A 115,343-nucleotide genomic window follows, 5' to 3' on the forward strand; every position below is an offset into this window, starting at 1 on the left:
GCGCGCTAGGCTCTGATGCTTTCTTCCCAATGGGCGATACAGTGGAAGCTGCTGCAAAGGCAGGCGTGACAGCGATCATTCAACCGGGCGGATCGATTCGTGATGAAGAATCGATTCAAAAGGCAGATGAATACGGCATCGCCATGGTCTTCACTGGCGTTAGACATTTCAAACATTAAGGGGATGACAGTGTGAACGTATTAATTATCGGCAGAGGCGGAAGAGAGCATACCATCGCATGGAAAGTAAATCAAAGTGAACTTGTCAGCCAAGTATTTGTCGCACCCGGCAATGATGGAATGACAGGCGTCGCAAGTCTGGTATCTATCGACGAAGGCGATCATGAGGCGTTAATTCGTTTTGCAAAGGAAAATGATATCGGCTTAACGATTGTCGGTCCAGAGGTTCCTTTAATTGCAGGTGTGGTGGATGCATTTGAAAAGGCAGGTCTAAAGGTATTTGGACCAAATGCAAAAGCTGCGGTCATTGAAGGCTCAAAGGAATTCGCAAAGGACTTAATGAAAAATTACGATATCCCGACAGCCGCTTATGCTACCTTCACATCGTTTGAAGAAGCGAAGGCATATGTGGAAGAAAAGGGCGCGCCGATTGTCATTAAAGCAGACGGTCTCGCAGCAGGAAAAGGCGTGACAGTCGCCATGACACTTGAAGAGGCGATCGATTGCCTGCATGACTTTTTAGAGGATGAAAAGTTTGGTGATGCGAGTGCATCTGTTGTGATTGAAGAATTTTTAACAGGGGAAGAATTTTCTCTGATGGCCTTTGTCAATGGAGAAAAGGTGTACCCAATGGTGATCGCGCAGGATCATAAACGAGCATTTGAAGATGACAAAGGACCGAACACTGGCGGTATGGGTGCTTATTCACCGGTTCCACAAATTTCGGATGAAGTGGTGCAAAAAGCGGTGGAAGAAGTGATGAAGCCTGCGGCTCGTGCAATGGTGCAGGAAGAGCGTCCGTTTACAGGCATTTTATATGCAGGCTTAATGCTGACACCAGAAGGCTCAAAGGTCATTGAGTTCAATGCACGCTTTGGCGATCCTGAAACGCAGGTCGTGCTCCCTCGTCTTGAATCAGATCTAGTTCAAGTCTTTCTCGACATTCTAGACGGAAAAGATGTGGACTTACAGTGGAAAGACACTGCCGCTGTCAGTGTAGTTCTTGCTTCAGAAGGATACCCAGAGGACTATGCAAAAGGCACGCCAATTGGTGCCTTGCAAACGACTGTGTCTGATGTCGTGACCTTCCATGCAGGAACAAAAAAAGAAAACGAGCAATTCGTCACAAATGGCGGCCGTGTAGCGAATGTCACTGCATTTGATGACACGTTTGAAGCGGCAAGATCAAGAGTGTATGAAGCCGTTGAAGAAATCATTCAACCAGGGCTATTTTATCGCCGTGACATTGGCGCCCGTGCGCTGAAGGCTGCGGGAAAAACGGTTTAATCCAAACACCTTTCTATCTGATGGGATAGAAAGGTGTTTTCTTCTTTTGATGATTAGAAGGGATAAAGCCCGAATATGGAGAAGTGTTATTGGATAACCCATTTACGAGGAGGCAACATGGAAATCAAAGCATTTATCATCTTTGCAAACGTCATGCTTATTTTATATCTCATAACTATAAATAACATCATGTTGACTGCCATTAAGCAGAATAAATTGAAAAAAAGCTTTGCCATTAGTTATATGATCCTATCAATTTTTTCTGGCATTGCTATTTCTTCATTTTTAATTTGGAAGTTTTTCATTAGTTAAGAGAGGAATGAGTGTATGGTGCAATTGAAGAAACTTGCAAACGAGCGTTTTTCTGCCTTGATCTGTATGGATTCATTTAATGAGCGAATTCGTTTGGACGACTATAGCGGCAGGGTTCAGGATGTGATTCAGTCCGTTCTTCAGGAAGCGGCGGACTGCAAGGCGTCTAAGGTCATTGTAAAAGTAAGGCGTGAGCATATGCCGCTTTTTTTAGAGAAGGGCTTTCGGCTTGAAGGGGTGTTTTCTCATTATTTTCTTGGAAGTGATGCATACGGCATGTCGCTCTTTCTGACCGAAGATCGAATGAACAGCCCGTTTTGGCTGAAGGAAGATGAAATCGTTGCGTCTATTCAAGAAAAGCCGATTAAAAAAGACCAAGGCACATGGCAGGATGAGTATGTGATGAGGAAAGCCGGTCCAGAGGATGTGCACAAGCTGGCAAAGCTCTATGATACCGTCTTTGAAACGTATCCCACGCCAATGAACGAGCCAGATTACATCCAAAAGGTGATGGAGGAAGGGACAGTCTTTTATGCCGTCGAACATGACGGTCATATTGTGAGTGCGGCATCCGCCGAAATCAATGCACCGTATGGACATGCGGAATTAACAGATTGTGCAACCCTTCCAACATACAGAAAACTAGGATTCATGCATCATTTGATTCTAGCACTCGAAAAAGAGCTTCAATCGATGCATATCTATGTCTTTTATTCTCTTGCACGTGCACTGTCCTATGGGATGAATCAAGTGTTTTATCAGCTTGGGTATACGTATACCGGGCGTTTCCAAAACAACTGCTATATTTTTGACAAAATTGAAGATATGAATCTATGGGTGAAAACGCCGAATGAATCATGAAATGGTTCTCATCTGATCAAGCAGACCAGATAGGCGGTAAGCCATGATGCTTAGCTGCAGCTTCATCCGATCATCAGTGGATTTGAGGCGGCAGCCTGTTCTCGTTTCAATTTGTTTCAGCCGGTAGCTTAATGTATGCCGATGAATAAACAATTCCCCCGCAGATTTTTGAATATTTTCATTGTGTGCCAAATACACTTCGAGTGTATGGATCAGATCAGCCCCTTGTTTTTTCGTATAAAGCAAAGGGCTTAACAGCTCCACGTAAAAGTCATGCAAATTCATTCCGGCTTCGTTCATTTCAAGGAGCATACCATATAAGCCGAGCTTCTGATAATGAATGATGCTCTCGTCTGTTTTTAAAAGAGGAAGAAGTTTTGCTGCATACTGGGCTTCCTTTGCACTTTTTGCAAAGAGAATGATCTGATCATAGGCTCTGCCAATGCCAATCACAATCGGATGAAGCGGGAAAAAATAAGACCAAGTGCTCCGGCACTCCTCTGATGCGCTATACCACTCCGTTTCTTGAAACGCTTTCTTTCCCGCTGGTGTCAGCACAAAAACGGAATCAAGCCTTGCCTTTAGTAAGAAAGGAATATGTCTGCGTTCAAATATCGATGTGAGTAATTGAGATAGGCGCTGCACCATCTGGTGATCGAGCTGTGTGTGCTGATGCTGAAATTGAAAGTAGATGACCACTTGTTCATCGCTCATATCATATTGAAGCTTTCTTGCTTGTTCGACCACATAGCTTTCTTCTGTGTATTGCTGCTGCAACATATCATCTAACAAATGTCCCTGCATTTGGTTTTCTGTATCTTGAATGGCCTTTTGTTTCAGCCATTCAATGGCATACACCGCCCCGGCATGCTCGATCGCGATCGCATCGAGATGATGCCACGCCTCCTTTTTCTTTAAAGACACAATAAACCCGAAAATATCGCCCATCGCAATCACCGGGCATGCAGCGAGGACAAACGCACCACACGTGTCATAGACGAGCCGCCCTTTCTCCTCTGCCTGCTTGAGAAGAGGAGTGGTCTCAATTGGTTCACGATCTGTCAAAAAGCCAAAAGCAGGAGAATACGTCACTTCATCCTTTACAAGATGAGCAGCCTTTTGATGCAAAAAGACATCGAGCACGACGATGTTCGCCGTAGTGAGATGTGCCAGCTCATCCGTAATTTGCGTCACATTCTTATTGCTCACATTTAAATGGGTCAGTCTTTGATGAATCGCTGAAGAATATTTGAGTTGATGGAGCTGACTGCTGACGATTTGCTCTAGGACGGCTTTTGTAATGTCTGAGAAATTGACATGTGAAGGAATCTCAATGAGCGGAATGCCGCTGCTTTTGGCCGCTTGAATCAGTGATGCTGGGATCTCCGTTAAGTACACGCCTTTATAAATCGCAATGGCTGATAGACGCTGAGATTGAATCAATTTTTCAAGCCGTATGCGTCTTTCCTTATTTTCTGCAAGCCCAAATCCGGTTGTGACGAGTAGTTCCCCTTCTGAAACCCTAGAAGTGTCCTCGATAATTTCCACAATGGTCACCCACTGAATGAGGCGGTCCAGTCCATTTTCTCCAGCAAGCAGTTTTGTTTCCTTCATAATATCGAGCGAGAGTGCGTCTTTGACGAGAATCGCCATAGACTCATGACCTCCTTTTGAACACTTTTATACACGATGTATAAAAAATGTGTGTGAAATTCGGGCATGTGGCGAATGGAGGATGACTGCCCTCTTGATTAAGCTAATCTTATAACAAGTATACAAAATTTTCTTGCGATTCATGTGAAAAGAAAGATGCAGCTGCTGACGAGAGAGGGAGGAATGGCAAAGTGGAGACCCGGAATTACTTAATCAAACCGATGTTAAATCAGGATTATCCTGTGGCTGTGAAAGGAGAGGGGATTTATTTATATGATCGAGAAGGAAATAAATATGTAGATGGATCATCGGGTGCGGTTACGGCGAGTATTGGACATGGCATACAAGACATCATTGATGCCATGACAGAACAAGCGAAAAAAGTGAGCTTTACGTACAGGTCACAATTCACAAATGAACCAGCGGAAGAACTTGCCTATGAATTGAGTACCCTTTGCCCAGGCAATCTGAACTGGTCTTTTTTTGTCGGAAGCGGATCAGAGGCAACAGAGACAGCGATGAAAATCGCGATACAGCATTGGCAGGAGCAGGGGAAGACTGAAAAGAATCACATCATATCAAGATGGATGAGTTATCACGGCATCACGCTTGGTGCGCTGTCAATGTCAGGTCATATTGCAAGAAGAGAGCGCTTTGAACCACTGCTTGAAAAACACCCGGTGCTGTCTCCGCCGTATAGCTACCGGTCATGGCTGCCAAAAGAAGAAAGCAAACAGGTCGAGTGGTATGTACAGGAATTTAACACCGTCATCCAGCGTATAGGAAAAGAGAGGATTGCAGCCTTTATTGCTGAGCCAATTGTTGGAGCAGCGGGAGCGGCACTTGTTCCGCCCGACGGATATTTTGAGGCGATGAAGCGGGTCTGTGAGGAAAATGACATTTTAATGATTGCAGATGAAGTCATGACAGGCTTTGGACGAACTGGGAAAATGTTTGCCATGGAGCACTGGGGTGTCGTACCAGATATCATGGTTCTTGGGAAAGGAATGAGTGCCGGCTATTCACCAATTGCGGCAACCGTATCAGCGGATCATGTGATCGCTCCAATTCTCAGTGGCTCAGGCTCTGTAATGGCCGGTCATACGTTTAGTGCCAATCCGCTTTCAGCAGCCGTCTCACTGGCCGTCATTCGATATATGAAAAAACATCAGCTTCATGAACGAGCTGACCTGTCCGGTCGATATTTAATGAATGCCTTAAAAGACTTGCAAACAAACCATTGCATCATCGGGGATGTAAGAGGAAAGGGACTGCTTATTGGTATAGAGTTTGTCGCAGATCGATTATCCAAAACGCCATTTCCTGCACATGCTCAGATGACCAATCTAGTCGTTGAGACGGCAAAGCAAAATGGATTGCTTGTGTATCCAGCAAGCGCTGGAGAGGACGGAGTGGGAGGCGCAGCTGTCATGATTGCACCGCCGCTTTCCATTACGCAGCAGGAGATGGATGAACTCATTCATCTATTCGGGCAGACCATCACGCAGGTCGAACAAGAAGTCATCAATCGAGGGTTTTTCCCATCTGCGATGTAGGGAGGAAAAAATATGAACAAAACAGCGGGCTTTGATGAAGTGATCGCGCGTTTTAAAGACGGCATGACCATCATGTTTGGCGGGTTTGGGGGCGTGGGTTCACCGCCATCATTGATAGATGTCATTTTAGAAGCCAACATCAAAGATCTGACATTGATTGGAAATGATGCAGGCTTCCCGCAAATTGGTGTTGGCCGGCTCATCACAGAAGGGAGAGTCAAGAAAATCATTGCTTCTCATATTGGCTCCAATCCCATTGCCGGGCAGAAAATGCAGGCAGGTACATTAGACGTTCTCTTTTACCCGCAGGGCATCCTAGCAGAAAAGATCAGAGCAGGCGGGATGGGGCTAGCGGGCATTGTCACAGATGTCGGCATGGATAGCCTGAATCTTGGTGAGAAACAATTGGTTCCGCTCAATGGAAAGAACTATATCCTTGAGCCTGCGCTGACAGCGGATATTGCTATTGTGAATGCCCTCAAAGCAGACGAAGCAGGCAATCTGATATTTGATAAAAGTGCACGGAATACAAACCCGATTGTAGCGATGGCAGGAGACTGGACCATTGCGGAAGTAGAAGAGATTGTGCCTGTGGGCAGTCTTCATCCAGAGGAAATCGTGACACCAGGCGTATTTGTAAACCAGATCGTGCAATCAAAAGGAGTGAACTGGACATGGGCATGGGAGACATCGATTTAAGACACCGCATAGCCAAACGTGCGGCGCAGGAAATTGAAGATGGCATGATCGTCAATCTAGGGATCGGTATCCCGACACTTGCAGCTGAATACATCCCAGCACATTACCGGGTGTGGCTGCATGCAGAAAACGGCATTATGGGGGCAGGCGCCTCACCTGTACAAGGTGAAGAAGATCCAAATTTGTGCAATGCTGGTGGTTTTCCAATTACGTTAACAAAAGGCGGCTCATACATGGACAGCACGACTGCTTTTGGCATCATTCGAAAAGGTATGCTGGATATGACCATTTTAGGTGCACTTGAAGTAAGCAGTCAGGGTGATCTTGCGAATTGGATTGTGCCAGGCAAACGAGTACCCGGGATGGGTGGAGCGATTGAGCTTGCGCAAAAGGCGAAAAAGGTTGTGGTGGTGATGAGCCACCTTGATAAATACGGACAATCAAAGGTGAAATCCGCCTGTTCACTGCCCTTAACCGCTAAGTCATGTGTGGATCTGATTATTACGGATATGGCGGTCATTGAGGTCAAGTCGCAGCTGCTCATTTTGCGTGAAGTCATGCCGCCGTTTCAGCCGGAAGATGTCATAAGGGCGACAGAGGCCCCATTAATTTTAGCGCCTGATGTCAAATCTGTTGTGTAGAAAGGATGACCGACTTGCAGCCAATTACACGTATCAGAAGCTGGATGAGAGAGCACCAGGATGAAGCCATTACGCTTCTAAAGCAAATGGTGCAATGTGACAGCACCCAAGGAAATGAACAAGAAGTACAGCAAATCGTGGCAAATAAACTGTCAGCCATAGGCTTTGATGTAGATGTATGGGAAATCGGCGGCGCTGACTTGCTGGAACATCCTTATTTTTATTCTCCGCGGCGTTCTTTTAAAGGTAGTCCCAATGTCGCTGGACGATTGAAAGGGAAAGGGGACGGCAAATCCATTTTATTAAATGGTCACGTGGATGTTGTCCCAGAAGGAGATACGAATCAATGGACATATCCGCCCTACAGCGGGCATATCATAAACGGGAGACTTTATGGACGCGGGGCAACAGATATGAAAGGCGGGAATGTTTCTTTACTCTTCGCACTTGAGGCGCTGCATGCACTTCAGATTCCGCTGAAAGGAGATGTGGTGTTCCATAGTGTGGTCGAAGAAGAAAGCGGCGGGGCAGGCACACTTGCAGCGATACTGAGAGGGTATACAGCAGATGCTGCCATCATACCGGAACCAAGTCATATGAAAATCTTTCCGATTCAGCAGGGGTCTAAGTGGTTCAGACTGCATATTAAAGGAAGGGCAGCTCATGGCGGAACAAGATATCACGGCGTCTCCTCTATTGAAAAAAGCACCATTGTCCTTTCACATATAGCGGCACTAGAAGAAGAAAGAAATCGGCGAATCACCGAGCCGCTGTTTCAGCATATCCCCATTCCGGTCCCGATCAACATTGGGAAAATTCAAGGCGGTGATTGGCCGTCCTCTGTAGCAGACCTTGTCATAATGGAAGGCAGACTTGGCGTGATGCCTGGTGAGACAGTTGAGCAGGCAGAGGAGGAATTAGAAAATTGGATGGCGGGACTCGGGGAAAAGGATGAATGGTTCCAAGATCATCCTGTAGAGGTCGAATGGTTTGGAGCAAGGTGGCTTCCAGGGTCAATCGATGCGGATCATCCGCTTCTAGGTCTATTGAAGGAACAATATGAAGAGGTATTAAAGCAGCCGCCAAAGGTTGAAGCCGCCCCATGGGGAACAGATGGCGGATTACTGTCACAGGCGGCGGGTATTCCGATCATTGTGTTCGGACCTGGAACAACGGAGCTTGCCCATTACCCGAATGAATCCATCGACATTGAGCATGTGATCGAAGCAGCTGAAATTATCGCGGGTACGATGGTGAAATGGTGCGAAGTAGCAGAATGATGCGAAAAATTGATCACAAAAAAGAAGGCTGTCTCACTCAGCCTTCTCTTTATGTGTGTCCTGCTGCTCACACATATATGTCACTGGACAAAAACGAAGAATGCCAGATGCCAGTTTCATACCGCCAAACATGATGCTGAAAAGAAGCATTTTACTCCATGGTTTTCTAGCATACAAGGACCCAGCCACAGTACATATTGTCATTCCGCAGGCAATTCTAATGAGCGCTTCCATTAAGCCAAGATTAGGTTTCATTGAAGGTGAATCTCCTTTTTTTAAATTATTTTAAATGTGATTTCAAGAAATTGTAACGTTTCATTAATGCGTAACGTGGTTCGTTATGTTACGATAGGGCTAATACAAATGAAGGAGAGTATGTGAATGTCCGAACGTACTTTTAATTGGAGAAACAATGACATCCGCACACAAATCGATGTAGTCGACTCAAAAATAGTTCCAACACTCCTTTTAACGAATGGACTCGTGCTAAACCCGTTTTTGAAGCAATGGGTGAAGGCAAATATTTGGATACATGATGATCGAATTGTTTATGTCGGAGCAGAGCTTCCTCAAAATAAATCAGCCAAACGTGTGATTGATTGTGAAGGGAAATACATTGTGCCAGGGTATATTGAGCCTCATGCGCATCCGTTCCATATTTATAATCCCCAATCACTTGCAGAATATGTGTCTCAATTTGGCACAACAACAATGGTCAGCGATAACTTATTTCTTCTTTTGCAGAGCAATGAAAAGAAAGCGCTTTCCACTCTATGTGAATTAAAAAAGCAGCCATTTCAGTATTTTTGGTGGTCCAGATACGATCTTCAGACTGAAGTAAGATATGAAGATGAAATGCTTCCAATCAACTATCGCAAGGAATGGATTGATCATCCTGACGTCCTTCAAGGCGGCGAATTAACAAGCTGGCCAAGATTGATGGACGGTGATGATCTCATTTTATATTGCATGCAAGAAACGAAGAAGCAGAGAAAACGAATTGAAGGGCATTTTCCCGGCGCTTCTGAGAAAACGCTAACAAAAATGAAGCTGTTTGGAGCGGACAGTGATCATGAAGCAATGAATGCAGATGATGTGCTAAAGCGCTTGTCTCTTGGCTACTATGTCTCACTGCGGCATTCTTCCATCCGCCCAGATTTAGTGAACATTTTAAGAGAACTACATGAACGCGATTTTAGGCACTATGACCACTTTTTCTATACAACAGATGGAGCTGCCCCTCACTTTTATGAGGAAGGCATGATTAATCGTTTAATTTCAATTGCCCTTGAAGAAGGCGTGCCCACGATTGATGCGTACAATATGGCGACATTTAACATTGCAAAATACTATCATATGGATGACTTATTAGGCGTTGTCGGTCCAGGTCGATTGGCTTCTTTGAATATTTTAGATGATCCGATGAACCCAAATCCTGAAACGGTTATTTCTAAAGGGGTTATTCTCAAATTAGATGGTGAGAACCAGCATCAATTTCAAGAAACAAAATGGGAAAATGGCGGGCTTGTTCCACTAGACTTAGGCTATGACCTGACGATGAGCGATTTGCAATTCTCCATGCCTCTTGGTGTCAAAATGAGAAATGCCGTTATCATGGAGCCGTATACAGTGGAGATTGATAACTCCGTGAACCAGCTGTCCTGTGACCATGATCAAAGCTTCTTTAGCCTGATTGACCGAAAAGGCGAGTGGCGTGTGAATACGATGCTAAAAGGTTTTGCAAATAAAGTGCAGGGCTTTGTCAGCTCATTTTCGCTCACGGGTGACATTTTAGTGATTGGGAAAAATAAAGAGGACATGATGCTGGCACATAAGAGAATGAAAGAAATCGGCGGGGGGATCGTCCTCACAGAGAACGGGAAAATTTTGCACGAAATCCCGCTGCAATTATCAGGCTGTGCATCGGCCGAACCGTTTGAGACTGTTCTTCAGCAGATACAAACATTACGCGAGCTGCTCATTGAGCGAGGCTATCCATTTGACTGTCCAATTGATACACTTGTCTTTTTCCAAAGTACACATTTGCCGTATATTCGAGTGACACCAAGAGGAATATTTGATGTCATGAAAAAAACTGTACTCTTTCCGTCTATAATGCGTTAAAATATAACAGAGTGGAGCTGTATCACCTTTGCCACATTTCTGACAGCTGTTATAGGGCAGAAGTGAGCAATGGGTCTCTTCGCTGCCATGTAAGTGAAAATGATCTTATGTGCGATGTTGACAAAGCAGAGGGCTTTGACATGACGAGTGAAGTGCCCTAATTGTAAAATGAATCTGTCGGTTACGCTGGCCGACCAACATATTTTGAATGATTGAGCAAGGCGGGACGCTTGTTTGTTGTCTCGCCGTGCTTTCCACACTGTATTTAGGGCAGACCTAATGGAGCAGAAGTGATCTACATATCGGAAGCAAACAAGTTTGTCAGATTGTCGTACAAGGAAAATGACAAAACTTGTCGAATTTGTTTACGATAAAGAAGCTTCGGCTTACGAAAGAACCTGACGGCGGCATTTTCAGAGTAGAACCAAACCTGTCATGATTCGTTCAAAGCTCATTGCTGAGGTTGAAAAAAATGAGTCAGGAAAGATACCGCTTTCTCGGAAAAATGTCGTGCGAAGCGGTGTGCCAATAGTAAAGGAGAAGATGTATAAAGATGCAAATTGATAAATTAAGGGGCAAAAGCTTAGATCAATTATTCAACTCCATCTTATCCCTTAAAGACCTGGAAGAATGCTATCGATTTTTTGATGATTTGTGTACCATCAATGAAATCCAATCTTTATCACAGCGTCTTGAAGTAGCGCGTATGCTTCGCGAGGGAAACACGTATCATAAAATTGAGACGGAAACAGGTGCGAGCACCGCAACCATTTCACGTGTCAAACGCTGTTTGAACTACGGAAACGATGCCTATACGATGGCACTTGACCGCGTAGCAGAACAACAAGCAAAAGACGAAACAAAATAAAGCAGTCTTCACTGTAAACAATCCTTTTTCCGAAATGGATTTGTTTGCAGTTTTTTTATCGAAAGCGCTGTGAAACGACGAACAGGGACTGATGAAGTGGTCTCTGTTCTTTTACTTTAGCTCGCCCATAAACCACCTTTTTCTCACGCATACTCTTTCTCCCCTTTTCCATTCACTTCTCTAAGTTCTTTATACGTGATTGATCAGGAATATCAATGAAAAAAGGTGCGTCTCCGCACCTTTTAAAGCTAGACAGACTGCTGTGTGTCTGAGAACATAGGCACTTCGCTTGTTTGGCCATTCTCTTGTCTAAAGATAATATGTTTTTCATGAAAATGAATGGGCGATTCAATACCAGCAGCTGCGGATAAGTTAAATAAACCTTCTCTAAGAGACAGGATATAATTGCATACTCGGTATTTCTTTTCTTCAATCGATAACCCCTTTTGCAGCTTTGGATCAGTCGTGGCAACTCCTACTGGGCATTTATTCGTGTGACATACTTGCGCGCGAATGCAGCCGACTGAAAACATGAGTCCTCTTGCGATATTTACAAAGTCAGCACCCATTGAAAGGGCAATCGCAATTTTATCAGGTGAGAGAAGTTTGCCAGAAGCAAACAGCTTGAGCTGATCTCTGACACCATATTCCTTCAATATTTGATGAACCATTGGGAGTGCGGTGAAAATCGGCAGGCCTGCGGAATCGGCCAATTCATGAAAGGAAGCTCCTGTGCCGCCTTCTCCGCCATCCACTGTAATGAAATCAGGGTGCTTTCCGCTTTTTTTCATATAGCTGGCAAGCTCTTCAATGTCTTCTTTATGTCCGACAACAAGCTTGATTCCAACGGGCTTTCCGCCTATACTTCGCAGTTGTTCAATAAAATCAAACATGTCCGGAATGGAATTGAACATCTCAAATCGGTTCGGGCTGTCAATCGATTGGTGAGGCGGTAATTTACGGATATGCGCAATTTCTTCTGTGACTTTTTCTCCGTCAATGTGACCGCCGCGTGTTTTCGCTCCTTGTGCCAGCTTGAGTTCAAAGGCTTTGACTTCTTCATGTTCACTTTTTTTCTTAAATTCTTCGAAGGAAAATGCGCCATCCTCTGTTCTGACACCAAAAAGACCTGGACCAATCTGGCAAATGATATCGGCGCCGCCTTTGAGGTGATAAGGGGAAAGTCCGCCTTCACCAGTGTTCATCCACGTGCCGCCGGCCATTTTCAATCCGGAGGATAGCGCCGTAATCGCCCGGTCGCCTAAGGAGCCATAGCTCATGGCGGATTGACCAATCAGTCCCTTTACATGGAAAGGTTTCCGACACGTCTTTTCTCCAATGATTTGTACATCCTCTTCATGAAGATAATAAGGTTTTGCTTCAACTTCTTTGATATGTTCGCTTCTTCGCAGTAAATTATCTTGATCAATCTGATACACTTTTGTTTGAATTTTTTCAGATTGATCAATTCGTAATTCATTTCGCTGTTTTGGAAACAGAACGTTTCGAATGTAATAACCAGGCTTGTCAAAATCACGTTTTGATCCAAACCCCATCGTCCGGCTGTTGTACTTTCCAGACATGACGGCTTGCTCGTATTCTCTTCTCGAAAAAGGAAGCTCCTCTCGATCATTGAGAAAGAGATATTGGCGAAGCTCAGGTCCTATTTTTTCGAAAATGAACCGTAGTTTTCCAATGACCGGATAATTTCGCAGGACAGAATGTTCTTCTTGCTTTTCATCCCTCATCCAAATCCATATCAATAAAATGATGGGTACGATCAAACAAATCACTAGCAGTGCGGCTATGACAATTAAAGTAGTTGTCATGTCATCCCTCTTTTCTCTTTCATTACTGTTGTTATTCCACTTTTCCTTCAAAGAGAAACCACATGAACATATTGTGACGTTTAGAAATGAAGAGGCGGGGTAACTTAAAAATAAGCTGACAAGGGGAGGGAACATATATGAATAAGCGTCCAAATACGTATGTACTTGCAGGATTAGGGGTTGGAGGTGCTGTGTTATTAGCGGTTAAAAATAAACAGCATCTGAAAAAATGGGCAAGCATGTTCGGATCAAATGAAAAGGTTCCTGAAAAAGCCGGCCATCCTGATCCGTTAGATATCCAAGACAACAAGATGGTCGATGAAGGGGCTATGACATCTGTCCATTATTTTAATGAAGTGAAACAATAGTTTGAAAAAACCGTTTTGACCATTCAAAACGGTTTTTTCTTGTCTTTCTTTTGACGTTATATCGAAGAGGATCGACAATGGTAAAACCAATCAGTCCATTGTGATCAGGCGTCGAGAATTGAAATTCAATGCCTGATAAATGATAGGTTGAGAGAACTTCCTGATCCGTAAAACGTAATGAAAGCTCGTCCTCATAAACGGGTGTGTGCTTCAAAACCTCGGCTTCTTCTGCAAATAACTCCAGCCCAGCCACTCGGCCCTCTTTGTCGATGTCTGCGTTCACACATTCATTCACGTCTAATTCAATGGTTTCTTTGATTGTCCCGATTCCAGGCGGGATGAGATAGATGTATCCGATGTCGATCGTTTGATCATATGTGATGGTTCTTTTCAAATCATTCACCTGCTTGGTAGATAGTAAAATGTTCCTTTATTGTATAATATCATGTGATGAGACGAAGTAGCTCGCATTTCAGTTCAGCATCAATATATTTATCTCCCTCAGCTCCTCTTGAAGTGGATCTTTCCATATAGTCTCCATTAGCCTTACCTAGAGTTGAAATCGTCTATTTTCAAAAGAATGAAACTTTTAGCTGAAGGAGGTTACCCGTTTTTTGCGGTCACTGATTTTGTTATAATATTTAAATGGAATGAAACGAATGGAGGAACGTTTTTCATGTATGATGTTACCGAGTGGAAGCATGTCTTTAAACTCGATCCAAATAAAGAGATTTCCGATGAACAGCTAGAAACGATTTGCGAATCTGGTACGGATGCCATATTGATTGGCGGCAGTGACAATGTGACAGAGGACAACGTGCTCCAATTGATGTCAAAGGTCCGCCGGTTTCTTGTGCCATGTGTGCTTGAAATATCAACACATGAGATGATTGTGCCGGGCTTCGATCTGTATTTCATCCCGGCCGTATTAAACAGCTCTCATCCTGATTGGATTGTTGGGCTTCATAAGGATGCGATGAAGGAATACGGTGATTTGATGTCAATGGAAGAGATTGTGCCAGAAGGATATGTGATCTTGAACAAAGATTGTAAAGCGGCCAAGCTTACAGAGGCAAATACAGCGCTGGATATAGATGATGTAAGGGCATATGCAAGAGTGGCAGAGCATTTGATGAAACTGCCCATTTTTTATCTAGAATACAGCGGGACGCTTGGAGACATAGAGCTTGTCAAAGAAACAAAAGCAGTGCTTCACGAAACGGTTCTTTTTTATGGCGGCGGCATTGAGAACGCAGAGCAGGCAAAAGGCTTTGCACAGCATGCAGACGTGGTCGTTGTAGGGAACGTCATTTATGACAATTTCAAAGAAGCGTTAAAGACAGTCGACGCAGTCAAAAAGTCATCATAGTCAAACGAGACGAAACGGGTTAAAATAGAACATAAGTTCGAATTGGCGGTGAATGGAATGAATGAAATATCGAATCATCTATTAGAAGGGCTGAATGACGCGCAGAAAGAAGCAGTCAAAGCAACAGACGGTCCGCTATTACTGATGGCAGGAGCAGGAAGTGGTAAAACACGGGTGCTCACACATCGAATTGCATACTTAATGGCAGAAAAGCATGTCGCTCCGTGGAACATTTTAGCGATTACGTTTACGAATAAAGCAGCACGTGAAATGCGTGAACGTGTCCAAGCCATTTTAGGGCCTGGCGCAGATGACATTTGGATTTCTACGTTTCACAGCATGTGTGTCCGAATTTTAAGACGCGATATTGACCGCGTTGGTGTGAATCGCAACTTCTCCATATTAGACACATCTGATCAGCTTTCCGTGATTAAAAACATTTTAAAAGAACGAAATATTGATCCTAAAAAGTTCGACCCACGCAGTATTTTAGGATCAATCAGCAGTGCAAAAAACGAACTCATTGATGCAGAGGAATACGCAAAAACAGCCGGTGATTTCTATGATCAAGTAGTCAGCGACGTCTATACAGATTATCAAAAACGATTACTCAAAAACCAGTCACTCGATTTTGATGATTTGATTATGATGACGATCCGTCTGTTTGAACGCATCCCTGAAGTATTAGAGCATTACCAGAGGAAGTTCCAATACATTCATGTCGATGAGTATCAGGATACAAACAGAGCGCAGTACATGCTTGTGAAGCTGCTCGCTCAGCGTTTTCAAAATATTTGTGTCGTCGGTGACTCAGACCAGTCCATCTATCGCTGGCGCGGAGCGGATATCACAAACATTCTTTCCTTTGAAAAAGACTATCCGTCCAGTGAAGTGATTCTGCTTGAGCAAAATTACAGATCGACGAAACGCATTTTGCATGCCGCAAATACGGTCATACAAAACAATGCGAATCGTAAACCAAAAAACCTTTGGACAGAAAATGATGAAGGAGCAAAGATTGCCTATTACCGTGCAGATAATGAATTCGGCGAGGGACAATTTGTCGCTGGAAAGATTCATCAGCTTCATCAAAGCGGAAAGCGTAAATTATCCGATTTTGCGATCCTCTATCGAACCAATGCTCAGTCCCGTGTCATAGAGGAAACATTATTGAAGTCAAACATTCAATACAACATTGTCGGCGGTACGAAGTTCTATGACAGAAAAGAGATCAAGGACATTTTGGCGTACTTACGACTTGTGGCAAATCCAGATGACGATATTAGTTTTGCGCGAATTGTCAACGTACCAAAGCGCGGAATCGGAGCCACATCTGTTGATAAAATTGCGGCATATGCAGAGATGAATGACCTGTCTATGTTTGAAGCGCTTGGTCAGGTAGATTTCATTGGACTGAGTGCGAGGGCAGCCAATGCTCTTGATGAGTTCAAACAGCTCATTGATCAAATGACGAACATGCAGGAGTATTTATCTGTCACAGAATTAACAGAAGAGATCCTCGAGAAAACAGGCTATCGTGAAGCGCTTAAGGTCGAAAAAACGATTGAAGCACAAAGCCGCTTAGAAAATATTGATGAGTTTCTATCCGTCACAAAGAATTTTGAAGAACAAAATGAAGACAAATCACTTGTGACCTTCCTGACGGATCTCGCCCTCGTCGCAGACATTGATAAGCTGGATGAAAATGAGGAAGAAGATCAGGATGCCGTCATCTTAATGACCCTTCACGCCGCAAAAGGTCTAGAATTCCCTGTTGTTTTCTTAATGGGGATGGAGGAAGGTGTCTTCCCGCACAGCCGTTCATTGATGGAAGATGCCGAGATGGAAGAAGAACGCCGCCTTGCATACGTAGGCATCACACGGGCTGAAGAAGAGCTTTATTTATCAAGTGCTAAAATGAGAACATTATTCGGCCGGACGAACATGAACCTTGAATCAAGATTCATTAGAGAAATACCAGCCGATTTATTGGACAACCTAAATGAGAAAAAAGAAAAGAAAACACCGTTTGGCCAAACAAGAGAAAGACCGCAAAGACGGGGCCCTGTCTCTCGTCCGCAAACTCAAACCATTCAAAACACAGGTGCCGGCAGTATTGGCTGGGCTGTGGGCGATAAAGCAGCCCATAAAAAATGGGGCGTTGGAACGGTCGTGAGTGTGAAAGGCAGCGGAGACAGCACAGAGCTTGATATTGCGTTCCCAAGCCCTACAGGCATTAAGCGGCTCCTCGCAGCATTTGCGCCAATCGAGAAGCAATAAACCGATAGGACTTATAAAACGGATGACTTGAAAGGAAGAAGCAGATGGATAAAGAAGCAGCGAAACGCCGGATCGAGGAACTGCACCAGATTTTGAATCAATACAACTACGAATATCATACACTTGATCGTCCAAGTGTTCCTGACGCTGAATATGATGCGCGGATGCGTGAACTGATCTCTCTAGAGGAAGAACACCCTGATTTAAAAGCAGCCGATTCCCCCTCACAGAGAGTAGGGGGTGCTGTGTTAGATGCCTTCCAAAAAGTGCGTCACGGCACACCAATGCTCAGCCTCGGGAATGCGTTTAATGAACAGGACCTTCTTGATTTTGACCGCCGGGTTCGTCAAGCAGTCGGTGACGATATCGCATACAATGTCGAGCTGAAAATTGACGGACTCGCTGTTTCTCTCCATTATGAAAATGGAGTGTTTGTCCGAGGTGCCACGCGTGGAGATGGGACAACGGGTGAGGATATTACAGAAAACCTAAAAACCATTCGCTCCATCCCGCTCAAAATCAATCGTCCTCTGTCGATTGAAGTGAGAGGGGAGGCATTTATGCCAAAACCTTCTTTTGAAGCATTAAATGAAAAAAGATTACAAAACGAAGAAGAGCCGTTTGCGAACCCGCGTAATGCGGCTGCGGGCTCACTTCGTCAGCTTGATACGAAAATTGCAGCGAAACGAAACCTTGATATCTTCGTCTACAGTATAGCGGAGCTTGATGAAATCGGTGTTGAAACGCAAAGCGCGGGACTCGACCTTCTCGACGAACTTGGCTTTAAAACCAACAAAGAAAGACGGATGTGCCAAACGATTGAAGAAGTGATTGATCTCATCGAAACACTGAAAACAAAGCGTGCCGATTTTTCTTATGAAATCGACGGAATTGTCATCAAGGTCGATTCCTTGGCTCAGCAGGAAGAGCTTGGCTTTACAGCAAAAAGTCCGCGCTGGGCTGTTGCGTACAAGTTCCCTGCAGAAGAAGTCGTGACGAAGCTGCTTGACATTGAACTGAGCGTGGGGCGTACAGGTGTTATCACACCAACAGCGATTCTTGAGCCTGTAAAAGTAGCAGGGACGACCGTGCAGCGTGCTTCTCTTCACAATGAAGATTTGATCAAAGAAAAGGATATTCGCCTATTTGATCAAGTGATTGTGAAAAAAGCGGGCGATATTATTCCGGAAGTCGCAGGCGTCCTGATCGATCAGCGTACAGGAGAAGAAAAGCCGTTTCACATGCCGACTGAATGCCCAGAGTGTCATAGTGAGCTGGTGAGAATCGAAGGAGAAGTCGCCCTGCGATGCATCAATCCTGAATGTCCCGCACAAATACGTGAAGGACTCATACACTTTGTTTCTCGTAATGCGATGAACATCGATGGTCTTGGCGAGCGTGTTATTACACAGCTTTTCAAAGAACAGCTTGTGTCTCGTGTGTCAGACCTTTACCGATTAACGAAAGAAGAGCTCATTCAGCTCGAACGAATGGGCGAGAAATCTGTCGATAATTTACTGCGTTCGATTGAGCAATCGAAAGAAAACTCTCTTGAGCGTTTACTGTTTGGTCTCGGCATTCGATTTATTGGTTCTAAAGCGGCGAAAACCTTAGCGATGCATTTCGAGGACATCGATCAATTAAAGCAAGCGACAAAAGACCAATTACTCGAGGTTGACGAAATTGGTGAAAAAATGGCCGATGCAGTCGTCACTTACTTTGAGAAAGAAGAAATATTGGATCTGCTAAATGAACTTAAAGAACTTGGGGTCAATATGAACTACACAGGGCCTAAGCCGGTGAAAGCAGAAGAAAGTGATTCCTACTTTGCAGGAAAAACAATCGTGCTTACAGGGAAATTAGAAGAAATGTCTCGAAACGATGCAAAGACAGCGATCGAAGCATTGGGCGGCAAATTAGCAGGTAGTGTGAGTAAAAAAACAGACTTAGTCATTGCCGGAGAAGCAGCTGGTAGTAAGCTGACAAAAGCAGAAGAACTCAATATTGAAATTTGGGACGAAGCTAAAATGCTTGAGGAGCTAAAGAAATAAGAGGAGTGTTTTCTATTGAAAAAGTTGTTATTGCTGCTGACAATGCTCACACTGGTACTGTCAGCGTGTGCACCTTTTGGGGGAAAGGACGAGGAAGAGGTCACACAAAAAACGGATGAAACGAAGGAAACAGCGATCATCCCCATGTACAATATCTCTGACTCCTATTACAAAATGGTGCTGCCGTTTAAACAAGGGGCTGCAAGAGGATTAACAGCAGAGCGTCTCAATACACGCTTGGATATTGATGAATTTGAAATAGGACTCATGCGCCTGGCAACAGAGTCATTTAATACAAACGACTATCTTTTCCAAGAAGGACAGCATTTAGATGAGGATACCGTTCTCAGCTGGCTCGCGCGCAAAAAAACAGGCAGTGATCTGAAAAAAGCTGAAAAAGCAGATAAAGACTTTAAGAACCTAGGCTTAAATCCTGCTCTTCCAAACTCAGGTTCAACAAAGTCAAAAAACGAAAATAGTCCAATATACTTATCTTCGATGCTAGAGCATAATTACTTAATTCGAAAAGACAAAAATAGCTTACAGCTTGGTGGAGTCGTCATTGGTCTTGCACTGAACTCTGTCTATTATTATCGTGAAAATATCGGTGATCCCCAGCAAGAGGTGACCATCGATTCATCGAAAAATTCAAAGAAACTCTTGGCAGAGGGCGAAAAAATCGCTGAGCAAGTGATCAAACGAATTCGTCAAATGGATGGTTTGCAAAAAGTGCCTGTCATGATTGCCCTTTATAAACAAGCGCCAAAATCGTCGATTGTACCAGGAAACTTTATCGCCAAAACCGATGTGAAAGCAGGCTCAGCTGATATCGGCAATTGGGATACGATCAAAGAAGAGAATGTATTCTTCCCTTCAGATAATGCGAAAAGTAACTACAAAGATGATTCAGAGCGATTTGACCGCTTCAAGACAAAGGTTGAAGACTACTTCCCGAATTACACTGGAGTGGTAGGAAAAGGTTTCTATAAAAACGGAAACCTGCAAAAAATTAAAGTAGAAATTCCAATGCAGTTCTACGGAAAAACGGAAGTCGTGGCTTTCACGCAATATTTAACAGGTGAAGTGATGGACTACTATAAGAGCACAAATATAGAAATTAACATCACATCTTCTGATCAACAAGAAGCCCTGATCACGAAAAATGCTGAAGACAAAGAACCTATCGTCCATATATATGACTAATAAAAAACCGCCTTTTGGCGGTTTTTTAAATTAGGTAAAATGTATCAAATCATGAAAAAATTGTTATAAAAAGTAGAAGTGTAGAAAATAATGTATTATTATGATTGGTAATGAAGAGAAAATGGAGATAAATATGAAAAACAAATCATTTTACTTTTTATTAGGGGGTCAAACCCTAGCTAATTTTGGGGATTCACTATATGTCCTCGTTCTTACCATCCTGACGTATCAATTAACAAATTCTACGCTGATTGCTTCAATGGTAGCCGTCTCGCAGTTTGTTGGACAAGCACTTGGAGCGATACTCATCCCTTTCTTTATGTATCAGCTTAAGCTAAAAAGGCTCATTATCTATTTGCAAATTTGTCAAATTACTTTCTTCGGCTGCTTAATTTTCATTTATATTCTACAACTATCAACATTTTCTATTCCTCTTTTTTTTATCATTGTATTTCTACTTTCTTTGATAGATGGAGGAACCATTCCTGTTCGAAATTCAATGATTCCACGTTTAGTAGAAAAGCACTTTTTACTAAAAGCCAATAGCTATATCTTAACTTCTGATCAAATTGTCCTTTTACTAGGCTGGCTTTTAGGAGGACTATTTATTGGCATTCTAGGACCACAATTTTTACTTTTGACGACACTTGTTTTATACAGTTTGTCGCTCATATCCATGCTCTTTATCATCGATACTGGAGCTGCGGCTAAACAAGAGAAACAGTCTGAATCATTTGGTGCAAGGGTCTTTTCAGGCTGGAAGCTCATGTATGAGAAGCCGACAATTCGAACATTAACGATTTTAGAAATGCTTTCCATGTGCGGCAGAAGTATTTGGACTGGTGCCATTATCCTTGTCTATGTCACAGAAGTCTTACACCAGCCTGCCACATGGTGGGGCTTTATTAACGCAAGCTATTTTGGCGGAACCATTCTAGGCGGCCTGCTCGTGCTGCGGTTCGCAAAGCATGTGGAACAGCGTTTGTTTGATCACATTTTTTACAGCTCGGTGATCGTTGCCGTGTTGACCCTATGCTTAGGGCTGAATCATTCAGCTTGGCTGAGTTTGTTATTTGTCTTTTTGTTAGGCCCAGCCTTTCAGCTTCGCAGCATTTCCATTCGCACATATGTACAAGATACACTGAGTCAAATTGAATTGCCTAAAATACTATCAGCTCAACATACACTATCAACTTTTATATACGGAATGTCTATCCTCATTATGAGCACCATGACCGATCTCTTTGGGGCAAGAGTCGTCTTTTTTATAAACGTTGTCCTGTTTACTGTGTCGGCTTTCCTAGCGTCTAGATTAAAAAATGAACAAATTTAGACATTTTATCTCAATTATTTACAAAAATACTATTGTATGATTTAATATGTTCGTAGAAATGTTAACTATATGAAAAGTAGAGGTGGCGTAATTGACTAGTAGTTTAGTATATTGGCCATTAACACATCCGCAGCGGCGCGTGATGAACATGGAAACATTTTATCCAAAAACACCGATCAATCATATTGGCGGTATCATTTTTGTCAATGGGCCGTTGCAGCTCGACAAACTGAAGCAGGCCATTGCATCTTGTATCAAGACGACAGAATCACTTCGTCTCAAGCTAGTAGAGAAAGACGGAGAGATTCTTCAATACGTTGCTTCAAACACAGACAACCATATTCCTGCCTATGAGTTTTCCACACATGAACACATGTTAGAATGGGCCGGAAAAGCCTTCAAAACACCATTTCAGTTACTAGAAACCTCTCTCGCCGAATTTGCCGTATTGAAAGTCGGCGAACAGCATTCCGGTTATTTCATCAAATGCCATCATACTGTAGCAGATGGATGGTCGATGAAAGTCATCATCGATAAAATTAGTCAACTTTACACTGCTCTTACACACAGCTCCTCTATCGAACAAGAAGCAGACAATCATTCTGTTTTTATTGATAAAGAATCGAAATATATGAACTCCCCAAGATTTAAAAAAGATCAGCAATTTTGGAAAGAAACATTATCTGATGTGTCTGAAAGTGATTTGGTACAGGGAACTGACCAAATCAAAGGCCATCGACAAAGCCATTATCTTGATCGACAACTCTCAGAAAGAATCTATGAATTTATAGACACCCATCATTGTTCAATCAACTCTTTATTTACTTTAGGCCTCTTCGTTTACTTGCATAAAAAATACCAGCAAAAAGATTTTATTATTGGGACGCCAGTTCTCAATCGTTCCGGGCAAAAGGAGAAAGCCACGTCCGGTATGACCGTCAGCACAATGCCTTATCGAATGAAGATCGATCCTCATCTATCTTTGTTAGAAAGTCTGACAGACGTTCAAAAAAACTATAAGGCTTACTTCCTGCATCAGCGCTATCCATATGACGCACTCGTCAAAGATTTAGAGCTTGCAAAGGCAGGATATGATCAGCTTTTTCAAATCTTTATCAACTCCTACAGCACAAATATGGTGCAGGAGATGGAAGGGTACGCAGTTGAATACATAGAGCTTTACAATGGCTTCCAGCCATACGGTTTACAAGTTGCTGTGAAAGAATGGGATGAAAAAGGGCAAATCGAGCTGCAATATGATTACAAAATCTCAGATTACGGCAAGGAAGACATCAATTTTCTTCATGAGAGGATGCTCCTATTTGTCGAGAACATACTCACCCAGCCTAAGCAGCACATAAAAGACGTACTTCTTATGACAGAAGAGGAGAAACATCGAGAGCTTTATCAATGGAATGACACAGCCGTCCGATTTCCACAGAAACAAAAAATCCATGAATTGATCACAGATATGTCTAAGACTTCCCCTGATCGAATCGCACTTCAGGATGGATCTCATGTAATGACATACGGTGAACTTGAGAGAAAAACCAATCAAATGGCACATTTCCTCCAAACAAAAGGCTTACAGAGGCATGACTTTGTTGCAGTATGCATGAACCATTCACCAGAACTTATTGTGCTGCTGCTTGGAATTTTAAAGGCGGGCGGTGCATACGTACCGATTGATCCTGAGTATCCGCAGGAGCGCATTCAGTTTATTTTGGATGATAGTCAGGCGAAGCTGTTTTTCACAGAACAAGTGTCGTCATACCATTTTGAAGGCGATACGTACAATGTGTATAGCGTGTGGGATGACTTAGATCAGTATGATTCAGCACATTCATTCATTGGAGATGCTGGAGATGTCGCATATATGATCTATACGTCCGGCTCTACAGGACAGCCAAAGGGCGTCATGATTGAGCACCGAAGCTTAGTGAACTATATCTTGTCTGCCAAAACACACTATACAGATTCAGCAGATGATCATTTTGCCTTGTATTCATCCATTGCATTTGATTTAACTGTGACATCCATTTATACGCCATTGGTGACTGGAAGTACAGTGGTGATCTATCGTCAAGAGGATCAGTCAGGTTTTTTACTAGAACATATCTTGTTTGATCAAAAAGCAAAAGTCATCAAACTGACACCAGCTCATATGGCGCTGCTAACAGATGCTGCACTGTCTCAATCAGTAGTGAAACGGATGATTGTTGGCGGGGAGCAATTACCGGCAGCTTTGGCCAAAAGAATCACAGAGGCAAGTGATGGACGAATTTCGATCTTTAATGAATATGGACCAACTGAAGCAACCGTTGGCTGCATGATTCATCAATTTCAACAAGACGATGGCGGGACGTCAGTGTCTATTGGTGTGCCGATGCCAAATACGGAGATTTACCTTTTAGATGAAAATCAGCAAGTGGTGTTACCAGGGACAGTAGGAGAAATGTATATTTCAGGCGAGGGTGTTGGCAGAGGATATTGGCAAAGACCTGATTTGCAGGAATCGCGCTTTCTGCCGAATCCATTTGTAAGCCATCGCCGCATGTACCGAACAGGTGACATTGCCAAACGAGCAAATGATGGAAAGATTGAATATATTGGCCGGCTTGATCATCAAATCAAGCTGAGAGGCTACCGGATTGAGCTGGGGGAAATTGAACTTGCGCTTATGGCACTCGATGAAGTTGATAAAGCCGCTGTCATTGATCTAACCGATCAGGCTGGAGAAAAACAGCTGGCTGCTTATATTGAATTAAAAGAAAAAGAGATGACGCCCTTTTTACTAAGAAAAAAATTATCAGAGCAGCTGCCAGCTTATATGGTCCCAGCGTATATTGTCATACTAGATGAGCTCCCGCTAACTCAAAACGGAAAAATCAATCGAGCAGCACTGCCTGATCCATTGCTGTCTCAAGTGGAAACAGAGGTTGAATGGTCTAAGGAAAAAGCGGTCATCGAAGAGATCATAATAGATACAGCAAAAGATATCTTAGGGCATGAAAAGATCGACCCAGCTGATCATTTTTATCAGCTTGGCGGTGACTCCATTAAGGCGATTCAATTTATTGCGAAGTTAAAAGACAAGGGACTCTATTTAAAAACAAAAGATATATTTACTTATCCAATTTTTAGAGAAATGGCACAAGTCGTCCAGCAAGAACCGGCATTACATATCTCACAAGAGCAGGCTGCGGGCGATGTGAAATCGATACCAATTGTCGAATGGTTCTGGTCCCAGCGGTTAAAAGACGAACATTTCTGGCATCAATCCATCACTGTTCATTCAAAGAAGAAGATGGATGAAAGGATCTTGAACGATGCTTTAAAAGAGCTGGTCATTCATCATGATGGATTAAGGTTAAAAGTACAAGAAACGACAAACACACTCTATTATGATGAAAGCATGCAGCATATTCCGCTGATGATACACGATTTCACGGAGCTGTCAGAAGAGAATGTGCAAGAAGCGTTAAAAGAAGTGGGTTTTCAGTTGAAGCAGAGGACCCATCTTTATCAAGGACCATTAATTCAGGCAGCACTTTGTCAAACCACAGCTCAATCACATCTCATTTTTGCCGCACATCATCTTTTAGCTGACGGCATGTCATGGCAAATTCTTGTGGAGGACTTGATGAAATTATTGCATGCAGAAAAGGTCACAGCAGAGATGCTTCCGCTCAAAACACATTCATATCAGACGTTTGCGGAGCGGATGAACCAGTATGCAGCATCAGGTGATGTAAAAAAGGAATTCAGCTATTGGCAAAAAGAGGTGCAGGATATTCAGCCTTTGTATCAAGTGGCTGCAAATGAGGGATATGTCAAAGATGAAATCAAATTGACCAAGGCATTATCAGTTGAGCTGACGGATCAATTGATCAATCAAGCGAACAAGGCGTATCAAACGCAGCCTTATGAATTGTTAATCACAGCGTTAACGCAAGCCTGTTCTCAGCAAACGAATCAAAAGCAGATTTCTTTAGAATTAGAAGGCCATGGCAGGGATGCTGTGCAGGAAGATATCGATGTGTCTAGAACGTTCGGATGGTTTACAACCATGTATCCAGTGAATGTGAATGTTTCTGAGTCTGTTGCAGATCATATTCGGGCTGTCAAAGAAACGATACGTGAAGTACCAAATAAAGGTGCAGGCTATGGTCTGTTGTCACTCATCAATAGACAGCTTCCGGACCATTCAGCGCCACAACTACGGTTTAACTATTTAGGTGAGATCGATCAGGTACTTAAACAATCACCTGATTATGAGATGTCCTATTTTTCTTCAGGTGCTGATTCGTCATTAGATAATCAATTAACAACCGTCATCGATATGGTCGCAACAATCAAGGGTGGTCAGCTGATTTTCCATCTATCTTTTAGTGAAAAACAGCTGAGTGAAACAGAGATGACGCAGCTTTTGCATGAGGTAGAGCGGCAAATTGAACGTTTGGTTCAGCATTGTCTAGAGAAGGAAGAGATCGAATTTACACCGTCTGACTTTGAGACAGTGGACATGTCTCTTGAAGAAATGGATTCGTTATTTACATGAGGAAGAGTCAGCACATTGTCTACATTTCATTTGTCCTGGCAGTGTTATGGATCAGTAGTGTTGCCGGCCAAACAAATGCACAAGCAGCGATTTCATCTAAGGCCATTGATCAAGTGATTGAAGAACAGATGGAGCATGGGCGCATTCCAGGCATGTCCGTTGTGGTTGTGAAAAAGGACCAAGTGGTGTACCAAAAAGGCTTTGGTTATGCGGAGCGAAAGAAGAAGGAGCCTGTGACAGACAGCACTTTTTTTGAAATTGGCTCTACATCAAAGGCGTTTACCGCCCTTGCTATTGTTGACCTAGAGAAACAAGGGAAAATAGATCTGAAAGAACCGGTAAGCAGCTATATTCCAGGTTTTTTTCCAACGTACCATGGCAAGCCTCAGCGGATCACAGTGGATCAATTGATGCATCACACAAGCGGCATTCCCTTTCAAACCATTGCGCTTATCCAGCCAGATGATGCAAAGGATGCGTTGAAAAAAACAGTCCATCAGCTGAAATCAATCGAACTTAACCGCAAGCCGGGAAGCTCCTTTGAATATGCCACCATCAACTATGATGTCCTTGGTCTCATCATTGAAAATGTAACAAGGCAGCCATATGAGGCATATATGAAAGGGCTGTTTAAAAGACATCATCTTGACCAAACGGAGGCTGGGCCCGAACGAATGAAGCACGGTGTTGTTTCGGAAGGGTTTAAACTGCAATTCCTTGCTCCGCATGTTTATCACGCACCGGAATATCGAGGCAATACCCCTGCTGGCTATATTGTGATGAATAGCCAGGAGGTTGGTACTTGGCTGCAATATCAATTGACCGATTCAACGTGGTCTCGTTTTGTGAAAAATCCTGATCACTTGACTGTGAATGTCCCAGACGAAGGGAAGCATGTCTATTACAATGCCGGCTGGTATATAGAAAAAAAACATGAGCATGTGAAATCGTTATTCCATGCAGGCTCTAACCCAAATTATTCATCATTTTTTCTGATCCAGCCAAAAGAAGGCGTTGCGATCGGAGTGTTAGCAAATATGAATAGCAGCTACACCGAACAAACGGCTCGTCTTGTTGCCAAAGCGATTGTGGGAACAAATGATCAAGAAGAATCATCAATGGATCCATTTCAGCTCATTGATCAATTGAGTCTTGCCGCTACATGTCTTTTTATTTTACTGCAAACGGTGTCTATTCTTCGATTTATCAAGTGGAGGAAGCGTGTAAAAAGTGGTGCTGTGGTTCAGCGGAAAATGACACTTGGCGTTTGGCTGAAAGGTCTCTGCTGGGTATTGCTCTTGATCGGAATATTGATCCTGCCAATGATTCTATCGCAGGCTGCCTTTAATGGGCTGCCTTGGAAAATGATTTTTGTATGGGGACCTTCCTCTCTCATTGAACTAGCGATCTCTTATTATTTGTTTTTTGTTTGGTTTTGTACGATTGGTTTCATCAAAGGATTCATGGTGACATCTACTGCTGGAAAGAGAGGACAAAAAGATGACCATCAAACAGATTTCGGGCATTCATCCTTATAATGATTTGTTTTATCGCAGCTGCTTCTTCAATTGCTTTTTCCCGATTGTCAAGCTGCATGATCAAGAAGTCGCTCCATACTTATTAAATGATCAATTCGCATATGGCCTTACAGAAGAAGGTTTTTTGCAGATTGACTGGATGTCGACACACGATCCAGAAAAGATTATGAATTTACAAGGCATTCAAGTCGAAAAAATCACGCGTTGTGCCAATCTCATTGAGAAAGTCAAACAAGATGTGACGCTGAATCGCCCGGTTATTGTGTGGGTAGATCCTTACGTTCAGCGAGGTAGAAAAGAGTATTTGACGACACATAGCCGGCATTCGATTTTAATCACGGGTTTTCATGAAAATCAGCAAATTTTCCATGTATTAGAGAATCGGCATTTAGATAATTTGTCGTATGAGCATCAAGTGTTGCCATATACAGACGTGCAGAAAGGATATGACACCTTTCATGATTATTTTCAGCCGAATGATCAATTTCATTCCTATGCGGCTTTCCACTTTGATTCGAAAAAGGTCTCGACTGAATTATTTGCTCAAAAAACAGCTTATTTCCTGAGAAATATGCATGGTCAGCTTGACGCAATAGAAAAAGGAATCACAGCACTCGAAACATTTTATGAGCAGTTTTCGCAATTGAATGACATCGAGAAGCTCGTGGCATCTTTCAATCAGGTCATCAATACGAAGAAAGTGGAGCTCTATCGGCTGAGTCTGATCAAAGAAGATCTGCCTGAGTTGATGCGGTGGATGGAACGTATTTTAGCAGAATGGGAGAAAGCGAGGCATCAGGCAGCGAAACTCCTTTTTTCAGGTGACATGTCCAGCAGGTACCAAGCCAGCATCAAAGCTTCCTTAGAACAAATTATCCATGATGAAAAAAACTGGCTTGAAGCGTTGGCAATCAAATGCAAAAGGGAGTGTGGCGTGTCGTGAAGTTATTTTGCTTACCGTACGCAGGTGGAGCAAGCACCGTATTCAGTACGTGGAAATCTTATATAGACCGGTCGATAGAAATTCATGCACTTGAACTCCCTGGACACGGGACAAGAATGACAGAGCCTGTGCTGACCGATTTACAGCAGGTCGCAGATGATCTTTATTTACAGGCGTCCTCTTTCTTAAAAGATGGAGAGCCCTACGCCATTTTCGGTCATAGTATGGGAGCTGTCCTTGCATACGAATTACAAAAAAGAATGAAAACAAGATTCAACAAAGAGCCTGTCCATGTCTTTTATTCTGGACGCTTTCCACCACACATTCCAGAAAAAAAAGTCTATCATCAGCTGTCAGATACCAAATTAAAAGAGGCGATTATTGCAATGGGCGGCGTTCCTGAGGAGCTTGCCGATAACCATGCAGTACTTGATTTCTTTCTGCCGATTTTAAGAGCAGACTTTCAGCTTCTAGAGACCTATCAGTGTGATGAAGTCGTTCCAGCTGCTTGTCCAATATCTATTTTTTATGGTACACGAGATTTGCCTTCTGTGCTGTTCGATTTAGACGATTGGGACCAATATACAAGCGAAGATTGTGCGTTTTTTGAATTCGATGGAGATCACTTTTTTATTCATTCATTAACAAATGAAGTGGTAGAGAAAATCAATGTCATTTTAAAGCGAATTGGAGTGTTGGAGAAATGAACACGAGGCACATAGGCGTGATTGGAGCAGGTGTGATGGGGGCTGATATGGCTTTAGACCTTTCAGCAAATGGCTATCAAGTCACACTAGTTGATATCACAGAAGAAAAACTAAACGAAGCGCTAGAAAAAATCAAGAAGACATACCAATTGGTTCAATTTGTGAGAAAGAAGAAAATTTCGTTGTCTTTAGAAAACGTATTGTCTCAAATCCAGCTAACGACTTCATTTGAAGGCTTACATGATGCGCATATCGTCATTGAAAATGTGACAGAAGATTGGGAGATGAAAAAACCAATTTATGAAAAGCTGCGAGATATATGTGCGAAAGAAACCATTTATTTTGTCAACACAAGCTGTATTTCCATCACAAAGGTAGGGGCCCTTATGCATTACCCTGAGAAGGTCATTGGGGCGCATTTTATGAACCCTGTTCCTCTTAAAGCGTTAGTTGAAGTGATTAGAGGAAAAGCAACGTCTGATGACACAGTTGAAACGGCAAAAGGTTTCTTGAAATCCTTTGATAAAACACCTGTAGTGGTACATGATCTCCCAGGATTTGTTTCCAACCGAGTGCTTATGCTGACAATCAACGAAGCCATTTGGACGGTGCAAGATCAAGTTGCCACACCAGCGGATGTCGATAAAATTTTCCGCGGAGGTTTCGGTCATAAAATGGGTCCACTTGCGACAGGTGACTTGATCGGGCTCGATACGATTTTGAATTCTTTGCTTGTTTTATACGAGAGTTACAAAGATCCGAAGTTCCGTCCGTGTCCTCTACTTGTCAAAATGGTCGACGCAGGCGAGTACGGAAAAAAATCAGGTAAGGGCTTTTTCCAATATGACATGTGAGAGGAGAAAACAAAATGGCTAAGCAAATCAAGTGTGTTGTCTGGGATTTAGATCATACATTATGGGATGGGATTTTACTTGAATCAGATGAGGTGACGTTAAAGCCATCGATCAAGGAAGTGTTAACGGAGCTAGATGAGCGCGGTATCCTTCTTTCTATCGCAAGCCGAAATGATGAAACAGCCGTGAAGGAAAAGCTCTCCGCCTTCGGAATCGATCATTTCTTCCTCTATCCAGAGATTCATTGGAATGCCAAATCTAGTTCATTAAAGAGAATCAGCGAGCGCTTGAATATTCATAAAGATACCATTCTCTTTATTGATGATCAGCCATTTGAACGAGAAGAAGTGAAGGCTGTTCATCCGGAGATTACGTGCTGGGATGCGGTGGATTATATGACGTTGCTCACAGATGATCGGCTGCGTCCAGTCTTTATCACAGAGGATGCAAGACGACGCAGAAAAATGTACTTAGAAGCGGATAAAAGGCAGCAGGAAGAAGAGAAATATGAAGGGCCGCCTGAGAAATTTTTGGCGTCTTTACATATGAAATTCGTTATATCGGAAGCAGGAGAACAGGACCTCCAGCGAGCCGAAGAACTAACTGTCCGTACCAATCAATTAAATGCAAGCGGAAAAACCTACGATTATGCAGAGCTTGATTACTTCCGTCAATCAGATGCTCACTTGCTGCTTGTCTGTGAACTTGAAGACAAATTCGGGTCCTATGGGAAAATTGGACTCTCATTAATAGAAGAAATAGGTGACACCTGGCATGTCAAACTGCTGCTCATGTCTTGCCGCGTCATGTCTCGAGGTGTCGGGACCATTTTACTCACAACGATTTTGCAAGAAGCGAAAAAGCGAGGAAAGCGGCTTGTGGCCGACTTTAAACAAACAGACCGAAACCGCATGATGTATATCACATACAAGTTTGCGAATTTCAAAGAAATCGAGAATGGGGAGGATGGCTATATTTTGTTTGAAAACGATTTAAGCTTGATTCAGCCTTTCCCAGAATACGTAGATGTCAAAGTTGAGATTGACCAAAAAGCCCCAGCCAAACAATAAAAAAGCGAAAAGCGAGGAGATTGAATCATGAACCTACACGAACAAGTAAGAGCATATATTGAGCAAAACCTAGTGGTATTTGATGAAGAAATTGAGTTAGGAAATGATGATCACATTTTTGAACAAGGTTTTGTCAATTCTCTTTTTGCGATGAAACTAGTGAACTACATTGAACATGACTTTCACTTCCAGTTAGACAACGAAGACCTCGACATTGCCAATTTTAGTACGGTCAATCGCATTGTCTCCTTAATTGAGAAAAAACAACAGGGGGCGGCCCTTCATGAAAACAGCTGAACAAACAATTGATGCCATTGAGGAAATACGACAGTATTGCGATGAACATATCCGTCCGTTTGCCAATGAATTCGATGAAACAGAACATTTGCCGGAGTCGCTGATTCGCGATATGGCGAAAAGAGGCTACTTGGCAGCAGGTATCCCATCATCCTATCAAGGACTGGGGCTTGATCCGATTGCGTATGGACAGTTCACTGAACAAGTAGGGAAAGCTTGCTGTAATGTACGGACATTATTGACAGTGAACTCTCTCGTAGGAGAAGCCATTCTTCGTTATGGAACAGAAGACCAAAAACAAGGCTGGCTCGTTGCATTAGCCAAAGGGGAAAAAATCGGTGCCTTTGCTTTGTCAGAGCCGAATATTGGATCAGATGCCAATCATGTTGAAACAAGCTATCAAAAGGATGGACAGTCTTATGTCTTGAATGGGAAGAAAAAGTGGATTTCCTTTGGAGCGATTGCGGATTTCTTTATTGTGATTGCTAGAGATGGCGAACAAGTCACCGCATTCCTTGTCGAGCGAGATCAGCCAGGTGTAGAGATTGAGAGGATTACAGGAATGATGGCCAACCGAGCGTCTTATTTAGCAGAAATCACCCTCGATCATGTACAGGTGCATGAAGACTGTGTCTTAGGACCAGTTGGGGGCGGATTTAACCATGTGGTGTCACTTGCTTTAGATCATGGAAGATACAGTGTTGCTTGGGCAGGGCTTGCCATTGCACAGGAAGCCGTTGATTCTCTCGTCACGTATTCACGTAAAAGAACACAATTTAATGAAAAACTTTACAAGCATCAAATGATCAAAGGCATGATCGGAGATGCGGTCACCCAGCTCCATGCAGCGAGAGCCTTATGCCTAAAGGCCGGAGAAATGAGACAAGCGCAGCATCCTGATGCCATCACAGAGACATCAATCGCAAAATATTTCACATCTAAAATCGCCGTTGATATTACAAATACAAATGTCCAAATCCATGGTGGAAGCGGATTTAGCCGGGAAAATTCAGCTTCAAGACTGTATCGTGAAGCGAAGGTGCTTGAAATTATTGAAGGGACTTCACAAATTCAGCAGCAGGTCATTGCTAACTATGGTTTACGCCATTATTTCGTGAAGCATTCTTAGAGAGAAAGGAGATGATCCCATGGCTTTAAAGCCGCAGAAGCTGGATAAACAGAACATTGAAAATATGTTAGGTATCACTACGATCCAAGAAGGACTGCTGTTTCATCATTTAATGGAACCAAACGGAACGGCTTATTTTGAACAACTGCTGATCCAGATAGATGGTCCGCTTGATCGAGAAATCTTTGAACAATCTTGGACGAATGTCACCAAACAGCATGAAATGCTTAGAACATTGTTTAGATGGCAGGAGCTCGCAAGGCCTGTACAAATTGTTCTGAAACAGCATCAGCCTGACATTCGATATCGTGATTTGACTCAAACTGTGCAGCCTCTTCATCTGCTGAAAGAGGAAGTGGCGACACAGGAACGAGAAGAACGTTTTGATCTACAGCAAGTCCCATTTCGTCTGACGTTATGTGAGGTAAATGAAGAAGTCAGCTGGGTTCTCATTAGCTTCCACCACATTTTATTGGATGGATGGAGCCTTGGGATTGTATTAAGTGATTGGATGAGTGCATATGAGCGTTTATCAAATGGGGACAAACCGCTTCTTGAACAAAGGCCGTCCTACCAATCATTTGTCAAATGGCAGCAGAACATCCTTCAGCAGACAGAAGCACAGGCCTCCTATTGGAAAAATGTTTTCAACGGCTGGAGTTATGCAGAACTGCTTCCGAAGTCAGGCAGCATACATGAAGCTTCAGCAGCCTTTCACAAATATGAACATCAAGTGGATGCTTCTATTGCTGAGAGCCTGAGCGAATTCACGAACAAACATGACGTGACATTGGCATCTGTGATGTATACGCTGTGGGGCGTTTTGCTATCTAAGTATGCCAACCAAGATGATATTGTGTTTGGAACAACAGTATCAGGAAGAAATGCGAATGTCCCTCATATCGAGAAGATGACTGGCCTGTTCATTAACACATTACCGCTGCGGGTCTCATTCGAACAGGATAGGTCTATTCTTGAACTTATGCAGCAAGTCAATCGTGAGGTAGCTGTGAGAAATGAATATGAACATACGCCGCTATCTGATTTAAAGAAGTATGCAGGGATGACAGCAGAGCAATCGTTATTTGATTCAATCGTCGTCATTGAAAACTATCCACTTGATCGAATGCTAACGAAAAGCGATCATCCTGTTCGTATTCGTGGATTTGAGATGACAGAGCAGACGGAATTCGATCTTACGCTTAGTGTGCAGGCGTTTGATGATCAGCTGCATTTCTCATTGGTGTATAACCCCGTCAGTTTTTCAGCTGAACAAATCGAAAAGTGGTGTCAGCATTTTCTCCATCTCCTGTCTGATGCCTGTGCTCATCCGCACAAATCTGCGTCTCAATTACAGCTGCTATCAGAAGAAGAGAAACAAAAGCAGCTAGCGGTCTTTCGTCAATATGGCGGGGCAACTTCTTGCAATGAACCGACGGTGATTGACCTATTTGAAGAGCAAGTGGAACGAACGCCAGCGGCAGCGGCAGTTGAGTTTGGCGATACGACGGTTACATATGAACAACTCAACAAGAGAGTGAATCAGCTCGCACATTATTTACAAAAGAAAGGGGTCAAACAGGAGCAGCGTGTCGGTATTTTAGCAGAGCATTCCATTGAAATGGTAATAGCATGCTTGGCGATTTTAAAAGCTGGCGGTGCTTACGTACCAATTGATCCCGAATACCCGCAGGAACGAATAGAATATTTATTAGAAGACAGCGGAGTAGAATGGCTCCTAACACATCCGATTAACGGGCTTACGTATGCCTATAAAGGAGAAAAAATTGATATTACACAGCCGGATCTATACACCGGACCATCAGACAACCTGGCAACAGCCATCACCTCAGATCAAACAGCCTACTGCATTTATACATCAGGAACGACAGGAAGACCTAAAGGTGTACTCATTCACCATCTTGGCTTAGCCAACTATATTGATTGGGCGAAACAAGTATATGTTCGAGGAGAAACAAGGCATTTTGCTTTGTATACTTCACTGTCATTTGACCTGACGGTTACTTCTATTTTCACACCACTGATTTCAGGAAATACCATCATGATTTATCACCATGAAAACAGGCAGCTGCTTGTCGAAGACATTATAAAAGATAATCGCGTACATGTGATGAAACTGACACCATCTCATTTACAGTTTATTAAGCATCTGTCTTTCCCAGACAGCCAAATGAAATGCTTCATTTTAGGCGGAGAACAACTGGAAGCATCTCTAGCGAAATCCATACAGCAATCATTCCCGCAGCCAATTGAAATTGTAAATGAATATGGACCGACTGAAACGGTTGTTGGCTGCATGATTCATCGATATGACGCAGACCGTGATCAAGACGTGTATGTGCCGATTGGTAAGCCCGCTCAGCATACAGATATTCTTCTTTTTGACAGACATATGAATCTCATGCCGGAAGGAACCGTCGGTGAATTATACATTGGGGGAAAAGGTGTCGCAAAAGGCTATTTGAATCGCCCAGAACTAACCGAAGAGCGATTTGTCGACCACCCTTTCCAGCCAGGTGAAAAAATTTATAAAACAGGTGATGCAGCCCGCATCCTGCCTAATGGACTTATTCAGTTTTTAGGACGAAATGATGATCAAGTGAAGCTGAGAGGCTATCGTATCGAAACAGGTGAAATTGAATTCTGGCTGAATGAACAGCCAGGGGTCAAAGCAGCAGCTGTCGTTGTGAAGCCAGATGCCTCTGGTACACCATGTTTGGCAGCGTATGTTGTTACGACAGCCATACTAGATGAACCTGCCATGAAACAAGCATTGGCTGATCAGCTGCCGGATTATATGATCCCATCTCACTTTGTGCAATTGGATGATATGCCGCTGACTGCTAATGGCAAGCTAGATAAACGGGCACTGCCTGCTTTGAAGCAGGCACAGAAAACGAAAAAGCTGGCGGGCTCTGACAATCTTTCTGAAACAGAGAAGGTCATTCAGGACATTTGGAAAAAAGTCCTTGGCTTAGATGAGGTAAGCGTTCATGACAAATTCTTTGACATTGGCGGGCATTCTCTCAATCTGATCCATGTCAACCAACAGCTGGCTAAGCAATTAAAACAAAGCATTCCAATGGTAGAAATGTTCCGCCGTCCGACGATTAGAGAGCTTGCAGCGTATTTAAGCGGCGCATCAGAGCAGGAAGCGGCAGGCACGCAGCCTGCGAACCAAAAGAGAAGAAAAGACAACGAGCCAATTGCGATTATTGGAATGGCAGGTAAATTCCCTGGTGCGAAAAATGTTGAGGCATTTTGGCGGAATTTGAAGAAAGGAGAAGAATCGATTTCATTCTTTTCCGATGAAGAACTGCTCGAAGCTGGAATTGACCGTCAAACCTTCGAGCGTTCCGATTATGTGAGAGCAAAAGGTGTGATCGATGGACCTGATTTATTTGACGCAGCCTTCTTCGGTTATTCGCCAGGTCAGGCAGAAATGATGGATCCTCAAATCCGCCTCCTGCATGAGTACGCCTATAAGGCCCTAGAAGATGCAGGATACGTACAGGAAGATTATCCAGGTAAGGTCGGTTTGTTTACTGGGTCCACATCGAATTTTCAATGGATTCAGCGATTTGCATCTTCCCTTGATAGCAGTATGTCAGAGCTGTTTGAAGTGGGTTCACTCAATGATACGTATACCGTGAGTACAAGAATTGCCCATAAATTGAATTTGAAAGGTCCGGCACTGACGCTTCAAACCGCTTGTTCGACTTCTCTGGTCGCCCTGCATTTGGCCTGTCAATCCATCGCCAATGGTGATTCAGATGTAGCGCTTGCGGGAGGGGTGTCAATCTTGCACCCAGTAAAATCAGGCTACATTTATCAGCAGAACATGGTGAAATCAAGCGATGGTCATTGCCGCGCCTTTGACGATCAAGCAGATGGAACAGTGGGCGGAGATGGCGTTGGTCTTGTTGCTTTAAAAGCACTTAGTGAAGCCATAGAAGATGGTGACCATATTTATGCGGTCATTAAGGGCTCTGCCATCAACAATGATGGTGATCAAAAGGTTGGCTTCAATGCACCAAGCGTGGAAGGACAGACTCGTGTCATTCAGGATGCCTTACATCAGGCAGATGTTTCACCAGATACGATTGAATATGTGGAAACACACGGAACAGGAACGTCTCTTGGTGATCCGATAGAAATAGAGGCGCTCTCAAAAGCTTTCCAAACAGAGAAAAAACAATTTTGCCGCATTGGGTCTGTGAAAACAAATATTGGACATTTGGATGCAGCAGCAGGAGCCGCTGGCTTGATCAAAGCCGTGCTCTCGCTTCAGCATCATACATTTGTGCCAAGTCTTCACTTCAAAAAGGCCAATGAAAACATCGCATTTGAGCATAGTCCATTCTTTGTGAACACCGAACTGACCGACTGGAAGCAGCCAGCTTCACATTTACGCCGGGCTGGGGTGAGCTCATTTGGAATGGGTGGAACAAATGCACATGTCATATTGGAAGAAGCACCACAAAGAGATCGTAAGCAAATGCCTCGTTCTGCTGAGCTGCTTGTCCTATCAGCGAAGAGCAAAACGAGCATGGAAAGAATGAAAGAAAAACTCGTGAACCAAATTGAAAACACGACTTCTATCAATTTGGCAGACGCAGCATATACCCTGCAAACAGGCAGACAATTCTTTGGTTTCCGTCAAGCATTTGTTGCTGGAAGCAGAGAAGATGCTTTGCGTGTGTTAACCGAAAAGCAGGGCAAGGGCATTGGAAAGCTCATGCATTCGCATGTTGAAAAACAGAAGATTATTTTTATGTTTTCAGGACAAGGCAACCAATACCTCAATATGGGATTGAATTTGTATCAGGAAGAGCCTTATTTTAAGGAGCAAATGGATGCTTGTTTTAAAGCATATGAAGAAGCAACTGGGCGAAGTCTTGCCCGTATTCTTTATCCATTAGCGGCTGAAACAGAAAAGGCGCGCGAAAAATTGGCAAGCACTCAATATGCACAGCCAGCCATTTTTGCCATTGAATATGCACTCTCAATGCTCTTCATTGCTTGGGGCATTCGTCCTGATGCGATGATCGGCTATAGTTTTGGCGAATTAACGGCAGCAGCTGTATCTGGCGTATTCAGCTTAAAAGATGCGATGTCCATGGTCGCCTATCGCGCGAACGCCATGCAGGCGTCACCAGCTGGCGTCATGATGAGTGTTCCGTTACCTGAAGCAGAGTTAAAACCGATGCTTCCAAAGGAAGTTTCTCTTGCGGTGGTCAATGATTCCTCATGTATCGTATCAGGGCTTGAAGAGGCGATCAGTGAATTTGAAAAAGAACTGAGGAACAACAGATTGATGTGTATGCGATTAGGCGGAACCATTGCGGCCCACTCACATGTCATGAAGGAGGCAGCGGAGCAATTCGGAGAAAAATTGCAGCATATAAAAGCCAATCAGCTCCGTATTCCATTCATTTCGAATTTATCAGGAGATTGGATGACAGACACGAGTGCTGGAGATGTGTCTTATTGGAAACGGCATATGACCGATACGGTTCGCTTTGCTGAAGGCATCACGAATATCTTACAAGAGGAAAATATTCAATTAATTGAGATTGGACCAGGACAAGATTTAAGCGTGATGGTCAACCGGTCTCTCAATGGCCTGAATCAGCATGTGTGCCATGTGTTAAGACATGCAAAACAAGATGTGACAGATACTGAATTTTTACTTGGACAGATCGGACGCCTATGGACACACGGGTTATCCATTGATTGGGATCGATTCCATATGAACCGTCAGCCGCTGAAAATGCCACTACCAACATATGCGTTTGATCGTACCTCCTATTGGTATGATGCATCAGATAGTGTAAAGCGCGACAAACCAAAGCAGTCAGGAAGAAAGCAGCAAATGGAAGAATGGTTCTATACCCCTCATTGGGAAGCGGATCTTTTACCTGGTGCGCCATCAGATGTTTCTTCTGCCGGAGCCATGCTTTTGTTTGCAGAGACATCTGTTTTCGGAGAGAAAGTAGCAGCTGAACTTCTGACGAAACGGAAAGAGCACGTTGTGGTTCATAAAGGAGAACAATTTACGAAGCATGATGAAAAAACCTATACCATTCGTTCACATGAGCCTTCTGATTATGAAAAGCTCATATCAAATCTCGTAAATGATCAAATCAACGTGACAGATGTTTGTCATCTTTGGGGACTTTCAGATCGACAACCATCTCACACGGAAGAAGAATGGGTGAAGCACACGCAGCAAAATGCCTATTACTCCTTGCTTTATATCGGCCAGGCGCTGAAGAAATATGTCTTGGACCAAAAGGTGTCGATGACAGTTCTTTCCTCATTGACGTATGCCGTTGGCGGAGAGCCTGTGCTTTATCCTGAAAAAGCGATCAATCTTGGACCTGCCTTGGTTATTTCTCAAGAAACACCGACCTTGCGTTATCGCATTCTTGATGTGGATCGTCCAGTGGAAAATGGGGTTCAGGAAAAGAGATTGTTGAAACAAATCAGCGATGAACTTGACCGGGAGTATGGACAGCTTCTCACTGTCTATCGACGGAATAAGCGATATGTGAAAAAGTATGCGAAAGGTTCAGTTCCCGAAACAGGACATGCTCACTTAGCTAAAAAAGATGGTGTGTACATGTTAATTGGCGGGCTTGGGTTTATTGGATTGAATCTCGCCCAGACTTTGGCCGAGCAAACTAAGGGGAAATTGATCTTAACGAGCAGGTCTGGACTGCCTGATAGAAGCAAGTGGCAAGAATGGCTGGCTACGCATGATGAACAAGATCCAACCAAGAAAAAAATTCAAAAGGTCATGGCACTAGAAGAGGCTGGCGCAGAAGTTCTGATAAAGAAAGTGGACGTTCGTCACCGGGAAGATATCCAGCAATTAATCAACGCAGTGGATGCCTCCTATGGCCAGATTGACGGTGTAATCTATGCAGCAGGAGTGACAGGCGATCAATCATTCCGGGTGATGGAGCAAACAGATGACACTTTCTCAGAACCGCATTTTGAGGCGAAGATGAACGGTGTACTTCATCTCGATGCCGCCTTAGGTGATCGATCACTTGATTTCTGCTTTGTTCTGTCATCTTTGTCGCCGATATTGGGCGGACTTGGTTTTACAGCTTATACAGCCGTGAATCATTTCATTGATGCGTACGTGCATGAACGCAATCTACGTTCACAAACGCAGTGGTCTGTGATTAGCTTTGACGGCTGGGAATTTGAGCAGGGTAAGCAGCTGGATCTTCCAATCGGAGATGACCTCACCGAAACGTTGATGACAGAAAAAGATGGAAGAATGATCTTCGAACGATTACTTTCACTGCAACAAGTTGAACAAATTGTTATTTCGACAACAGACTTACATGATCGAATTCACCGGTATGTAGATCGTTTATCCCGTGAAGAAGAGAGCGGCGGAGCGTATGTACAAGATGGAACTTTGTATTCTCGACCAGCGCTGTCAACGAATTATGTGGCACCTGAAACGGAGCTGGAGAAGGAACTAAGTCAACAGTGGCAAGCTTTCTTTAAGATTGACGAAATTGGCATAGATGATCATTTCTTTGAAATGGGTGGAGATTCCCTAAAGGCGATCACCTTTATTGGTATCATTCATCGCGCATTCAGTGTAGAGCTGACGCTGCCTCAATTCTTCCAAATGCCAACGATTCGATCAATGGCAGAATATATCGATCAAGCAGATACAGCGGCTTATCATGTGATTGAAAAAGCAGAAGTGAAGGAACATTATCCTCTGTCGTCTGCGCAAAAACGCTTGTATCTCATGCAGCAAATGGATCTGAGCAGCACAGGATACAACGAATTTAAAGCGGGGCGAATCAAAGGGAAGCTCGATATCAGCAGATTGGAATGGGCATTTCAGCAGCTCATTAAGCGTCATGAAAGTTTGCGGACAGCGTTTGTACTCGAGAATGGCGTGCCTTATCAAAAGATCGAACAAGAGGTGCCGTTTGCTGTCACATTGTTTGATCTCACAAAGGGATCGACACAAGCATCTGAGGAAGATCAAAAACAAGTGATTGAGCAATTTTTGACTGCCTTTACGTTAAGTGAGGCTCCATTGATGAGGGTAGGTGTGATGAAGGTGGCAGAAGAGGAGTTCGTGCTCATGCTGGACATGCATCACATTATCTCAGATGGTCTTTCTCAAGATATTTTGGTCAACGACTTTATGCAGTTATATGACGGAAGGACGCTTGAGCCTCTAGCTCTTCAATATAAAGATTTTTCTGAATGGCAAAATGACATGCTTGCTTCTGATGCCCTTAAAGCATCGAGTGACTACTGGAAAAACCGTTTAGAAGGTGCACCTGCACTTGATCTGCCAACAGATTTCGACCGGCCTGAGGTGAGACAATTCCGCGGCGGACATTATACGTTCCGTATTGAAGAAGCGGAGCTGAACGCGTTTAAACAGGTCATTTTAAAAGAAGACGCAACGCTGTTTATGGGGCTGTTAAGTCTGTATCAGATTTTGCTTCATAAATTAAGCGGGCAATCAGATATCACGGTTGGGGTTCCAGTAGCAGGAAGAAAACAAGAGGAGCTGCAGCAAGTCATCGGTATCTTTGTCAATATGCTGCCCCTTCGTTTATATCCTAAAGCAGAGATGACGTACAGTGAATTCCTTCACGCTGTGAAGGCGCATGTGATCGATGATTTCGGACATCAAGAATTTCAATATGAACAAATGGTCCAAGACCTGCAGCTGAGCCGGAATGTCAGCCGGAATCTATTGTTTGATGCTGTGTTCGCTTTACAAAATATGAATCAGCCAGAACTGAAGGTAGGCGGTTTAACCTTTAGTGATTATCCGTATGAGACAGGAACGTCGCGGTTTGATTTACTGTGGATTGCGTATGAGCAGGAAGACGGTCTTTCTTCAACGATTGAATATAATACAGCGCTTTTCACAGAGGAAACCATTCATCGGATTGCCGGCTTACTAAAAGACATCATGCGAGCTGTCTCAATAGATGCAGTGAGATTAGAGGATATCGAACTGATTTCTTCATTCAAGCAATTAGACGACGTATCTCTTTTCGAATTAGATGACTTAAAAATATAAGTAAAGAGGTGAACGGAAGAGTGATTGAACATGATGATTTTCAACTGAAAGCAGCGGCAAAGGAAAAGGTGAAGGAAAGAGCCTACTGGACATCTATTTTATCAGGTGTCCAGCTGGATGGCCGCATTCCCCATACGGTTTCACAAGCCAAGCCTGCTGCAATGAACCGATCGCTTCATTCGTCCTTCCCTATGGCTGTGAACCAGTCGTTAAAGCAATTATGTGGAGATTCTGATTTGCGGATGTTTATCGTGCTGACCACAGCTGCTTTTGGCTTGCTACACCGTTACAGCGGAAAAACTGAGTTGATGGTGACTGTTCCTACAATGGAACAGTCCGCCAATCAATCTGCCATTAATCATATGCTGCCACTCAAGGCAGAGATTGATCCTCATATGAGCTTCAGCGCAGGGTTAGATGCAGTGAAGCGATCGTTTCAGGAGGCAGTACGTCATCAAAACTATCCTGTTCATATTTTAATGGAGGAACTTTGGCATTCATTAGGAGACGGCAAGGAGCGTGTCAATCTGGCATGTGCATTTGAGACATTGCATGGACAGGCTGACCGAATGCAATTAAATGCGGATGTGCTCATTGTTTGGAAGAAAGCACAAGATCAGCTTCATGCCGAAGTTCACTGGGATGCTTCCAACTATGACGATCAAATGATGGAGCAGTTCTCCAGGCATTTCATGACACTCACAGAGCAATTGCTCAAAGCGCCTGAACAAGCGATGAGCACACACTCATTTCTATCTGACATGGAGAAAAGTCAGTTGTTTGATGCGTTTCAAGGGGAGCCGCTCGCTTATCCAGTAGATCGTGATATTGTGTCTTTATTTCAACAGCAAGTCCAATTGCATCCAGCACGAACGGCCGTTGTGTTTGGCACCACCTCCTATACATATAAAGAGGTTGACCATTTATCGGATCGCATTGCGCTTAGACTCTCTCAAAGTCAGATGACACGGGAGACCCCAGTTGGTCTCAGAATGTATCGGTCTGCTGAACTTGTGATTGCCATTCTTGGCATCTTAAAGGCTGGCTATGCTTATTTACCGATTGATGTCCATCTGCCGATCGAAAGAATTCGGTATATGCTCAAAAACAGTGGCGCTACAGCCATTGTATCGGATGCAGCCGGACATGAAGGATTGGATGTCGAGGTTCATGTCATTCAAGACATGCTTCATGAATCGGAAATAAAAGAAAACCTGACTTGGTCAATTTCGCCTTCGGATATGGCTTATGTCCTGTATACATCAGGTACAACAGGACATCCGAAAGGGGTCATCATTGAACATCGTCATGTCATAAATTTGGTGTACGGAATGAAAACACGCTTTTTTGATCTGCTTCCAGATGATTTGCAAGTGGGGATGCTGGCTTCACATATTTTTGATGCGTCTGTTCAAACGTTGTTTCCAACATTGTTGCTTGGACATACGCTGCATATTGCCAAAGATGAAGTTCGTATGGATGGGCATGCGTTGTGGGATTTTTATCAAGAAAACCACATTCAGCTGTCAGATGTGACACCCTCTCATTTAAAGCTGATGAACAAGGCAGCAGGGCAATCGAAACAGGATCTGCCTGCTTTGAACATGCTGCTTGTAGGCGGAGAAGTATTTACAAAAGAGCTGATGGATCAATTTTTACAGCATGTATCAAGTGAAAAACCCATCATGATTAATGCATATGGGCCTACTGAATGTACTGTTCAATCGTCATCCTTTTTGATTCCGCCTGACTGGGATGAACAGGTCATTCCTATTGGGAAGCCGATGCCAAATGAGCGTATCTTCATATGTGACGCGCAAGGGGAGCCAGTTCCGATAGGCGTCTTTGGTGAACTGTATATCTCAGGCGATGGTGTAGGGCGTGGGTACATCAATCATCCTGATCTGAGCAAGGAGAAATTTATCAAAAAACCAGAGTTAAGCAGCGGGGTGTTATACGGTACGGGAGACCTTGCAAGGTGGCGGTTTGATGGGGTATTGGAATTTGCCAAAAGGAACGACAGCCAAGTGAAAATCAGAGGGTATCGAATTGAGCTGGAGGAGATCCGCAGAGCTATTCTTGATGATCCGAATATGCAAGGACTGATCCAAGATGTCATTGTGATCCCTAAGGAGACGACGGAGCAGGACCAATACATTTGCGCATATTTGATGGCAAAACAAGTCATAGATCAGCGTGTACTTCGTCAATCTCTCAGTGGGAGATTACCAGGTTATATGGTGCCAAGGCATTTGATTCAAGTAGAGCAATTTCCTTTGAATCTATCAGGGAAATTAGATATTCAAGCGCTGCCGAATCCAGAAGATCAGCTGCCAGGCGGGCAAGAGCCAGTGGCCATTCAAGCACACAATGAAACAGAGCAGAAGCTTGTTCGCATTTTCGCTTCAATTTTACAAGTCCCTGCTTCTCACATTCGATTAGATGAACCGTTTTTCGATTTGGGCGGTAACTCTTTTAATATCGTTGAGCTGTCCAATAAAGTGAAAGAGGAATTTCAGCAGGAGCTGACAGTGATGGAGCTGTTCCAATATACAACTGTTTCACAAATAGCAGCCCAATTAAAAAACAAATCAGCAGGACAAGATAAACAAATAGAAGCTGATGGAGAAAATGAAGCGGATGACTTAGAAAGTGCCGCACAACTGTTAGGCGGGATGATAGATGAGTAAGTTAACAGGATTAGAGGTTGCAGTGGTTGGTATGGCCTGCCGATTTCCGGGAGCGAAGAATATTCATAGCTTCTGGGATAACCTTGCAAATGGAAGAGAGTCCATTACGTTTTTTTCTAAGGAAGAATTGCTTGAGGCGGGGGTTGGACAAGAAGCTCTGGATCATGAGCAATATGTACGTGCCAAAGGAGCAGTAGATCAGCATGATCACTTTGATGCAGATTTCTTTGGTTATTCACAGCGTGAGGCAGAAGTAATGGACCCGCAAATCCGCATGTTTCATGAAGTGGCGTGGGAATCCCTTGAAGATGCAGGCTATAACCCTGAAACCTATCAGGAGCCGATCGGTTTATTTGGTGCTGCTTCTGCCAATTTATATTGGCAAGCTGCTTCCATGCTGATGAGAACGAATAACTCATCTGAGCAGTTTGCGGCTGTTCAGTTGACAGATAAAGATTTTATGAACACAAAGGTGTCCTATAAATTGAATTTGAAGGGGCCGAGTGTGGCTGTTGATACGGCTTGTTCCTCCTCTTTGGTTGCAGTTCATTTAGCGGCACGCGCCCTGCTCACTGGGGAATGTAAAATGGCACTCGCTGGCGGCGTCACCATCACGACTCCTCACAAAAAAGGATACATGTATCAAGAGGGCATGATCATGTCCCCTGATGGACACTGCCGAGCCTTTGATGAACAGGCAAAAGGAACAGTTGGCGGCGAGGGCTGTGGAGTTGTTGTACTCAAATCATTAAAGCAGGCACTAAAGGATAAGGATCACATCTATGGGGTGATTAAAGGGTCAGCGTATAACAATGACGGCGGGCGGAAGGTTGGTTACACAGCACCAAGTATTGAAGGGCAAAGTGAAATTATTAAAAAGGCGCTCAAGATCAGTCGTGTAGAAGCCGAGAGCATTTCTTATATTGAAGCACATGGCACAGGTACGACCCTTGGCGATCCAGTTGAAATTGAGTCACTGAATCAAGCCTTTCAAACTGATAAAAAACAGTTTTGTGCCATCGGGTCTGTGAAAACCAATATCGGTCATCTTGATTCAGCGGCAGGCATTGCCGGTTTTATCAAAACGACGCTTAGTCTGTATCATCAGACGCTGCCACCTAGTCTTCATTATGAAAGACCGAATCCAAAAATTGATTTTGAATCAAGCCCGTTTTATGTGAATACAACACCCGTACCATGGACGAAACGAGAGCAGCCGCTGCGTGCTGGGGTCAGTTCATTCGGAGTCGGCGGTACGAATGTACATCTCATCATGGAAGAGGCGCCCATTGCCGATAAACGGTCAGTAGACAAGGATCACGAACTCATGGTGATATCAGCAAGGTCAAAGCAGGCGGTTCAAACGTCTGCTGAGCAAATCATTTCTTATTTAAAAGAACAAAAGGACGTGCCGCTATCCCATGCTGCGTTTACGCTGCAGGAGGGACGAAAGCATTTTCCTTATCGACAAGCATTTCTTGCAAGCCCCGATCGCACATTCCAGTCAGCTGGACAGCCTCAAAAGGCCTTTCAGCAGCCTGCGGTCGTCTGGATGTTTTCTGGTCAAGGTGCACAGTATGTCAATATGGGCAAGGATTTATATGAGAAAGACCCTGTATTTAAACAAACGCTTCAAAAATGTTTTGCCATCATTTTATCCTTGGCAGGTGTTGAGATCGAGAAAGTGTTATATCCAACAACCGAAGCAGACTTCATTGAAGCAGAACAACTCATGCAGCAAACGTCTTATACACAAATCATCTTGTTTAGTTTTGAGTATGCACTCGCATCTAAGCTGATGGGACTAGGCATACGTCCGCATTATTTCATTGGTCATAGTATTGGTGAAATCACAGCTGCTTGTGTGGCCGGTAGCATCCATCTTGAAGATGCGATCCGGATCGTTTTAAAAAGAGGCAATTTGATGCAAAAGATGCCTCCAGGTGATATGGCTGGTGTGACGCTTCCAGCCGAAGAGATTGAGCATGAACTTCCAGAAGGTGTCGAGCTTTCTGCTGTGAATAGCTCGCAATTATCCGTTGTTTCCGGTCCTACAGACCGTTTACAGGTATATATCGAACAAGCTGAGAAAAGAGGGGCTTCTGTCCAAAAGCTGAAAACCTCTCACGCCTTTCATACGAGTATGATGGCTGAAGCGGCCAATCAGTTTAAGGATGTTCTTTCTGAGATCACCTATCAGCAAGGCGAGATACCGATTGTTTCCAATGTGACAGGGAGCTGGTTAACCCACGAGCAAGCAGCATCACCTGATTACTGGGCATCTCATATCAGACAGCCTGTTTTATTTAGTCAAGGAATAGAGACGTTACTTGGACTTGGAGAGGTTGTCTTCATTGAAGTGGGGCCAGGTCATACATTGACTCAATTCGTGAGACGCCACGATCGCTATGATGTGAATAAAGCAGCTGCTGTTTCATTGGTGAGACATCCAAAAGAGCAAGCTGCTGATGATGAATATATGCAAAAGGCAATAGGAAAGCTGTGGAGTTACGGAGTGGAGCCGAACTGGAGCGCTGTCAGAAAAGAGGAGGCCCCATATCGAGCTTCACTGCCAACGTATCCATTTGAGCATCAAATATTCCTCTCACCACAGTTCAAAGCGGACCAGCTGATGACCGCTTCAACACCATCAGGACCGCAGGAGAATCACTTATCTGATTTTCAAGACTGGTTTTACATTCCGGTGTGGGAGCGCTCTTCACCTGTACTAAAAGAGCAGCATCATCACGGGAAACGTGTGCTGGTCTTTGAGAAAAATGGTCATATCGGCGCCTATTTGAAAGAACGGCATGCGGAGGTCGTCAGCGTATGTCCAAGTGATCATACGATCAAAGAAAATGACCAGCTGATGAAGGCAGACGTTCATATGCTGTCACATTTAGAGTGGGTCATGACTGAATTACAGCAATCTGGATTTATCCCTGAAGAGATCATCTGGATGCATGATGAACTGACGGAGGATACCAAAGACAAGCCAAACTATTTATCTGTGCTCGATCTCGTCAGGCTGATCAGCAAATACCATAACACAAACATGCGTCTTCATCTCGTGACGAGCCAAGCGCATGATGTCATCGGCATAGAGAAGGTCGATCCTCTTCAAGCAACATTAACAGGACTAGCGCTGACCATTCCTCAAGAATATCAGCACATAGAGTGTCAGCACATTGATTTATGTCAGGATACTAAGGCGAATTGGCCGCTATTTCTTTCATATGAGATAGCGATGCACGATCAAGAAGCAGTCGTGGCTTATCGCGTGAGCAGCCGCTGGATACGAAAAGCTTCAAGCACGTCGTTAAGCAAAGAGGACTCGTCAATGCAGCCTTTCAGGTCTAGTGGCGTTTATCTCATCACTGGCGGTATGGGCGGCATTGGCCTCACACTAGCTAAATATTTAGCAGAAACGTATCAAGCGAAACTTGTGCTCATGAGCCGATCACGAATACGTGAACGCTCTGAATGGCATGAGCTGCGTGGTGCGGTTGGGAAAGAAGCTGATGCCGTGAAAAAGCTGCTGGCTCTTGAAGAATTAGGGGCTGATGTACAAGTTGTACACGGTGATGTATCAGATGAACGTGCCGTGCAGAAAGCGATTCAGCTGGCTCATACGGCATTTGGTGGTTTACATGGCGTCATTCACGCGGCAGGCGAGGCAGACGGGAAGATCATTCAAGCAAGAGCAGCAGATGATGAGATTCGCATGTGTCAGGCAAAAATCAACGGGACCTATGTGCTGGATAAAGCACTCGAGGATGAAACGCTGGATTTCTTCTTGCTTTGTTCATCCCTTGTTTCCTTTCTTGGAGCGGCTGGACAAGTGGCTTATGCGGCTTCAAATGCCTTTATGGACAGCTTTGCTCATGCGAAAAGGCAGGAAGGAAAGCCAGTTATTTCTTTGAACTGGGATCGCTGGGAGAAAGTCGGTATGGCACACGACTCGGCATTAGCTGCCAAAGTCAATGACATGATGGCACTTGAGGAGCAGGCAGGAATTTCGCCAGAACAAGGAATAAAGGCCTTCCAAGAAGTGCTGCGTCTAGATTATCCGCAAATTCTTGTATCTGTTCGAGACATGGGGGAGAGAATCAAACATCGGATAACACCTGTACAGCTAGAGGATGCGCCGTCTCAAGAGATTTCGCAGGTCATAGATGAACGTCTAGAAGCATCATTGAGTGATGTGCTTAACTCCTTTTTTAAGCATGAACCGGATGTGAATGAGAATTTCTTTGAAATGGGTGCGACGTCTCTTGATTTATTGCAGATGAGTGGTCATATCAAATCGGTATATGGCATCGAGGTTCCGGTGGTCATGATGTACAGCCATCCAACCATCGCGTCATTGGCTGCCGAACTGAAGAAAATACATGGTGTAAAGGAAGAAAAGCAAGCTGTCACTGAATCATCTAATTTACGCAAACAAGCAATGGCTGAAGGGAAAAATCGCCGTAAACAGAGATTAAAACGAAAATAGATGGGAGAAATGTTGCGTATGTCTGATCAAGAGCAATGGACCGAATCTGGACTTGAAATTGCAGTAGTAGGATTAGCAGGTACGTTTCCCGGAGCACCGGATGTCCAAACGTTTTGGGAAAATGTATCGCAAGGGAAGGAATCCGTTACGTTTTTCACTGATGAGGAATTAAAGGCAGCTGGTGTAGATGAGACGCTGCTAAAGCATCCTGATTATGTGAAGGCCAAGCCATATTTACAAGGTGCGGCATCATTTGATGCAGACTTCTTTGGCTATACTCCGCGAGAGGCTTCGATCATGGATCCGCAAATTCGATTGATGCATGAATGTACATGGCATGCGCTAGAAGACGCTGGCTATGAGCCTGAGCAATACGATGGGTTAATTGGCCTTTATGCTGGTGCATCTAGCAATCTATCGTGGATGGGGCAGCATATGTCGTCACTTGAAAAGAACGAAGATGTGTTTCAAATCATGCATCTCAATGACCCGTCCTTTGCTTCTCGGGTTGCCTATAAATTAAATCTAAAAGGTCCAAGTGTATCGGTACAAACGGCTTGCTCCACGTCGCTTGTTGCTATCCATATGGCCTGCCAAGGATTAATCGGTGGAGAATGTGACCTTGCGTTAGCTGGCGGTGTCACACTCCATCAGCCGCAGATTACAGGATATCAACACCAAGAAGGAATGATTTATTCTCCTGATGGCCATTGCCGACCATTTGATGAGAAAGCAAAAGGGACCATTTTTGGAGAAGGTGCAGGCGTTGTGGCGCTAAAACGATTAAAAGATGCGCTAGAAGACGGAGATTTTATTTATGCCGTCGTGAAAGGGTCTGCAACGAACAATGATGGAAGCAATAAAGTCGGCTATACGGCTCCAAGTGTCAGTGGTCAGGCAAGCGTCATTGAATCTGCTTTAGAAATGGCTGAGACAGAACCAGAGACGATTTCTTATATCGAAGCACATGGAACGGGTACACCAGTTGGAGATCCGATAGAGATTGAAGCGCTCACTCGTGCTTTTCAAACAGATCAACAAGGCTTTTGCCGGATTGGATCAGTGAAAGCCAATATTGGTCATTTAGATGCTGCAAGCGGCGTGGCTGGGTTTATCAAAACAGTCATGATGCTGCATCATCGTCAATTTGTCCCGATGCCGCACTTTGATAAGCCGAATCACCGTATTCCATTTGATCAAACCCCATTTTATGTTGGGACAAATAAAGAAGAGTGGAAGGCGTCTCAATTGCCAAGGAGAGCTGGAGTCAGCGCCTTTGGCATAGGTGGTGCAAATGCCCATGTCATCTTAGAAGAGGCAAAGCCGAGAAAAGCAAACAACCCGGACTCGTCCAAAGAATTAATCGTGCTGTCAGCCAGATCAAAGCATGACATGAAGAACATGACAAAAAACCTGAAGGAATATGTTTCCTCACATCATGAACTCTCACTTGGTGAAGCTGCTTACACCTTACAAAGTGGAAGAAGGGCCTTCCAATACCGAAAAACGTTTGTCTGTTCCACGAGGGATGAATTACTAGAGCAGCTACAAGTTCTAAACGAAGAGACTGTAGGCAGAGAAAGTGCTCTTTTCAAACGGATGAGCATGAGGTTGACTGGCTATCATGAGGCAGGCTTACGTGAATATATCAAGCTGTATGAGAAAGACCATTCTTTCAAGACAGAAGTGGATCGATTCATTAGCCTTATCCAATCCGTGTTACCTATAGAAAAAGATCAGCTGTTCCATTCAAAACAACATGGTCAAGCAGAAGTGGCTATGCTGATCATGACATCGGCTTTTGCCTATCAGCTGAGGGAACTCGGGATTGAACCAGACGTATGGATTGGAGAAGGGAGCGGGGTGTGGACAGCTTTATACGCAGCCGGCGGTCTTGAACTGACAGAAGCGGCATCCATTGTGTATCACCTTCGTGACACTCAAAAGGTGGATCAATGGCTTTCTACTTTGCCTCCAAAAACACTGCATCAGCCTGTTTACATTCAACAGACCGGTGAGGAACTGACCACCTTCCAACCATCGTCTGCAAAGCGTTTCCTTGATATGGGCCAGGCTGTAAAGCCGTCTTTGATTGAGCAGGAATCAACAGCCTTGATCATCGATCTTTCAATGAAACAAGGGATCATGGTTGAAAAAGGAGCAGAAAAAACAACCGAACCACTTGATGGAGACATCCTTCAAATCGCAGGTGTTCTTTGGGAAATGGGGGTCGACTTAGCTTTTCCTTTAACAGATGAGAAGAACAGGCAGCGTATTCCGCTCCCAGGGTATCCATTTCATAAAAAAGACTTCTCTGCACAAACAAAACCGATGGCAGCCATTGAACCGTACAAGCCACAGGAGGAAAAACGTGTATTTACATCGCTCGCTTCTTTACAAAAAGACATTCATGACATTGTTCAAACTCATTTTGGGTTTGATCAAATAGACGATGAATCACCATTTTTTGAATTTGGTGCGACATCTCTTGATATATCCCAGCTTGCAGCGAAAATATCTGAGCGAATGGATCAAAAAATTGACACCGTTCAATTATATCGTTTTGCCACAGTGGCAAGCCTTTCTGAATATTTGTTTGAAGAACAGGCAGAACGTGAACAAACACCTGCTTCTCTCCCAGTAAAGATCACGTCGCCGGAACATACAGATATTGCAATTGTCGGAATGGCAGGAAGGTTCCCAGGGGCGTCGTCGCTAGAAGACTTTTGGCAGCGTCTTGTGAATGGCGAGGAAATGATTCACTTTTTCACAGAAGAAGAGCTCAAGAAAGCAGGGCTGGATGCGTCTGTTTATCAGCATCCGAATTTTATCGGAGCAAAAGGCCGTTTACAACATATCGAGGGCTTTGATGCAGACTTCTTCAACTATTCTGCTAGAGAGGCAGAGCTGATGGATCCGCAGTTCAGACTCTTGCATGAATGTGCTTGGGAGGCGCTTGAGGATGCTGGCTGTGACCCTGACAGAATGGCTGGGAAAATTGGCGTTTATACAGGAACAAGTCCAAATCATGAGTGGCTGACGCGCTTTGCACATCAAATGGAAGCAACAGAGCAATTCAGTGCGATGCTGTTAAATGATCGTGAGTTCTTTAGTACGCAGCTTTCTTATAAATTGAATTTACACGGGCCTAGTGTGACCATGCAGACAGCTTGTTCGACCTCACTTGTCAATATTGGCATGGCCTGTCAAGCATTATTGAATCAAGAATGTGATGCAGCGCTGGCTGGCGGTGTGACGGTCAGCTCTCCAGAAAATATCGGCTACATCTATCAAGATGGGATGATTCAATCAAAAGATGGCCATTGCCGTCCGTTTGACCAAGAGGCGAGCGGAACCATTTTCGGAGATGGAGCGGGGATTGTTCTGTTAAAACGTTACGAAGATGCCATCAGAGACGGCAATCCGATTCATGCTGTCATCAAAGGGGTTGGTGTGAATAATGATGGCAACCGGAAAGCTGGTTTTACAGCACCGAGTGTAGAAGGACAGGCAGAGGTTCTAAAAGAAACGTATGAAAAATCAGGCATAGATCCCGCTTCCATCGGTTATTTAGAAGCGCATGGAACAGGGACAAAAATGGGAGATCCAATCGAGGTATCTGCCCTTAGCCAAGTGTTCAAAGGAACAGAGCCGCTGACGATTCCAATCGGTTCTGTCAAAAGTAACGTTGGACACTTAAATAGTGCGGCAGGGATTGCCGGTCTGTTTAAAGCCATTTTGGCCATACAGCATAAAACGATCCCGCCGACCATTCATTATGAGTCGCCAAATGAGGATATTCCTTTCAAAGATACACCGTTTTATGTAAATCAAAAGGCGCTCTACTGGAAGGAAGCAGATGAGCCGAGAAGAGCGGGGGTCAGTTCTTTCGGAATTGGCGGAACGAACGCCCATATGATCATAGAAGAAGGAATACTGGTGAAGCAGAAACCAGCTTCTTTGCAAAAGCAGCTGCTCGTCCTATCTGCAAAAACGGACACCGCTTTAGCGGCAATGACGGATCAATTAAAGCACTATGTGATACATCATCCTCAAGTTCCGCTTGAAGATATCGCTTATACATTGCGCTATGGCAGAAAGCAATTTCCGTACCGAAAAGCCATCGTGCTCTCATCTGCTGATGAATGGCTGCAGCAAAAACAACTTGAAACCAATGTGTTCCGAAGCAAAAAATGGCGTAAAGCTACCTTTATGTTCTCGGGTCAAGGCGCTCAATATGCTGGCATGATGCGCGGGTTATACGAAGCAGAGCCAGTGTTCAAATGGGAAGCAGACAGGTGCTTCAAATATGTCCTGGAAACGGAACAAGTTGATTTAAAGGCCATTGTTTTTTCAGAGGATGAAACAAACCAAGACATCACAAAAACATCAAATGCCCAGCCGCTTCTTTTCATATTCGAATACGCATTAGCAAAGCTGCTGCAGCATAGCGGCGTTGAGCCGGAATCGATGATTGGACACAGTATTGGCGAATACGTTGCCGCTTGTTTGTCAGGTGTCTTCTCACTGGAGTCTGCTTTAACACTCGTGATGGCAAGAGGCAGAATGATGCAAGGCATGGAAAAAGGCGCCATGCTTAGTGTGCAATTACCGGAGGCAGAGCTTGGCTCGATGATCGATGAATCACTTTCCGTTGCTGCTGTCAATGCAAAAGACCTTTGTGTCGTCTCTGGGCAGGAAGAGCATGTCAACGCTTTTGAAAAGAAGCTGCAAGACAAAGGGATTGTCACAAGACAGCTCCATACTTCCCATGCCTTTCATTCTTACATGATGGAGCCGATGCTGGAGGCGTTTCATCAATTCGTAGAGCAAGTGGAATTGCATGAGCCGACGATTCCGTTCATCTCCAATGTGACAGGCACGTGGGCGACAAGTGAAGAGGTGATGACAGCATCTTATTGGACAAATCACCTTCGTGGAACCGTTCGTTTTCATGCTGGCTTGTCTCAGCTATTCACCGATGAAGTACGAGCTTTCATTGAGGTAGGACCTGGAAACAGCTTGACAGCATTAGCGAAACGTCATGAAAACAAAGAGTCTCATCATGAAGTGCTGAATATGGTGAGACATGCAAGGGAACAAGCGGATGATCATGCGTATTTCTTAAAACGAATAGGAGAGCTATGGGCAGGCGGCTACGAGGTCAAGACGCAGCAAAGTCCAACTCAAGAGGAGCGTCAGCTTGTCTCGCTGCCAACCTATCCATTCGAGCGTAAACGATATTGGATTGAAGCAGGAAAGCCGGCTTCTCCTCCGCAGCTATCAGCTCCTAAGGAAACGAAGAAGAAAGAGATGGGAGAATGGTTCTACCTGCCTTCATGGGAGCAGCAGCCGCTAGAACCAGTTTTCGAAAAAGAAACAGAAGAACAAACGTGGCTCATTTTCAGGGAACAGAATGCCTTTCATGAACTGTTTACACAATCATTCAATCAACAAGGAATCAAGGCCATTTCTGTCACAAAGGGTGAAGCTTACCAAGAGCAAGGTCAATCGTTTACGATCAACCCGGCAGAAGGCCAGCATTATCGAAACATGCTAGATTCATTGTCTAATAAAGGTGTCAATATCACTCGTATTCTGCATTTATGGGAAGCTGCGAAAGAAGATGACATCGCGAGTCGTCAAACCGCTTTTCAGGCACATATTGAAAAAGGCTATTACAGCTTAATTTTCTTATCTCAAGCCATTGCGGCTCAAAAAAATATTCGAGAATGCCGTCTGTTTACTGTCACTAGCGGGATTCAGCCAGTCACAGGGCATGAGACGATTTGTGCAGAGAAAAGTGCAATGCTTGGACCATGTAAAGTCATTTCACAGGAATACCACCATATCAAATGCTGGAATATCGATGTGGAAGACGTGCCAGACATGATGTCTTGGAAGGAACAAACACTTGTCGATCTCATTGTGCAGGAAATCATGCAGCCTGGAAAGGACCAGCTTGTGGCGTATCGCAATCGTCAACGCTGGGTGCAGAGCTACAAACGTATGCCGCTGCAAAAAAAAGATGGCCTTCCGAAGATGATCAGACCAAATGGCGTGTATCTCATCACAGGTGGATTAGGAGGCATCGGATTTGTTCTATCAAAGATGCTGGCGAAAGAAGGAAATGTGCATCTTTATTTAACAGGAAGAACGGCTTTGCCGCCAAGAGGTGAATGGGCGTCATACGTTCATCAAGAAAATGCGGATGAAGCGCAGCGTACGAGAATTGAGAAAGTACTCGAGCTTGAACGATTAGGTGCAACAGTTGAAGCGGTGCAGGCGAATGCGGGAAATCTTGATCAAATGAAGCATGTATTTGAGTCCATTCGTCAAAAACATGGCGGCGTTCATGGTGTGTTCCATGCGGCAGGATTACCAGGGAGTACATCCTTCCGAGCGATCAAAGATATACCTTCTACACTTGCGCAGGGAGAGGATCAATTCCAATCAAAGGTGAAAGGGCTCGATGTGCTGGAGCAGCTGCTAGATCAAGAGCAAGCGGATTTTTGTCTCCTCTTTTCATCCATTAGTGCATTGCTTGGGGGCTTAGGATTCTCTGCTTACTCAGCGGCTAACTTATATATGGATGCATTTGCAGCTAGAATCAATCAACATAGTCAAACCCCGTGGATGTGTGTGAACTGGGATGCGTGGAATTTCTGGGGTGAGCTAGAATCGACAATTGGAGAATCGATTAATGAGCTTGCGATTTTACCAGAAGAGGGTGCCGAGCTGTTCCAATATGTTCTTTCTAATCGACAGAATCGTCACATGCTCGTGTCCACAGGTAATCTTGATGAACGGATAGATCAATGGCTGTCACTAGAGCCTAAGGCAGCAGAGAGTGAGGATTCATATGAGGTGTCTAAGCACGAAAGGCCAGAGCTGAGCAATCCATATGTGGCTCCTCGAAATGAAACTGAAAAAGCGATCTGTCAAGTATGGCAGGACTTTATGGGCATGGAGCAAGTGGGCATTCACGACAACTTCTTTGATCTTGGCGCAAGTTCACTGGATATTGTTCAAGTCACCAATCGGTTAAATCAAGCACTTCAAACAAATGAAGCGGTTGTGACCTTGTTTACGTACCCATCTGTCGCAGAGCTTGCGAAATATATTAAGCCTTCTGATGAATCGAAGGAAGAATCGATGGAAGAAGAACTAGCCGTCGTCACATCAGGTGATCGAAGAGCTCGTTTTAAACAGCAACGGAATAAAAGATTGAGAGGCGGAATCGAGAATGAATGATACAACGAATCACTATCATGGCGCAGAAATTGCTGTTATCGGTCTTGCAGGTCGTTTTCCAGGTGCCAAAAACGTAGAAGAGTACTGGGAGAATCTGAAAAAGGGAAAGGAAACAATCTCCTTTTTTACAGAGGAAGAATTACGGCGTGAAGGTACAGATGAAGCCTTATTGAAAAACCCCCGGTTTGTGAAAGCAAAAGGAATGCTTGATGATGTCGATTTATTTGATGCGGAATTCTTTGACTATACACCAAAGGAAGCGGCTATGATGGACCCGCAGTTCAGACTGTTTCATGAATGTGTTTGGACGGCGCTTGAGGATGCTGGGTACGATCCGTTTGAATATAAAGGTCAAATTGGCCTCTATACAGGTGCAGGAATCAATACAGAATGGGTCATGAGAGCGCTTCAAGGGGCTGCTCAGGGTGAGGACTCGAAAACACTGGAAGCCGCTGTTCTCAATATGCGTGACTATTTGGCGACGATGATTTCATATAAATTAAATCTGAAGGGACCGAGCATGGTGGTGCAAACCGCCTGCTCGACCTCTATGGTGTCAATTCACTTAGCTGTTCAGGCTTTATTAAGCGGAGACTGTCATATGGCAGTTGCAGGCGGCGTGTCCATTCGTCTGCCGCAAAAATCAGGCTATCTGTATCAAGAAGGTATGATCCATTCATCTGATGGACATTGCCGCGTCTTTGATAACAAAGCCGATGGAACCGTTTTTGGTGATGGTGCAGGAGCTGTCATTTTAAAAAATTTAGAGGATGCCATTGAAGACGGGGACCACATTTATGCTGTCATTAAAGGATCTTCTATTAATAATGATGGAAATAGAAAAGTAGGGTATACTGCGCCGAGTACAAAAGGTCAAGTATCAGCGATTAAGACAGCACTTCGAATGGCCGAGGTGGATCCTGAAAGCATTTCTTACATTGAAGCACATGGGACCGGAACAACGCTCGGAGACCCGATCGAAATTGAAGCACTCAAGCAAGCGTTTGATACAGATAAAAAAGGCTTTTGCCGCATTGGTTCTGTGAAATCAAATGTTGGTCATTTGAATGATGCTTCAGGTGTCGCCGGTTTTATTAAAACGGTCTTAAGCTTAAAGCATCAAGTGATTCCGCCGACGATTCATTTCGAGACGCCGAATGAAAAAATTGAATTTGCCGATTCACCTTTCGTTGTGAACACAGACTTGACACCATGGGGCGAGCAGGCAGCTCCTCGCCGGGCAGGTGTAAGCTCATTTGGAATTGGTGGAACAAACGCTCATGTCATTTTAGAAGAAGCACCGAATACACGTGTAGCAGCAGATAGCGCAGATGACAGTGAGCTTCTTTTATTATCTGCAAAAACACCAGCAGCCCTTGAGAAAATGACGGACCGCCTTGCCGACTATTTGCTTCAGCATCAGCAGCATGTCCGTTTAGCGGATGTCGCCTATACGCTCCAAACAGGACGCCATCATTTCCCGCATAAGCGTGTGATTCTTGGAAGTGACACAGCTGACATGTTACAAGCGCTGAATCAAAGGTCAAAAGAGGTGGTCAAGACGGCCAGTTCTCAAACATCGAGCCGGCCTGTCGTCTTTCTTTTCCCAGGCCAAGGATCTCAATATGTGGACATGGGGCGTCAGCTTTATGACAAGTATCCAGTCTTTAAGGAAGCGCTGGATCAATGCTTGGAGCAATTCAAACAGCATGTTTCAGTTGATCCATTCAGCATTTTATTTTCAACAGAAGTAAGTGATGACCGTCAGCTGATCAACCAAACAGAATATACGCAGCCGCTCCTGTTTAGTATTGAATACGCTTTGGCTAAATTGTTGATTCATTTTGGGATAAAGCCGCAGGCGATGATCGGTCACAGTATTGGAGAATACACAGCAGCTGCTGTGTCTGGTTTACTATCTGTAGAAGATGCCATAGATCTCGTGTCTTACCGTGGACAACTCATTAGCCAGCTTCCGAAAGGCTCTATGCTGAGTATTCCTTTGAGTGAACAGAAGGTGCTGCCACATTTGACAGATGATCTTTCACTCGCCGCAGTAAATGGTCCTGAGTTATGTGTGGTGTCAGGTGAGACTGCAGCCATTGATGCACTCGCTGAGAAGCTAGAGGCTGCTGGACATGGGTGCAGAAAGCTTCACACCTCTCATGCCTTCCATTCGAGTATGATGGATGACATCCTCCCATCATTCAAAGAAAAATTAGCAGAGTATCGATTGAATGCACCGTCTATCCCGTATATTTCTAACGTCACGGGTACGTGGATTGAAAATGAAGCGGTGCAAGACCCAGCATACTGGGCCGATCACTTGCGGCAAGCGGTCCGTTTCCGTGATGGGGCAGAGACATTATTAACGGAGCTTGATCCCATTTTCATTGAAGTCGGACCAGGGAATACGTTAAGTGCCTTTATTCGCCAAGCCGCTAAGGAACACCATCAGCAGCCGATTCCATTGATGCGTCACCCGAAAGAAGAGGCAGCAGACGACCGCTACCTGCTGGGCAGGCTGGGTGACCTCTGGCTTCAAGGAGTGCCGGTTGACTGGACAAAATTAAGACAACACAAATCAATTCAAAAAGTATCCCTGCCGACCTATCCGTTTGAACGACAACGATATTGGATTGAAAAGGTAGATACATCAGCACTCTCTTCGTCTTCAGGTGTGCAAATGGTGGTGCCGAAGGAAAACAAGGGGCAGGAAATAGAGGAAAACAATCAAGGCAAAGACGCAGCAGCGAGCGACATTGAGGCAACACTAAAGCGGATGTGGAAAGACATTTTAGGAATCGAAAAGGTGGAAAGGGACGATCATTTCTTTGAGCTTGGCGGACATTCGTTAAATGCGACCGGTCTGATTTCTCAAATTCACAAAGAGTTTGGTGTAGAACTTACGCTCACAGACATGTTCAACAATCCGACGATTGAAAAGCTACAAGCATTCATCGAAAAGGCAGAGAAGCATCAATATTTCAAGATTGAACCAGTGGAAAAGAAAGACACGTATCCATTATCTGCTGCTCAAAGACGGACGTTCCTCATTCATCAGCGTATTGGTCAAGTGACCTCATACAACATGCCGATGGCACTAAGATGTAAAGGTGAAATTGACGTCGAGCGTTTTGAGCAGACCTTCAAGCAATTAATTGATCGTCATGAAACCTTGCGAACGACCTTTGAATTAAAAGATGGAGAACCGGTTCAGCGGGTCCATAATGAATACCAGTTTGCTGTTGAAATGACAGAGGCGAAGGAAGAGGAATTAGAAGCACAAATCGATGAATTCATTCGCCCATTTGACTTAAAGGCTGCACCATTGATCCGTGTGCGTTTTGTGAAAATCGCAGCAGATGATCATCTCTTATTAGTTGATATGCATAATATTGTGGCTGATGGTGCGAGCATGAACATCTTTATTAAAGAATTTACTGAGCTTTATCGAGGGGAAGCCTTGCCTGAACTTACTGTTCAATATAAGGATTATGCAGAATGGCAGGATCAGTATTTCCGCAGTGAGATGTTTCAAAAGCAGCAGAATTATTGGAAGGAGCAAGTGGGCTCAAACGTTCCAACCTTGACGATGCCATATGATTTTGAACGGAAGGAACAATCCTTCTTAGGAAGAGCGATCAAATTTAATATTGAACCGCACATCGTAGAAAAAATTGAACAGCTCGCTGAACGATTTCAGCTGACAAACAATGTCATCTTGTTCCAGCTATATGGTCTGCTGCTCTCACGTTATGCCGATCAGGAGGAGCTGATTGTCGGTTCTCTTGTTGCTGGAAGACGTCACGCAGATATTGAACATACAATTGGCATGTTTACGAACTTCCTGCCAATTAAACTAGACATGGTACAAGATGTATCCTTTACAGAGCAATTGGCTCAAACAAAGCAAGTCCTGCTTGATGCTTATGATCATCAAGAATATCCATTTGATCAAATGGTCGAGCATCTAAATCCAAAAACAAGACCGCATCGCAATCCATTCTTTGATACGATGCTCATTTATCATAATGAGTACGATCCAAATATTAAAATTGAAGCGGATGGACTGACCTTTGAAACGCATGAGTTTGCTAAGGGAATTTCCAAGCTCGATATGAAAATGGATGTTGTCAGAGAGGTAACAGACGAGTTAAAGTGCGTTCTTCAATACAATCTTGCTCTGTTTGAACATGAGACGATGCAAGCTTTCGTGAAACACTTCCAGCACTTGGTCGAACAGGCTGTTCAAGCACCTGATCAATTGCTCAAGGAATTTAACGTGCTTTCAGAGGAAGAAGAACGATTGGCAAAAGAGAAAAGAGAGCGTGCAGAGAAAAAAGCACCACTTGTGCTGACAGTCAGCTCCACGTTTACGGCAGATCCAGTTGCTCCTTACATTCAGTACTGGACCAAGCAGTTTGATGTGCAGCTCGATGTTCAATTTGCACCGTATGGGCAGGTCTATCAGGAATTGTTAAACGAACGCAGCCTCATCTCACAGAAGAAAAATGGAGCCAACCTTCTACTCATTCGTTTGGAGGATATCACGGGTCCAGCTCATCTATCACTTGAAGAAAAGAAAAAGCTGGCCTCAGAACATGCTGGAGAGCTTGCCAACGTTCTGAAATTAAAAACGAAACATAACCTATATTTTGTTGGCATTTTGCCAATGAGTACTGCTTTTAAAGACACCCTGCAAGACGTGGAACAAGAGTGGATCGCCCAGTTATCTGAGATGAGCGGCGTTCAGTTAATCGACTGCCGCCAGCTTGCTCAGCAATATCAGATTGAAGAGATTTTTGATGAAAAAGGAGAGCAAGCCGCGCATCTCCCATTCACTGAAGCCTTTTGTGGAGCAATTGGTACAAAAGTCGCGCGAGAGATTGTTGCATGGCAAGGTGCACCATTTAAAGTAGCGGCCATTGACTGCGACTATACACTTTGGAGAGGTGTCGTTTCAGAAGACGGCGTGGAAGGCATCGAGATCACGCCAGAACATCAAACGCTCCAGCGCTTTTTAAAACAAAAGCAACAAGAGGGGATGCTGCTTGTCCTAAGCAGCAGGAATAATGAAGAAGATGTGTGGCGTGTGTTTGAAAACCACCCGGATATGATCTTGCAAAAAGAGGATATTGTCGACTGGCGGATCAATTGGGAAAGTAAACCGGATCATCTAAAAGAGATGGCAGATTCACTGAACCTTTCATTATCTCAGTTTATTTTCTTAGATGATGACCCAGCGCAGTGCTTGCGTATGAATGAAGAGCTACCTGAAGTGATGACACTGCTGTTACCTGCTAATGAAAAAGCCATTCCGTTATTTACCCAGCATGCTTGGGCATTTGACCGCTATGATGTCACCGATGAGGATAGAGGGCGGACAACGAGCTATCAGGCTGAAAAAGCGCGTCAAAAAGAGCGAGCAGAGTCGCCGTCAATGGAGCAATTTTTAAAAGATTTGAATTTGAACATGAGCGTAACAGAATGGGGAGAGCAGCACCTTGCCCGGGTGGCTCAGATGAGCAGTCGCATTAACCAATTCCGTTTAAATGATCAGCGCTTTGATGAACAGCAGCTGAGAGAGCGGATGGAGAATGAGCATGTTCAAGGCTGGATCATTGAGGCAGCGGATCGCTTCAGTCATGAAGGGATTGTAGGCGCCATCTTGGCACATCATGCGAATGAAACGTTGAAAATAGATGCATGGATGCTGAGCTGCCGTGCTCTAGGGAAAGGGATTGAGCAAAAATGTCTGACATGGCTCGCTGAATACAGCCGTCAGCACCAACTTTCTACCATTGAATTTACGTTTGCATCTACTGGACGTAATCAGCTATTCAAGTCATTTATGGAAGAGCATCAGATGCAGGAGATTGAGGGTCAGCAAACATATCGAATACAAGTGGAAGAAATCGGTTCATTGAGTGATCACATTCAAATCGTCAATCAACTGTCATCTCGTCAGCACTCAGCTGGAGAAATAGAGGATCACACGATGAAGGCAGCAAGTCATCCCGCTTCGGAAGCTTATACATGGGAAACGGTTCAAACAGATCAAACATTGCACAGCGGCTATGTGAAGGCTCTAAAGGTGCATGATGAAGAAGGTCTTCGTTCATTATTAAAGACGGAACATACGCAGGCTGATGGACTTTACGCACAGCCAACCAATGAACGTGAGGCCTTACTTTTAGACATTTGGTGTGACATTCTTCATGTGGAAAAAGTAGGAATTGACAACGACTTTTTCGATTTAGGAGGAAATTCTTTACTTGCTGTCAAAATGGAAGTAGAGATTGAAAAGAAGGGTTGGTATGTTGATGATTTGAATTTTGCTGAAAAACACACCATTCGCGAATTAGCAAAATATATGAAGAGGGAGAATCAGCATGCATAAAGATGTAAAAGCCATATATGACGAATCGAAAATTTTAGATGAGGCAACTCATTTATACGGGGTCCAGCGAAGTGACATCCACTTTATCGCAGATGCAGAAAACTATGTGTATGAAATGAAAAAGGACGGAGAGTCTTTCATTTTAAAAATTACTCATACCATCCGCAGATCACCTGATTATATTTTAGGTGAAATGGAATGGCTGCATCACTTAGCGAAGGGCGGTCTTTCGGTTGCGAAACCAATTGCTTCATTAAATGGCCGTGATATCGAGCAAGTAGACGATGGGCAAGGCGGTGCGTTTTTGCTTCGAGTCTATGAAAAAGCACCAGGCCGAAAAGTTGAAGAGGCAGACTGGAACGATGAATTATTTTATGCCCTTGGACAATATACAGGCCGCATGCACAAGCTGACAAAAAGCTATCAGCTGTCAGACCCACGCTATAAAAGACAAGAGTGGGATGAAGAGGAGCAGCTTAAGCTGCGAAAATATGTACCAGCAGATCAGACGCTTGTGTTCGAACAAGCGGATCGATTAATGGAAAAGCTGGCAAAGCTCCCGAAAAATCAGGATACGTACGGATTGGTTCATGCGGATCTGCATCATGGAAACTTCCACTGGGATCAAGGGAAAATCACGACCTTTGATTTCGATGATATTGGATACAACTGGTTTATGAACGACATCAGCATTTTGCTATACAATGTCTTGTGGTACCCAGTGATTCCATACGAAGACAAAGCTGCTTTTGCAGGGAACTTTATGAAGCAGTTCCTTAAAGGATATCGTGAAGAGAATGAGCTTGGGGATGAGTGGCTCGCCTACATTCCTGACTTCCTTCGCTTACGTCACATGCTGATCTATGGTTTGCTGCATCAAGCCTTTGATTTGGCCACCCTCGGAGAAGAAGAGAAGGCTATGCTCGCTGGCTTCCGCTCCGATATTGAGCAAGCAGCACCTATTACGACGTTTGACTTTACAAAGCTAAGTCAATCTTAAAACGAAAATCCCCGCCTATGTGTTGAGGCGGGGATTGTTTTTTATGGGCGATATGCGGATGGCGATTCAATCATTTGAAACAGGTTTTTTCCTTGCTTTGTATTATCAATCCAGCCCTGAAATGCTGCTTTACCTGGCCCGTATGCATAGACAGGGACATCCTCACCTGTATGGGCAAAGGTTGTCCAGCCTGTGAAAGAACGCTGATCAAAGATACGTTGAATACTGAGTTGGATCGTACTGGCCTTCCCTGATTGTGCCGCTTTTTCTACCTGTGAGATTTCTTCTTCTGTGAGTGAGACATCAATATAGGTGTGAAGTACATCACGTACTGATTGACCACCTGCGATTTTCTTTGCCATATACACAGGCGTTTTCTTTGCAGCTAGGATGGGCGCTGGGTCCCATTTATAGCCGGTCTCACTTGTCATACCATCTGCGCCAAAAGAAAAGCCGCCAGTCGCATGATCTGCTGTGATGACCACGAGGGTTTCTTGATCTTTTTTAGCGAATTGAAGTGCCGCTTGGACCGCTTTCTCAAAATCCTCCATCTCACTCATTGCTCCGACAACATCATTTTCATGTCCAGCAGAATCAATGGTACTGCCTTCAAGCAGCATAAAAAAGCCATGCTGATTGTCCTGATTTAATTGGGTCAGTGCTGCCTGCGTCATGTCTTTTAAAGTAGGCACATGCTTCGGACGGTCGATGGCTCGATCTAGCTCATCGTCCTGAAATAAGCCGAGCATTTGCTTTGATGATTGAGATGTTAAATCATCTTTCGATCGAAGAATGGCATACCCGCTCTTCTTAAATGCTTGAACAAGATCACGGTCTTTGCGGTCAAAGTATTGCATGCCGCCACCGAGAAGGATATCGACTTTGTGCTCTCCATTGATTTTCTCATCAAAAAAGTGGTCTGCAATTTGTTCTTTGTTTTTTCGGGAGACGTTATGTGTGCCAAAAGCAGCCGGTGTTGCATCGGTGATATCAGATGAGACGACAAAGGCTGTTTTCATTCGTGCTTCCTTTGCTGCTTCAACGACGCTTCTAAGAGGTTCTTTTTCATGATTGACGGCGATAGCATCATTGTATGTTTTTTTTCCGGTTGCCATGGCTGTGGCTGCGGCAGCTGAATCAGTAATATTATCTCGAGGATCATCTGGATGTGTCGTCTGCATCCCGACTAAATAAGGGTCCCAGACAGTCTGTTCTTTTGAAGAAGAATGCTTTTCCTGCTTGAACGTACGGTAGGCTTTGATCACGGGCATCCCCATCCCATCACCAACGATAAAGATGATGTTTTTTGGTGTCTTTGTTTGTTTTTTGTCTGCTGCATTCGTTGATGCGGGAGTGACATAATGTGAGGTGAAGATGACAGCTAGTGCGAATACTGCCAGAATACCAGTAAAGAGAAAAATGCGATTTTTACGATCCATTGAGCCCATGAGAAATCCCCTTTTATCATTTATTTCATATTTTGTATTTTATTTGAATGTGAGCTGTGGTTCAACCCCTTATCCCATAAAAAAGGTGATGAGACTTTTGTCTCATCACCTTTTACACCGTATCACACTTCACGCCAACAACGCCTTCTAGATCTTTAATATCAAAGTACACATCGGTTGTATATCGGTCTTTATGCACACGAACGCGTACTTCCATGATCGGATAGTCCTTTTCCTTTAAATCATCAATTCGAACAGAATGAATGCGAATATTGAGTGCTTTCATTTCTTTTAAAATGTCTGTCATCCGGTTTCGATCAGAAAGTGACATCCTGATGCGGATTTCTTTTTCCTGCAGGCGGATCGGCCCGATTCGCTGGAAGAGCCATGGTAAAAATTCGACACTGATCAGAATAAAGAAAAGACTGAGGAAGGCTTCTTTATAAAAACCTGCACCTGTTGCAACCCCAAGTCCTGCTGCTCCCCAGATCATCGCGGAAGTCGTGAGACCTGAGATGACATCATTGCTTTTTCGCAGAATCACACCTGCTCCAATAAAACCAACACCAGATATAATTTGCGCCGGTAACCTGAGTGGGTCCATTTGAAGCTTAGAGACTCGAGGGAAATTGTAGGCTGCATCAATGCTGATGATGGTTAATACGCAGGAGCTGACAGCAATGACAATACACGTTTTTAAGCCGAGCGGCTTTTTCTTAAGCTCGCGTTCTAGACCAATGATCAGCCCGATTAAGGTGGCCACGGCTAATTTTAAGACAGTATCCCATTCAATTGTCCAAAACATGCGTATCGCTCCTTTCACTTCATGTACGTTTCACATCATGTATATGATCTTCTCACAGCCCATATGGCTGCACAACTTTTATTTTATTCAGATTCGAAAGAAAGAAAAGCTTTTTATTTAAATGAAAAAGAGAGTCATCCGCATAAGGCAGATGACTCTTCATTTCTTGTTATTTTGTTTCGTCTTCAAGATGATTTTCCATTTTGGTAAAAAGCTTCTTAGAAGCTTTAGACGGTTTATTCGTGAAGAGGCTGACAGTAAGAGCAGTCAAACCACTTAAAATAAATCCTGGAACCATTTCGTACAATCCAGTTGTGTTATTCAAGCCTGTTGAAATCCACACTAGGACGACAACAGCCCCCACAACCATTCCGGCTAAAGCGCCATGATGATTCATTCGCTTCCAGTATAGACACAATAAGATCACTGGTCCGAATGAAGATCCAAATCCAGCCCAAGCATAGCCGACAAGGTCAAGAATGGTATCACTTGGGTTTAGAGATAGACAAAGGGCAACAATTGCAACGACTAGTACAGACATACGTCCAATCATCACAAGCTCTTTGTCAGAAGCCTTTCTTCTAAAGAACGTACGGTATAAATCCTCTGTCATTGCACTTGCAGTGACAAGCAGCTGAGAAGAAATTGAACTCATAATCGCAGCTAAAATGGCAGAGAGTAAAAATCCAGTAATATATGGATGAAATAACACTTTAGAAAACACAATAAAGATAGTTTCAGGGTCTGCCAAAGTGGTGCTTGTTTCATGAACATAAGCTACACCGACTAAACCGACAGATAGTGAGCCAATGACAGACACAATCATCCAGCTCATACCGATACGACGTGCTGGCTTTAAATCTTTTACAGTCGTAATCGCCATAAATCGAACAATAATGTGCGGCTGTCCAAAGTAACCAAGTCCCCAAGCGAGGAAGGAAATAATGCCAATGACGCTCGTTCCTCTAAAAATATCAAGCAATTTAGGGTCAATCTGTTGAATATCATGGAACGTGGCAACAGGTCCACCTAATTGAGTAAAGGCAACGATCGGCACGAGCACTAAAGCTAAAAACATAATGGCGCCTTGAACGAAATCAGTTAAACTAACTGCCAAAAAGCCGCCGAATAGTGTATACAAAATGACAATACTAGAGGTTAAGATTAAGCCAAACATATAATGAGTTCCAAACGCTGATTCAAATAAGCGTCCGCCTGATACCATACCTGATGAGGTGTAAAGCGTAAAGAAAATCATAATGATGACTGCTGAGACAACTTTCAATAAAGTAGATGAATCTTCAAATCGTTTGTCAAAAAAGTCTGGAATGGTGATCGCATCATCAGCAACCTCTGTATACGATCGCAAGCGAGGAGCTAAGAATAAATAATTTAAGTAAGCCCCACTAATTAAACCAACAGCAAGCCATCCAGATGAAAGACCAGTTGTATACATAGCGCCTGGAAGTCCCATAAGCATCCAGCCACTCATATCAGATGCGCCAGCAGATAGAGCTGTCACATAAGGACCTAGCCCGCGTCCGCCTAACATATAATCGTTTAAGTCATTTGTTTTTCTAAATGCATACCAGCCAATAGAAAGCATTCCAATAAAATAAATAGATAAAGAGATTCCAATTTCAATACTCATGTTTCCATATCACCTTTTTCGTATTAATTTGACATCACCTCATTCAAAATATACACAGAACATCCGATTGGTCTGTCTGCTCCCTGCTATGGTTACTTAACCTATCAGAGTATACCCAAGTGATCAACCTTCTTAAACCTCTCCACTTTTATGAAAAAGTGCACGGATCGGTGATAAGCCTCTATGTGTAAGCGTTTACAAAAATAAATAAAAGTAAAAATTTTCTGAAAAATAAAAGCCGCCTAATGAATATTTTAGTCACTGGTTGGATGACGATGACGGTTCAAGAGAAACAGCCTTTCACCGCGCCCGCGTAAAGTTGCTTTAGAACAGTAAAATTTGATATGATAAAGTGTATATGACTTATGATCATGACTATCAACACGCATCATTTTTGGAGGTGAACCTGCATGTCAAGAATTTCAATAGAAGAAGTAAAGCACGTTGCGCATTTAGCACGGCTTGCCATTACAGAAGAAGAAGCTGAGATGTTTACAGAACAGCTTGATAGCATCATTTCATTTGCAGAGCAGTTAAACGAGGTAGATACGGAAAACGTTGAACCAACAACACACGTATTAAAAATGAAAAACGTCATGAGAGAAGATGTTCCGAATAAAGGTCTTTCCATTGAGGCAGTCATCAAAAACGCGCCTGATCATAAAGACGGCTATATTCGTGTGCCATCAATTTTGGACTAAAGGAGGCCTGAGACATGTCACTGTTTGATCACAAAATTTCTGAATTAAAAGAGCTTTTACATAAAAAAGAACTGTCTGTTTCTGATTTAGTGGACGAGTCTTATAAACGAATCAATGAAGTAGACGGGAAAGTACAAGCATTCCTTGCACTGGACGAAGAGAAAGCACGTGCGTATGCAAAGGAATTGGACGAGGCAGTTGGTGAAAAGGACGAGCTTGGACTATTGTTCGGTATGCCGATCGGTGTGAAAGATAACATCGTGACGAAGGATTTACGTACAACAGCATCAAGCAAAATCTTGCAAAACTTTGATCCAATTTATGATGCAACCGTTGTGAACCGTCTAAGAGAGGCGGAAGCTGTCACAATCGGTAAATTAAACATGGACGAATTTGCGATGGGATCTTCTACAGAGAACTCAGGCTACAAAGCAACGAAAAACCCATGGAATTTGAATACAGTTCCGGGTGGATCAAGCGGTGGATCAGCTGCATCTGTTGCAGCAGGTGAGGTACCATTTTCTCTTGGATCAGATACAGGCGGTTCCATTCGCCAGCCGGCATCATTCTGCGGGGTTGTTGGTCTTAAGCCGACATATGGCCGTGTATCCAGATACGGTTTAATCGCATTTGCTTCATCATTAGATCAAATTGGGCCGATTACGCGTAATGTAGAGGACAACGCATATGTTCTTCAAGCGATTTCTGGCGTCGATCAAATGGACGCAACAAGTGCAAATGTCGATGTACCAGATTTCCTTTCTTCATTAACTGGCGACATCAAAGGTCTTAAAATTGCAGTGCCGAAAGAATATCTTGGCGAAGGCGTTGGCGAGGAAGCAAAAGAGTCTGTTCTCAAAGCGTTAAAAGTATTAGAAGGACTTGGTGCGACATGGGAAGAAGTGTCTCTTCCGCATTCTAAATATGCGCTTGCAACTTACTACTTACTGTCTTCTTCTGAAGCATCTGCGAACCTTGCACGCTTTGACGGCATCCGCTATGGCTACCGTACAGATAACGCAGACAATCTCATTGATTTATACAAAAATACACGTTCTGAAGGCTTCGGCGACGAAGTGAAGCGCCGCATCATGCTTGGCACATTCGCTCTAAGCTCAGGATATTACGATGCGTACTATAAAAAAGCACAAAAAGTCCGTACATTGATCAAAAAAGACTTTGAAGATGTGTTTGAAAAGTATGATGTCATTGTAGGACCAACAACACCTACTCCTGCATTTAAGATTGGTGAAAAGACAAGCGATCCACTGACGATGTACGCGAACGATATTTTAACGATCCCTGTTAACCTTGCAGGCGTTCCGGGAATCAGTGTGCCTTGTGGATTTGCAAACGGTCTTCCGTTAGGGCTGCAAATCATCGGCAAGCACTTTGACGAAGGAACAGTTTACCGCGTGGCTCACGCTTTCGAGCAAGCAACAGATCATCATAAAGCAAAACCTGAACTGTAAGGGGTGAATCAGAATGAACTTTGAAACGGTAATTGGACTTGAAGTCCACGTAGAGCTAAAAACACAATCAAAAATCTTCTCAAGCTCGCCGACACCTTTTGGTGCAGCTGCCAATACACAAACAAGTGTCATCGATCTTGGTTATCCTGGCGTACTGCCTGTACTGAACAAAGAAGCGGTGAACTTTGCGATGAAAGCCGCAATGGCGCTGAACTGTGAGATCGCAACAGACACAAAATTTGACCGTAAAAACTACTTCTATCCTGATAACCCAAAGGCTTATCAAATTTCACAATTTGATAAACCGATCGGTGAAAACGGCTGGATTGAAATTGAAGTAGACGGCAAAACAAAACGAATTGGTATTACCCGTCTTCATTTGGAAGAGGATGCAGGTAAACTGACACATACAGGCGACGGTTACTCACTTGTCGATTTCAACCGTCAAGGCACACCACTTGTTGAAATCGTATCTGAGCCAGACATTCGCACTCCAGAAGAAGCGTACGCTTACTTAGAAAAGCTAAAATCTATTATTCAATATACAGGTGTATCTGACTGTAAAATGGAAGAAGGCTCACTTCGCTGTGATGCCAATATTTCTCTTCGCCCAATTGGCCGAGAAGAGTTTGGAACGAAAACCGAACTTAAGAACTTGAACTCGTTCGCTTTCGTACAAAAAGGGCTTGAATTCGAAGAGAAACGTCAAGAGCAAGTATTGCTTTCTGGCGGTCTGATCGAGCAGGAAACACGCCGTTATGACGAAGCGTCTAAAAAAACGATCCTTATGCGTGTCAAAGAAGGCTCGGATGATTACCGCTACTTCCCAGAACCGGATTTGGTGGAGCTGTACATTGATGATGAATGGAAAGAGCGCGTCAGAGCATCGATCCCAGAGCTTCCAGACGAGCGCCGCAAACGCTACATCGATGAGCTTGGACTGCCTGCATACGATGCGATGGTTCTGACGCTGACAAAAGAAATGTCTGATTTCTTTGAAGCGACCATTTCAGAAGGTGCAGAAGCGAAGCAAGCATCGAACTGGCTGATGGGTGAAGTATCTGCCTACTTAAACGCTGCTCAAAAAGAGCTGGACGATACAAAACTAACGCCTCAAGGGCTGGCTGGCATGATCCAACTCATTGAAAAAGGAACGATTTCCTCTAAGATTGCCAAAAAGGTATTCAAAGAGCTCATTGAAAATGGAGGAGACGCAGAAACAATCGTCAAAGAAAAAGGGCTTATCCAAATTTCTGACGAAGGTACTCTGCTCAAACTTGTCACAGAAGCACTTGATAACAACCCGCAATCCATTGAAGATTTTAAAAATGGAAAAGACCGCGCCATTGGTTTCTTAGTCGGACAAATCATGAAAGCATCGAAGGGACAAGCAAACCCGCCGATGGTCAACAAGATTCTTCTCGAAGAAATCAAGAAACGCTAAATGGCAAAAAACCGTCTCAGAGAAGAGGCGGTTTTTTTGCTTGAAATGACAGGGTCGTATCATAGATTCAGACCACCGCCGTATATCAATTCGGAGATTCTTTTCTTATAATGAAGCATAAGCGAAAGACATATTTGAAGGGGATCAAGGTGAACTAAATTGAAAAACGGCACGTAATGTTATTGAAGAAACAGCTTCAATTGTTCCACTACTCTTAGGACGGCAGGGTCCTCACACATGTCTAAATTTGTCAGCATCCCTTGAATGACCGGCTTACGAGGCTCATCTTTCGCCAGTTCTTCTTCAATCACTTCGATAGATACGAGCGTATCGTCAGAAAGAAGATGCTCAAGCTTTAACAATCGAAGCTCCTCTTGAAGAGAAACGGCACTCGGCGCTTCATCCTCCCAAATGGCTTGATTCAGAATCGGCTTGGTCTTAGAACGAAGCAGTCCTTGAACCAAATCATCAAACCGATCGAGAATAAAGGAAGAGAGCTCATCAAATGATAATTGGATATGATCTTGTAAAAGTAGTAACTGCACATATGATTGAATGATCCCTTGGGTCATGACTGACAGGTCAGTTATATAAGGTTCAATCTGTTGTCCATAAGTAGCCAAGAGGGAAATTTGTATTTCATCATTCATTTGTTTTTTCACAGTTTTAGAATGCTTTTTAATTTGCTGATTTTCCGGAATAATGTTCTCGCTGAGGATCAAAATGATAAAGTCCTTGTTCTCGGCAAAATGCTGGAACTGTTCAGCGATTTGTTTCTGAAAGATCTCTCTAGGCGCAAGATGTTGATTTTCTTTTCGAATCTTTTCAATACTTTGCATAGAAGTGTCGATATAATATTCAAACGCTCGATTGAAAAGCTGTTCTTTTGATTTGAAATGCAAATAAAACGCGCCTTTCGATATTCCGCACTCATCTGCAATTTCCTGAATGGTCGTAGAAGAAAAACCCTTTTTCGCAAACAACTGGATGCTTGCTTTAATGATTTTTTCTTTTTTTTCGTTCATGAAATAAGGCCCCTTCAGCTTTAGAATGTTACGTCAAACGCAAGTGAAATGGTTGACGGCATTGTATATCACCGTTTATTATGATATAGAATGACCAGTCAGTCAATACATAAAGGAAAATGGAGGACATAATGAATTCGATCATCAATTTTGTATTAAAGAATAAGTTCGCTGTATGGCTCATGACGATTATCGTAACAGTTGCTGGTCTATATGCCGGATTGAATATGAAGCAAGAATCAATCCCGAATATCAACACTCCAGTCATTACGGTTTCTACAACGTATCCTGGCGCAACGCCGGACGAAGTATCAGATAAGGTGACCGATCCAATTGAGAAGTCTATTCAAAACCTCAATGGGGTCAAGGTGGTCACATCCAATTCCTTTGAAAATGCCTCATCGATCCAGGTCGAGTACGATTACAACAAAGACATGGATGAAGCAAAGAAGGAAATTGAAGATGCCATTACTAATATCAATTTTCCGGAAAATGCAGAAAAACCAAAAATCGCACGCTTTAGTATCAATGCGGTTCCAATATTGGCACTCAGTGTATCTGGTGATAAAGAATCATTAGAAGAACTGACGAAAAAGGTGGAAGATGACCTTGTTCCTTCACTTGAAGGATTAGATGGCGTATCTTCTGTCGAAGCTTCAGGACAGCAAATCAAAGAAGTAGAATTTTCTTTTAAACAAAAGAAATTGAAAGAATACGGTTTAGATGAAGAGACCGTCCAAAACATGATCAAAGGCTCTGATGTGAATGTACCATTAGGTTTATACACATTCGGCAACAAGCAAAAATCAGTTGTCGTGGACGGCAATATTTTAAGCGTCAAAGATTTGAAAAACATGCGAATTCCAGTCACACCAGGTGCTAGCGGCAGTGCGGGAAGCGCTGGAGCACCTTCTAACGGCTCAGGAAATGCAGGTGCGCAAAGTGCGGAGCAGCAGGCTGGAAGTGCAAGTCAGCAGCAAGCAGCAGCTCAGCAGCAAACAGGTGGAGGTTCAGCAAGCAGTCAATCTGTAGAGCTGCCGACAATCAAGCTTTCTGAGATTGCGGATATTAAAGTCGTCAAGGATGCAGAATCGATTTCTAGAACAAATGGAAAAGACAGTATCGGTCTGCAAATTGTAAAAGGCTCTGACGCCAACACAGTGAGTGTGGCAGAAGAAGTCACAAAAGAGCTTGAGAAATTCAAAAAAGATAACAAAGGAATCAAAGTAAGTACCACATATGATCAAGCAGAACCGATTAAAGAGTCTGTCAGCACAATGCTGAACAAAGCCATCATCGGAGCGATCTTTGCGATCATTATCATTCTATTGTTCCTTCGAGATATCAAATCAACATTAATCTCGGTTATTTCAATTCCGCTATCTCTGTTGATTGCAGTTTTAATATTAAATCAGCTGGATATCACACTAAATATCATGACACTTGGTGCCATGACCGTCGCCATCGGGCGTGTGGTCGATGACTCCATAGTGGTCATAGAAAACATTTATCGGCGAATGGCGTTAAAGGATGAACCGTTAAAGGGGAAAGCACTCGTCAGAGAAGCCACAAAAGAAATGTTTATCCCGATCATGTCTTCGACGATTGTCACAATTGCGGTCTTCTTACCGTTAGCACTAGTGGGTGGAATGATTGGTGAACTATTCATCCCATTTGCATTAACGATTGTGTTTGCTTTACTTGCTTCACTGGTAGTAGCCATTACGATTGTTCCAATGATGGCACACAGTCTATTTAAAAAGAATCTGTATGGACAAGCGAAAAAGGTAAAAGAACATAAACCAAGCAAGCTTGCCGGCGGTTATAGACGTGTACTCAATTGGACACTCAACCATAAATGGATCACATCAGGAATTGCGATTCTCATGCTTGTCGGAAGCTTATTCTTAGCACCACTTGTCGGTGTCAGCTTCTTACCACAGGAAGCAGAAAAGACGGCGATGGTGACATATACACCTGAACCAGGGCAAACGAGAGAACAAGCAATAGATGAAACGAAAAAAGCAGAAGAATACTTAGTAAAACGTGACCATGTTAACACGGTTCAATATTCACTAGGATCTTCAAATGCACTCACAGCAAGTGTAGGCGGCAACTCTAACGGTGCGTTATTCTTTATACAATATGATGAGGACACACCGAATTTTGATAAAGAAAAAGATCGCGTGGTCAAAGCTCTGCAAGACAAAGCGTCTAAAGGGGAATGGAAATCACAAAACTTCTCTTCTGCTGGCGCAAGCAATACGGTGACGTACTATGTGTACGGTGATAAAGCAAGTGATATTGAAGGCACAGTAAAAGATGTCGAAAACATTTTAAAAGATGAGAAAAACCTGAAAAACGTCAGCACAAGCTTATCTGAGAAATATGACGAATATACGTTTAATGCAGATCAAGAAAAACTGGCGAAGCTAGGTCTAACTGCTTCACAAATTGCACAGGCGATTGCTCCTCAAAACAGTGAAACAACACTGACGAAAGTAACAGAGGACGGCAAAGAACTTGATGTGAAGCTTCAAACGGAAAAAGATGAATATAAGAGCAAAAAAGATTTAGAAAATAAAAAGGTCACAACACCGACAGGGCAACAAGTCCGAATTGGTGATGTTGTTAAAGTGAAGGATGGCTCAACAGCAAATACGGTGACAAAGCGTGATGGAAAAATCTACGCAGAAGTGTCTGGTGACATGACAACAGACAACGTATCAAGTGTGACACAAGATGTTCAGAAGAAAGTCGACAAGCTTGATTTGAAATCTGGCGTAACGATTGACACAGGCGGCGTAAGTGCGGATATCCAGGAATCCTTTACACAGCTTGGGCTAGCAATGCTTGCAGCCATTGCCATTGTGTATCTCGTTCTCGTCATCACATTTGGCGGAGGTCTAGCACCATTTGCGATTCTCTTCTCGCTCCCATTTACGATTATTGGCGCACTCGCTGGATTGTTTATAGCGAAAGAAACCATCAGCTTAAACGCCATGATTGGATTGCTCATGCTGATCGGGATCGTTGTGACAAATGCGATCGTCTTGATTGACCGAGTGATTCATAAAGAACAAGAAGGTCTATCAACAAGAGAAGCTTTACTTGAAGCAGGTACAATAAGATTACGTCCAATCTTAATGACTGCACTTGCGACGATTGGTGCATTATTGCCGCTCGCATTAGGTTTTGAAGGCGGAAGCCAGATCGTATCAAAAGGACTTGGTGTAACCGTTATTGGTGGATTAACAAGTTCTACACTTCTCACATTGGTCATCGTTCCAATCGTGTATGAAACCTTAAGCAAGTTTAGACGTAAGAAAAAGTTCGCAGACGAAGAGTAAGAGGAAGCCCCGCTCATTGGCGGGGTTTTTTTATGTGGAAATCTGACAAATAGCTTTTCTCATGAGTTCTTCAAACGCTTGGAAAAAGGCATCACGATCGACATGGTCAATAACTTGAATGGATTTTCCATCTGGATGCTCTTCGGTACGACCTTGCTTTGGTGTTTCGGTGTAAACGATCGCATTCATCTCCTTTGAACGGGTAAATGAGGTGGAAGCAAGAGTGATGGTTGTCAGCACATCCCATAAGTAGTAAGTTGAGTTCGTTTCGTGATGAATGAGTGGCGGACAAAAGGCATAGCACTGTCCGATAAAATCAATCCCAATATGAGAGCGAAGGGAAGCCCAGCGCTGGCGTACATCAAGTGTAAGCGGGACTTGATTCGTGCTTTCAAGTGCGACCATTTCAATAGGAAAGCGCTCCTGGAAAACAGTGCTGACAGCATAAGGGTCCCAAAAGGCATTCCATTCTGCTGTTCCATCATGCTCGGGTTCTTCTACATTGCCCTTTTCAAGGAAAGTGCCGCCCATCCACACCAATTTCTCAATTTTATTAGAGATCGAGGGATCCTCTTCTAAAGCGCGTGCTAGGTCTGTGAGCGGTCCTGTAAAGAGCAGGGTGACAGGCTCTGTTGCCTTTTTAACAGTTTCAATTAGATGAAGGTGTGCTGGAAGTTTGGATACTTTCGTATCAACAGCGCCTTTTTCATTTAAAATCGGAAGTGCGTCTACATAAAAGGCATGCATGCGCCATTCCTTTGGAAATGGATTCACGCCTCTAGAATTTGAAGCAGCGACTTCAATTTCATAAGGGCTAAATCGGTCAATGATTTTTTGAGATGCGCTCAGCGCAGGCTCTAAATAACAATCAGCAGGAATCACAGACAGCCCAATGACTTTCAGATGCTCCATTTGAAGGAGCAGAAATAAGGAGACAAGGTCATCCACACCGCCGTCATGATTGAAATAGACAGGCTTTTTCATGGCATACCATCCTTTTCATCGTTTTCTTTTATCTTATCAGAATGCTTATCTGTTGAGGGAAACGTGCCTGAGATTTCAAATATTAGGTGGTTGTTCTGTTGCCATTTTCAAAACTCATAGTATAATTAAAGGTTGTTAGTGGTGAAAATAGATTGCATAATGAATATAGGATGATGATGAATGAAACGTGCTCGAATTATATACAATCCGACATCTGGGCGTGAACTCTTCAAGAAGAATTTACCGCAGGTTTTGCAAAAATTTGAACAAGCTGGCTATGAAACATCTTGTCATGCAACGACATGTGCAGGAGATGCGACACAAGCAGCAGAAAAAGCCGCACAGAGAGATTTTGATTTAATTGTAGCAGCAGGTGGAGACGGCACGATCAATGAAGTCGTCAATGGACTAGCACCGCTTGATAAAAGACCAAAATTAGGAATCATTCCAGTTGGAACGACAAATGACTTCGCAAGAGCACTTGGAATTCCAAGAGAAGATATTTTAAAAGCAACAGATGCCATTATTGATGGTGTAGCAAAGCCGCTTGATATCGGTAAAGTCAATGGCCATTATTTTATTAATATTGCTGGCGGCGGCCGGTTAACAGAGCTGACATATGAGGTGCCTAGTAAGCTGAAGACAATGCTTGGACAGCTTGCTTATTATTTAAAAGGCATGGAGATGCTACCTTCCATCCGCCCGACAGAAGTCGAAATTGAATATGACGGCAAATTATTTCATGGAGAAATCATGCTGTTTCTTGTTTCACTAACAAACTCAGTAGGCGGCTTTGAAAAGCTGGCACCAGATTCCATTCTAGATGATGGGATGTTTGACTTGATTATTTTAAAGAAGGTCAACCTAGCAGAAGCCATTCGAGTGGTCAGCCTTGCACTTCGAGGCGAGCATATTCATGATAACAATGTCATCTACGCAAAAGCGAATCGCGTCAAAGTAGATGTAAAAGATAAAATGCAACTCAATTTAGATGGTGAATACGGCGGCATGCTGCCAGGTGAATTTGAAAACCTGTATCGCCATATTGAATTTATTATGCCAAAAGCAACAGCTGAAAAAATAGGGTGAAGATTGAACTTGGTTCCTTATGGCGACCAAGTTTTTCTTTGCAAATGAGGTGATAAAATTGGTGAAAATGAAACCCCCAGTTCAAAAGAATGAATATTACAATGTAACCTTCGAAGACTTAACGCACGAAGGTGCTGGTGTCGCTAAGGTTGAGGGCTTCCCTGTCTTTGTACCGAATGCCCTCCCGGACGAACAAGGGAAAATCAAAGTAACGCGTGTCAAAAAAGGATTTGCTTTTGGACGACTTATGGAGCTGACAAAGGAAAGTCAGCACAGGCAAGATGCGCCATGTCCCATTTACAAGCAGTGCGGCGGCTGTCAAATTCAGCATATGAGCTATGAAGGCCAGCTGCTATTTAAACAGAAACAAGTAAAGGACGTATTAGAGCGGATCGGCAAGCTTGATATGAGCCGTGTAAAAGTTCATCCTGTAATCGGCATGGAACAACCATGGAATTACCGAAATAAAGCACAAGTTCCAGTTGGCGAACGGGAAGGCGGGCTTGTTGCAGGATTTTATCAGCAGCGTACCCATGAAATCATTGATATGGAAACATGTCTGATCCAGCAGTCAGAAAATGATGCAGTGGTACAAGCAGTAAAAGACATTTGCAATGCGTTCGGCATAAAAGCATACAATGAAGAGCGGCACAAAGGCTGGCTGCGTCATGTCATGGTTCGCTACGGCATCGCAACAGGTGAAATGATGGTTGTTTTTGTGACAAGAACGGCTGATTTTCCGCAAAAGCAACAGGTGATTGAGCAGATTATAGCACGCTTCCCACATGTTCGGTCAATTGTGCAAAACGTGAATTCAAAGAAAACAAATGTTATTTTCGGCGATGAAACGACCGTTTTGTGGGGAGAAGAATACATTTATGACACGATTGGCGACATCAAATTTGCTATTTCAGCCCGCTCGTTTTATCAAGTGAACCCAGCTCAAACAAAGGTGCTTTACGACAAAGCGCTTGAATATGCAGAGCTGCAAGGCGAAGAAACCGTCATCGATGCGTACTGCGGAATCGGTACGATATCCTTATTTCTCGCACAAAAAGCAGGCAGAGTATATGGCGTTGAAATAGTGCCAGAAGCGATTGAAGATGCAAAACGCAATGCTGCATTAAATGGGATTAACAACGTTGAATTCGCAGTCGGCGAAGCAGAAACCGTCATCCCAAACTGGTACAAAGAAGGCATCAAAGCAGACACGCTTGTCGTTGATCCGCCAAGAAAAGGCTGTGACGAAGCACTGCTTGATACCATTTTAAAGATGAAACCAAACCGCGTTGTGTATGTGTCCTGTAACCCAGGGACGCTTGCTCGTGATTTGCGTATTCTTGAAGATGGTGGATATGTGACAGAGGAAGTTCAGCCTGTGGATATGTTTCCGCATACGAGTCATGTGGAGTGTGTGGCAAGTCTTGTGATCACTCAGTAATTTATTTAAACATCCCGATTTCGTGAAAAACATCGATATCGGGATATTTTTATTTTCATTTGCCCTACCAGCACCATAAAAACAATATTTTCAACCCGTATTTCATCACTAAAATTACTTTTTTGCAATTTTGCCCGGTTCATATTAAAGTATATAATGATAAAAATTGCTGAAAGAATTTATAGATGGACATGCCCTTTAGGCGCTATGTCATGAGAGGAATTGGATGAAAGATGAGTAAAAATTTCTGGCGTGATTTACCACGGCCATTTTTTATATTAGCACCAATGGAAGAAGTGACAGATGTTGTGTTTCGTCATGTTGTGAGTGAGGCGGCGAGACCGGATGTGTTTTTCACAGAGTTTACGAATAGTGAGAGCTATTGCCATCCTGATGGCATTCAAAGTGTGAAAGGCCGTTTAACGTTTACGGAGGATGAACAGCCGATTGTTGCTCATATTTGGGGAGACAAACCTGAAAACTTTAGACAAATGAGCATTGGAATGGCGGAATTAGGATTTCAGGGGCTGGATATTAATATGGGTTGTCCTGTACCGAATGTGACACAAAACGGGAAGGGCAGCGGATTAATTCTTCGTCCTGACGTTGCGGCAGAGCTGATTCAAGCTGCGAAAGCAGGTGGATTACCTGTCAGTGTGAAAACAAGACTTGGCTTTACAGAGGTTGATGAATGGCGCGGATGGCTCAGACACATATTGGAGCAAGACATTGTGAATTTATCGATTCACCTTCGCACAAGAAAGGAAATGAGCCAAGTGGATGCGCATTGGGAGCTCATTCCAGAGATTAAAAAGCTTCGTGATGAAGTAGCACCACATACCCTTTTGACCATTAATGGTGATATTCCTGATCGACAAACGGGCTTAAAGCTCGCTGAGCAATATGGAATAGACGGAGTGATGATTGGGCGTGGGATTTTCCATAACCCATTTGCCTTTGAAAAAGAGCCGAAGGAACATACGAGCGATGAATTGCTAGGTCTTTTAAGATTACATCTTGATCTCCATGATCAATACTCCTCATTAGGTCTGCGTCCGTTCAAGGCGCTTCACCGCTTCTTTAAGATTTATGTCAAAGGATTCCGAGGAGCAAGTTTCCTAAGAAATCAATTAATGAACACATCATCAACAGATGAAGTGCGTGCGATGCTTGATGAATTTGAAGCGAGAAATAAAGAACAATCATGATGAAAAAAGAGGAGGGAGAGCCCTTCTCTTTTTTCTTTGTAATAGGACTATTAAACTAGTTTAAATAAATGGTAAGATGAGATAGAAATGACATTTGGAGGTATTTATATTGAAACCATTCTGGGATAAAGACAGAGAAAGCGATGAAACATTTAAGAAAATCAATGAGAAAGGAATTGCAAAAGCTGAAAAGAAGCTAGGCGTCATCCTGCCGGATACATATAAGAAACTGATCCTTGAACAAAATGGCGGATACACCCTTCATAACGCCTATCCGACGGACCAGCCGAATGGGTGGGCAGAGGATCATGTGCAATTTGATCATTTAAGAGGGATTGCCAAAGGCGAAGGCATTATGGATAGCGATTATTTAATAGAAGAATGGGAATTGCCAAAGGGGCTTGTGCTCATTTATGGGGATGGGCACACGTGGATTGCGCTGGATTATAGAGAAACAAAGGAGCATCCGCCAATTCATTACTTTGATCTAGAATATGAGACGGATTTCAAATTAGCGGATTCGTTTGATGAACTGCTTGAGGGGCATTATACTGCTGAATAACATTAAGCAGTCATCACTTATTGCAGAAAAATATTTTGGTGTTTTTTGAGAGAGACGAAAGAGTCTCTCTTTTTTGTGAAGCAATATTCAATCTTTCAATTGGTTCCATTTCCACTCACTAAATTTCCTGACGATAATATCTGCCACAATATAAAATGGCAGAAAGCTTGAGTTGTCCACTTTGTTATACAAGGGAAACGGGGTGCTGCTTACATAGATGTTAAACATGGCATTTTGTGCAAGGAAGTTATTTCTCAATGTGGTCATACTGATAAATTTGATATGTCTCGTTTTTACCAATTGAATGATTTCATCTAAATTCTTCGATTCGCCTGATAAAGAAATGATAAATAAAAGATCATCCTCACCAAATTCAATGATTCCATCTGTTAAGTCTCGCTTACTTCGTAAAACTTGAGATTTCTTATGCAGCGACCATAGCTGTCGTTGTACATCATTGGCCAAATCGAGCTGTGCTGTTCCTGTACCATAAATATAAATATACGGTGCGCGATCAATCAGTTGATTTAATTGATGAAAGTCCAGCTGCTCCATATATTTCCTTGTCTGCTGGATATCTTGATCGAGCAGCTTCATTAAATCTTGTGTTGTTTCTTCAGTATGATTATTCAATTTCACATAAGACTTTAAGTCACTGTAGCCGTCGAACCCTATTTTCTTGGCAAGCCGATGGATGGATGAGATGGAAGTATGAGCATAATGAGCAAGATCCTGAATTTTCATGGTCTTCATTTCTTCAAGGTGATCGTGAATCGTTTTAATAATGTGCAGGTCATTCTTATTTAAATCTTCGAAGTATTCATTTACCAGCTTGTCCAATATCATGCGATGTGCCCTCCAACATGAAAATATTTTCTTCCTGTGAAAATATAATCTAATGTTACAACTTGATTTCTAAATACGTCAAACCTATTGGTTTTTGTAAGCGCTGCCTTTACAGTGGTCTTATGGATCAAACAAAGGGGTTATGCTTATGAATGCAATCAAGCGATTTGGCAGTGCTATGGTAGTTCCAGTCCTTTTATTCGCGTTTTTTGGTATTGTTGTAGGTCTTGCGACTTTATGTAAGAATCCAGCGATTATGGGGGAAATGGCCGCAGAAGGTACGATGTGGTATAAGGTTTGGGCACTGATTGAAAGCGGGGGATGGACGATTTTCAATCATATGGAGCTGGCATTTGTGATTGGCTTGCCGATCTCACTTGCAAAAAAAGCGCAAGCACGTGCTACGCTCGCAGCTTTGATGATTTATCTTGTGTTTAACAATTATATTCATGCTATTTTGACACTTTGGCCGTCTACTTTTGGTGTTGATTTATCGCAAGGTGTCGAGAACGTAGCAGGAGTAAAAGAAATTGCGGGTATACCTACACTGGATACAAGTATCATTGGTGCGGTGATGATATCTGGAATCGTCATTTGGATCCATAATCGTTTTTATGATCAAAAACTGCCTGAAATGCTCGGGATTTTCCAGGGGCTTGTCTTTGTTGTCATCATCGGATTCTTTGTGATGATTCCTATTGCTTTTATCGTGGCTTTTGTATGGCCTTATGTTCAGCAGGGAATTCAATCTCTCCAAGGGTTCATGTCACAGTCTGGTTATATTGGTGTCTGGCTGTTTCATTTCTTGGAAAGGGTGTTAATTCCCACAGGACTTCACCATTTTATTTATACACCTTTTGAGTTTGGTCCAGCGGCTGTAAATGGAGGGTTAAAACCATATTGGATTGCTCACTTAAATGAATTTGCGACCTCAACTTCCAATTTGAAGGATCTTTATCCATACGGATTTTTACTGCATGGAAATATAAAGATGTTCGGCTGTTTAGGGATAGCTCTAGCCATGTATTTTTCTACCCCGAAAGAAAACAGAAAAAAGGTTCTGGCATTGGTATTACCCGCCACATTAACAGCGGTATTTGCCGGAATTACAGAACCACTTGAATTTACATTTCTATTTCTCGCGCCTTATTTATTTGTCATACATGCACTTCTTGGAGCCACCATGGTGACAATCATGAATATGTTTGGTGTTGTCGGAATGATGGGTTCAGGGCTTATTGAGATAGCTGCATTGAACTGGATTCCGCTCTCTTCAAATCATGGAGGGATTTATCTGATCCAAGCAATGATTGGACTTCTATTTACAGCAATGTATTTTGTCATATTTAGATGGATGATTGTGAAATTTGATATTCCATTACCAGGACGAAAACATGAGGAGGAGACGAGGCTATATACAAAACAAGATTATGAGAATGCTCATAAAAAAGCTCATGACAAAAAGGAAGCGCCCGTTTATGCGTCTGAGTATGAAGAGAAAGCCGTTTATTTCTTAGAAGGCCTTGGCGGTAAAGAAAACATTAAAGATGTGACAAACTGTGCCACGCGTCTGCGTATTACAGTGATTGACCCTAGCTTGGTGAAAGATAGGGAATACTTCACAAAAAATAAACGGGCACATGGAATGGCTAAGAGTGGTCAAAGCATTCAAATCATTGTTGGCTTAAGTGTACCGCAAGTAAGAGAGTCCTTTGAGACAAAACTTTCATTAGATTGAAAAAGGAGCTGGATATCATGAAAAAAACATTTAATATTACTATTGCTGGAGGCGGAAGTACATTTACGCCAGGGATCATTTTGATGCTGTTAGACTATCTAGAGGAGTTCCCAATTCATACAATTAAACTCTATGATAATGATGAAACTAGACAAAAGACAATTGCAGATGCATGTGAGATTATGTTAAAAGAACGAGCACCAGAAGTGCGACTACTGGCAAGTACTGACCCAGAAGAAGCTTTCACTCAAGTCGATTTTGTGATGGCACATATCCGTGTTGGCAAATATGCAATGCGTGAATTAGATGAGAAAATTCCATTGAAGCATGGAGTCGTCGGACAGGAAACATGCGGTCCAGGTGGAATAGCTTATGGAATGCGGTCCATTCCAGGTGTATTAGAACTTGTCGATTATATGGAAAAATACTCACCTGAAGCTTGGATGTTAAACTATTCTAATCCTGCAGCGATAGTAGCAGAGGCAACTCGTAAGCTAAGACCGAATTCCAAAATTTTAAACATATGTGATATGCCAATTGGCATCGAAGAATTGATTGCAAAGAATTTAGGCTTATCTTCACGAAAAGAACTGGAAGTAGATTACTATGGTTTGAATCATTTTGGCTGGTGGACAGATATTCGAGATAAAAAAGGAAATAGCTTAATGCCTGAGGTCATTCAGCATGTAAGCCAGCATGGTTATGCAACAGATGGAACATCTGAACTAGAACAGCAGAAGAGCTGGAACAGCACATTAAAAAAAGCCAAAGATATTCAAGCACTTGATCCAAAAACAGTACCGAATACGTATTTGAAATACTATCTATTTCCAGATGAAGAAGTGGCACATGCAAATATAGCGTTCACACGTGCCAATGAAGTGATGGAGGGGCGAGAAGCCTTTGTTTTTAGTGAATGTCAGACCATCATTGATAAAGGAACTGCAAAGGAAACAAAGCTGACCATTGATGAACATGCTTCTTATATCGTTGATTTGGCAAGAGCCATTGCTTTTAATAAAAAGGAACGGATGCTAATGATTGTAGAGAACAATGGCGCAATCAGGAACTTTGACCCAACAGCCATGGTCGAAATTCCTTGTATCGTTGGCAGCAGCGGTCCAGAAAAATTAGTGGTTGGAGAAATTCCTAGATTTCAAAAAAGTCTCATGGAGCAGCAAGTTGGCGTAGAAAAATTAGTAGTAGAAGCATTTGAAGAAAGCTCCTATCAAAAACTATGGCAGGCCATCACATTATCGAAAACGGTGCCGAGTGCTAAAGTAGCAAAAGATATTTTAGACGACTTAATTGTGGCAAATCAAGCATTTTGGCCAGAGTTAACATAACATGAGAATAAGCAATATGGGCGTGATAGCGCTCATATTGCTTATTTGTTTTTTCAATTGATGTATTGTGATGGAGAAGAAAAGACCCCCTTACCAAAAGGGGGCTCCATTTTCTTACTCTGCACTCTCCTCAACCTCACGGCTATCTTCTGTTTCACCAATATAAATTGGGCCGTTTGCGTGATCGACTCGGATTGGCCATTCGTATGGGACTTGCAGGCGTCTGGCGATGGCTCTCCAGAATTTTGTGGAATCGAGTTCGAATTCTTGGAAGTCTTTTAATAATTCTTTGTAAGATGAGCCATCAAATTGAATGTACATGTCTTGCAGACGCATGAATGCGACATGTCTCACTTCTAGTGCTGCCGCAGCTTCCATTTCTTCTTCTGTTGCTTCTCCGATGATTGTACCTGCGGGCGGAAGCATGTCGTATACGTTGAATTCCTCTTCTTCTTCGTGTGCTGCATTGTGCTGTTGATCTGACATTTTTCTTCACTCCTTCTAGTTTTCAATCAAAACTTTATTCCGTGCTTACTTCTATTATCGGAAGGAAATGTGAAATGTGGAATGAAAAGAGGAGCAGATCCACAACACTTGCTTTTTTCTCTTGAATCATCTATGATCAATTACAGATATAAAAGGTCTATAATAGATAGAAAGGAGCTTCCTCATGAAATATTCTAAAGCGACCAACTATGCGCTGCATACGATGGTGTTTTTAACTCTTGCGCCAAAGGGCAAAGCGATTGGCGTTGAGCCTCTTGCTAAGATGCAAGATCTTTCACCTACCTATTTATCCAAAATTTTAACAAAGCTTGTGAAGGCGGGATTGATTGAATCAACGCCTGGTGCAAAGGGAGGATACACCATTATCAAACGAAAGGAAGACATTTCGTTTTTAGATGTCATTCAGGCTGTAGAAGGACAAACGAATTTATTTCACTGTTCCTTAGAGCATGAGTCTTTAATGTCTCACGATGGTTGTTTGATTGAACAAGTCATGCAGGATGTTGAAACAAAAATGCAAGAAACCCTCAGTCAAAAACGTTTAATTGATATTGCGAACCAAATTGAGCAGACAGAAAAAAATCCATTTCTCAAGATGTGATTTTTTTGAACCTATTATAGATATAAAGAGTCTTTAAAGTCTTTAATAAAAAGGAGAGATTCACATGTTAATAGATTGTGCCATTATCGGAGGCGGACCAGCTGGATTAAATGCAGCACTTGTTGTGGGAAGGGGCAGAAAACAGGTCATCGTGTTTGATGACGAGCAGCCAAGAAATCGAGTGACACAGGAATCACATGGTTTTATTACAAACGATGGAATGACACCGTTTGAGATTAGACAAGCGGGAGAGGCAGATCTTCAGACATATCCTAATATCCAAATGAAACGAAGTAGAATTGTTGATATACAAAAGAAAGAGGACCGCTTTACGTTACTGACACAAGAGGGGGATACGGTTGAATCAAAAAAAATCATATTGGCAACAGGACTTCAGGATATGTTACCAGAGATCAAAGGGATTCATGATGTGTATGGAAAGACGTTGTTTAGCTGTCCTTTCTGTGATGGATGGGAATTAAAGGACAAGGCACTTGCGCTCATTGCAGAGAATCAACGTGCCTTGCATATGGCTAAGCTTCTTTCAAATTGGACAAAGGATTTGATCGTGTTTACGAATGGACAACAAGTGTTAGCTGAAGAGGAAAGGGTACTTCTTTCGGCGCATTCTATTCAAGTCATTGATGTGCCAATTGTGTCGATCGAAAATGACAATGGGCAGCTGTGCTCTCTTCAACTTGCGAATGGGGAGAGAGTAAAAAGAGAAGGCGGGTTTGTAGCAAGTGATTTCAAGCAGTCAGCCCCATTTGCCGAAAAGCTTGGCTGTCAAATGACGAAGAATGCGGGTATTGAAACAGATATCCTTGGACGCACATCCGTCAGCGGTGTATTTGCATGTGGTGATAATTTAGGCGGTCCTGCTCAGCTAGTTCTTGCAGCAGCAGCTGGCAGTCAGGCAGGAATGGGCGTGATTCATGAGCTTGTACAAGAGGCGTTTCAAGAAAAAGAAAAAACATCTCTATGAAAAGAGATGTTCAAAGATGAGCGGTTTTTCGTTTTGATAGGACGTGAGCTGTCCATTCGACAAGAGCGTAAATGACAAAGAAGATGATGATCCAGCTGCTGGCATCGACCCATACATTGGTGACATGAATGATGTTCGCCTGATCAAGTCCAGCCTGAATCCACATCGTGATCAATGCTGTGAGAAACACGTGTAAAAGCCATTTTGATTTTTTCAATTGGTCACACCTCCATCTCTTTCCATCATATAAGAAATGACAGTTCATTTCCAATTGTTTTTCTATAGGCTTCAATATTAAAATAAGAAATAAAACCAATGGAAGGACATTATATGAGCGATCAAACAGATATGTTTTTAAAAAATAATTTTCCTGATCTTTTACTAACGCCATCACTTTTTTACCAATGGCCCTTTGGACTTCGGTTTGAAGTGGCAGATTGGTCGATAGAAAAGGAAGCGGACGTGTTAGAGAAAGCAGGGGATCGTGCTTTTGAGATTGTGAAATATGCTTTTCATCCAGGGGACGACATGCTGCTTGTGACAGATGTGTATACAAAACATGCACATGAATTAACGAAACGTAAGCTCCTTGTCTATCAAAAATATGTCCACCGGCAAGTGCGTAACCGATTACGTCACGAGCCTTTGACCTATGTACGACCAGAACTAGAAGAAGCACTGAAATTAGAGAGATTTACACTCAATTGCCAGCTGCAAGATATTCGATTGCGCCCGCTTCTCCATGCCATGTGCCAAGAGGATTTCTATGCACCGAATCAAATCATGAAAGGAAAGCTTGATTATGAAATTTATCTCATCAATTTATCGAAACAGATGATTTTTCACTTATATGATGATCGAGGCTGTGATCTCATTGCGGCAGATCCTGAACGCCTACGCCCACTCTATGAAGGCTTACCGCACTGGCTATTAGACTATGATCACGCTCAGATGGACAGGCTGTTTGCAGGCAAATAAGAAAAACCGCACTTTCAACAAGTGCGGTGTTCCTTTTTAAGCTTCTACTGTATTGAAAAACTGAGGCAAATACTCTTTGTGTGCTTCTAGCATTTCATCTAGGATGCTTTTTGCGATGGCATCTGATGGGACAAGCGGGTTGATGGTCATTGCCACAAGTGCTGTGTTGTAATCGCCTGTAACGGCAGCTTCAGCGGCTACACGTTCAAAGGATTTAATTTGAGAAATCAGTCCTTTCACAGCGACCGGCATTTCACCAACAGCGATTGGTTTTGGGCCGTCTTTTGTGATGACACAGTTCAGTTCAACCGCAGAATCATTTGGAATGTCGCTGATGGCGCCATTATTGATCGTGTTCACAGGCTGAATGTCATGCTTGTCGTTATAAATCGAAGCAATCAAGTTACAAGCTGCATCACTGTAGTAGGCACCGCCTCGTTTTTCAAGCTGTGGCGGCTTGATATCAAGATCAGGGTCTTTGTAAAGCTCGAACAGGTCATTTTCTAGTGTACGAACGACTTCTGCACGAGTCCCTTCGTTCGCTGCTGCTTTCTTTTCTTCAGCCAGCATATCACTTGTTTTGTAGTAGTAGCGGTGGTACGGACAAGGAATCACGCCAAGACCTTTTAAGAAATCTGCATCCCACGGGATTGCTTGAATGTTGTTCATCGACATCGTGGAGTTTGGATCTGCCATATCTTCGATGACTTGATCCATGATGCTTTTGCCATCTAAGAACACGTTGAGTCCAAATACCATATGGTTTAATCCAGCAAAGCTGACTTCGACTCTGCTTGCATCTACATCCAGCCCTTTGGCGATACCCATGCGAATGCCGATTGGCACGTTACATAGGCCAACGACTTTGCGGTGGTTTGAATAGCGAAGAACTGCTTCTGTGACCATACCGGCAGGGTTCGTGAAATTCACTAGCCATGCGTCAGGGCATAATTCTTCAATATCTTTGACAATATCAAGAATGACAGGAATGGTGCGCAGCCCTTTGAATAAGCCGCCTGGACCATTTGTTTCCTGACCAATGACATCATATTTTAAAGGAATGCGTTCATCCTTCATGCGTGCTTCAAGCAGTCCGACACGGAATTGTGTTGTGACAAAATCAGCTCCCGCAAGCGCTTTCTTCCGGTCTAATGTTAAATGGACGTCGATTGGAAGTCCTGCTTTTTTGACCATTCGTTTTGCGAGGTCTCCAACGATCTCAAGCTTTTCTTTTCCTGCTTCAATATCGACGAGCCAAAGTTCGCTAATCGGAAATTCATCGTACCGTTTAATGAATCCTTCCACAAGCTCTGGTGTATAGCTTGATCCTCCGCCAATTGTGACAACCTTTAATCCTTTTGCCATGTTCTGCACCTCCGAATAATGTAACGCCCAATGTTATAATAGAGTGGAGCCAATTCTTATTCTTTTGTTTGTACATCTATAGCTTATCGTGAGAGTATCTAGCGCGTAAATGACTTCAGCGTCTTTAGGCAAGGGTGTCTCATTTAGAGATTTGTTACATAGGAGAAACACCTTGTGACATATTGTTGGAGAAAGGGGAAGTCAGATGTTTTCAAGTGAGGTCATTTCCAGCTTTAATGAACTAGAAAGCGCTTTATACCGATACATCATGGAAAACAGTGAAAAGGTCGTGTATATGAGAATTCGGGACTTAGCAGATGCTGCTCATATTTCCACCTCGTCTGTCCTTCGCTTTTGCCGAAAAGTGAATTGTGAAGGCTTTTCAGAGTTTAAAGTAAAGCTCAAAATGTATTTAGAATCAGAGCAAACACCTTCTTTGAAAAGCACCCAGCATTTTCTATATGAATTTATAGAACGAACACTCAAAGGGGACTTTGAGGAGAAAATCAAAGAGGCAGCAAGGCTCATTGCCGAAGCGAAAAATGTGCTGTTTATCGGGACTGGCAGCTCTGGCATTTTGGCGCAGTATGGGGCAAGGTACTTTTCGAGTCTTGAGAAATTTTCATTTTACATCAATGATCCGTTTTTCCCGATGAATATGCAGTATTTAGACAATAGTGTCACCATTGTGCTGTCTGTAACAGGGGAGAACCGTATTACGATTGATCATATTTCGAAGTTAAAACGAGAAGGAAGCACAATCATTAGTATTACAAACAATCAGCACTGCACGATTTCGCGAATTTCTGATTTAAATATTGCCTATTACGTCACAGATGAACGAGTGCACAGAGCCAATATCACCACACAAACACCGGTCGTGTATATATTAGAAACAATGGCCCGTGAGATGTTTGCGATGTTAAAAGAAAAGTAAAAGAGCCGCTGCATTAAACAGCCGCTCTTTTTTTCTGTCTCATAAAAGCGAGGATGGCAATACCGGAACAGACGAGCACAAACAGACCGCCTAACAAATACACAAACCGCGCTCCGAATGCATCTGCGATGACCCCAACAAAGAATATAGATAAACCGACAGATACTGAAGAAAGGACGTAGTGAGCGGAATACACCTTTGATAAATCATGGACTGGTGTTTCCGTTTGAAGAATGGTTTGCTGCGAAACATCCCGGATTTGATAGGCAGGTCCCATCAAAATACAAAGCAATAGAGCAAGCCACGGAAGGCTGTTCAGTGCAAAAAGAATGGTCAGGACTGCATAGATGAATGAACCTGCTGCCATAAAGAGGAGCAGCTGCTTTTGAATGAAACGACTCATCCACGCAGCCAAGAGCCCACCTATAATGGCGCCAGTATAATAAGCAGCATTGATAAAGCCCCACCAATCCTCACTTTCCTTTAAATCGTGTGTGACAAAGGCAAGCGTAATAGCCCCGATCCAAACAGCACCTGCTATATTTTCACAAACATCCATAAAGGTCAGGGTGCGAATCGTTTTATTTGTCCAAATAATCGCCCAGCCATCCTTGAAACTGTTCATCTTATTTGCTTTTCGATCTATGTCTTCTTGCTTGAGAAGAGGAAAAACAGGGATGAAAAACAAATAAGACAACACAATCATGAGACAAGTAATCCCCAGTAAATAAAATGGCCCAATCCACAAGACGAGCATTCCAGTAAACGAATAGCCGGCGATTTGAACCATTTGATGAAAAATGGAGGCTGTACTGTTCGCTTTCACAAGCTGATTTGCTGGCACAAGCATTGGCATGATGGCCTGTAATAAAGGACTGATGAATCCGCCTGTCATCGAAATCAACATGAGCGCACCAAACATCCAGACCATATGCTGCTGAAAGAAATGAAATTGGGATGTAAACACGATGAGCATCACAAGACGTAAAAGTGGGACCCATTTCAATAGACGATAGGTTTGAAAGCGATCTGTCAAAACAGGGGAGATGAGCCCAGCTAATAGCTGGCATAGCGTTCTTATTAGCGGAAATAGAGCCGCATAGGCAACAGATTGTGTATCTTGATAGATCACAAACGTGATCGTCATCACAAAAAGAATATCACTTAGCATGAGAAGGCTTTTACTGCCTGTATAAAACCAAAACTTGTTTCCCATATCAAACCGGCTCCTTTTCAAAAACAAGTTCAGTATAGCATGGGGATGAAGTGCCCAGAGGCTTTGCATTGAAAAATACATCTTAAGGATGAGATGATTGTGATAAGCTAAATGAAAGACACCGTAAGGAAAGGGGTTCAATCTAGTGAGAAAATTACCGGCACATGATTTTTTGGACAAGCTCGGCATCCCATATGACATCAAAACATTTTCTTCCGAAACAGAAAAAGGTGCAGCAAATGTAGCGGCAGCCCTTGGTTTTCGTGAAAGACAAATGATCAAAACATTGATCTTTGAAACAGGGGAAGGGGAGCAGCTGCTTGTGATGGTTGGCGCTGACCAGCATATCAAATCAGGAAAACTAAAGAAAGCGGCCGGCTCCCGTAATATCAAAATGGCTGCACCGGACACGGTTCTTGAAGTGACGGGCTATCGAATTGGTTCGATTCCGCCATTTTGCTGGCAGCCTGAAGGCTTCCGCACGATGATCGAAGCTTCGCTATTAGAAGAAGAGGTATTAGGAGTTGGAGCGGGCGAATGGGGAAATGAAATACTGATAACACCAGAACGATTAGTCAAAGCGGCCAAGGCTTTACCGTTTGACATTGTTCAGCCATCTGAATAGAGAAAGTGCCTGTTTCTTCAGCAGGCACTTTTTTAATTTGTTGCAGGAGTTGTAAACGGATCAATGTCTTTCATTTGCAGGAAGGCATTCACCGTCTTATTTTCTTCAAGATCATTCGCTCGTTTGCAGATAACAACAGGTCTGACGATTTCAATTCCTTCAATGTACACGCGCCCAATTTCTTTCCGTTCGAGACTTTTGTGAACAGCATCACGTGGAACAAGGGTGATGCCATAGCCTGCTTTGATCATTTGAATCGCTTCATGGACACCGCTGAATTGTAAATCAACGGTCGGTTTTTTAATTCCTTTAGAGGTAAAGAGAGAAAAGAGCTTTTCTCTTGTGGAACTGCCTTCTTCGCGCATTAAAAAAGGTTCATGGCTCAGGCGTTCAAGCGGGACGGTTTTTCCGTTCAATGGATGGTCCGCTGGGACAATAAAATCATAGCTTAAATGAGTCAAATGGGAGATGAGAATCTCCTCGTGGTGCAAATCTTCAATCACAGCGATGGCCACATCTGATTGATATTGAAGCAGGCTCTCTATGACTTGAGCGGAGTTTCCACTTTTCAATTCGATTTCTGTCTGTGGTGATGCTGTTTTAAAAGCAGCAAGCCAATCAGGCAGCAAAAAGTTGAGCGGTACGTAGGTAGAAGCGATTCGGAGTCTCCCTTTTTTTCCGCTTTGTAATAGTGTGATCTGATATTCTACTTCCTTTTCAGCTTCAAACACTTGCCGGGCGTAAGGATACAGAATTTTCCCCATCTCCGTGAGTGTAATTCCCCGGCCATTACGTTTAAAAAGGCGAAAACCGATCTCTCGTTCAATGCTCCTTAATTGAGCCGTCACAGCTGGCTGTGTCAATGCTAACACGTCTGCCGTTTGTGTGACGCCTTTTGTCTCTGCGACCTTTGCAAAAATTCGGAGGGCATGTAAATTCATTTTTGCACCACCTATCAATTATTTTGATGATTAAATCAAAAACATTCATTAGATTTATTATAAGGCATCCCTTATCGTAAAGGTAGCGAAGGAGGCAGGGAAAAATGGACCGTCGTCAAAAGCAAGTCGTCTCAATCTCGCTCATCACAGCGTTTGCACTTATTGGAGATTCAATGCTTTATGTTGTTCTTCCGATCTATTGGAGAGAGGTTGGTTTATCATCGATTTGGGAGGTCGGATTACTGCTGTCGATCAATCGATTCATTCGCATCCCTCTAACGCCTGTTGTTTGGTGGCTATACCGATATGTGCCAATGAAGACTGGCGTATTGATTGCTATCTTGATCGCCTCAGTGACAACGATACTATATGGTGTCAGCGGTTTTTGGCTGCTGCTGATCTGCCGCTGCGTATGGGGATTGGCATGGACTTTACTTCGTATGAGTGGAATGCGGTTGATTGCTGAAATGGATGAAGGCTCACAAGGCCATTTGACGGGTCTTTATAACGGGCTTTACCGCCTTGGCAGTTTATTCGGCATGTTATTTGGCGGCCTATTCGCAAGCTTCATCGGCTTCCAATCCATGACGCTCATCTTTGGTTTACTCACATTGCTAGGCTGCATTTTTTATGTGTCTTTGGATGATATTGAAAAGGGGCAAGGTAAAGAAGTGTATCTAGGCATTAAACAGAAGTGGTTTGCACGAGATGTAGTAAAAGTACTGCTGACTGGTATGCTTGTAGCACTAGTGATACAAGGTTTATTTGCTTCAACGCTAAGTCATGTGATTGAAGCAAAGATCGGTCATGGTGAATTTGCTCTTTTCGGTTATGTCATAGGCGCATCTGCTTTAAGTGGAGGGATTCAAGCGATCAGATGGGGATGGGAACCATTTGTAGCACCGAGAACAGGCAGATGGTTTGACAGGCTTGTGCTCAAGGAACGAAAGCTTTGCTGGATGTTTCTTTCGTTTGGAGGTCTCAGTATTCTTGCAGTCATGCTGAAGGTAAGTGGCTGGTTTCTTGTTATGTTGCTTTTGATCCAGCTGCTGTCAACGATCCTAACGACGATGACAGATACGCTTGCTTTTCAAAAAGCCTCTACTCAAACAGATAAGAACCGCTTCCTTGCAAGCTATTCCTTCGTTCAAGATATTGGTGCTGCTTTAGGACCTTTGTGCGGGTATACGATGATTCAATTTTTTGGATCGAGCAGCGTCTTCTGGCTGATGATCATCATAAGCTTACTGCTTTTAAGCATGTGGGCGGTAGGCGGCCGGCTACATGTCTCTTCTGATGCAGCGTAAAAAGTTTACGCTTTACGATGTTGATGTCAGCATATGCAAAAGCTGATATAAGTAATAAACTGCCTCATGCAGCTGAACGCAAGAGGCAGTGATATTCTCTTAATCTATGTCTGAATCGTATGCTTTTTGCGTCAGCTGGCTGACGACCTCTTTTAAGCCATTTGGTTTATGGAATTCAACAGGTGTGCTTCCTTTTTCGAATACGATTTGGTCTGCTTCAACCAGCACGACATATCGATTGTTGACCTTCGCAATATGGATTGAGTGGCCAAAGTCTGCTAGAAGACCTTTGATTTCCGTTTCCCCTAGACGCATTTTCATCGTGATATCAGGGGTTTGTTCAACAATGTGTGAAGCTGCTAACGTAACCTGTTCTGTATCAAGTCGTTCCCTGATCTCTCGTTTCTCACTCGCTTCCCATATTTCAAGGTCCTCTTCAAATTGTTTTAATTCTTCACTTTCATCCTGTAATGTTTCAAATACTTGTTCCTGCACCATATTCATGACCTGTGATTTCATGATTTCAGGCATTGATTCTCCGTATTCGACGAATTTTAGAAAGTCCTCAAAATAACGGGCGTGTGAGGACTGGTGAATTTTCACTTCTGCTTCCTCTGTCATGCCCTCTTCTGGCATAAACGGATATTGAATTGATTTCATGTTTTTGGTTGTAATGGCCATTTCGACTTTTCGAATCAAGGTAGATGTATCGGCGATAGAAGCGACTTTCTGTTCAAAATCGCATTTCATGATAAAGACAAAGGAGTCATCGAAATACTTTTTAGGAACCGCAGACGCAACTAAAAAAACGCCGCCTCTGACAGCACTTGTATCTAAATACGTGCGAACAAACTGTTCACTGCACTCATTAAATACTTCTTTTGAATCAGCAAATCTTGTCTGATGAAATAAATTATAGTTTGGATTTGAATCGAGCTCATGGCCCGGTTCTACAATGAAACGGCCAATTTTGGTCGGTACTTGTTCAGATTTAGGGTGTCTGTCCACTTTTCGTTTGACGATTTTTTTCAGCTCTCCGTCTAAAAAGTCCTTCAGCTCACTTTGTTCAAATTCCTCTTGGTCTAATGTTTGATAATGTTTAAATCGTTTATTTGCTTGTTCATCTTTGCCTTCGACTTCAACGACAAAGAATGATAGAAAACGCATCGTAAAATCCATTGATTGGTCACCACTTTTTCTTCTTCGGATAAGTTGAGTATAGAAAAAGGAGTGAAAATCGTCAACGAATGGAGAAATATCGTGTCATTATTTCCCGAGAAATGTTTATTGAAAAACACTTGATAATAATTATCATTCTTGATAGAATGATAAAAGAAAAGAAGGAACCTGCCAGTTCCTTCATCTTAGAAAAATGTATTATTTTGTTTCAAATGTTTCGCAATCAGTTTCTGCATTGCGAGTCACGTCAGTCATTGTGCTTTTACCAATTTTAATTGTAGAAGCTGTACAGCTGTTTTCAGCCCAAAAACGGCAAGAGTTCACTTCACAAAGTACGTTTTGTGCCATGGGAATTCACCTCCGTGATTCATATTGAGAATGAAGCAAGCTGCCACTTGAATTCATTCAATCTAGTAGTCTCTTTATAGAAAGAGGCTGTTTGTGCTTCCTATGCACGTGTTTATCATACCATCTACCCTGAAAATATACAATTTAAACTCCGAAAGAGCGAGAATACATATCTCGCTCTTTTTTATTTGTAAAAATAGTTAAATGCTAGGTGGCACCATCTCTCATTTCGACATATGAATAGAGTAGATTCAAAACCTGATGTCGGACAAAGTATGAGAATACATGTACTAATTTCCACATAAAGATAGGGTTTTCAATCAAAATCTTCATAGAGAGATGAGGGGAGAAGATGAAAGCAGTCATTCTCTGCGGAGGAAAGGGAACGAGAATGAGTGAGGTCACACAAGCGCTTCCTAAACCACTTGCTATGATCGGAGATCGGCCTATTCTATGGCATATTATGAAAATCTATCAGTATTACGGTGTAGACGAGTTTATCTTATTGCTTGGATATAAAGGAGAGAAGATCAAAGAGTATTTTCTCAACTACGACTGGCGGAATCACAGCATGCAGCTGGATATGTCGACAAGAGAAATGAAGCTTTTAGGGAAATCAGAAAGATGGAAAATCACCTTTTTAGATACGGGCGAGAATACGATGACAGGCGGACGTTTAAAACAGGTGCAGGACTACATTGGTGATGAGACATTTATGATGACGTATGGTGATGGGCTCGCCAATATCAATATGTTTCATTTGCTCAAGCGCCATCAAGATCTTGGGGCAGCTGCCACTGTCACGGGAATTGAAAAGATGTCACAGTACGGGACGCTGAAGGTGTATAACGGGATGGCACAATCCTTCTCTGAGAAGACAGACAGTATCGGGATGATCAATGGAGGATTTTTTGTGTTGTCTCCAAAGGTATTTGATTATTTGACAGACGATGATCAATGCGTGTTCGAAGCGGAGCCTCTTCAACATCTGGCGAATGATGGAGAGCTTGCGGTTTATGAGCACCACGGGTTTTGGACAGCAATTGATACGTATAAAAATCTGAAGGAAATCAATGGCATGTGGGCAGAAGGAAAACAACCATGGAAGGTTTGGTGACAGCATGAGCGGATTTTGGAATGGCAAGAACGTATTTGTGACTGGATGTACAGGGCTGTTAGGAAGCTATCTCGTCAAGGAATTGATTGATCAAGGCGCCAACGTGACAGGGCTTGTGCGTGATCAGGTGCCAAGATCGAATTTATATCAAGGCAGTCAATTTGAAAAGATGAATGTGGTGCAAGGCGCATTGGAGGACATGCAAACGATTGAACGTGCGTTAGGAGAATACGAAATTGATACCGTCTTCCATTTGGCGGCCCAAGCCATTGTTGGGGTCGCAAATAGACATCCTGTTTCTACATTTGAAGCTAACATTTTAGGTACATGGAATGTGCTGGAGGCGTGCAGAAGACAGCCGCTGATCAAACGAGTGATTGTGGCTTCAAGTGACAAAGCATACGGTGATCAGGAGCAGCTTCCATATGATGAAGAGATGCCGCTTAACGGGAAACATCCGTATGATGTATCGAAAAGCTGTGCAGATTTGATTTCTCACACATACTACAACACATATGGTCTTCCGGTTTGTATTACGCGATGCGGCAATTTATACGGAGGCGGAGATTTGAATTTTAACCGAATTATTCCGCAAACCATTCAGCTAGTTTTAGAGGGGGAGACACCGGAAATTAGAAGTGACGGCACTTTTATTCGTGATTACTTCTACATTGAAGATGCGGTCAAGGCCTATTTGCTGCTAGCTGAAAAAATGGAGGAAAAAGGGCTGGCAGGAGAAGCCTTTAACTTTAGTAATGAAATTCAGCTGACGGTCCTTGAGCTCGTGGATAAGATTTTAAAGGCAATGGGAAGCGATTTGAAGCCTCGTATTTTGAATCAAGGAACGCATGAGATTAAGCATCAATATTTATCGGCAGAAAAAGCGAGAAAACTGCTTGATTGGAAGCCTGACTACTCCATTGATGAAGGTTTAGAAAAGACAATTGAATGGTACCGCGAATTTTTTCAGAAATAGAGGTGTAAATAGATGAACAGCATATATTGTACGGTTCTATCAAGTGGAAGACTTTATCAAGCCATTGCGTTTTTCTTATCGTTGAAGCAAGTAGAAGATGATGCTGTCATCAAGACGTTATGTATGGATGATGCTGCATTTGATTTGCTTCGTCAAATGAATTTCCCACATGTCGATCTTGTTCATGTACGGGAGCTTGAAACGCCGGAGCTGCTAGAGAAAAAAGAGGAACGGGATGCGTCGGAATATTGCTGGACATTAAAGCCGATGTGGATTGAGAGGTTATTTGAACAGGAGAAGACGGAGGAAGTGACATATTTTGATGCGGATTTGTTCTTTTATGAGAGCCCGCAAGTCATTTTTCAAAACCAGCCGGATGCCTCTGTTTTACTATCGAGAGGAGATATTGTCATTCCAAGCTTTGATCCAGAGGAAGTGAAAATGCTTCAGAAGCTTTTAGGGCGCTATAACTCGGGCTTCCTACACTTTAAAGGAGATGAAGCCGGGCGGAAGTGTCTCAGCTGGTGGAAAGAAGAATGTCTAAAAGAATGCAAAAATGCACCGGGAGAAGGCAAGTTTGGAGACCAAGGGTATCTGGATCATATGCCGATGCTATTTGAAAAAGTAGAAGATATTAAAACAAAGGGCGTCAATATTGGTCATTGGAACTATGGGCAGCATTCCTATCGGGAAGAGAATGGGCGTATTCTGCTTGAGGATGGGAGCCCGCTCATTTGCTATCATTTCAGCGGCTTTCGAATCGTGAGCAAGGATCATATGCAGCAAATCCATGAAAAAGGGAGAAATGACTTGCCATTTTTCCAAGAAGCCTATCGGGAAATGCTTCGTCATGTGATTGAATCTGTGGAGCGAGTCAACCCAATGTTTAACGGCTATGCCAAACTCGAGGGGGATGACGCATGAACAAAAAGCCAAAGGTAAGCGTCATTATTCCAAGCTATAATGCGAAAGAGCGCTTAGAAGGCAGCCTCTTTTCCTTAACGCTTCAGGAAACGGATATTCCATTTGAGGTCATTGTCGCCGATAATGGGTCAACGGATGGCACGATGGAAATGCTCGAAAAAATTGAGGTGAACTTTCCGATCAAAAAGGTGCGTATCCCTGTCAATCAAGGGATTGCCAAGGGACGCAATCATGCCATTCGCGAAGCAGAGGGAGACCTGCTGATTTTCCATGACAGCGATATGCTGGCAGAGCCGAGGTTTATTCAGAAGCATAGAGAGGCGCATGCAGATCAAGAGGATCTCGTCATTTGCGGTGTGTGCTGGAAGCGGATCTATCGTTATTTTTACACAGCATTTGATGAAGATCACGTGAAGCGATTGAAAACACAAGGGCTGTATCAGCGGGAAATGAAGAACAAAACGCCTCTTTTATCAATGGAAGAAGTCGAAAATGGTGCATTTCTAGAGAAAAGTTTTGATTTGCAGTCTGAGTTTATTGATATCCTCAAAGACATCTTGCACACGTACCACTATGATTTAAGTTCTTATGAGCTGCCGTGGCGATTTTTCATTACAAATAACTCCTCAGTAAAGCGAAAGCATGTCATGGCACTGGGGATGTTTGATGAAAATATCGTTCGGTACGGGTTTGAGGATTATGATTTAGGGATTCGTCTGCATCAGCTTGGCCTGTCATTTGAGCTGAGAGAGGATATCATGAGTGTGCATCAGGAGCATCCAAGTAATTTAACGTCATTTGATGACATTAAATATAACATTTTGTATATGTGCGAGAAGTATAACAATATTGATTCCATTGATGTCCATTTGGCATTCTCTGGCCCGTTTTCTCACACGGTGACAAATGACATCGTGAAAGAAATTCGTCAGCTGCGTGAGAATCCGTCATTTGATGGTCTGTTATCTTATTTTTTAGAGCTGCTTCATTTGATCACAGAGCGGAATGTAGGCATCAAACGTGATCAAAAAGATGTGCTGACAGCAAAGCACTTTCCTTTGAAAAAGCTGTCAGAGACTGCGCAGCTTGCAAGGCAGGAATATGGCTGCACGGTTCTTGTGGAAGCAATTCAAAGGCTGACGAATGAGCTGTTATGCGTTGATTTGTTTCAAGTGGATGTGTTGTAGATGGCATCCTATCATTTTACAACCATTGTGTCGAATACCCATGTATTTAAGCTGCTCGCACTGATTCATTCACTTGAACAAACCGCCCATTCATTCAAGCTGTCTGTTTTATGTGCGGACCCTTTGGCTTACAAGGTGTTAAGTGAGTTCCCTCATCCGCATGTCCAATATGAACAGCTTGAAGACATTGAAGATGGTTCGCTGCGAAAGGCAAAAGGTGATCGTACGTTCCATGAGTATTGCTGGACGTTAAAGCCTGCCTTTCTACTCAAAATTCTTGAGTCCTCAGATGCGGATTATCTCGCTCATTTGGATACTGATTTGTATTTTTATCATGATCCAGGGGCGATATTTGAAGAGAATCCACTCGCTCATTTATTTTTGACGGATCATATGAATTCCAAGCGATTCTATCACTTTTATGAATTGTCCGGCCGCTTTAATACTGGTTTTGTAGGCTGTCGTAACACAGACGTTGCCAAACAGGCGGTAACGCAATGGAAAGTAAACTGCATTGCGCACTGTACAGTAGAAATGGATACGGAAAAAAAGACGTACGGAGACCAGCGGTATGTTGAAAGTTGGATTGATGATTTTGAAGGTGTCCATGTGGTGACATCTAAAGGGGCCAATGCGGCGATTTGGAACATTGAAAACTATAAGCTTTCCATTGTGGAAGGGGATATTTACCTCGACGAAAATCCTCTACTGTTCTATCATTTTTCTGCCTTTACGATCATTGATGAGAATACCTTTAATCTGAATTGGTATTACTATATGAAAGAACAAAAGCTTGTGGATCATCTGTATATTCCGTATGCCAATTTGGTTCATCAAAAAATTAAACAGGTGCAAGAGATATTTCCAGAATTTCAGCAAGGGTTTATTGCGAAGAAGCATGTTCCCGACACGCATTTTTATGAGATATGAAAAAACCGCTCATTATCTGAGCGGTTTCAGCGTGTAGATAAACCCTCGCATTCGGTGTCAGTCCTCACGAATCTCAAATTCGCTCCGCTCCGGTACTCGTCCATCCTAGACTTCAAGGGTTTTCATAACACGCTGAAAAGAAGACAAAGGGCTAAAATAAAGTTCATTTTAGCCCTTTGTCATCAATCTGAACCGCTCATTTACTGAGCGGTTTTTAATTTTATGATTCATTCCATTTGGAGATGGTGTGATCACTAGGAAGTAAAACGGCTAAAATCCCTAAAATCGGTAAAAAGGCAGCACCGATCATTGTAGGGGTTAAACCAAAGGCGTCAATCAATGAGCCGAGGGCAACCGATCCGATCGCACCCATTCCAAACGCAAGCCCAACAGTTAAACCAGACATTGTGCCAATTTTCCCGGGAAATAGTTCTTGAGCATATACCACTGTGACAGAGAAGCTTGACATCAAAATCAGGCCAATGAGTCCAAGCAAAGAGTATGCAAGAACAGGTCCAGCAAAAGGTAATAGAAGTGCAAGTGGAAAGGATGCCAATAATGAAGCCAAAATGACATTTTTCTTACCAAATCGATCTGCAAGCGGTCCGCCTAAAAATGTCCCGACTGCACCTAGAATAAGAAATATGAAGATATAAGTCTGTGATTCTTTAATCGTCACACCGTATTGTTCAATGGCATAGAACGCATAGAAATTCGAAATGGCATTTCCATACCAAGAGCGGGCAAAAATAAGGAAGACGATAATGCCAAGTGCTGTGAGTGCTGACTTACGGTGAATATCAGACCTTGGAGCTTTCGCATGTGCTTTCTTCGCATGTGCTCTAATGGCTTGAAGCTTCGCAGCGTACCATCTTGAAATATAGAGAAGGAAACCGACAGCAAGCATTCCAACAATCGTAAACCAAGCCACTCCTGGCTGACCGAGCGGAACGAGCATTAATGCAGCGATAAGTGGTGCAAAGGCTTGACCTGTATTCCCGCCTACTTGATAGATGGACTGGGCAAGTCCTCGTCTTGGACCAGCTGCCATGTTGGCCACACGTGACCCCTCTGGATGGAAGATCGCAGAGCCGAGTCCGATAAAGACAACGCAAAGCAAAATGGTCGCAAAGGATGGGGCAAACGCAAGTCCGAATATACCGACAGCACTTGAGAATAAAGCAATAGGAAGTGCATAGGGCATCGGCCGTTTATCTGTGTACCACCCAATTGCAGGCTGCATCACGGAGGAGACCATATTTAATGTAAAGGCAATCAGCCCTAATTGTGTAAAGGTCAGCCCCATTGAGCGTTCTAAAATAGGGAACATGGCAGGAATAACGGCTTGTAATGTGTCGTTGAGCATATGACAAATACCAATGATCAATAAAATGGGATAAACCGTTGAGCCGGTTACAGCTTTTTGGGATTTATCCTTTGCACGAGCAGCAATAGCCAATGAGACTTCCTCCTTTCATCCAACTGTTTTCTTTTTGCATTCCCCTCATTTTATTCATAAGGTGAACTATAAAACAATAGAAAATTTTCATGATTTAGAAAAAAAGAGAATACCTTACATAGAAGTGTCGCCGGAAACATGGCGGTTCAGCGGGGAGGGTGAGAGAGGAAATTGTCTTACATCATTTGCAATATGCTGAAGTTCAAAAATGCGGATTTGAAGGGTCTGCAAATTCATAATGAGAGGGGAAAAGAGAGCCATACGAATCCAGATATTGATGAGAGCCGGACCAAGCTGAATTATGATTTATTGCACCAGCACCAACAGATGATTGATGATAAGTCCATCATCAATGAGCACATTTCAAAAAATGGGGGAAACGAAGCGCGCGATTCGGAAAGATGCCGTCCGGTGCTGTTCGTTCATGATTTCAGCCAACCCCGAATTTTTTGAGGGGCTTTCGCCGGAGTGCGAAAAGGCATTTTTTCAATCGAATTTGGCGTTTCTTCAGGAGCGCTACGGAAAAGAAATCGAAAAAGCCATGAGATCGTCTCTTGGCTTTATAATGGTCAGATGTTAAAATCGAATGGGTAATATTGGAATGGCCGCGTATATTTTCTCTTTGCATCAATACCCGTCTCAACACTGTGAAAAGAGAGGGGATTGTAACGTGTATTGTTTGCCAAAAACCACCTTTAGCACTGCTTTCATTTTAGCAGCCGGATTGCTGTGGATGTCCATCGTTCCTCAGCAGGCCTTCGCTCATGGGTTTATCGAAAAACCGGGGAGCAGAGCGGCTCTGTGCAGTGAGGCTTTCGGATTTCTCAATCTGAATTGTGGAAGCGTGATGTATGAGCCGCAAAGCCTGGAAGCGAAAAAAGGGTTTCCGCATAGCGGCCCGGCAGATGGACAAATCGCATCCGCGGGCGGACTGTTCGGCGGAATTCTTGATCAGCAGTCGGAAAATCGCTGGTTTAAACATATCATGACCGGCGGAGAACACACCTTTACCTGGACATATACCGCCCCCCACAATACGAGCCAATGGCACTACTATATCACCAAAAAAGGCTGGGATCCTGACAAACCGCTTAAGCGCGCAGACTTTGAACTGATTGGCGCCGTTCCGCATGACGGGTCCCCTGCATCTCGCAATTTATCTCACCACATTTATATTCCTGAAGACCGCCTCGGGTATCATGTCATACTTGCCGTTTGGGATGTGGTTGATACTGAAAACGCTTTCTATCAAGTGATTGATGTTGATCTAGTGAATAAATAAAGCATGGACTTTTCTTGATCTGTTTGGAAAACCGACTTGTGAATCAGCGGGTTTTGGTGGAAACAGAGAAAATAAGCGATCAAAAACCCCGGCTCTCCAAAACATGCCGGGGTTTTTGAGATTCGTTATTTCTTTTTCTTCATTGCGGCATCCATAAACGGCAGCAAGGTGCCGAACAGCATCGTACCGCCGAAGAAATTCCCGAGGCAAGATTGTGAGGGGACTGGGTGCGGCAGGGATGGAATAAAAAGCGCGGGATTTCTGGAGAATACGAAAAGCTGGTATACTTTTTGAGGGGTAGGAAGGGGAACAAGTTTCCCAACCATACACATGAGTCAACGGTAAGCGCAACGAAAGTGAGCATTAAGGAGTTGACTCATTCACAAAACCAAAGAGACACAAGCTCTTGATTGAGCGTGTGTCTCTAAAGGATTATTGATAAAAAGAAGCGATCACAGGCTTCATTTTTTGAATGACAAGTCCACTGCCGCCGCGGTTTTTCACACCTTCGATCATGCCGACGAGGACGTAATCTTCTTTTTTAGGATTAAACGCAAGTAAAAATCCATTTTCAGTGCCATCTGTTGCACCTTGTTTGCTCTTCAGCTCTGCCGTTCCAGTTTTAGCGGCGATATCTGCTCCTTTGATTTGTAAGGAGTGAGCTGTACCGTTTGGATTGGTGACGACTTGAGTCAGCGCGTCTTTCACCGTGTTTGCTGAGTCTTCTTTGATGATCTGCTTTGGTGATGCTGTTTTTTCATCTTGAATCACTCGAGGATAGACAAGCTTGCCTCCGGTTGCAAAAGGAGAATAGGCATGCACTTGCTCAATCGGTGACATGAGTAATTCACCTTGACCATATGCCGAGTCAGCGAGTAGGATGTCCGATTGAATGCCATTGTTCGATACTTGTGCTGGTTTCATTGTAAATGGCATGTGTAAGTCTTCGCCAAACCCAAAAGTTTTCACTTTTTTCTCGTAGGTGTCTTTACCAATTTCAAGTGCTTCCTGTCCGAAGTAAATATTGTCAGAGTACACAAGGGCATCGACCATATTCACTTTTTCTTTGGCGTGCACCCGTGTAATTTGATAATTTCCCCATGATTGATCCTTTTGCCATTTCAGTCCATGAATGGTGCGCACTTTATTAGGCTTTGTGACACCTGTTTCCAGCCCAATGGCTGCTGTAATGGTTTTGAATGTGGACCCTGGTGCATACCGGCTCGCATATCGAGCTTGGAATGGGAGGTCCGGATTTTCACTGTATGCCTGATATTGCTTAGGTGTTATCCCGTTTGTCATGAGATTGACATCGTAGGAAGGGGTGCTGACAAGCGCTAATAGATCACCAGATGATGGATTCATGATGGTGACAGCCCCTTTTTCACCTTTCAGCTGCTCATAGGCTTTTTTCTGTAATGAAGCATCAATGGTCAGCTTCACTGTTTTTCCGTCTTTTCGGTCTGTTTTTTGCAATGTCTCTTCAATACCTGTTTCATCATGGACAATGAGAATGCTTCCGCCATCTTGTCCTCGTAAATTTTGATCGAATGTGAATTCAAGACCGGTTTTGCCAATGATTTGATCAGCCTTTAATGCTGGATTCCTTTTGATATCATCCGCATTTGCTTTTCCGACATAGCCTGTTAGATGAGCAGCGGCTTCGTTATATGGATAGTAGCGCATTTCCTTCGATTGATAGGTGACGCCGTTTACGTCCTTTGGAATCGGCATTTGCTTTAACATAGATTTCAGCGGAACAAACGTGTCGTCTGTGACCCATGTTTGTTTCAGCTGATTTTGAATCAGTTCTTCATCTATATCAAAAGCTTTGCTGATCTTTTTCATATTGCGTTCTTTTTCTTTCCCTGTCCCGAGCTTTCCTGGGATGATGCCAAGAGCGTTTCCACCAGTTGTTTCTGCTAAAGTACGGCCTTTCCGGTCCACAATATTTCCACGTACAGCAGGATCTGATTTTACTTTGATGGTATCTCCCTTCTCCATTTGCGGGAAGATGAGATTTGGCTTCCAGTCCACTTTCCACTTGTCAGCCTCTTCGGTGAGAACCCCCTTGTATGACAGCTTGTTCAGCTTTCCAAGAGACGTTTTCATCGTGACATCATAGGTGAACTGATACCCATTTCCTTTGTCCTGTTTTTCGACTTTGACCTTTGATACGTTCAGATCATAAGCACCAATTCCATTAAAAATATTGTCGTATTTTTCGGCTAGTTGTTTTTTGGAGAAGTCATTGGCTTTCAGAGACGCACTCGTTACCTCGTCTGCCAGCTTCGCAAAGTCTTTCTTCTCCATGTGTTTCGTAAAGGACTCGGCCGCCTGTAACGCCTCTTTTTCTTTTGAGAGAAGAGTATCTTTTAAGAAAAAGAAGGCAGCAGCAATCACGATCATACTAAGAATGGGTATGATGACTTTTTTTTGTTTCCAAAATGATTTTCGTTGATCTGTATACAATGAAAACACCTCAATTTTTGATTAGATCCTCTATATTTTACAGTTATTGCGTGTGATTTGTATAGTTTCTCCTATGAAAATAGACCAAGTCATGGTTTAGGAATGTGAATAATGACAGTAAGTTTATCTAAAAGATATCTTCATTTTTTCTTATGATTTAAAGGATTTCTTTTGAAATCATCGAATGTGGAAAATTAGAAAAATTTTTAACAAGCGTTTTCATTAGGGGGGATTGTGATCGTTTATAAAAAAGTGAATTTGACTGGACTTGTTCTTGGACCAATGCTCTTCTTCTTGATTTTTTTTCTCATACCAGAAGATGAATTGGCCTATGCTGCGAGAGTGGTATTAGGCATTACGGCTTGGACTGCGACGTGGTGGGTGACTGAAGCATTGCCGATACCAGCAACCTCTTTATTGCCAATCATCCTTCTGCCAACACTTGGCGGACTCTCTATGGAGCAAACATCAAGGGCTTATGGAGACCCGATTGTCTTTATGTACATGGGCGGATTTATGATCGCAATCGCAATTGAAAAATGGAATTTACATAGAAGAATGGCATTACATATTTTAAAGATCATTGGCACAAGAAGTGACCGCATTGTATTAGGTGTCATGATCGCGACTGCTTTTTTATCTATGTGGATTTCTAATGCAGCTACAGCACTGATGATGCTGCCGGTGGCATTGGCTGTTATTAAAGAGGTCAAAGCGAACGAAATCTTATCTGGTGCATCTCTTGATCGATTCAGCAAAAGTATCTTATTATCGGTTGCTTATTCAGCGTCAATTGGTGGCTTGGCGACACTTGTTGGGTCAGTGCCAAATGCTGTTTTTGCAGCGATGTCAAAAAAGCTGTTAGATCGGGAAATTATGTTCTTTGAATGGTTTTTGTTTGGTTTTCCCGTGGCGATTGTTCTTCTTATTCTCTTATTTCTGTATTTGACCAAGATACAGTTCAAGGTAGAGCATACAGGTGAAATGAGTGCAGCGTTCATACGGAAGGGGTTAGAAGATTTAGGCAAAATGAAACAAGAGGAAAAATGGGTTTTTGTTATTTTTCTCATGACAGCTTTTTTGTGGATATTTAAAATCTTTTTGTTTGGAGGGATCACCGTATCTGATACATCTATCGCCATTTTTGGTGCGATGTTGTTATTTCTCATTCCAGCGACAAATGGAGAGAGAATACTAGAATGGCAGGATATGAAGCAGCTGCCGTGGGGACTTTTGCTTTTGTTTGGGGGCGGGCTTTCGCTCGCTACGGGCTTTGCAGAGACCAATCTAACAGGATGGATCGGGGAAAATTTACAGCATTTAAATGGGCTTTCGTATCTCATGCTGCTGATTATTTTATCAAGCGCTATTTTATTTATGACAGAAATTATGTCCAATACAGCTGTTGCCAATATGATTATTCCGATTACGGTAGGACTTGGCCTTGCGATTGGCATCGAGCCGTACGGTTTAATGGCTGCGGCTGCTTTAGCTTCCTCTTGTGCGTTTATGCTGCCCATTTCTACACCGCCAAATGCGGCTGTCTTTAGTGCGGACGTGCTGAAAATCTCTGATATGGTCAAGGCGGGCTTTTGGTTAAATATCATCAGTATTGTGGCGATTGTCCTTGCGGTTTATTTCTGGCTGCCGATCGTGCTTAAAAGCTGAACCGATGAATGTCGGACAAATAGCTAGCAGATTGGCAATCACGGGTAGGGACAGAATGTTGGAGATGCAAGCGGTTTTGCCGGGACAAAAAGCCACGTAGATGATCGAGATCAAGTGGACTCACCTGCCTCTTTTTCACCAGCAGCTAAATCCATTCAAAGGAAGTATGTGTGTGGACTCGAATTCAGCAAAAAACAGTTTCATTTAAACAAAAAAAGAGACCGGGAATCCCCGTGTCTCTTTTCTAATGTGTTTGATTGAGATGGCTTTTTCGTCTTGCATAGGTGAAATAGACAACGACACCAATGGCCACCCAAATGAGGAAGGCTCGCCATGTAGTCCATTGAAGTGTTGCCGCCAATATCATACAGATGATGGCACTAATAATTGGAAGAACAGGCACAAATGGTACTTTAAAGGCTGTCTTCATATTCGGATGTTTCTTTCGTAATACGATGACGGCAATAGAGATCACGGTAAAGGCTGCAAGTGTACCGATGCTGACTAAATTAGCGAGCGTCGATAAGTTTACAAATCCTACAATACAAGCTGCCACAGCTCCTGTCAGCCAAGTGTTGGCAACGGGTGTTTTCGATTTCGGATGAACCTTTGAAAAAATCTTTGGCATAAGCCCATCGCGGCTCATCGCAAAGGTTAGGCGAACCTGCGCATACACCAAGGCGATTAAAACCGTCGTAATCCCGATAATCGCACCGGCGGATATGATACCAGCCACACTATTAAGGCCAACGACTTGAAGAGCAAAAGCGACAGGGTCACTGACATTCAGTTTCGTATAGTGAACCATGCCTGTTAAGACAAATGAAACGCCGATGTATAAAATGGTACAAACACCAAGCGCACCGATGATTCCAATTGGCATCGCTTTTTGTGGATTTTTGACTTCTTCTGATGCATTGGCGATCGCATCAAATCCAAGGTAAGCAAAAAAGACAGTTGCTGCCCCTGCGATCACGCCATGAAAGCCCATTGGCATAAAGGGTGTCCAGTTTTCCGGTTTGACGTAAGCGAAGCCTGAAATGATAAAGAGAAGGACAATGGCAATTTTGATCAGCACGATGATGTTATTCAGCTTCGTGCTTTCTTTTACGCCTCTTGAGACAATAAAGGTAATGAGTAAAATAATGAGCGCGCCTGGAAGGTTAAAGACGGCGCCATCAGCGGCTCCAGGGGCAGCCGATAAAGCCTTCGGTATGTGCAGACCGAATCCACTGAGCAGTGATTGAAAATAGGACGACCATCCACTTGCGACAGCAGAGAGCGCGACAACATACTCAAGCATGAGATCCCAGCCCATTAAGAAGGCGAGGAATTCACCAAGTGTTGCGTAAGAATACGTATAGACGCTTCCTGACACAGGAATAGACGAGGAGAATTCCGCGTAGCAAAAAGCAGCAAGGGCGCATGCGATCGCAGCCAAGATAAAAGATATAATAATCGCAGGTCCCGCATCTTTCGCAGCAGCAACCCCCGTAATGACAAAGATTCCAGTCCCGACCACACAGCCGATGCCAAGCAAGATTAAATCAAACGTATTCAAAGAACGACTGAGCCGCTTTGTTTGACTTTCAAGCATGAGCTGGTCGAGAGACTTTTTTCGAAATAAAGAACTCATGTTGACCTCCTAATGGATAAATCTATTCGTAAGACGAATGTTAGTATATGCGTAAATGACAATTTAGTCAATTGGTTGAAAAACGCTTTAAATCACTAAAGTGTTAAACGTCACAAACGAAACATTGTGTAAAAAAGAGACATCCGCCGGCATATGGCAGGCGGATGTGGTGACAGACGATCTATGTCTGTTCAGTAAATATTTTTTCGTTGTACATCACACTCGGATGGGTCGGATAATGTCCCGAGGAGGCAAGGTGATGTGTTTTGGCTTGATCGAAATCGCCGAGCTGATCATAACAATAGCAAAGCTGGAGGTGAGGGTACCACGTCTTATATTGTGTGAGTGTAAAGGCTGTATCATTTTCAGGAGCCTTCAGCGCCTGCTCATACCAAAAGATCGCGGCTTGATGTTTATTTTGCGTTTTTAAATGATCCCCGATCCGGCAGCAAAATTCTGGGCGGGGCTGATCATATAAGAAGGAGCGTAATAATGAGGATAAGGCCGCTTCCTCGAAACCTACCGCATAATAGCAGTCAGCTAAATATTGGCATGCGCGAATTTCATCCTCAATCCAGCACTGTTTTGTTGCTAAAAATTCATGGTAAAAACGAATCGCCCTGACATGCTGCTGGTGATCTCTTAATTCATTGGCAAAGTAAAAGAGATCACGAGGCGTCATATCCTCTCCTTTTGCAAGCATGTCTTCATAAATTCGCAGGTTGCGCCCAGGCTCACCAGCGATTGTTTTCTTCCGCTTTTGATGCGTGACGGCTATATCGGCCGGAAAGATGTTGCCACACACTTGGAGAAACTCATGCACGGCCCCGTACCACTGAAAGTTCAAGGCACGCTTCACGAGCCGGTTTCTTCTATATTTAAAATTCACCCGGCCGTCCTCATCAAATCCAACGTGATAAAACATAGAGACGGCATCCACCGCGGGATCAAGTGTCTGCTTGAGGTGAAGAAGTTTTTTTCGGTCTTCTTCAAGCAGGACATCGTCAGCATCCAGCCAGAAGATATACTCTTTTGTTGCATGTGAAAAAGCGAAATTGCGTGCTTTTGCAAAGTGCTGGACCCATTCAAAATCCAGCACCTGTGCTGAAAAGGAGTGAGCAATTTCCTTCGTTCGGTCTGATGATCCCGTATCAACGATGATCATTTCATCTACAATGTCTTGAACAGAAGAAAGACAGTCCGCTAAAACCTCCTCTTCATTTTTCACAATCATACATAAGCTAATGGTTATCATCTTTAGATCACCTCTTCATAGTGTATCGAGCATCGAAAGGAAACATTCTTTTCAGCAGCGGTTTTTTTAAAACTAGTTTTCTTGTACTGGCTGATTTAAAATAAAGGAAGAATCTATGTAAGGGCTGATAAAAATGAGTTTATTGAATGTTGAAGGATTATATAAAACCTATGGCGAAAAAACGCTGTTTGATCATATTTCTTTTCATATAGAACCAAAGGAACGGATTGGGTTAATTGGACCAAATGGAACAGGGAAGTCAACGCTCTTAAAGGTGATTGCAGGACTTGAATCGTTTGAGGAGGGTGACATCACGAAAGCAGGGACACTTGATATCGAATTTCTCGAGCAAGACCCTGAAATGAGCGGGGATGAAACGATTCTTGATTACATTTTTTCTGGAACTGCACCAATCATTCAAACGATGAAGGCGTATGAACAGGCGCTCGCCGATTTAGAGCATGATCCCCAAAATGAAGCAAAACAAGAAGCGCTGATGCGCATGCAAAATCAAATGGATCAGGAGGACGCATGGGATGCGAACCTTTCGGCAAAAACGATTTTGACAAAGCTTGGGGTCAAAGATGTGAGCCGCTTTGTTCATGCATTATCAGGCGGCCAGAAAAAGCGTGTCGCGATTGCTAAAAATTTAATACAGCCTGCGGGTTTGCTGATTTTAGATGAGCCGACCAACCATCTAGATAATGCAACAATTGAATGGCTCGAAGGATACTTAAGTCAATACAGCGGTGCTGTCATTCTGGTGACGCATGATCGTTATTTCTTAAACCGCGTCGCCAATCGAATTTATGAATTAAATCAAGGGCAGCTCTATACGTATAAAGGAAATTATGAAGTCTTTTTAGAAAAAAGAGCGGAACGAGAAGCAGAAGCTCAGGTAAAAGAAACGAAACGTCAAAACCTGCTTAGACGAGAACTTGCATGGCTCAGAAGAGGGGCAAAAGCAAGAACGACGAAGCAAAAAGCACGCATTGGCAGAGTAGAAGAGCTGAAGGATCAAAAAGGGCTCGATGCAAAAGGTGAGCTTGATTTTGCTATCGGCTCCCACCGCCTTGGAAAACAGGTCATTGAGGCAGAAGACATGTCGATTTCATTTGCTGGCCAGACACTTGTGGAGCGGTTTACTGATTTAGTCGTGCCGGGCGACCGTATAGGATTGATCGGACCGAACGGGGTGGGTAAAACCACTTTACTCAATTGTTTAGCGGGCAAAATGGAACCGACTACCGGACAACTGGTCATTGGACAAACGGTTCGAATTGGCTATTACACGCAGGATCATAAAGAAATGAATGAAGAGCTGACCATCATTGATTACATCAAGGAAACAGCTGAAATCGTCAAGACATCTGATGGCGCGATCGTGACAGCAGAGCAAATGCTAGAGCGGTTCTTATTCCCAAGATCCATGCAGCGGACTTTTATACGCAAGCTGTCAGGGGGAGAGCGCCGCAGGCTGTATTTATTGAAAGTCTTGATGGAAGAGCCGAATGTTCTCTTTTTAGATGAGCCGACGAACGACCTTGATACAGAGACGCTCAGCATCTTAGAGGATTATTTAGAACAGTTCCCTGGCGTTGTCATCACGGTGTCGCATGACCGCTATTTCCTAGACCGAGTCGTCAATCGCCTGCTTGTCTTTGAAGGAAATGGCCGGATCTCCCATTTCCAAGGAGCTTACAGCGATTACATGGAGCAGGAAAAAGCAGAGAAGCGAACAGAGACAAAGCCTGCTGAAAAACAAGTGGAAGCCGCACCTAAAAAGAGAAAAAAACTATCCTATAAAGATCAGCTTGAATGGGATGGGATTGAGGATCGGATACAGGCATTAGAGGAAAAACACCAGCAGCTTGAAGCCAGTATCGCTGAGGCTGGCAGTGATTTTGGGAAAATCCAAGAGCTGATGGATGAACAAAAAGCCGTCGCTGAAGAATTAGAACAAGCGATGGATCGCTGGACAGAACTGTCGCTGATGATTGAGGAATTAGAAGGCAATTAAGTGTATTGACAAACCCTCGCATTCTAGTCGTTAATTACGTAGAAAATAAAACTAAGGGCTATCATTAGCCCTTAGACAACCACCTGAACTGTAGAGTCACTCTACAGTTTTTTTTGAAAAGAGCATTTTGCATAGGCATCATGCTGGTGAATGGACTCCTCATTTCGGCACTCGACTTGGAACCCTTTGATCCAGCTTTCTTCATACAGTTCGACCGCAATTAACCTCGCTACATCCTCTACAAAGCGTGGATTTTCATATGCCTCTTCCGTCACTTTCTTTTCATCAGGTCTTTTGAGCACGGGATAAAGCGGTGCGCTCGCATTGGACTCAATAATGTGTAAAAGAACTGCCTTCATGTCGTCAGGGAGCAATGCTTGTTCAAACAGCTCTACTTGAATGGAAACAGAGCCGCGCTGATTATGCGCGCCATATTCGCTGATTTCCTTTGAACAAGGACATAAGGTTGTGACCTGTGCGTTGCAACCAATTTTACAGGTAAATCCGTTTTTTTCATGAAAATGGACGTCATATTGCACAGTCGCATGCATCAAACCTGTCTTTCCGCTGATCGGGCTCTTTTTTTCTATGTACCAAGGGAAGGAAGCTTGAACCGCGGCAGATGGCTGCTTCATTTGCTTGGCAAGCTGTGCCGTCAGTTCTTTTAAGGAATTCACATCAAGCGGTTTGCCGCTGTCATAAAACGAGTGCAGCTGTTCGGTGAGACGGCTCATATGAATACCTTTTTGATGAGCTGGAAGATATGTGCTCAGTGCAAAGACAGCGGAAGTTGTTTGATGCTGTGGTGTCGTTTCAGACAAAATATGTACAGGGTAGGACACGCGGCAGATGCCCACTTGTTCAAGATCAAAATAAAAGTCCTGCTCGGTTTTTTGTATGTCCATCATGTCCTCTTTATGACAAGGCTTCGTTCCAAGGGTTGGCGGTACAGATCCAAATAGCTGATGGCGTTCTTTTTTGGGTGGAAAAGATAGCATGAAGTCCCTCCTATAAATCGTAATAATTCCTATTTATTTTGCATCAAATGATAAAAGAAATCAAGGGTGAATAATATAACGTTTACGTTAAGGTTATAAAGGTGTATAATAAAACATGAATTGATGAGCAGGAGGCACTGGCGATGGAATGGATGAAAATTGATCAAGTGGCGAAAAGGAGCGGTCTGACAAAACGGACGATTCGTTTTTATGAAGAGATTGGTTTATTATCAGCACCAAAGCGGACAGAGGGCGGTGTCAGACTTTACTCAGAGGACGACATGGAAGAACTAGAGAAAGTAATGCAGGCAAAAGAGGTACTCGGCTTTTCTTTACAAGAGCTTCAATCGTTTATGGAAATAGGAAAGCAGCTAGAGCTGAATAAAGAAGGTTACTTGCTGTCACTTGATCCGCAGGAACGATTAGAGAAGCTGTTAGATATTGAGGCGCAGCTTCATGAACAGCATCAATTGATTACAAAAAAGCTTGAAACGATTCAATCCTTTAAAAAGGATCTTGAAACGATGAAAGAAAGAGCGGCTCATGCTATTGAGCAATTACAAAAATAAACACCTCTGTGTGTTTATTTCAGCGTGTAGACAAACCCTCGCATTCTGTGTCAGGTCTGCGTGCCGGTGCTCACGAAAGTTAAATTCGCTCCGCTCCGGTACTCGTCCTTCCTAGACTGCAAAGGTTTTCTATCACCCTGAAAAGAAGACAAAGGGCTAAAATAAACACCTCTGTGTGTTTATTTTATTTTGTCAACATTTGAAGGAAAGGTTCTGATGGAATGAAGGAAGAAGAAGTATTGAAACAGCGCGCAAGTCTGCTTAGGCAGCCGAAAGCCGTTTGGGCTGTAGCCTTTGCGTGTGTGATTTCGTTTATGGGAATTGGGCTCGTAGACCCGATTTTGCCAGCCATTGCATCACAATTAGATGCATCTCCAAGTCAGGTCTCCCTTTTATTTACGAGCTACTTACTTGTGACAGGCTTTGTCATGTTTTTTACCGGCTTTATTTCTAGTCGTATTGGTGCGAAATGGACGTTATTAGTAGGACTCATCTTTATTATTGTCTTTTCTGCTTTAGGCGGTACCTCTTCAACCATTAACGAATTAATTGGCTTTAGAGGAGGATGGGGCATTGGGAATGCCTTATTCATTTCAACTGCACTCTCTGTCATTGTTGGTGTGTCTGTTGGGGGAAGTGCGAAGGCCATTATTTTATATGAGGCCGCACTAGGTCTTGGGATTTCTGTTGGACCGCTCCTTGGCGGTGAGCTTGGAACCATCTCTTGGCGCGGCCCATTCTTTGGCGTTGCGGTGTTAATGCTCGTCGCTCTTTTAGCCATTACGTTTATGCTTCCATCTATGCA

At 43.3% G+C, this 115,343-nt stretch carries 78 protein-coding genes and 5 pseudogenes (2 of these 83 cut by a window edge); 61 read left to right on the forward strand and 22 right to left on the reverse strand.

The genetic code is table 11. The annotated features are described in order from the left end of the window. From purH to ablB, 4 genes are all read left to right on the forward strand, one after another. Positions 1-179 carry the 3' portion of a bifunctional phosphoribosylaminoimidazolecarboxamide formyltransferase/IMP cyclohydrolase gene (gene purH / locus ACYH0L_RS03200; RefSeq protein WP_482354346.1) on the forward strand. It extends 1,360 nt beyond the left edge of the window, so only the last 179 of its 1,539 coding nucleotides appear in the window; its start codon lies off the left edge, out of view; the stop codon is at positions 177-179. A gap of 12 nt (positions 180-191) precedes the next feature. After that, positions 192-1,466, forward strand: a complete 1,275-nt coding sequence (gene purD, locus ACYH0L_RS03205; RefSeq protein ID WP_327925316.1) for a phosphoribosylamine--glycine ligase — start codon at positions 192-194, stop codon at positions 1,464-1,466. A 117-nt stretch (positions 1,467-1,583) separates the two neighbouring features. Beyond that, the gene (locus ACYH0L_RS03210; RefSeq protein WP_482354347.1) at positions 1,584-1,778 is read left to right on the forward strand and encodes a hypothetical protein; all 195 of its coding nucleotides are present in this window, start codon (positions 1,584-1,586) and stop codon (positions 1,776-1,778) included. Between the two features lie 15 nt (positions 1,779-1,793). Then, complete coding sequence (gene ablB, locus ACYH0L_RS03215; RefSeq protein WP_327925317.1) at positions 1,794-2,639, forward strand: putative beta-lysine N-acetyltransferase; 846 nt, start codon at positions 1,794-1,796, stop codon at positions 2,637-2,639. Here the strand turns inward: ablB and ACYH0L_RS03220 are convergent. Then, complete coding sequence (locus tag ACYH0L_RS03220; RefSeq protein WP_099727385.1) at positions 2,634-4,292, reverse strand: PucR family transcriptional regulator; 1,659 nt, start codon at positions 4,290-4,292, stop codon at positions 2,634-2,636. The two genes, ablB and ACYH0L_RS03220, sit on opposite strands and share 6 nt — an antisense overlap. A gap of 191 nt (positions 4,293-4,483) precedes the next feature. On the opposite strand from ACYH0L_RS03220, the gene ACYH0L_RS03225 reads away from it, so the two are divergent. From ACYH0L_RS03225 to ACYH0L_RS03240, 4 genes are read left to right on the forward strand one after another with little or no spacing between them, the layout of a single operon-like run. Beyond that, positions 4,484-5,848 (forward strand): aspartate aminotransferase family protein, encoded by a 1,365-nt coding sequence (locus ACYH0L_RS03225; protein WP_099727384.1) that lies wholly within the window; start codon positions 4,484-4,486, stop codon positions 5,846-5,848. 12 nt (positions 5,849-5,860) lie between these two features. After that, positions 5,861-6,547 carry a CoA transferase subunit A gene (locus ACYH0L_RS03230; RefSeq protein ID WP_099727383.1) on the forward strand — a complete coding sequence of 229 codons (687 nt, stop codon included), beginning with the start codon at positions 5,861-5,863 and terminating at the stop codon, positions 6,545-6,547. Further along, entirely contained in the window at positions 6,523-7,188 is a 666-nt protein-coding gene (locus tag ACYH0L_RS03235; protein ID WP_482354348.1) for a 3-oxoacid CoA-transferase subunit B, read from the forward strand. The genes ACYH0L_RS03230 and ACYH0L_RS03235 overlap by 25 nt, the downstream gene beginning before the upstream one ends. Before the next feature lie 14 nt (positions 7,189-7,202). Next, on the forward strand, positions 7,203-8,468 hold the full coding sequence (locus tag ACYH0L_RS03240) for a peptidase (RefSeq protein ID WP_099727381.1): 1,266 nt from the start codon (positions 7,203-7,205) through the stop codon (positions 8,466-8,468). 33 nt (positions 8,469-8,501) lie between these two features. On the opposite strand, the gene ACYH0L_RS03245 is transcribed toward ACYH0L_RS03240, so the two are convergent. Further along, the gene (locus tag ACYH0L_RS03245; protein WP_034320223.1) at positions 8,502-8,723 is read right to left on the reverse strand and encodes a YgaP family membrane protein; all 222 of its coding nucleotides are present in this window, start codon (positions 8,721-8,723) and stop codon (positions 8,502-8,504) included. Between the two features lie 126 nt (positions 8,724-8,849). Between ACYH0L_RS03245 and ACYH0L_RS03250 the strand changes: the two genes are divergently transcribed. Both ACYH0L_RS03250 and ACYH0L_RS03255 read left to right on the forward strand, forming a co-directional pair. Beyond that, complete coding sequence (locus tag ACYH0L_RS03250; RefSeq protein WP_099727380.1) at positions 8,850-10,592, forward strand: adenine deaminase C-terminal domain-containing protein; 1,743 nt, start codon at positions 8,850-8,852, stop codon at positions 10,590-10,592. Between the two features lie 553 nt (positions 10,593-11,145). Then, entirely contained in the window at positions 11,146-11,460 is a 315-nt protein-coding gene (locus ACYH0L_RS03255; protein ID WP_099727379.1) for a YerC/YecD family TrpR-related protein, read from the forward strand. A gap of 248 nt (positions 11,461-11,708) precedes the next feature. Here the strand turns inward: ACYH0L_RS03255 and ACYH0L_RS03260 are convergent, their stop codons facing one another. After that, positions 11,709-13,289, reverse strand: coding sequence for an FMN-binding glutamate synthase family protein (locus ACYH0L_RS03260; protein ID WP_482354349.1), 1,581 nt, complete (start codon positions 13,287-13,289; stop codon positions 11,709-11,711). Positions 13,290-13,426: 137 nt separating this feature from the next. Here ACYH0L_RS03260 and ACYH0L_RS03265 point away from each other — a divergent pair, with 137 nt between their 5' ends. Further along, positions 13,427-13,657: a hypothetical protein gene (locus ACYH0L_RS03265; RefSeq protein ID WP_099727377.1), complete on the forward strand. Its 231-nt coding sequence runs from the start codon at positions 13,427-13,429 to the stop codon at positions 13,655-13,657. Here the strand turns inward: ACYH0L_RS03265 and ACYH0L_RS03270 are convergent. Continuing rightward, positions 13,638-14,051: a DUF2283 domain-containing protein gene (locus ACYH0L_RS03270; protein WP_099727376.1), complete on the reverse strand. Its 414-nt coding sequence runs from the start codon at positions 14,049-14,051 to the stop codon at positions 13,638-13,640. The two genes, ACYH0L_RS03265 and ACYH0L_RS03270, sit on opposite strands and share 20 nt — an antisense overlap. A 282-nt stretch (positions 14,052-14,333) precedes the next feature. Between ACYH0L_RS03270 and pcrB the strand changes: the two genes are divergently transcribed. The 21 genes and pseudogenes from pcrB to ACYH0L_RS03375 all read left to right on the forward strand — a co-directional run bounded on the left by pcrB (position 14,334) and on the right by ACYH0L_RS03375 (position 63,946). Then, complete coding sequence (pcrB, locus tag ACYH0L_RS03275) at positions 14,334-15,026, forward strand: heptaprenylglyceryl phosphate synthase (RefSeq protein ID WP_099727375.1); 693 nt, start codon at positions 14,334-14,336, stop codon at positions 15,024-15,026. Positions 15,027-15,083: 57 nt separating this feature from the next. Continuing rightward, positions 15,084-17,306 (forward strand): DNA helicase PcrA, encoded by a 2,223-nt coding sequence (pcrA, locus tag ACYH0L_RS03280; RefSeq protein WP_482354350.1) that lies wholly within the window; start codon positions 15,084-15,086, stop codon positions 17,304-17,306. Positions 17,307-17,350: 44 nt separating this feature from the next. Then, on the forward strand, positions 17,351-19,357 hold the full coding sequence (gene ligA, locus ACYH0L_RS03285) for an NAD-dependent DNA ligase LigA (RefSeq protein WP_099727373.1): 2,007 nt from the start codon (positions 17,351-17,353) through the stop codon (positions 19,355-19,357). 15 nt (positions 19,358-19,372) lie between these two features. Next, positions 19,373-20,560 carry a CamS family sex pheromone protein gene (locus tag ACYH0L_RS03290; protein WP_482354351.1) on the forward strand — a complete coding sequence of 396 codons (1,188 nt, stop codon included), beginning with the start codon at positions 19,373-19,375 and terminating at the stop codon, positions 20,558-20,560. Positions 20,561-20,693: 133 nt separating this feature from the next. Next, a complete protein-coding gene (locus tag ACYH0L_RS03295) occupies positions 20,694-21,893 on the forward strand; it encodes an MFS transporter (RefSeq protein WP_230031523.1) in 1,200 nt (399 codons plus the stop codon). Between the two features lie 91 nt (positions 21,894-21,984). Beyond that, positions 21,985-23,277: pseudogene (locus tag ACYH0L_RS03300) on the forward strand (condensation domain-containing protein); the annotation flags it as partial. A gap of 138 nt (positions 23,278-23,415) precedes the next feature. Continuing rightward, positions 23,416-24,546: pseudogene (locus ACYH0L_RS03305) on the forward strand (amino acid adenylation domain-containing protein); the annotation flags it as partial. Between the two features lie 12 nt (positions 24,547-24,558). After that, a complete protein-coding gene (locus ACYH0L_RS03310) occupies positions 24,559-26,454 on the forward strand; it encodes a condensation domain-containing protein (protein ID WP_482354477.1) in 1,896 nt (631 codons plus the stop codon). Next, positions 26,451-27,992, forward strand: coding sequence for a serine hydrolase domain-containing protein (locus ACYH0L_RS03315; protein ID WP_367308174.1), 1,542 nt, complete (start codon positions 26,451-26,453; stop codon positions 27,990-27,992). The genes ACYH0L_RS03310 and ACYH0L_RS03315 overlap by 4 nt, the downstream gene beginning before the upstream one ends. Then, positions 27,955-28,935, forward strand: a complete 981-nt coding sequence (locus ACYH0L_RS03320) for a C39 family peptidase (RefSeq protein WP_482354352.1) — start codon at positions 27,955-27,957, stop codon at positions 28,933-28,935. Before ACYH0L_RS03315 ends, ACYH0L_RS03320 begins: the two co-directional genes overlap by 38 nt. Then, positions 28,932-29,642, forward strand: a complete 711-nt coding sequence (locus ACYH0L_RS03325; RefSeq protein ID WP_482354353.1) for a thioesterase II family protein — start codon at positions 28,932-28,934, stop codon at positions 29,640-29,642. The genes ACYH0L_RS03320 and ACYH0L_RS03325 overlap by 4 nt, the downstream gene beginning before the upstream one ends. Further along, positions 29,639-30,496: a 3-hydroxyacyl-CoA dehydrogenase family protein gene (locus ACYH0L_RS03330; RefSeq protein ID WP_482354354.1), complete on the forward strand. Its 858-nt coding sequence runs from the start codon at positions 29,639-29,641 to the stop codon at positions 30,494-30,496. Before ACYH0L_RS03325 ends, ACYH0L_RS03330 begins: the two co-directional genes overlap by 4 nt. A gap of 14 nt (positions 30,497-30,510) precedes the next feature. Then, complete coding sequence (locus ACYH0L_RS03335; protein WP_230031528.1) at positions 30,511-31,566, forward strand: HAD-IIIC family phosphatase; 1,056 nt, start codon at positions 30,511-30,513, stop codon at positions 31,564-31,566. Between the two features lie 27 nt (positions 31,567-31,593). Further along, the gene (locus ACYH0L_RS03340) at positions 31,594-31,863 is read left to right on the forward strand and encodes an acyl carrier protein (protein WP_034320179.1); all 270 of its coding nucleotides are present in this window, start codon (positions 31,594-31,596) and stop codon (positions 31,861-31,863) included. After that, on the forward strand, positions 31,850-32,992 hold the full coding sequence (locus tag ACYH0L_RS03345; RefSeq protein WP_230031529.1) for an acyl-CoA dehydrogenase family protein: 1,143 nt from the start codon (positions 31,850-31,852) through the stop codon (positions 32,990-32,992). Before ACYH0L_RS03340 ends, ACYH0L_RS03345 begins: the two co-directional genes overlap by 14 nt. Positions 32,993-33,011: 19 nt before the next feature. Next, on the forward strand, positions 33,012-42,101 hold the full coding sequence (locus ACYH0L_RS03350; protein ID WP_482354355.1) for an amino acid adenylation domain-containing protein: 9,090 nt from the start codon (positions 33,012-33,014) through the stop codon (positions 42,099-42,101). Positions 42,102-42,121: 20 nt separating this feature from the next. Then, entirely contained in the window at positions 42,122-44,791 is a 2,670-nt protein-coding gene (locus tag ACYH0L_RS03355) for a non-ribosomal peptide synthetase (RefSeq protein WP_482354356.1), read from the forward strand. Beyond that, entirely contained in the window at positions 44,784-49,289 is a 4,506-nt protein-coding gene (locus ACYH0L_RS03360; protein ID WP_256499367.1) for a type I polyketide synthase, read from the forward strand. Before ACYH0L_RS03355 ends, ACYH0L_RS03360 begins: the two co-directional genes overlap by 8 nt. A gap of 18 nt (positions 49,290-49,307) precedes the next feature. Continuing rightward, the gene (locus ACYH0L_RS03365; protein ID WP_482354357.1) at positions 49,308-56,543 is read left to right on the forward strand and encodes a beta-ketoacyl synthase N-terminal-like domain-containing protein; all 7,236 of its coding nucleotides are present in this window, start codon (positions 49,308-49,310) and stop codon (positions 56,541-56,543) included. Then, complete coding sequence (locus tag ACYH0L_RS03370; RefSeq protein ID WP_482354358.1) at positions 56,536-62,946, forward strand: HAD-IIIC family phosphatase; 6,411 nt, start codon at positions 56,536-56,538, stop codon at positions 62,944-62,946. The genes ACYH0L_RS03365 and ACYH0L_RS03370 overlap by 8 nt, the downstream gene beginning before the upstream one ends. Then, positions 62,939-63,946, forward strand: a complete 1,008-nt coding sequence (locus tag ACYH0L_RS03375; protein ID WP_099727358.1) for a phosphotransferase enzyme family protein — start codon at positions 62,939-62,941, stop codon at positions 63,944-63,946. Before ACYH0L_RS03370 ends, ACYH0L_RS03375 begins: the two co-directional genes overlap by 8 nt. A 41-nt stretch (positions 63,947-63,987) precedes the next feature. Here ACYH0L_RS03375 and ACYH0L_RS03380 read toward each other — a convergent pair whose 3' ends face one another. From ACYH0L_RS03380 to putP, 3 genes are all read right to left on the reverse strand, one after another. After that, a complete protein-coding gene (locus tag ACYH0L_RS03380; RefSeq protein WP_099727357.1) occupies positions 63,988-65,394 on the reverse strand; it encodes an alkaline phosphatase in 1,407 nt (468 codons plus the stop codon). A 112-nt stretch (positions 65,395-65,506) separates the two neighbouring features. Continuing rightward, positions 65,507-66,199 (reverse strand): MgtC/SapB family protein, encoded by a 693-nt coding sequence (locus tag ACYH0L_RS03385; protein ID WP_024424547.1) that lies wholly within the window; start codon positions 66,197-66,199, stop codon positions 65,507-65,509. Positions 66,200-66,368: 169 nt separating this feature from the next. Then, the gene (gene putP, locus ACYH0L_RS03390) at positions 66,369-67,850 is read right to left on the reverse strand and encodes a sodium/proline symporter PutP (protein WP_099727356.1); all 1,482 of its coding nucleotides are present in this window, start codon (positions 67,848-67,850) and stop codon (positions 66,369-66,371) included. A gap of 410 nt (positions 67,851-68,260) precedes the next feature. On the opposite strand from putP, the gene gatC reads away from it, so the two are divergent. The 3 genes from gatC to gatB are packed head-to-tail and all read left to right on the forward strand — an operon-like array spanning position 68,261 to position 71,467. Next, the gene (gatC, locus tag ACYH0L_RS03395; RefSeq protein WP_003213898.1) at positions 68,261-68,551 is read left to right on the forward strand and encodes an Asp-tRNA(Asn)/Glu-tRNA(Gln) amidotransferase subunit GatC; all 291 of its coding nucleotides are present in this window, start codon (positions 68,261-68,263) and stop codon (positions 68,549-68,551) included. Between the two features lie 14 nt (positions 68,552-68,565). Further along, the gene (gatA, locus tag ACYH0L_RS03400; RefSeq protein WP_099727355.1) at positions 68,566-70,023 is read left to right on the forward strand and encodes an Asp-tRNA(Asn)/Glu-tRNA(Gln) amidotransferase subunit GatA; all 1,458 of its coding nucleotides are present in this window, start codon (positions 68,566-68,568) and stop codon (positions 70,021-70,023) included. A gap of 13 nt (positions 70,024-70,036) precedes the next feature. Continuing rightward, positions 70,037-71,467 (forward strand): Asp-tRNA(Asn)/Glu-tRNA(Gln) amidotransferase subunit GatB, encoded by a 1,431-nt coding sequence (gene gatB, locus ACYH0L_RS03405; RefSeq protein WP_249705260.1) that lies wholly within the window; start codon positions 70,037-70,039, stop codon positions 71,465-71,467. Between the two features lie 179 nt (positions 71,468-71,646). Here the strand turns inward: gatB and ACYH0L_RS03410 are convergent, their stop codons facing one another. Beyond that, positions 71,647-72,492: a TetR/AcrR family transcriptional regulator gene (locus ACYH0L_RS03410; RefSeq protein ID WP_099727353.1), complete on the reverse strand. Its 846-nt coding sequence runs from the start codon at positions 72,490-72,492 to the stop codon at positions 71,647-71,649. Between the two features lie 131 nt (positions 72,493-72,623). On the opposite strand from ACYH0L_RS03410, the gene ACYH0L_RS03415 reads away from it, so the two are divergent. Continuing rightward, the gene (locus ACYH0L_RS03415) at positions 72,624-75,842 is read left to right on the forward strand and encodes an efflux RND transporter permease subunit (protein ID WP_482354359.1); all 3,219 of its coding nucleotides are present in this window, start codon (positions 72,624-72,626) and stop codon (positions 75,840-75,842) included. 30 nt (positions 75,843-75,872) lie between these two features. Here the strand turns inward: ACYH0L_RS03415 and ACYH0L_RS03420 are convergent, their stop codons facing one another. Beyond that, positions 75,873-76,826: a nucleoside hydrolase gene (locus ACYH0L_RS03420; RefSeq protein ID WP_249705262.1), complete on the reverse strand. Its 954-nt coding sequence runs from the start codon at positions 76,824-76,826 to the stop codon at positions 75,873-75,875. Positions 76,827-77,006: 180 nt separating this feature from the next. On the opposite strand from ACYH0L_RS03420, the gene ACYH0L_RS03425 reads away from it, so the two are divergent. From ACYH0L_RS03425 to ACYH0L_RS03440, 4 genes and pseudogenes are all read left to right on the forward strand, one after another. Further along, positions 77,007-77,915: a diacylglycerol kinase gene (locus tag ACYH0L_RS03425; protein ID WP_099727350.1), complete on the forward strand. Its 909-nt coding sequence runs from the start codon at positions 77,007-77,009 to the stop codon at positions 77,913-77,915. A 61-nt stretch (positions 77,916-77,976) separates the two neighbouring features. Further along, positions 77,977-79,356: a 23S rRNA (uracil(1939)-C(5))-methyltransferase RlmD gene (rlmD, locus tag ACYH0L_RS03430; RefSeq protein ID WP_482354360.1), complete on the forward strand. Its 1,380-nt coding sequence runs from the start codon at positions 77,977-77,979 to the stop codon at positions 79,354-79,356. Between the two features lie 233 nt (positions 79,357-79,589). Beyond that, on the forward strand, positions 79,590-80,564 hold the full coding sequence (locus ACYH0L_RS03435; protein ID WP_482354361.1) for a tRNA dihydrouridine synthase: 975 nt from the start codon (positions 79,590-79,592) through the stop codon (positions 80,562-80,564). Positions 80,565-80,673: 109 nt separating this feature from the next. After that, positions 80,674-81,123 (forward strand): annotated as a pseudogene (locus ACYH0L_RS03440) (SMI1/KNR4 family protein); the annotation flags it as partial. Between the two features lie 90 nt (positions 81,124-81,213). Here the strand turns inward: ACYH0L_RS03440 and ACYH0L_RS03445 are convergent. Further along, on the reverse strand, positions 81,214-81,972 hold the full coding sequence (locus tag ACYH0L_RS03445; RefSeq protein WP_099727347.1) for a MurR/RpiR family transcriptional regulator: 759 nt from the start codon (positions 81,970-81,972) through the stop codon (positions 81,214-81,216). A gap of 148 nt (positions 81,973-82,120) precedes the next feature. On the opposite strand from ACYH0L_RS03445, the gene ACYH0L_RS03450 reads away from it, so the two are divergent. Together ACYH0L_RS03450 and ACYH0L_RS03455 are read left to right on the forward strand one after the other, a co-directional pair. Beyond that, complete coding sequence (locus tag ACYH0L_RS03450; protein WP_099727346.1) at positions 82,121-83,710, forward strand: alpha-glucoside-specific PTS transporter subunit IIBC; 1,590 nt, start codon at positions 82,121-82,123, stop codon at positions 83,708-83,710. A 17-nt stretch (positions 83,711-83,727) separates the two neighbouring features. Further along, the gene (locus ACYH0L_RS03455) at positions 83,728-85,056 is read left to right on the forward strand and encodes a 6-phospho-alpha-glucosidase (RefSeq protein WP_099727345.1); all 1,329 of its coding nucleotides are present in this window, start codon (positions 83,728-83,730) and stop codon (positions 85,054-85,056) included. 114 nt (positions 85,057-85,170) lie between these two features. On the opposite strand, the gene ACYH0L_RS03460 is transcribed toward ACYH0L_RS03455, so the two are convergent. Continuing rightward, positions 85,171-85,542 carry a hypothetical protein gene (locus ACYH0L_RS03460; protein ID WP_099727344.1) on the reverse strand — a complete coding sequence of 124 codons (372 nt, stop codon included), beginning with the start codon at positions 85,540-85,542 and terminating at the stop codon, positions 85,171-85,173. Between the two features lie 184 nt (positions 85,543-85,726). Between ACYH0L_RS03460 and ACYH0L_RS03465 the strand changes: the two genes are divergently transcribed. Continuing rightward, positions 85,727-86,164 carry an Rrf2 family transcriptional regulator gene (locus ACYH0L_RS03465; protein WP_327925333.1) on the forward strand — a complete coding sequence of 146 codons (438 nt, stop codon included), beginning with the start codon at positions 85,727-85,729 and terminating at the stop codon, positions 86,162-86,164. Positions 86,165-86,228: 64 nt separating this feature from the next. Continuing rightward, the gene (locus ACYH0L_RS03470; protein WP_482354362.1) at positions 86,229-87,149 is read left to right on the forward strand and encodes an NAD(P)/FAD-dependent oxidoreductase; all 921 of its coding nucleotides are present in this window, start codon (positions 86,229-86,231) and stop codon (positions 87,147-87,149) included. Between the two features lie 10 nt (positions 87,150-87,159). Here the strand turns inward: ACYH0L_RS03470 and ACYH0L_RS03475 are convergent, their stop codons facing one another. Beyond that, entirely contained in the window at positions 87,160-87,366 is a 207-nt protein-coding gene (locus tag ACYH0L_RS03475; protein WP_099727341.1) for a hypothetical protein, read from the reverse strand. A 113-nt stretch (positions 87,367-87,479) separates the two neighbouring features. Here ACYH0L_RS03475 and ACYH0L_RS03480 point away from each other — a divergent pair, with 113 nt between their 5' ends. After that, complete coding sequence (locus tag ACYH0L_RS03480) at positions 87,480-88,127, forward strand: DUF3885 domain-containing protein (protein WP_099727434.1); 648 nt, start codon at positions 87,480-87,482, stop codon at positions 88,125-88,127. 36 nt (positions 88,128-88,163) lie between these two features. Here ACYH0L_RS03480 and ACYH0L_RS03485 read toward each other — a convergent pair whose 3' ends face one another. Continuing rightward, positions 88,164-89,492 carry a 6-phospho-beta-glucosidase gene (locus ACYH0L_RS03485; protein WP_099727340.1) on the reverse strand — a complete coding sequence of 443 codons (1,329 nt, stop codon included), beginning with the start codon at positions 89,490-89,492 and terminating at the stop codon, positions 88,164-88,166. A gap of 205 nt (positions 89,493-89,697) precedes the next feature. Here ACYH0L_RS03485 and ACYH0L_RS03490 point away from each other — a divergent pair, with 205 nt between their 5' ends. Further along, a complete protein-coding gene (locus ACYH0L_RS03490; protein ID WP_099727339.1) occupies positions 89,698-90,429 on the forward strand; it encodes a MurR/RpiR family transcriptional regulator in 732 nt (243 codons plus the stop codon). 13 nt (positions 90,430-90,442) lie between these two features. Here the strand turns inward: ACYH0L_RS03490 and ACYH0L_RS03495 are convergent, their stop codons facing one another. Continuing rightward, positions 90,443-91,645 carry an MFS transporter gene (locus ACYH0L_RS03495; RefSeq protein ID WP_410610335.1) on the reverse strand — a complete coding sequence of 401 codons (1,203 nt, stop codon included), beginning with the start codon at positions 91,643-91,645 and terminating at the stop codon, positions 90,443-90,445. Between the two features lie 145 nt (positions 91,646-91,790). Here ACYH0L_RS03495 and ACYH0L_RS03500 point away from each other — a divergent pair, with 145 nt between their 5' ends. Beyond that, positions 91,791-92,270, forward strand: coding sequence for an aminoacyl-tRNA deacylase (locus ACYH0L_RS03500; RefSeq protein ID WP_099727337.1), 480 nt, complete (start codon positions 91,791-91,793; stop codon positions 92,268-92,270). A gap of 32 nt (positions 92,271-92,302) precedes the next feature. Here the strand turns inward: ACYH0L_RS03500 and ACYH0L_RS03505 are convergent, their stop codons facing one another. Beyond that, positions 92,303-93,211, reverse strand: a complete 909-nt coding sequence (locus ACYH0L_RS03505) for a LysR family transcriptional regulator (protein WP_482354363.1) — start codon at positions 93,209-93,211, stop codon at positions 92,303-92,305. A 104-nt stretch (positions 93,212-93,315) separates the two neighbouring features. Between ACYH0L_RS03505 and ACYH0L_RS03510 the strand changes: the two genes are divergently transcribed. Further along, positions 93,316-94,518, forward strand: coding sequence for an MFS transporter (locus tag ACYH0L_RS03510; RefSeq protein WP_482354364.1), 1,203 nt, complete (start codon positions 93,316-93,318; stop codon positions 94,516-94,518). Positions 94,519-94,617: 99 nt separating this feature from the next. Here ACYH0L_RS03510 and ACYH0L_RS03515 read toward each other — a convergent pair whose 3' ends face one another. Both ACYH0L_RS03515 and ACYH0L_RS03520 read right to left on the reverse strand, forming a co-directional pair. Continuing rightward, positions 94,618-95,697: a DUF3900 domain-containing protein gene (locus ACYH0L_RS03515; RefSeq protein ID WP_099727334.1), complete on the reverse strand. Its 1,080-nt coding sequence runs from the start codon at positions 95,695-95,697 to the stop codon at positions 94,618-94,620. A 198-nt stretch (positions 95,698-95,895) separates the two neighbouring features. After that, complete coding sequence (locus tag ACYH0L_RS03520) at positions 95,896-96,045, reverse strand: DUF1540 domain-containing protein (protein WP_099679841.1); 150 nt, start codon at positions 96,043-96,045, stop codon at positions 95,896-95,898. 352 nt (positions 96,046-96,397) lie between these two features. Between ACYH0L_RS03520 and rfbF the strand changes: the two genes are divergently transcribed. The 5 genes from rfbF to ACYH0L_RS03545 are packed head-to-tail and all read left to right on the forward strand — an operon-like array spanning position 96,398 to position 101,179. Beyond that, positions 96,398-97,162, forward strand: a complete 765-nt coding sequence (gene rfbF, locus ACYH0L_RS03525; RefSeq protein WP_482354365.1) for a glucose-1-phosphate cytidylyltransferase — start codon at positions 96,398-96,400, stop codon at positions 97,160-97,162. A gap of 4 nt (positions 97,163-97,166) precedes the next feature. Then, complete coding sequence (locus ACYH0L_RS03530) at positions 97,167-98,138, forward strand: GDP-mannose 4,6-dehydratase (RefSeq protein WP_142353659.1); 972 nt, start codon at positions 97,167-97,169, stop codon at positions 98,136-98,138. Between the two features lie 12 nt (positions 98,139-98,150). Then, entirely contained in the window at positions 98,151-99,062 is a 912-nt protein-coding gene (locus tag ACYH0L_RS03535) for a putative nucleotide-diphospho-sugar transferase (protein ID WP_099727331.1), read from the forward strand. Then, positions 99,059-100,249 carry a glycosyltransferase family 2 protein gene (locus ACYH0L_RS03540; protein ID WP_099727330.1) on the forward strand — a complete coding sequence of 397 codons (1,191 nt, stop codon included), beginning with the start codon at positions 99,059-99,061 and terminating at the stop codon, positions 100,247-100,249. The genes ACYH0L_RS03535 and ACYH0L_RS03540 overlap by 4 nt, the downstream gene beginning before the upstream one ends. Next, positions 100,250-101,179, forward strand: a complete 930-nt coding sequence (locus ACYH0L_RS03545) for a putative nucleotide-diphospho-sugar transferase (RefSeq protein WP_099727329.1) — start codon at positions 100,250-100,252, stop codon at positions 101,177-101,179. It begins immediately after the preceding gene. Between the two features lie 220 nt (positions 101,180-101,399). On the opposite strand, the gene ACYH0L_RS03550 is transcribed toward ACYH0L_RS03545, so the two are convergent. Then, a complete protein-coding gene (locus ACYH0L_RS03550; protein WP_099727328.1) occupies positions 101,400-102,638 on the reverse strand; it encodes an MFS transporter in 1,239 nt (412 codons plus the stop codon). 171 nt (positions 102,639-102,809) lie between these two features. Between ACYH0L_RS03550 and ACYH0L_RS03555 the strand changes: the two genes are divergently transcribed. The 3 genes and pseudogenes from ACYH0L_RS03555 to ACYH0L_RS03565 all read left to right on the forward strand — a co-directional run. Next, the gene (locus tag ACYH0L_RS03555) at positions 102,810-103,091 is read left to right on the forward strand and encodes a plasmid recombination protein (RefSeq protein ID WP_142353658.1); all 282 of its coding nucleotides are present in this window, start codon (positions 102,810-102,812) and stop codon (positions 103,089-103,091) included. Then, positions 103,063-103,218, forward strand: a complete 156-nt coding sequence (locus ACYH0L_RS03560) for a hypothetical protein (RefSeq protein WP_367308189.1) — start codon at positions 103,063-103,065, stop codon at positions 103,216-103,218. Before ACYH0L_RS03555 ends, ACYH0L_RS03560 begins: the two co-directional genes overlap by 29 nt. Positions 103,219-103,347: 129 nt before the next feature. Beyond that, a pseudogene (locus tag ACYH0L_RS03565) lies at positions 103,348-103,914 on the forward strand (lytic polysaccharide monooxygenase auxiliary activity family 9 protein); the annotation flags it as partial. A gap of 438 nt (positions 103,915-104,352) precedes the next feature. Here ACYH0L_RS03565 and pbp4 read toward each other — a convergent pair. Beyond that, positions 104,353-106,392, reverse strand: a complete 2,040-nt coding sequence (gene pbp4 / locus ACYH0L_RS03570; RefSeq protein ID WP_482354366.1) for a penicillin-binding protein PBP4(5) — start codon at positions 106,390-106,392, stop codon at positions 104,353-104,355. A gap of 234 nt (positions 106,393-106,626) precedes the next feature. Here pbp4 and ACYH0L_RS03575 point away from each other — a divergent pair, with 234 nt between their 5' ends. Further along, the gene (locus ACYH0L_RS03575; protein ID WP_099727323.1) at positions 106,627-108,060 is read left to right on the forward strand and encodes an SLC13 family permease; all 1,434 of its coding nucleotides are present in this window, start codon (positions 106,627-106,629) and stop codon (positions 108,058-108,060) included. 48 nt (positions 108,061-108,108) lie between these two features. Further along, positions 108,109-108,225 (forward strand): annotated as a pseudogene (locus tag ACYH0L_RS03580) (hypothetical protein); the annotation flags it as partial. A 79-nt stretch (positions 108,226-108,304) separates the two neighbouring features. On the opposite strand, the gene bcaP reads toward ACYH0L_RS03580, so the two are convergent. Both bcaP and ACYH0L_RS03590 read right to left on the reverse strand, forming a co-directional pair. Then, positions 108,305-109,696 carry a branched-chain amino acid transporter BcaP gene (bcaP, locus tag ACYH0L_RS03585; RefSeq protein WP_099727322.1) on the reverse strand — a complete coding sequence of 464 codons (1,392 nt, stop codon included), beginning with the start codon at positions 109,694-109,696 and terminating at the stop codon, positions 108,305-108,307. A 181-nt stretch (positions 109,697-109,877) separates the two neighbouring features. Beyond that, positions 109,878-110,951: a tetratricopeptide repeat-containing glycosyltransferase family 2 protein gene (locus ACYH0L_RS03590; RefSeq protein WP_099727321.1), complete on the reverse strand. Its 1,074-nt coding sequence runs from the start codon at positions 110,949-110,951 to the stop codon at positions 109,878-109,880. Positions 110,952-111,084: 133 nt separating this feature from the next. On the opposite strand from ACYH0L_RS03590, the gene ACYH0L_RS03595 reads away from it, so the two are divergent. Beyond that, positions 111,085-112,971, forward strand: a complete 1,887-nt coding sequence (locus ACYH0L_RS03595; protein WP_099727320.1) for an ABC-F family ATP-binding cassette domain-containing protein — start codon at positions 111,085-111,087, stop codon at positions 112,969-112,971. A 101-nt stretch (positions 112,972-113,072) separates the two neighbouring features. Here ACYH0L_RS03595 and folE2 read toward each other — a convergent pair whose 3' ends face one another. Next, positions 113,073-113,969, reverse strand: coding sequence for a GTP cyclohydrolase FolE2 (gene folE2 / locus ACYH0L_RS03600; RefSeq protein WP_099727319.1), 897 nt, complete (start codon positions 113,967-113,969; stop codon positions 113,073-113,075). A 143-nt stretch (positions 113,970-114,112) separates the two neighbouring features. Here folE2 and ACYH0L_RS03605 point away from each other — a divergent pair, with 143 nt between their 5' ends. Both ACYH0L_RS03605 and ACYH0L_RS03610 read left to right on the forward strand, forming a co-directional pair. Beyond that, positions 114,113-114,538 carry a MerR family transcriptional regulator gene (locus tag ACYH0L_RS03605; RefSeq protein ID WP_230031708.1) on the forward strand — a complete coding sequence of 142 codons (426 nt, stop codon included), beginning with the start codon at positions 114,113-114,115 and terminating at the stop codon, positions 114,536-114,538. A 221-nt stretch (positions 114,539-114,759) separates the two neighbouring features. Beyond that, positions 114,760-115,343, forward strand: the 5' portion of a protein-coding gene (locus ACYH0L_RS03610) for an MFS transporter (RefSeq protein WP_099727317.1). Its footprint extends 607 nt past the window's final position; 584 of the gene's 1,191 nt are visible here — the first part of the coding sequence; its start codon is at positions 114,760-114,762; the stop codon falls past the right edge of the window.

Source organism: Bacillus sp. MC1252 (assembly GCF_056838025.1).

Bases quoted from the DNA above. Each gene is read 5' to 3' on its own strand.
- ACYH0L_RS03320 (WP_482354352.1), top strand. From the start codon at position 27,955: ATGACCATCAAACAGATTTCGGGCATTCATCCTTATAATGATTTGTTT.
- bcaP (WP_099727322.1), bottom strand. From the start codon at position 109,696: ATGAGTTCTTTATTTCGAAAAAAGTCTCTCGACCAGCTCATGCTTGAA.
- ACYH0L_RS03265 (WP_099727377.1), top strand. From the start codon at position 13,427: ATGAATAAGCGTCCAAATACGTATGTACTTGCAGGATTAGGGGTTGGA.
- ACYH0L_RS03425 (WP_099727350.1), top strand. From the start codon at position 77,007: ATGAAACGTGCTCGAATTATATACAATCCGACATCTGGGCGTGAACTC.
- gatC (WP_003213898.1), top strand. From the start codon at position 68,261: ATGTCAAGAATTTCAATAGAAGAAGTAAAGCACGTTGCGCATTTAGCA.
- ACYH0L_RS03445 (WP_099727347.1), bottom strand. From the start codon at position 81,972: ATGATATTGGACAAGCTGGTAAATGAATACTTCGAAGATTTAAATAAG.
- ACYH0L_RS03510 (WP_482354364.1), top strand. From the start codon at position 93,316: ATGGACCGTCGTCAAAAGCAAGTCGTCTCAATCTCGCTCATCACAGCG.
- ACYH0L_RS03385 (WP_024424547.1), bottom strand. From the start codon at position 66,199: ATGTTTTGGACAATTGAATGGGATACTGTCTTAAAATTAGCCGTGGCC.
- gatB (WP_249705260.1), top strand. From the start codon at position 70,037: ATGAACTTTGAAACGGTAATTGGACTTGAAGTCCACGTAGAGCTAAAA.
- ACYH0L_RS03505 (WP_482354363.1), bottom strand. From the start codon at position 93,211: ATGAATTTACATGCCCTCCGAATTTTTGCAAAGGTCGCAGAGACAAAA.
- pcrB (WP_099727375.1), top strand. From the start codon at position 14,334: ATGTATGATGTTACCGAGTGGAAGCATGTCTTTAAACTCGATCCAAAT.
- ACYH0L_RS03470 (WP_482354362.1), top strand. From the start codon at position 86,229: ATGTTAATAGATTGTGCCATTATCGGAGGCGGACCAGCTGGATTAAAT.
- ACYH0L_RS03455 (WP_099727345.1), top strand. From the start codon at position 83,728: ATGAAAAAAACATTTAATATTACTATTGCTGGAGGCGGAAGTACATTT.
- ACYH0L_RS03315 (WP_367308174.1), top strand. From the start codon at position 26,451: ATGAGGAAGAGTCAGCACATTGTCTACATTTCATTTGTCCTGGCAGTG.
- ACYH0L_RS03330 (WP_482354354.1), top strand. From the start codon at position 29,639: ATGAACACGAGGCACATAGGCGTGATTGGAGCAGGTGTGATGGGGGCT.
- ACYH0L_RS03420 (WP_249705262.1), bottom strand. From the start codon at position 76,826: ATGAAAAAGCCTGTCTATTTCAATCATGACGGCGGTGTGGATGACCTT.
- ACYH0L_RS03235 (WP_482354348.1), top strand. From the start codon at position 6,523: ATGGGCATGGGAGACATCGATTTAAGACACCGCATAGCCAAACGTGCG.
- ACYH0L_RS03255 (WP_099727379.1), top strand. From the start codon at position 11,146: ATGCAAATTGATAAATTAAGGGGCAAAAGCTTAGATCAATTATTCAAC.
- ACYH0L_RS03210 (WP_482354347.1), top strand. From the start codon at position 1,584: ATGGAAATCAAAGCATTTATCATCTTTGCAAACGTCATGCTTATTTTA.
- ACYH0L_RS03410 (WP_099727353.1), bottom strand. From the start codon at position 72,492: ATGAACGAAAAAAAAGAAAAAATCATTAAAGCAAGCATCCAGTTGTTT.
- ACYH0L_RS03495 (WP_410610335.1), bottom strand. From the start codon at position 91,645: ATGGGAAACAAGTTTTGGTTTTATACAGGCAGTAAAAGCCTTCTCATG.
- ACYH0L_RS03360 (WP_256499367.1), top strand. From the start codon at position 44,784: ATGAGTAAGTTAACAGGATTAGAGGTTGCAGTGGTTGGTATGGCCTGC.
- ACYH0L_RS03450 (WP_099727346.1), top strand. From the start codon at position 82,121: ATGAATGCAATCAAGCGATTTGGCAGTGCTATGGTAGTTCCAGTCCTT.
- ACYH0L_RS03415 (WP_482354359.1), top strand. From the start codon at position 72,624: ATGAATTCGATCATCAATTTTGTATTAAAGAATAAGTTCGCTGTATGG.
- ACYH0L_RS03535 (WP_099727331.1), top strand. From the start codon at position 98,151: ATGAACAGCATATATTGTACGGTTCTATCAAGTGGAAGACTTTATCAA.
- ACYH0L_RS03540 (WP_099727330.1), top strand. From the start codon at position 99,059: ATGAACAAAAAGCCAAAGGTAAGCGTCATTATTCCAAGCTATAATGCG.
- ACYH0L_RS03460 (WP_099727344.1), bottom strand. From the start codon at position 85,542: ATGTCAGATCAACAGCACAATGCAGCACACGAAGAAGAAGAGGAATTC.
- ACYH0L_RS03335 (WP_230031528.1), top strand. From the start codon at position 30,511: ATGGCTAAGCAAATCAAGTGTGTTGTCTGGGATTTAGATCATACATTA.
- rfbF (WP_482354365.1), top strand. From the start codon at position 96,398: ATGAAAGCAGTCATTCTCTGCGGAGGAAAGGGAACGAGAATGAGTGAG.
- ACYH0L_RS03340 (WP_034320179.1), top strand. From the start codon at position 31,594: ATGAACCTACACGAACAAGTAAGAGCATATATTGAGCAAAACCTAGTG.
- ACYH0L_RS03295 (WP_230031523.1), top strand. From the start codon at position 20,694: ATGAAAAACAAATCATTTTACTTTTTATTAGGGGGTCAAACCCTAGCT.
- ligA (WP_099727373.1), top strand. From the start codon at position 17,351: ATGGATAAAGAAGCAGCGAAACGCCGGATCGAGGAACTGCACCAGATT.
- ACYH0L_RS03520 (WP_099679841.1), bottom strand. From the start codon at position 96,045: ATGGCACAAAACGTACTTTGTGAAGTGAACTCTTGCCGTTTTTGGGCT.
- ACYH0L_RS03260 (WP_482354349.1), bottom strand. From the start codon at position 13,289: ATGACAACTACTTTAATTGTCATAGCCGCACTGCTAGTGATTTGTTTG.
- putP (WP_099727356.1), bottom strand. From the start codon at position 67,850: ATGAGTATTGAAATTGGAATCTCTTTATCTATTTATTTTATTGGAATG.
- ACYH0L_RS03370 (WP_482354358.1), top strand. From the start codon at position 56,536: ATGAATGATACAACGAATCACTATCATGGCGCAGAAATTGCTGTTATC.
- ACYH0L_RS03350 (WP_482354355.1), top strand. From the start codon at position 33,012: ATGGCTTTAAAGCCGCAGAAGCTGGATAAACAGAACATTGAAAATATG.
- ACYH0L_RS03465 (WP_327925333.1), top strand. From the start codon at position 85,727: ATGAAATATTCTAAAGCGACCAACTATGCGCTGCATACGATGGTGTTT.
- ACYH0L_RS03490 (WP_099727339.1), top strand. From the start codon at position 89,698: ATGTTTTCAAGTGAGGTCATTTCCAGCTTTAATGAACTAGAAAGCGCT.
- ACYH0L_RS03375 (WP_099727358.1), top strand. From the start codon at position 62,939: ATGCATAAAGATGTAAAAGCCATATATGACGAATCGAAAATTTTAGAT.
- ACYH0L_RS03560 (WP_367308189.1), top strand. From the start codon at position 103,063: ATGATTTCAGCCAACCCCGAATTTTTTGAGGGGCTTTCGCCGGAGTGC.
- ACYH0L_RS03530 (WP_142353659.1), top strand. From the start codon at position 97,167: ATGAGCGGATTTTGGAATGGCAAGAACGTATTTGTGACTGGATGTACA.
- ACYH0L_RS03515 (WP_099727334.1), bottom strand. From the start codon at position 95,697: ATGGATTTTACGATGCGTTTTCTATCATTCTTTGTCGTTGAAGTCGAA.
- ACYH0L_RS03380 (WP_099727357.1), bottom strand. From the start codon at position 65,394: ATGGGCTCAATGGATCGTAAAAATCGCATTTTTCTCTTTACTGGTATT.
- ACYH0L_RS03230 (WP_099727383.1), top strand. From the start codon at position 5,861: ATGAACAAAACAGCGGGCTTTGATGAAGTGATCGCGCGTTTTAAAGAC.
- ACYH0L_RS03595 (WP_099727320.1), top strand. From the start codon at position 111,085: ATGAGTTTATTGAATGTTGAAGGATTATATAAAACCTATGGCGAAAAA.
- ACYH0L_RS03365 (WP_482354357.1), top strand. From the start codon at position 49,308: ATGTCTGATCAAGAGCAATGGACCGAATCTGGACTTGAAATTGCAGTA.
- ACYH0L_RS03545 (WP_099727329.1), top strand. From the start codon at position 100,250: ATGGCATCCTATCATTTTACAACCATTGTGTCGAATACCCATGTATTT.
- ACYH0L_RS03435 (WP_482354361.1), top strand. From the start codon at position 79,590: ATGAGTAAAAATTTCTGGCGTGATTTACCACGGCCATTTTTTATATTA.
- ACYH0L_RS03220 (WP_099727385.1), bottom strand. From the start codon at position 4,292: ATGGCGATTCTCGTCAAAGACGCACTCTCGCTCGATATTATGAAGGAA.
- ACYH0L_RS03485 (WP_099727340.1), bottom strand. From the start codon at position 89,492: ATGGCAAAAGGATTAAAGGTTGTCACAATTGGCGGAGGATCAAGCTAT.
- ablB (WP_327925317.1), top strand. From the start codon at position 1,794: ATGGTGCAATTGAAGAAACTTGCAAACGAGCGTTTTTCTGCCTTGATC.
- pcrA (WP_482354350.1), top strand. From the start codon at position 15,084: ATGAATGAAATATCGAATCATCTATTAGAAGGGCTGAATGACGCGCAG.
- gatA (WP_099727355.1), top strand. From the start codon at position 68,566: ATGTCACTGTTTGATCACAAAATTTCTGAATTAAAAGAGCTTTTACAT.
- ACYH0L_RS03480 (WP_099727434.1), top strand. From the start codon at position 87,480: ATGAGCGATCAAACAGATATGTTTTTAAAAAATAATTTTCCTGATCTT.
- ACYH0L_RS03250 (WP_099727380.1), top strand. From the start codon at position 8,850: ATGTCCGAACGTACTTTTAATTGGAGAAACAATGACATCCGCACACAA.
- ACYH0L_RS03605 (WP_230031708.1), top strand. From the start codon at position 114,113: ATGGAATGGATGAAAATTGATCAAGTGGCGAAAAGGAGCGGTCTGACA.
- ACYH0L_RS03245 (WP_034320223.1), bottom strand. From the start codon at position 8,723: ATGAAACCTAATCTTGGCTTAATGGAAGCGCTCATTAGAATTGCCTGC.
- folE2 (WP_099727319.1), bottom strand. From the start codon at position 113,969: ATGCTATCTTTTCCACCCAAAAAAGAACGCCATCAGCTATTTGGATCT.
- ACYH0L_RS03590 (WP_099727321.1), bottom strand. From the start codon at position 110,951: ATGATAACCATTAGCTTATGTATGATTGTGAAAAATGAAGAGGAGGTT.
- ACYH0L_RS03345 (WP_230031529.1), top strand. From the start codon at position 31,850: ATGAAAACAGCTGAACAAACAATTGATGCCATTGAGGAAATACGACAG.